At 64.6% G+C, this 113,085-nt stretch carries 112 protein-coding genes (2 of these 112 only partly in view); 63 read left to right on the forward strand and 49 right to left on the reverse strand.

What is annotated here, in order from left to right; all coding sequences use genetic code 11:
* Nucleotides 1-619 carry the 5' portion of a bifunctional rhamnulose-1-phosphate aldolase/short-chain dehydrogenase gene (locus Q0949_RS18020; protein WP_299375647.1) on the reverse strand. Its footprint begins 1,484 nt before the window's first position, so the window shows 619 of its 2,103 coding nt (coding positions 1-619); it begins with the start codon at nt 617-619; the stop codon falls past the left edge of the window.
* Between the two features lie 187 nt (nt 620-806).
* On the opposite strand from Q0949_RS18020, the gene Q0949_RS18025 reads away from it, so the two are divergent.
* The 7 genes from Q0949_RS18025 to Q0949_RS18055 all read left to right on the forward strand — a co-directional run bounded on the left by Q0949_RS18025 (nt 807) and on the right by Q0949_RS18055 (nt 7,931).
* Nucleotides 807-1,607: a DeoR/GlpR family DNA-binding transcription regulator gene (locus Q0949_RS18025; RefSeq protein WP_299375650.1), complete on the forward strand. Its 801-nt coding sequence runs from the start codon at nt 807-809 to the stop codon at nt 1,605-1,607.
* 38 nt (nt 1,608-1,645) lie between these two features.
* Complete coding sequence (rhaS, locus tag Q0949_RS18030; RefSeq protein WP_299375653.1) at nt 1,646-2,647, forward strand: rhamnose ABC transporter substrate-binding protein; 1,002 nt, start codon at nt 1,646-1,648, stop codon at nt 2,645-2,647.
* A gap of 76 nt (nt 2,648-2,723) precedes the next feature.
* Nucleotides 2,724-4,256 (forward strand): sugar ABC transporter ATP-binding protein, encoded by a 1,533-nt coding sequence (locus Q0949_RS18035; protein ID WP_299375656.1) that lies wholly within the window; start codon nt 2,724-2,726, stop codon nt 4,254-4,256.
* Between the two features lie 12 nt (nt 4,257-4,268).
* Complete coding sequence (locus tag Q0949_RS18040; protein WP_299375659.1) at nt 4,269-5,252, forward strand: ABC transporter permease; 984 nt, start codon at nt 4,269-4,271, stop codon at nt 5,250-5,252.
* Nucleotides 5,249-6,235: an ABC transporter permease gene (locus Q0949_RS18045; RefSeq protein WP_299375662.1), complete on the forward strand. Its 987-nt coding sequence runs from the start codon at nt 5,249-5,251 to the stop codon at nt 6,233-6,235. Before Q0949_RS18040 ends, Q0949_RS18045 begins: the two co-directional genes overlap by 4 nt.
* Entirely contained in the window at nt 6,235-6,549 is a 315-nt protein-coding gene (gene rhaM, locus Q0949_RS18050) for an L-rhamnose mutarotase (protein WP_299375665.1), read from the forward strand. Before Q0949_RS18045 ends, rhaM begins: the two co-directional genes overlap by 1 nt.
* Nucleotides 6,546-7,931 (forward strand): FGGY-family carbohydrate kinase, encoded by a 1,386-nt coding sequence (locus Q0949_RS18055; RefSeq protein WP_299375668.1) that lies wholly within the window; start codon nt 6,546-6,548, stop codon nt 7,929-7,931. The genes rhaM and Q0949_RS18055 overlap by 4 nt, the downstream gene beginning before the upstream one ends.
* Here the strand turns inward: Q0949_RS18055 and Q0949_RS18060 are convergent.
* Nucleotides 7,928-8,854 (reverse strand): LysR family transcriptional regulator, encoded by a 927-nt coding sequence (locus Q0949_RS18060; protein WP_299375671.1) that lies wholly within the window; start codon nt 8,852-8,854, stop codon nt 7,928-7,930. The genes Q0949_RS18055 and Q0949_RS18060 overlap by 4 nt on opposite strands.
* A 103-nt stretch (nt 8,855-8,957) precedes the next feature.
* Here Q0949_RS18060 and Q0949_RS18065 point away from each other — a divergent pair, with 103 nt between their 5' ends.
* The 4 genes from Q0949_RS18065 (at nt 8,958) to kduD (ending at nt 11,898) form a co-directional block, all read left to right on the forward strand.
* Nucleotides 8,958-9,941 carry a sterol desaturase family protein gene (locus tag Q0949_RS18065; RefSeq protein WP_299375674.1) on the forward strand — a complete coding sequence of 328 codons (984 nt, stop codon included), beginning with the start codon at nt 8,958-8,960 and terminating at the stop codon, nt 9,939-9,941.
* Between the two features lie 81 nt (nt 9,942-10,022).
* Nucleotides 10,023-10,328 (forward strand): cupin domain-containing protein, encoded by a 306-nt coding sequence (locus Q0949_RS18070; protein ID WP_299375677.1) that lies wholly within the window; start codon nt 10,023-10,025, stop codon nt 10,326-10,328.
* A 17-nt stretch (nt 10,329-10,345) separates the two neighbouring features.
* The gene (kduI, locus tag Q0949_RS18075; protein ID WP_299375680.1) at nt 10,346-11,170 is read left to right on the forward strand and encodes a 5-dehydro-4-deoxy-D-glucuronate isomerase; all 825 of its coding nucleotides are present in this window, start codon (nt 10,346-10,348) and stop codon (nt 11,168-11,170) included.
* Entirely contained in the window at nt 11,167-11,898 is a 732-nt protein-coding gene (gene kduD / locus Q0949_RS18080) for a 2-dehydro-3-deoxy-D-gluconate 5-dehydrogenase KduD (protein WP_299375683.1), read from the forward strand. Before kduI ends, kduD begins: the two co-directional genes overlap by 4 nt.
* An 18-nt stretch (nt 11,899-11,916) precedes the next feature.
* Here the strand turns inward: kduD and carB are convergent, their stop codons facing one another.
* The gene (gene carB / locus Q0949_RS18085) at nt 11,917-15,249 is read right to left on the reverse strand and encodes a carbamoyl-phosphate synthase large subunit (protein ID WP_299375686.1); all 3,333 of its coding nucleotides are present in this window, start codon (nt 15,247-15,249) and stop codon (nt 11,917-11,919) included.
* Between the two features lie 171 nt (nt 15,250-15,420).
* Between carB and Q0949_RS18090 the strand changes: the two genes are divergently transcribed.
* Nucleotides 15,421-16,092, forward strand: a complete 672-nt coding sequence (locus Q0949_RS18090; RefSeq protein WP_299375689.1) for an HAD-IA family hydrolase — start codon at nt 15,421-15,423, stop codon at nt 16,090-16,092.
* On the opposite strand, the gene Q0949_RS18095 is transcribed toward Q0949_RS18090, so the two are convergent.
* Nucleotides 16,089-17,336: a cyclopropane-fatty-acyl-phospholipid synthase family protein gene (locus Q0949_RS18095; RefSeq protein WP_299375692.1), complete on the reverse strand. Its 1,248-nt coding sequence runs from the start codon at nt 17,334-17,336 to the stop codon at nt 16,089-16,091. The genes Q0949_RS18090 and Q0949_RS18095 overlap by 4 nt on opposite strands.
* Nucleotides 17,337-17,401: 65 nt before the next feature.
* Nucleotides 17,402-18,166, reverse strand: coding sequence for an alpha/beta fold hydrolase (locus tag Q0949_RS18100; protein WP_299375695.1), 765 nt, complete (start codon nt 18,164-18,166; stop codon nt 17,402-17,404).
* Between the two features lie 90 nt (nt 18,167-18,256).
* Between Q0949_RS18100 and Q0949_RS18105 the strand changes: the two genes are divergently transcribed.
* On the forward strand, nt 18,257-18,631 hold the full coding sequence (locus Q0949_RS18105; RefSeq protein ID WP_299375698.1) for a hypothetical protein: 375 nt from the start codon (nt 18,257-18,259) through the stop codon (nt 18,629-18,631).
* A 55-nt stretch (nt 18,632-18,686) separates the two neighbouring features.
* Here Q0949_RS18105 and glyA read toward each other — a convergent pair whose 3' ends face one another.
* Entirely contained in the window at nt 18,687-19,982 is a 1,296-nt protein-coding gene (glyA, locus tag Q0949_RS18110) for a serine hydroxymethyltransferase (RefSeq protein ID WP_299375701.1), read from the reverse strand.
* A gap of 172 nt (nt 19,983-20,154) precedes the next feature.
* Between glyA and Q0949_RS18115 the strand changes: the two genes are divergently transcribed.
* Nucleotides 20,155-20,916 carry an NAD kinase gene (locus Q0949_RS18115; RefSeq protein WP_299375704.1) on the forward strand — a complete coding sequence of 254 codons (762 nt, stop codon included), beginning with the start codon at nt 20,155-20,157 and terminating at the stop codon, nt 20,914-20,916.
* Nucleotides 20,917-20,969: 53 nt separating this feature from the next.
* Nucleotides 20,970-22,106, forward strand: coding sequence for a Coenzyme F420 hydrogenase/dehydrogenase, beta subunit C-terminal domain (locus Q0949_RS18120; protein WP_299376036.1), 1,137 nt, complete (start codon nt 20,970-20,972; stop codon nt 22,104-22,106).
* 8 nt (nt 22,107-22,114) lie between these two features.
* Here Q0949_RS18120 and Q0949_RS18125 read toward each other — a convergent pair whose 3' ends face one another.
* The 3 genes from Q0949_RS18125 to Q0949_RS18135 are packed head-to-tail and all read right to left on the reverse strand — an operon-like array spanning nt 22,115 to nt 23,685.
* The gene (locus Q0949_RS18125; RefSeq protein ID WP_299375707.1) at nt 22,115-22,660 is read right to left on the reverse strand and encodes an SCO family protein; all 546 of its coding nucleotides are present in this window, start codon (nt 22,658-22,660) and stop codon (nt 22,115-22,117) included.
* 15 nt (nt 22,661-22,675) lie between these two features.
* Nucleotides 22,676-23,236, reverse strand: coding sequence for a hypothetical protein (locus tag Q0949_RS18130; protein ID WP_299375709.1), 561 nt, complete (start codon nt 23,234-23,236; stop codon nt 22,676-22,678).
* On the reverse strand, nt 23,233-23,685 hold the full coding sequence (locus Q0949_RS18135; RefSeq protein ID WP_299375712.1) for a hypothetical protein: 453 nt from the start codon (nt 23,683-23,685) through the stop codon (nt 23,233-23,235). The genes Q0949_RS18130 and Q0949_RS18135 overlap by 4 nt, the downstream gene beginning before the upstream one ends.
* Before the next feature lie 190 nt (nt 23,686-23,875).
* Between Q0949_RS18135 and Q0949_RS18140 the strand changes: the two genes are divergently transcribed.
* Nucleotides 23,876-24,895 (forward strand): hypothetical protein, encoded by a 1,020-nt coding sequence (locus Q0949_RS18140; RefSeq protein WP_299375715.1) that lies wholly within the window; start codon nt 23,876-23,878, stop codon nt 24,893-24,895.
* Nucleotides 24,896-24,911: 16 nt separating this feature from the next.
* Here Q0949_RS18140 and Q0949_RS18145 read toward each other — a convergent pair whose 3' ends face one another.
* The 6 genes from Q0949_RS18145 to Q0949_RS18170 all read right to left on the reverse strand — a co-directional run bounded on the left by Q0949_RS18145 (nt 24,912) and on the right by Q0949_RS18170 (nt 31,204).
* Nucleotides 24,912-26,381, reverse strand: coding sequence for an SPOR domain-containing protein (locus Q0949_RS18145; protein WP_299375718.1), 1,470 nt, complete (start codon nt 26,379-26,381; stop codon nt 24,912-24,914).
* Nucleotides 26,382-26,448: 67 nt separating this feature from the next.
* Nucleotides 26,449-27,081 carry a uracil phosphoribosyltransferase gene (gene upp, locus Q0949_RS18150; protein ID WP_299375721.1) on the reverse strand — a complete coding sequence of 211 codons (633 nt, stop codon included), beginning with the start codon at nt 27,079-27,081 and terminating at the stop codon, nt 26,449-26,451.
* 143 nt (nt 27,082-27,224) lie between these two features.
* Nucleotides 27,225-28,388 (reverse strand): phosphopentomutase, encoded by a 1,164-nt coding sequence (locus Q0949_RS18155; RefSeq protein ID WP_299375724.1) that lies wholly within the window; start codon nt 28,386-28,388, stop codon nt 27,225-27,227.
* Nucleotides 28,388-29,695, reverse strand: a complete 1,308-nt coding sequence (locus tag Q0949_RS18160; protein ID WP_299375727.1) for a thymidine phosphorylase — start codon at nt 29,693-29,695, stop codon at nt 28,388-28,390. Before Q0949_RS18160 ends, Q0949_RS18155 begins: the two co-directional genes overlap by 1 nt.
* A complete protein-coding gene (locus tag Q0949_RS18165; protein ID WP_299375730.1) occupies nt 29,692-30,090 on the reverse strand; it encodes a cytidine deaminase in 399 nt (132 codons plus the stop codon). Before Q0949_RS18165 ends, Q0949_RS18160 begins: the two co-directional genes overlap by 4 nt.
* Nucleotides 30,091-30,112: 22 nt before the next feature.
* Complete coding sequence (locus Q0949_RS18170; protein ID WP_299375733.1) at nt 30,113-31,204, reverse strand: cupin domain-containing protein; 1,092 nt, start codon at nt 31,202-31,204, stop codon at nt 30,113-30,115.
* 191 nt (nt 31,205-31,395) lie between these two features.
* Here Q0949_RS18170 and Q0949_RS18175 point away from each other — a divergent pair, with 191 nt between their 5' ends.
* The 4 genes from Q0949_RS18175 to Q0949_RS18190 all read left to right on the forward strand — a co-directional run bounded on the left by Q0949_RS18175 (nt 31,396) and on the right by Q0949_RS18190 (nt 36,498).
* The gene (locus Q0949_RS18175) at nt 31,396-33,669 is read left to right on the forward strand and encodes an NADP-dependent malic enzyme (protein WP_299375735.1); all 2,274 of its coding nucleotides are present in this window, start codon (nt 31,396-31,398) and stop codon (nt 33,667-33,669) included.
* Between the two features lie 86 nt (nt 33,670-33,755).
* A complete protein-coding gene (locus Q0949_RS18180; protein ID WP_299375737.1) occupies nt 33,756-34,004 on the forward strand; it encodes a hypothetical protein in 249 nt (82 codons plus the stop codon).
* Between the two features lie 96 nt (nt 34,005-34,100).
* Nucleotides 34,101-34,364: a hypothetical protein gene (locus Q0949_RS18185; RefSeq protein WP_299375740.1), complete on the forward strand. Its 264-nt coding sequence runs from the start codon at nt 34,101-34,103 to the stop codon at nt 34,362-34,364.
* Between the two features lie 232 nt (nt 34,365-34,596).
* Complete coding sequence (locus Q0949_RS18190) at nt 34,597-36,498, forward strand: AMP-binding protein (protein ID WP_299375743.1); 1,902 nt, start codon at nt 34,597-34,599, stop codon at nt 36,496-36,498.
* Here the strand turns inward: Q0949_RS18190 and Q0949_RS18195 are convergent.
* The 3 genes from Q0949_RS18195 to Q0949_RS18205 all read right to left on the reverse strand — a co-directional run bounded on the left by Q0949_RS18195 (nt 36,495) and on the right by Q0949_RS18205 (nt 39,492).
* Nucleotides 36,495-37,151 (reverse strand): hypothetical protein, encoded by a 657-nt coding sequence (locus Q0949_RS18195; RefSeq protein ID WP_299375746.1) that lies wholly within the window; start codon nt 37,149-37,151, stop codon nt 36,495-36,497. The two genes, Q0949_RS18190 and Q0949_RS18195, sit on opposite strands and share 4 nt — an antisense overlap.
* A gap of 7 nt (nt 37,152-37,158) precedes the next feature.
* Nucleotides 37,159-37,635 (reverse strand): hypothetical protein, encoded by a 477-nt coding sequence (locus Q0949_RS18200; RefSeq protein ID WP_299375748.1) that lies wholly within the window; start codon nt 37,633-37,635, stop codon nt 37,159-37,161.
* A 228-nt stretch (nt 37,636-37,863) separates the two neighbouring features.
* The gene (locus Q0949_RS18205) at nt 37,864-39,492 is read right to left on the reverse strand and encodes an AMP-binding protein (protein WP_299375751.1); all 1,629 of its coding nucleotides are present in this window, start codon (nt 39,490-39,492) and stop codon (nt 37,864-37,866) included.
* A 73-nt stretch (nt 39,493-39,565) separates the two neighbouring features.
* On the opposite strand from Q0949_RS18205, the gene Q0949_RS18210 reads away from it, so the two are divergent.
* From Q0949_RS18210 to Q0949_RS18240, 7 genes are all read left to right on the forward strand, one after another.
* Nucleotides 39,566-40,495, forward strand: coding sequence for a DMT family transporter (locus Q0949_RS18210; RefSeq protein WP_299375754.1), 930 nt, complete (start codon nt 39,566-39,568; stop codon nt 40,493-40,495).
* 39 nt (nt 40,496-40,534) lie between these two features.
* Nucleotides 40,535-41,176 carry a Type II secretory pathway, pullulanase PulA gene (locus tag Q0949_RS18215; protein ID WP_299375757.1) on the forward strand — a complete coding sequence of 214 codons (642 nt, stop codon included), beginning with the start codon at nt 40,535-40,537 and terminating at the stop codon, nt 41,174-41,176.
* Nucleotides 41,177-41,382: 206 nt separating this feature from the next.
* Nucleotides 41,383-42,015: a Hint domain-containing protein gene (locus Q0949_RS18220; protein WP_299375759.1), complete on the forward strand. Its 633-nt coding sequence runs from the start codon at nt 41,383-41,385 to the stop codon at nt 42,013-42,015.
* Between the two features lie 195 nt (nt 42,016-42,210).
* Nucleotides 42,211-44,526, forward strand: a complete 2,316-nt coding sequence (locus tag Q0949_RS18225; RefSeq protein ID WP_299375762.1) for a C1 family peptidase — start codon at nt 42,211-42,213, stop codon at nt 44,524-44,526.
* Between the two features lie 25 nt (nt 44,527-44,551).
* Complete coding sequence (locus Q0949_RS18230) at nt 44,552-47,728, forward strand: DNA/RNA non-specific endonuclease (RefSeq protein WP_299375765.1); 3,177 nt, start codon at nt 44,552-44,554, stop codon at nt 47,726-47,728.
* 200 nt (nt 47,729-47,928) lie between these two features.
* A complete protein-coding gene (locus tag Q0949_RS18235) occupies nt 47,929-48,561 on the forward strand; it encodes a PEBP family protein (RefSeq protein ID WP_299375768.1) in 633 nt (210 codons plus the stop codon).
* A 28-nt stretch (nt 48,562-48,589) separates the two neighbouring features.
* Nucleotides 48,590-49,117, forward strand: a complete 528-nt coding sequence (locus Q0949_RS18240; protein ID WP_299375771.1) for a ricin-type beta-trefoil lectin domain protein — start codon at nt 48,590-48,592, stop codon at nt 49,115-49,117.
* A gap of 213 nt (nt 49,118-49,330) precedes the next feature.
* Here the strand turns inward: Q0949_RS18240 and Q0949_RS18245 are convergent, their stop codons facing one another.
* The 10 genes from Q0949_RS18245 to Q0949_RS18290 form a co-directional block, all read right to left on the reverse strand.
* Nucleotides 49,331-51,532, reverse strand: a complete 2,202-nt coding sequence (locus Q0949_RS18245) for a 3-hydroxyacyl-CoA dehydrogenase NAD-binding domain-containing protein (protein WP_299375773.1) — start codon at nt 51,530-51,532, stop codon at nt 49,331-49,333.
* Nucleotides 51,514-52,470 (reverse strand): hypothetical protein, encoded by a 957-nt coding sequence (locus Q0949_RS18250; protein WP_299375776.1) that lies wholly within the window; start codon nt 52,468-52,470, stop codon nt 51,514-51,516. Before Q0949_RS18250 ends, Q0949_RS18245 begins: the two co-directional genes overlap by 19 nt.
* 28 nt (nt 52,471-52,498) lie before the next feature.
* Nucleotides 52,499-53,710 carry an acetyl-CoA C-acetyltransferase gene (locus Q0949_RS18255; protein ID WP_299375779.1) on the reverse strand — a complete coding sequence of 404 codons (1,212 nt, stop codon included), beginning with the start codon at nt 53,708-53,710 and terminating at the stop codon, nt 52,499-52,501.
* 96 nt (nt 53,711-53,806) lie between these two features.
* Nucleotides 53,807-54,439 carry a glutathione S-transferase family protein gene (locus Q0949_RS18260; RefSeq protein WP_299375782.1) on the reverse strand — a complete coding sequence of 211 codons (633 nt, stop codon included), beginning with the start codon at nt 54,437-54,439 and terminating at the stop codon, nt 53,807-53,809.
* Between the two features lie 302 nt (nt 54,440-54,741).
* Entirely contained in the window at nt 54,742-55,890 is a 1,149-nt protein-coding gene (locus Q0949_RS18265) for an acyl-CoA dehydrogenase family protein (RefSeq protein ID WP_299376039.1), read from the reverse strand.
* Between the two features lie 32 nt (nt 55,891-55,922).
* Entirely contained in the window at nt 55,923-56,135 is a 213-nt protein-coding gene (locus Q0949_RS18270; RefSeq protein ID WP_299375784.1) for a hypothetical protein, read from the reverse strand.
* Between the two features lie 47 nt (nt 56,136-56,182).
* Entirely contained in the window at nt 56,183-57,964 is a 1,782-nt protein-coding gene (locus Q0949_RS18275) for an acyl-CoA dehydrogenase C-terminal domain-containing protein (protein ID WP_299375787.1), read from the reverse strand.
* A gap of 68 nt (nt 57,965-58,032) precedes the next feature.
* The gene (locus Q0949_RS18280) at nt 58,033-58,434 is read right to left on the reverse strand and encodes a MerR family DNA-binding transcriptional regulator (RefSeq protein ID WP_299375789.1); all 402 of its coding nucleotides are present in this window, start codon (nt 58,432-58,434) and stop codon (nt 58,033-58,035) included.
* Nucleotides 58,435-58,668: 234 nt separating this feature from the next.
* Nucleotides 58,669-59,400, reverse strand: coding sequence for a hypothetical protein (locus Q0949_RS18285; RefSeq protein ID WP_299375791.1), 732 nt, complete (start codon nt 59,398-59,400; stop codon nt 58,669-58,671).
* 217 nt (nt 59,401-59,617) lie between these two features.
* Complete coding sequence (locus Q0949_RS18290) at nt 59,618-59,989, reverse strand: MerR family DNA-binding transcriptional regulator (protein ID WP_299375794.1); 372 nt, start codon at nt 59,987-59,989, stop codon at nt 59,618-59,620.
* A 119-nt stretch (nt 59,990-60,108) separates the two neighbouring features.
* On the opposite strand from Q0949_RS18290, the gene Q0949_RS18295 reads away from it, so the two are divergent.
* The 3 genes from Q0949_RS18295 to Q0949_RS18305 are packed head-to-tail and all read left to right on the forward strand — an operon-like array spanning nt 60,109 to nt 62,363.
* Entirely contained in the window at nt 60,109-60,531 is a 423-nt protein-coding gene (locus tag Q0949_RS18295) for a PaaI family thioesterase (protein ID WP_299375796.1), read from the forward strand.
* On the forward strand, nt 60,528-61,028 hold the full coding sequence (locus tag Q0949_RS18300; protein ID WP_299375798.1) for a PaaI family thioesterase: 501 nt from the start codon (nt 60,528-60,530) through the stop codon (nt 61,026-61,028). Before Q0949_RS18295 ends, Q0949_RS18300 begins: the two co-directional genes overlap by 4 nt.
* Entirely contained in the window at nt 61,029-62,363 is a 1,335-nt protein-coding gene (locus tag Q0949_RS18305) for an MATE family efflux transporter (RefSeq protein ID WP_299375800.1), read from the forward strand.
* A gap of 78 nt (nt 62,364-62,441) precedes the next feature.
* Here the strand turns inward: Q0949_RS18305 and Q0949_RS18310 are convergent, their stop codons facing one another.
* The 3 genes from Q0949_RS18310 to Q0949_RS18320 are packed head-to-tail and all read right to left on the reverse strand — an operon-like array spanning nt 62,442 to nt 64,251.
* The gene (locus tag Q0949_RS18310; RefSeq protein ID WP_299375802.1) at nt 62,442-63,485 is read right to left on the reverse strand and encodes a quinone-dependent dihydroorotate dehydrogenase; all 1,044 of its coding nucleotides are present in this window, start codon (nt 63,483-63,485) and stop codon (nt 62,442-62,444) included.
* On the reverse strand, nt 63,482-63,910 hold the full coding sequence (locus Q0949_RS18315; RefSeq protein ID WP_299375804.1) for a DUF1330 domain-containing protein: 429 nt from the start codon (nt 63,908-63,910) through the stop codon (nt 63,482-63,484). The genes Q0949_RS18310 and Q0949_RS18315 overlap by 4 nt, the downstream gene beginning before the upstream one ends.
* Nucleotides 63,907-64,251 carry a DUF952 domain-containing protein gene (locus tag Q0949_RS18320; RefSeq protein ID WP_299376042.1) on the reverse strand — a complete coding sequence of 115 codons (345 nt, stop codon included), beginning with the start codon at nt 64,249-64,251 and terminating at the stop codon, nt 63,907-63,909. The genes Q0949_RS18315 and Q0949_RS18320 overlap by 4 nt, the downstream gene beginning before the upstream one ends.
* A gap of 695 nt (nt 64,252-64,946) precedes the next feature.
* Here Q0949_RS18320 and Q0949_RS18325 point away from each other — a divergent pair.
* The gene (locus tag Q0949_RS18325) at nt 64,947-66,506 is read left to right on the forward strand and encodes a 5'-nucleotidase C-terminal domain-containing protein (RefSeq protein WP_299375806.1); all 1,560 of its coding nucleotides are present in this window, start codon (nt 64,947-64,949) and stop codon (nt 66,504-66,506) included.
* Nucleotides 66,507-66,595: 89 nt separating this feature from the next.
* Here Q0949_RS18325 and Q0949_RS18330 read toward each other — a convergent pair whose 3' ends face one another.
* A complete protein-coding gene (locus tag Q0949_RS18330; RefSeq protein WP_299375807.1) occupies nt 66,596-67,423 on the reverse strand; it encodes a M48 family metallopeptidase in 828 nt (275 codons plus the stop codon).
* Between the two features lie 168 nt (nt 67,424-67,591).
* Between Q0949_RS18330 and Q0949_RS18335 the strand changes: the two genes are divergently transcribed.
* A complete protein-coding gene (locus Q0949_RS18335) occupies nt 67,592-68,275 on the forward strand; it encodes an SOS response-associated peptidase (RefSeq protein ID WP_299375809.1) in 684 nt (227 codons plus the stop codon).
* Here the strand turns inward: Q0949_RS18335 and Q0949_RS18340 are convergent.
* Both Q0949_RS18340 and Q0949_RS18345 read right to left on the reverse strand, forming a co-directional pair.
* Entirely contained in the window at nt 68,272-68,619 is a 348-nt protein-coding gene (locus Q0949_RS18340; protein ID WP_299375811.1) for a hypothetical protein, read from the reverse strand. The genes Q0949_RS18335 and Q0949_RS18340 overlap by 4 nt on opposite strands.
* Nucleotides 68,620-68,728: 109 nt before the next feature.
* Nucleotides 68,729-69,616 carry a LysR substrate-binding domain-containing protein gene (locus Q0949_RS18345; protein ID WP_299375813.1) on the reverse strand — a complete coding sequence of 296 codons (888 nt, stop codon included), beginning with the start codon at nt 69,614-69,616 and terminating at the stop codon, nt 68,729-68,731.
* 100 nt (nt 69,617-69,716) lie between these two features.
* Here Q0949_RS18345 and Q0949_RS18350 point away from each other — a divergent pair, with 100 nt between their 5' ends.
* The gene (locus tag Q0949_RS18350; protein WP_299375816.1) at nt 69,717-70,940 is read left to right on the forward strand and encodes an acyl-CoA dehydrogenase; all 1,224 of its coding nucleotides are present in this window, start codon (nt 69,717-69,719) and stop codon (nt 70,938-70,940) included.
* Between the two features lie 10 nt (nt 70,941-70,950).
* Nucleotides 70,951-73,101: a thiamine pyrophosphate-dependent enzyme gene (locus Q0949_RS18355; RefSeq protein ID WP_299375818.1), complete on the forward strand. Its 2,151-nt coding sequence runs from the start codon at nt 70,951-70,953 to the stop codon at nt 73,099-73,101.
* 211 nt (nt 73,102-73,312) lie between these two features.
* Here the strand turns inward: Q0949_RS18355 and Q0949_RS18360 are convergent, their stop codons facing one another.
* The gene (locus tag Q0949_RS18360) at nt 73,313-74,308 is read right to left on the reverse strand and encodes an ester cyclase (protein WP_299375819.1); all 996 of its coding nucleotides are present in this window, start codon (nt 74,306-74,308) and stop codon (nt 73,313-73,315) included.
* A gap of 101 nt (nt 74,309-74,409) precedes the next feature.
* Here Q0949_RS18360 and Q0949_RS18365 point away from each other — a divergent pair, with 101 nt between their 5' ends.
* From Q0949_RS18365 to Q0949_RS18465, 21 genes are all read left to right on the forward strand, one after another.
* On the forward strand, nt 74,410-75,456 hold the full coding sequence (locus tag Q0949_RS18365; RefSeq protein ID WP_299375820.1) for an ABC transporter ATP-binding protein: 1,047 nt from the start codon (nt 74,410-74,412) through the stop codon (nt 75,454-75,456).
* A gap of 94 nt (nt 75,457-75,550) precedes the next feature.
* A complete protein-coding gene (locus Q0949_RS18370) occupies nt 75,551-76,771 on the forward strand; it encodes an extracellular solute-binding protein (protein ID WP_299375822.1) in 1,221 nt (406 codons plus the stop codon).
* Between the two features lie 55 nt (nt 76,772-76,826).
* Entirely contained in the window at nt 76,827-78,332 is a 1,506-nt protein-coding gene (locus Q0949_RS18375) for a GMC family oxidoreductase N-terminal domain-containing protein (protein ID WP_299375824.1), read from the forward strand.
* Complete coding sequence (locus Q0949_RS18380) at nt 78,329-79,357, forward strand: sugar ABC transporter permease (protein ID WP_299375827.1); 1,029 nt, start codon at nt 78,329-78,331, stop codon at nt 79,355-79,357. The genes Q0949_RS18375 and Q0949_RS18380 overlap by 4 nt, the downstream gene beginning before the upstream one ends.
* 27 nt (nt 79,358-79,384) lie before the next feature.
* Nucleotides 79,385-80,539, forward strand: a complete 1,155-nt coding sequence (locus Q0949_RS18385; protein WP_299375829.1) for a carbohydrate ABC transporter permease — start codon at nt 79,385-79,387, stop codon at nt 80,537-80,539.
* 77 nt (nt 80,540-80,616) lie between these two features.
* Nucleotides 80,617-81,147 carry an ester cyclase gene (locus Q0949_RS18390; protein ID WP_299146182.1) on the forward strand — a complete coding sequence of 177 codons (531 nt, stop codon included), beginning with the start codon at nt 80,617-80,619 and terminating at the stop codon, nt 81,145-81,147.
* A 9-nt stretch (nt 81,148-81,156) separates the two neighbouring features.
* Nucleotides 81,157-82,485 carry a histidinol dehydrogenase gene (gene hisD / locus Q0949_RS18395; protein ID WP_299375832.1) on the forward strand — a complete coding sequence of 443 codons (1,329 nt, stop codon included), beginning with the start codon at nt 81,157-81,159 and terminating at the stop codon, nt 82,483-82,485.
* A gap of 2 nt (nt 82,486-82,487) precedes the next feature.
* Entirely contained in the window at nt 82,488-83,495 is a 1,008-nt protein-coding gene (locus Q0949_RS18400; RefSeq protein WP_299375835.1) for an ester cyclase, read from the forward strand.
* Nucleotides 83,492-84,547 carry an ester cyclase gene (locus Q0949_RS18405; protein ID WP_299375838.1) on the forward strand — a complete coding sequence of 352 codons (1,056 nt, stop codon included), beginning with the start codon at nt 83,492-83,494 and terminating at the stop codon, nt 84,545-84,547. Before Q0949_RS18400 ends, Q0949_RS18405 begins: the two co-directional genes overlap by 4 nt.
* Nucleotides 84,544-85,173 (forward strand): glutathione S-transferase N-terminal domain-containing protein, encoded by a 630-nt coding sequence (locus Q0949_RS18410; protein WP_299375841.1) that lies wholly within the window; start codon nt 84,544-84,546, stop codon nt 85,171-85,173. The genes Q0949_RS18405 and Q0949_RS18410 overlap by 4 nt, the downstream gene beginning before the upstream one ends.
* Nucleotides 85,170-85,931, forward strand: a complete 762-nt coding sequence (locus Q0949_RS18415; RefSeq protein WP_299375844.1) for an SDR family oxidoreductase — start codon at nt 85,170-85,172, stop codon at nt 85,929-85,931. Before Q0949_RS18410 ends, Q0949_RS18415 begins: the two co-directional genes overlap by 4 nt.
* On the forward strand, nt 85,931-86,206 hold the full coding sequence (locus Q0949_RS18420; protein WP_299375847.1) for a hypothetical protein: 276 nt from the start codon (nt 85,931-85,933) through the stop codon (nt 86,204-86,206). The genes Q0949_RS18415 and Q0949_RS18420 overlap by 1 nt, the downstream gene beginning before the upstream one ends.
* Nucleotides 86,206-87,225 (forward strand): LacI family DNA-binding transcriptional regulator, encoded by a 1,020-nt coding sequence (locus tag Q0949_RS18425; RefSeq protein ID WP_299375851.1) that lies wholly within the window; start codon nt 86,206-86,208, stop codon nt 87,223-87,225. The genes Q0949_RS18420 and Q0949_RS18425 overlap by 1 nt, the downstream gene beginning before the upstream one ends.
* On the forward strand, nt 87,222-88,190 hold the full coding sequence (locus tag Q0949_RS18430) for a nuclear transport factor 2 family protein (protein ID WP_299375854.1): 969 nt from the start codon (nt 87,222-87,224) through the stop codon (nt 88,188-88,190). The genes Q0949_RS18425 and Q0949_RS18430 overlap by 4 nt, the downstream gene beginning before the upstream one ends.
* A 42-nt stretch (nt 88,191-88,232) precedes the next feature.
* On the forward strand, nt 88,233-88,847 hold the full coding sequence (locus Q0949_RS18435; protein ID WP_299375856.1) for a pyridoxamine 5'-phosphate oxidase family protein: 615 nt from the start codon (nt 88,233-88,235) through the stop codon (nt 88,845-88,847).
* The gene (locus tag Q0949_RS18440; protein ID WP_299375858.1) at nt 88,844-89,380 is read left to right on the forward strand and encodes a DUF6653 family protein; all 537 of its coding nucleotides are present in this window, start codon (nt 88,844-88,846) and stop codon (nt 89,378-89,380) included. The genes Q0949_RS18435 and Q0949_RS18440 overlap by 4 nt, the downstream gene beginning before the upstream one ends.
* A complete protein-coding gene (locus Q0949_RS18445) occupies nt 89,377-90,342 on the forward strand; it encodes a cupin domain-containing protein (RefSeq protein ID WP_299375861.1) in 966 nt (321 codons plus the stop codon). Before Q0949_RS18440 ends, Q0949_RS18445 begins: the two co-directional genes overlap by 4 nt.
* Nucleotides 90,330-90,941, forward strand: a complete 612-nt coding sequence (locus Q0949_RS18450) for a class I SAM-dependent methyltransferase (RefSeq protein WP_299375864.1) — start codon at nt 90,330-90,332, stop codon at nt 90,939-90,941. The genes Q0949_RS18445 and Q0949_RS18450 overlap by 13 nt, the downstream gene beginning before the upstream one ends.
* Nucleotides 90,942-90,956: 15 nt before the next feature.
* A complete protein-coding gene (locus Q0949_RS18455) occupies nt 90,957-92,081 on the forward strand; it encodes a cobalamin-independent methionine synthase II family protein (RefSeq protein ID WP_299375867.1) in 1,125 nt (374 codons plus the stop codon).
* A gap of 3 nt (nt 92,082-92,084) precedes the next feature.
* Entirely contained in the window at nt 92,085-92,777 is a 693-nt protein-coding gene (locus tag Q0949_RS18460) for an RraA family protein (RefSeq protein WP_299375870.1), read from the forward strand.
* Nucleotides 92,774-93,304, forward strand: coding sequence for a CIA30 family protein (locus tag Q0949_RS18465; protein ID WP_366524057.1), 531 nt, complete (start codon nt 92,774-92,776; stop codon nt 93,302-93,304). The genes Q0949_RS18460 and Q0949_RS18465 overlap by 4 nt, the downstream gene beginning before the upstream one ends.
* Here the strand turns inward: Q0949_RS18465 and Q0949_RS18470 are convergent.
* From Q0949_RS18470 to Q0949_RS18510, 9 genes are all read right to left on the reverse strand, one after another.
* Nucleotides 93,301-94,533 (reverse strand): mandelate racemase/muconate lactonizing enzyme family protein, encoded by a 1,233-nt coding sequence (locus Q0949_RS18470; RefSeq protein ID WP_299375872.1) that lies wholly within the window; start codon nt 94,531-94,533, stop codon nt 93,301-93,303. The genes Q0949_RS18465 and Q0949_RS18470 overlap by 4 nt on opposite strands.
* 66 nt (nt 94,534-94,599) lie before the next feature.
* Entirely contained in the window at nt 94,600-95,691 is a 1,092-nt protein-coding gene (locus tag Q0949_RS18475) for a Zn-dependent alcohol dehydrogenase (protein ID WP_299375874.1), read from the reverse strand.
* Between the two features lie 108 nt (nt 95,692-95,799).
* Nucleotides 95,800-97,029, reverse strand: a complete 1,230-nt coding sequence (locus tag Q0949_RS18480; RefSeq protein ID WP_299375877.1) for a TCR/Tet family MFS transporter — start codon at nt 97,027-97,029, stop codon at nt 95,800-95,802.
* On the reverse strand, nt 97,026-98,348 hold the full coding sequence (locus Q0949_RS18485) for a lyase family protein (protein ID WP_299375879.1): 1,323 nt from the start codon (nt 98,346-98,348) through the stop codon (nt 97,026-97,028). The genes Q0949_RS18480 and Q0949_RS18485 overlap by 4 nt, the downstream gene beginning before the upstream one ends.
* A 3-nt stretch (nt 98,349-98,351) precedes the next feature.
* Complete coding sequence (gene pcaD / locus Q0949_RS18490) at nt 98,352-99,140, reverse strand: 3-oxoadipate enol-lactonase (protein WP_299375882.1); 789 nt, start codon at nt 99,138-99,140, stop codon at nt 98,352-98,354.
* Nucleotides 99,141-99,145: 5 nt separating this feature from the next.
* A complete protein-coding gene (locus Q0949_RS18495) occupies nt 99,146-100,336 on the reverse strand; it encodes an endonuclease/exonuclease/phosphatase family protein (RefSeq protein WP_299375885.1) in 1,191 nt (396 codons plus the stop codon).
* Nucleotides 100,333-101,304, reverse strand: coding sequence for a threonine/serine dehydratase (locus Q0949_RS18500; RefSeq protein WP_299375888.1), 972 nt, complete (start codon nt 101,302-101,304; stop codon nt 100,333-100,335). Before Q0949_RS18500 ends, Q0949_RS18495 begins: the two co-directional genes overlap by 4 nt.
* The gene (locus Q0949_RS18505) at nt 101,301-102,119 is read right to left on the reverse strand and encodes an alpha/beta hydrolase (protein WP_299375891.1); all 819 of its coding nucleotides are present in this window, start codon (nt 102,117-102,119) and stop codon (nt 101,301-101,303) included. The genes Q0949_RS18500 and Q0949_RS18505 overlap by 4 nt, the downstream gene beginning before the upstream one ends.
* Nucleotides 102,116-102,802: a haloacid dehalogenase type II gene (locus tag Q0949_RS18510; RefSeq protein ID WP_299375894.1), complete on the reverse strand. Its 687-nt coding sequence runs from the start codon at nt 102,800-102,802 to the stop codon at nt 102,116-102,118. The genes Q0949_RS18505 and Q0949_RS18510 overlap by 4 nt, the downstream gene beginning before the upstream one ends.
* Nucleotides 102,803-102,955: 153 nt before the next feature.
* Here Q0949_RS18510 and Q0949_RS18515 point away from each other — a divergent pair, with 153 nt between their 5' ends.
* Nucleotides 102,956-103,390 (forward strand): peptidylprolyl isomerase, encoded by a 435-nt coding sequence (locus tag Q0949_RS18515; protein ID WP_299375897.1) that lies wholly within the window; start codon nt 102,956-102,958, stop codon nt 103,388-103,390.
* 54 nt (nt 103,391-103,444) lie between these two features.
* Here Q0949_RS18515 and Q0949_RS18520 read toward each other — a convergent pair whose 3' ends face one another.
* The 4 genes from Q0949_RS18520 to fabA all read right to left on the reverse strand — a co-directional run bounded on the left by Q0949_RS18520 (nt 103,445) and on the right by fabA (nt 106,496).
* Nucleotides 103,445-103,804, reverse strand: coding sequence for a hypothetical protein (locus tag Q0949_RS18520; RefSeq protein ID WP_299375900.1), 360 nt, complete (start codon nt 103,802-103,804; stop codon nt 103,445-103,447).
* 38 nt (nt 103,805-103,842) lie between these two features.
* Nucleotides 103,843-104,634, reverse strand: coding sequence for an enoyl-ACP reductase (locus Q0949_RS18525; RefSeq protein ID WP_299375903.1), 792 nt, complete (start codon nt 104,632-104,634; stop codon nt 103,843-103,845).
* 9 nt (nt 104,635-104,643) lie between these two features.
* Nucleotides 104,644-105,873, reverse strand: coding sequence for a beta-ketoacyl-ACP synthase I (gene fabB, locus Q0949_RS18530; protein ID WP_299375905.1), 1,230 nt, complete (start codon nt 105,871-105,873; stop codon nt 104,644-104,646).
* Nucleotides 105,874-105,986: 113 nt separating this feature from the next.
* Nucleotides 105,987-106,496, reverse strand: coding sequence for a bifunctional 3-hydroxydecanoyl-ACP dehydratase/trans-2-decenoyl-ACP isomerase (gene fabA / locus Q0949_RS18535; RefSeq protein WP_299375908.1), 510 nt, complete (start codon nt 106,494-106,496; stop codon nt 105,987-105,989).
* A 144-nt stretch (nt 106,497-106,640) separates the two neighbouring features.
* Between fabA and Q0949_RS18540 the strand changes: the two genes are divergently transcribed.
* The 3 genes from Q0949_RS18540 to Q0949_RS18550 all read left to right on the forward strand — a co-directional run bounded on the left by Q0949_RS18540 (nt 106,641) and on the right by Q0949_RS18550 (nt 108,746).
* On the forward strand, nt 106,641-107,426 hold the full coding sequence (locus Q0949_RS18540; protein WP_299375911.1) for a 2OG-Fe(II) oxygenase: 786 nt from the start codon (nt 106,641-106,643) through the stop codon (nt 107,424-107,426).
* A 73-nt stretch (nt 107,427-107,499) separates the two neighbouring features.
* Complete coding sequence (gene irr / locus Q0949_RS18545; RefSeq protein ID WP_299375914.1) at nt 107,500-107,919, forward strand: Fur family transcriptional regulator Irr; 420 nt, start codon at nt 107,500-107,502, stop codon at nt 107,917-107,919.
* Between the two features lie 89 nt (nt 107,920-108,008).
* Nucleotides 108,009-108,746, forward strand: a complete 738-nt coding sequence (locus Q0949_RS18550) for a methyl-accepting chemotaxis protein (RefSeq protein ID WP_299375917.1) — start codon at nt 108,009-108,011, stop codon at nt 108,744-108,746.
* Nucleotides 108,747-108,756: 10 nt separating this feature from the next.
* Here the strand turns inward: Q0949_RS18550 and Q0949_RS18555 are convergent, their stop codons facing one another.
* The gene (locus Q0949_RS18555; RefSeq protein ID WP_299375919.1) at nt 108,757-109,623 is read right to left on the reverse strand and encodes a hypothetical protein; all 867 of its coding nucleotides are present in this window, start codon (nt 109,621-109,623) and stop codon (nt 108,757-108,759) included.
* A 117-nt stretch (nt 109,624-109,740) separates the two neighbouring features.
* Here Q0949_RS18555 and miaB point away from each other — a divergent pair, with 117 nt between their 5' ends.
* The 4 genes from miaB to Q0949_RS18575 all read left to right on the forward strand — a co-directional run.
* Nucleotides 109,741-111,063: a tRNA (N6-isopentenyl adenosine(37)-C2)-methylthiotransferase MiaB gene (gene miaB / locus Q0949_RS18560; RefSeq protein ID WP_299375922.1), complete on the forward strand. Its 1,323-nt coding sequence runs from the start codon at nt 109,741-109,743 to the stop codon at nt 111,061-111,063.
* Between the two features lie 282 nt (nt 111,064-111,345).
* Nucleotides 111,346-111,864 (forward strand): OmpA family protein, encoded by a 519-nt coding sequence (locus tag Q0949_RS18565; RefSeq protein ID WP_299376047.1) that lies wholly within the window; start codon nt 111,346-111,348, stop codon nt 111,862-111,864.
* A 12-nt stretch (nt 111,865-111,876) separates the two neighbouring features.
* Nucleotides 111,877-112,179 (forward strand): hypothetical protein, encoded by a 303-nt coding sequence (locus tag Q0949_RS18570; RefSeq protein WP_299375924.1) that lies wholly within the window; start codon nt 111,877-111,879, stop codon nt 112,177-112,179.
* A 147-nt stretch (nt 112,180-112,326) separates the two neighbouring features.
* Nucleotides 112,327-113,085: the 5' portion of a PhoH family protein gene (locus Q0949_RS18575; protein ID WP_299375926.1), read on the forward strand. It continues 234 nt past the right edge of the window; 759 of the gene's 993 nt are visible here — the first part of the coding sequence; the start codon lies at nt 112,327-112,329; its stop codon lies beyond the right edge, outside the window.

A 113,085-nucleotide genomic window follows, 5' to 3' on the forward strand; every position in this document is an offset into this window, starting at 1 on the left:
AGGTAAAGAGCCCGTGGCTTTCCAACACGACGCCGTCGGCATCGGGGTTCTCGAGGCAGAATTCCTCGAGCCACAGCCCCAGTTTGTAGCCCGGTTTCTTCCACGGCAGCCAGCCGATGCGGTCGCCAAAGATCTCTCGGGTCAGGGCCTTGGAATTTTCGGATGCGGCGATGGCGATGATTGCGTCGGCGTGCACGTGATCCACATGCGCGCGCGGGACATAGGCGTGCAGGGGCGTGTCAATCGAGGCGGCGCGGGGGTTCAGACGGAAGGTGCAGTGCGGCAGGTAGCCGACCATCTCGTCCTCGTGTTCGACACCGCGGTACAGCCCCTTGAGCGCATGCAGCTTGTCCATGTAGAGCGTGGCAAACCCGTCCATCGTGATGGACCCGATGTCGCCGCCCGATCCCTTGACCCACAGCACCTCGACCTGGCGGCCGGTGAGGGGGTCGGTTTCCATCACCTTGGCAGAGGTGTTGCCGCCGCCGTAATTCGTCACCCGCTTGTCGGCGCCAAGGATATTGGACCGGTAGAGCAGCAGTTCCGATTCGCTCATTCCCGCGGCGGTCTGATCGTCCCACCGACGATCAAGGAGATGAGATTCCAGTGTTTTCAGCATGTTTCCTCCCGGTCGACGCGGCGCGCCGGTCTGTGTGACTTGGCCCAAGGCTGGGAGGATCGAGGTCTTTTGTCAATCAGTTTCAATCAAAAACAATCATGCTGCGACGCAGAATGATTGCTAATGATCGTTTTTGATTGACAGATGCGGCGAATCTGCACAGCTTGAAGCACCAAGGGAGGCCCAGATGCACGAAAAAGAACGCCATACGATCATCCTGTCCGCCGTCGAGGAACGGCCCGTCGTCACGGTGGGGGATCTGTGCAATCTGACCGGCGCATCCGAGGCCACGATCCGGCGCGACATCGCCACGCTGGACCAGAACAGCCAGCTGCGCCGTGTGCGTGGCGGGGCCGAGGCGTTGCACCCGCCGCAATTCGTGGGGCTTGCCGGGCGTCCGTTTTCGGTAAACGAAACGATGCGCATAGAAGAAAAGCAGGCGATTGCCGCCGCCGCCGTCGATCTGTGCGACGAAGGCGATGCGATCATCATCAATGGCGGCACCACGACCTTTCAGATGGTGCATCCGCTGGCCAGTCGCCGGATGCAGGTCTTTACCAATTCGTTCCCGATTGCCGAGCACCTGCTGAAGCATTCCAAGAACACGGTGATGCTGTCGGGTGGCACCATCTATCGCGAGCAGAACATCATCCTGTCGCCCTTTGACAATGACGTGACCCGCAATTTCTGTGCGCGGCGCATGTTCATGGGCGCGCAGGGGCTTGGCCCGCTGGGTCTGATGGAGGCGGACCCGCTGCTGATCCAGGCGGAGCAGAAATTGATCGGGCAGGCGGACGAGTTGGTCGTTCTGGCCGACAGTTCGAAGTTCGAGCAGCGCTCGAGCCTTGTTCTGTGCCCGCTGAGCCGGATCACCACCGTCATCACCGATGACCAGATTTCAGACAAAGCGGCCGCGATGCTCGAGGCCGCCGAAGTGACCCTGATTGTCGCCCAGTCGGGCGGCTCTCAAAAGGCAGCCGCGTCATAAGTGCTGTCGAAGCGAACGTAAATTTAGGGAGGAAACCAATGAAACGTCGCACGTTTACTACACTCACAGCCGGGCTTAGCCTTGTGGCGGGCCTGTATGGCACCACCGCGCTGGCCGCCGATGACATGCGCATCGCGCTGGTGGTCAAGGCGCTTGGCATCGGATTTTTCGAGGCCGCCGCCGAGGGCGCGCAAGAGGCCGCAGACGAACTGGGCGGGGTGGAGATCATCTATACCGGTCCCACGGACACCACCGCCGAGGGCCAGATCGAGGTTCTCAATTCGCTGATCGCGCAGGGCGTGGATGCGATTGCGGTATCGGCCAACGATACCGACGCGCTGGTGCCGACGCTGAAAAAGGCGATGCAGCGCGGGATCACCGTGATCTCGTGGGATTCGGGCGTGGCGGACGAAGGCCGTCAGGTGCACCTGAACCCGTCGTCCAACGCGCTGATCGGCAACATGATCATCAAGCTGGCCGCCGATCACCTGCCTGATGGCGGTGACGTGGCGCTGTTGTCGGCCACCACCACATCGACCAACCAGAACATCTGGATGGAAGAGATGAACAAGGTGATGGGCAACTATCCGGGCATCAACGTGGTGTCGACCGTCTATGGCGACGATCTGGCCGACAAGTCCTATCGCGAGGCCACGGGGCTGATGCAGTCGTTCCCGGATCTGGATGCGATCATCGCGCCGACATCCGTGGGCATCGTGGCCGCCGCGCAGGCGGTCGTGGATGCGGGCAAGGTCGGTGAGGTCAACGTGACCGGCCTGGGTCTGCCATCGGAGATGGCCGGTGCCATCGAAAGCGGCGCGTCCCAGTCCTTTGCCATCTGGAACCCGATTGACCTCGGATATTCCGCGACGATGATCGCGCACGCCTTGGCATCCGGCAAGGCCACGGCGGAGCCCGGCGCGGAGATCTCGATTGGCCGCGTGGGCACCATCACGCTGGACGAGACCAATTCGGCCGCCATGGCGGACCCGTTTGTCTATGACGCGTCCAATATCGAACAGTTCAAATCGATCTTCTGATTGGTCCGAACCCTGGCCCGGCGTGTATGGTTGCGCCGGGCCAGTCCAATACCCCGCACAAGAACCGAGACCGTCAATGTTGAAACACGCAGAGACATCTGTGCCGTCGGGACCTGCGACCGACGCCCAGTCGGTTCTGGCACTGCGCGGCATCACCAAGACCTTTCCGGGCGTCAAGGCGCTGTCGGAGGTCGCGCTGGAGCTGATCCCCGGCAAGGTCACCGCGCTGATCGGAGAGAACGGCGCGGGCAAGTCCACGGTGGTCAAAATCCTGACCGGCATCTACCAGCCTGACGGCGGGGATATCCTTGTGGACGGCGCGCCGACGGTCTTTGCGACGCCGCAGGCGGCCGCAGACAACGGCGTCACGGCGATCCATCAGGAGACGGTGCTGTTTGACGAACTGTCGGTGGCCGAGAACATCTTTCTTGGTCATGCGCCGCGCGGTGCCTTTGGCCTGATCGACCGCAAGGCGATGCGTGCCGCGGCCCGTGAGATCCTGGACAGCATCGGGGCGGCCATCGATCCCGATCACAAGCTGAAGGATCTGGGCATCGCCAGCAAGCATCTGGTGGCCATCGCACGCGCGCTGTCGATTGACGCGCGGGTCGTGATCATGGACGAGCCCACCGCGGCGCTGTCGCACAAGGAAATCGAAGAGCTTTATGCGCTGGTCGACACGCTCAAGGCGCAGGGCAAGGCGATCCTGTTCATCAGCCACAAGTTCGACGAGATCTTTCGCATCGCGGACAATTTCACCGTCTTTCGGGATGGCCAACTGATCGGGCATGGCGCGATTGCGGATGTGACCGAGGCGGATCTGGTCAGGATGATGGTCGGGCGCGACATCAGCCAGATTTTTCCCAAACGGGCATCCAGCCTGGGCGATGTGGTGCTGCGGGTGACGGGTTATGCCCATCCCACGGAATTCGACGACATCAGCTTTGAGCTGCGGCGGGGCGAGATCCTTGGCTTTTACGGTCTGGTGGGGGCCGGACGGTCCGAGTTCATGCAGGCGCTTTTCGGGATCACGCGGGCGATGGCGGGCCGTGTCGAGATCGACGGCGCGCCGGTAAAGATCGGGTCGGCGGCGGATGCGGTAAGCCATGGCATCGTCTATGTGCCAGAGGACCGTGGCAAACAGGGCGCCATCCTGGATCTGCCGATCTTTCAGAATGTCACCTTGCCGTCTCTGGGCCGGATTTCGGGCAAGGGGTTCCTGAAACTGGCCGAGGAATTCAAGCTGGCCCGTGAATACACGGAGCGGCTGGATCTGCGGGCGGCGTCGCTGGACACGCCGGTGGGCAACCTGTCGGGGGGCAATCAGCAAAAGGTGGTGATCGCCAAGTGGCTGGCAACGCAGCCCAAGGTCATCATCCTCGATGAGCCGACAAAAGGCGTCGACATCGGGTCCAAGGCAGCGGTGCATGAGTTCATGGCGGAACTGGCAGCACGGGGTCTGGCCGTGATCATGGTCAGTTCCGAGATCCCGGAGGTGCTGGGCATGTCCGACCGCGCGATCGTGATGCGCGAGGGGCGCATGGTGGCCGAGCTGCCCAAGGCGGAGCTTGCGCCCGAAACACTTGTCCGCCACGCGGCCGGTATCTGAGGGGAAACGACCATGCTCAAACGCTTTTTCACATCGCGCGAGGCCCTGCTGGTGGGGGCGATTGGCCTGCTTCTGGTGCTGATCGCGTCGCGCTTTCCGGCCTTTGTCGCACCGTCCAACCTGGCCAATGTGTTCAACGACAGTGCGCCCCTGATCCTGCTGGCCATCGGGCAGATGATCGTGATCCTGACCAAGTGCATCGATCTGAGCGTCGCCGCCAACCTGGCGCTTACCGGGATGGTCGTGGCGATGATCAACGTGGCCGCACCGGGCCTGCCGATCGTGGTAATCCTGCTGGTCGCCATCGGGCTGGGCACCGTGCTGGGCATGATCAACGGGGTGTTGGTGTGGAAACTGTCGATACCGCCCATTGTCGTGACCCTCGGGACGATGACCATTTTCCGCGGCATCATCTTTGTCATTTCAGACGGAAAATGGGTCAACAGCCACGAGATGAGCCCGGCCTTCAAGGCATTCCCGCGCGCCGAGTTGCTTGGGCTGCCGGTTCTGGGCTGGATCGCCATCATCGCCGTGATCGGGTTCAGCATTGTGATGACGCGGACCACGCTGGGCCGCGCGTTCTATGCGGCGGGGGGCAACCCGCATGCGGCGACCTATGCGGGCATCAACGTGGGCAAGACGCAGTTCTGGGCCTTTACCATTTCGGGCGCTCTGGCGGGGCTGACCGGGTATCTGTGGGTGTCACGCTTTGCCGTGTCCTATGTGGATATCGCGGGCGGGTTCGAGCTGGACGTGGTGGCGGCCTGCGTGATCGGTGGCGTGTCGATCATGGGGGGCATCGGCACCGTCGCGGGCGCGCTGCTGGGGGCGCTGTTCCTTGGCATCATCAAGAACGCGCTGCCGGTGGTCGATATCTCTCCGTTCTGGCAACTGGCCATCTCGGGCAGTGCCATCATCATCGCCGTGGCCCTGAACGCGCAGGCGAACCGGGACAAGGGGCGCATCATCCTCAAACGCGCGGAGCAGGCCACATGAGCACGCAGGACCGTTTCATCCCGGACCGTCTGCGGTCCCCCCTCGAACAGCGGATCAAGAGCTGGGAGACCCTGCTGCTGGCCGTGGCCATCGCGATCTTCGTCGCCAACAGCTTTGCCTCGCCCTATTTCCTGAATGCCTGGAACCTGAGCGACGCAACCTTCAACTTTACCGAAAAGGCGATGATCGCCTTTGCCATGGCGCTGCTGATCATCTCGGGCGAGATCGACCTGTCTGTGGCCGCCATCATCGCGCTGGCCTCGACGGCGATGGGGGCGGCGGTGCAGGTGGGCGTGGGCACGCCGGGGCTTGTGTTGATCGGGCTGGGCGTCGGCCTGATCTGTGGCGCGTTCAACGGCGTGCTGGTGACGCGGTTTGGCCTGCCGTCCATCGTGGTGACCATCGGCACCATGAGCCTGTTTCGCGGTATTTCCTTTATCGTGCTGGGGGACCAGTCGTTTCAGGGCTATCCGTCCGGGTTTTCGTGGTTCGGGCAGGGCTATGTCTGGTGGGTGATCTCGTTCGAGCTGGTGCTCTTTGCGGTGATCGCGGTGATTTATGCGGTGCTGCTGCACAAGACCAACTTTGGCCGCGCAGTCTATGCGATTGGCAACAACGCCACGGGGGCGATGTTTTCCGGCATCCGGGTTGCGCGGGTAAAGTTCATCCTGTTCCTGCTGACCGGCCTGATGTCGGGTGTGGCGGCGGTGTGCCTGACCGCGCGGCTGGGGTCGACGCGACCGTCGATTGCCACCGGCTGGGAGCTGGAGGTGGTGACCATGGTCGTTCTGGGGGGCGTCAGCATCCTCGGCGGATCGGGCACCATCGTGGGCGTGGTGATCGCGGCATTCGTGATGGGGCTGGTGACTTTTGGCCTCGGGCTTTTGAACGTGCCGGGCATTGTCATGTCGATCGTCATCGGTGCGCTGCTGATCGGGGTCATCGCCCTGCCGCGTCTGTGGTCGATGTGGCGGGCGGGCTGATGGAAAAGATCGCCTTTACGATGCAGCTGCGCCCCGGCTGCCGCGCCGCCTACATCCAGCGCCATGACGAGATCTGGCCCGAGCTGTCCGCGCTGCTGGCAGAGGCGGGCGTGCGGGACTATTCGATCCATCTGGACCCGCAGACGCATGTTCTCTTTGCCGTGCTGTGGCGCGAAGAGGGGCACGGCATGGACGATCTGCCTGCGCATCCGGTGATGCAGCGGTGGTGGGCGCATATGGCCGACATCATGGAGACCCATGCCGACAACGCCCCCGTTGTCACCCCTCTCGAGACCGTGTTTCACATGCCATGACCTGCCACGTCGCCGTCATCGATATCGGCAAGACCAACGCCAAGCTGGTGCTGGTGGACCGGGCAAGCCTGCGTGAAATCGCGGTGATCACGCGGCCCAACACCGTTCTGGCGGGCCCGCCATGGCCGCATTTCGACGTGGAGGGGCACTGGGCCTTTCTGCTGGACGGGCTGCGCGATTTCCATGCCGCGCACGGGGTGGATGCGATTTCGATCACCACCCATGGGGCCTGTGCCGCGCTGCTGGATGCGGCGGGGGATCTGACGGCGCCGATCCTCGACTACGAACATGCCGGGCCGGACGAACTGGACGCGGCCTATGCCGCCATCCGCCCGCCCTTTGCCGAGACGGGATCACCGCGTCTGGCCGGTGGGCTGAACATCGGCGCGCAGCTGTTCTGGCAGTTCGACCGTGACCCCGGACTGCGGACGCGGACCCGGCACATCGTCACCTATCCGCAATACTGGGCTGCGCGCCTGACCGGGGTGGTTGCCATGGATGTCACGTCGCTGGGCTGTCACACCGATCTGTGGGCCCCGCAGATGGGTGCGTTTTCCACGTCGGTGGATCGGCTGGGCATCCGCGACAAGCTGGCGCCTGTGCGCCGCCCTTCGGATGTTCTGGGCACGATCCTGCCCGACATCGCCGCCCGGACCGGGTTGCGCCCGGACACGCCGGTGCAGTGCGGTATCCACGATTCCAACGCGTCGCTTTTGCCCTATGTGCTGGAGCGGCGCGGGAGCTTTGGCGTTGTGTCTACCGGCACTTGGGTGATCGCGATGGCCATGGGCGGGCGGGATGTGCCGCTGGATCCCGCGCGCGACACGTTGATCAACGTGACCGCACTGGGCCAACCGGCGCCATCGGCGCGGTTCATGGGCGGGCGTGAACATGATGTGGCCAGCGCCGGGGCCTATCCCGCGCCCACGGCGCGCGACATTGCGCAAGTGCTGGAGGGGCGGATCATGCTGATGCCGTCCGTGGCGCCGGACACAGGCCCCTATCGCGGGCAGGACGCCGCGTGGTTGGGGGCGGAGCCGCCTGTGGGGTCAGGCGCGCGCGGGGCGACAGTGGCATTCTACCTCGCCCTCGTGACGGCGGAGTGCCTGTCCAATATCGGCCACAGCGGCCCCATTATCGTCGAAGGGCCATTTGCACAGAACGCGCCCTATCTGCGCATGTTGGCGGTCGCGGCGGGGGCAGAGGTGCTGCGCGCGGCTGGCACCACCGGCACCAGCGCCGGGGCCGCGATGCTGGTCGCACATGCGGGGGCCGTGTCGCCGGTGGATACGCAGGCCGTGCCCGTGGATGCCGCAGACCGCGTGGCCTTGCAGAGCTATGCCACCGCATGGCGCGCGGCGGTTGCGGCGCGCGAGGCCTAGGGCCGATCCACGATGTACTGCGCCGGACCATCGGCGGCAAAGCTGGCGCAGCAGGCATCGACAAAGCGCTGCACGATCCGGCGCGGCGCGGCCTTGTCATAGCCGATGGCGAGGGTCAGGGGCGGCAGCGCCTCGGTGATGGGGCGTTCGACGATTGCGTCACCCGCATAGGTCTGTGACAGGGTCGGGCGCATGTTCAGGATGGCACAGCCGCGCCCGGCGCCCACGAGGCTGCGCACCATCTCGGTTGAATTTGCATAGGCCACCACGGGGGCCTGCCGCGCGCCGGGTTCAAACAGCCCTTCATAATAGGTGGCGGCGACGGGGCGGTTCAGCACCACGAGCGGTTCGCGCGCGATCTGTGCGATGGAGACGGACGCCTGCCGCGCCAGCGGGTGTGCCGCGGGCAGAAGGCAGTAGGGCGGGGCCTCGATCAGCGTGTCATAGGCGACGTTTGGGCGCACGTCCTCGGCCACGAAAAGGATCACGTCATAGGCCCCGCCCAGCAGCCCCTCTTGGGCCTGATCGTTGTCGCAAGCGTCCAGTTCCAGCGTGACTTGGGCGTCGGCGGGCAGGCAGCGGTCGAGGATACCCGGCAGAAAGGCAGGTGCGATGGGCGCGTAGTAACCCACGCGCAGCGTGCCGCTGAGTGCGGATTTGAGATCGGCCCCGTCGCGCAAAAGCGCGCGGTAGTCGTCGAGCAGGCGTTCGCATTTGCGCGCGACGTCGCGGCCGGCACTTGTGGGTTGGATGCCGCGGGCGCGGTGGCGAGTGACAAGCGTGAGGTCGAAGGCCGCCTCGACCTGATCGATTGCCGCGGCGACGGCGGAGGCCGCGATGTTCAGCTCTGCCGCGGCGCGGGCGATGTTGCCGTGGCGCAGGGCGGCGGTGAAATAGGTCATGGCGCGTAAGGACAGGGACATCGCAACCTCGGGTTTTCAGATGTAGTTATCCCGTAAAAACTGTTTTTCCAAGGATCGAACCTGTGCGAGGCTGTGCCCGGATCAGCCGCAGAAAGGGCCGCCGATGTCTGACGCACCGCTCAAGGGATGGCACCATGTGCCGGATGTGCCTTTGCAGGTCTCTCCGTTCTTCCAGTGGCCGCCGCAGCCCTTGCGGATGCTGGCCTGGGTCTGGAACGCGTGGTTCCTGATTTCGGAGCGGTTGATCGTGGTGGCGATTGCGCTGGTGTCGTTCTACTGGTTCCAGCCGCCGCTGGAAGAGACGCGCACGCTGGCCCCGGGATGGATCGCCGAGATGTTCCTGCGCAACGTGGTGTTGATGAGCGTCGTGGCGGGGGGCTTGCACCTGTATTTCTACACCTTCACCGCGCAGGGGCAGAAACTGAAATACGACCCGCGCCCGTTGATGAAGAACGGGCGGCAGTTCACGCTGGGCGGGCAGGTGCGCGACAACATGTTCTGGACCATCGCCAGCGGGGTGACGGTGTGGACCGGCTATGAGGTGCTGATGTTCTGGGCGATGGCCAATGGCTATGCGCCGGTGCTGACCTGGGCCGCGCATCCGGTGTGGTTCGTGGCGCTGTTCGTGGTGATTCCTGTTTGGGAGAGTTTCTATTTCTACTGGATTCACAGGCTGTTGCACGTGCCGTTTCTGTACCGGCATGTGCATGCGCTGCATCATCGCAACATCAATGTGGGGCCGTGGTCGGGCATGGCCATGCACCCGGTAGAGCATCTGATCTTCCTTGGTTCGGTTCTGGTGCATTTTGTGGTGGCGGCCCATCCGGTGCACATCCTGTTTCACCTGCAATATTACGCGCTGACGGCGGCCACGACCCATACCGGATTCGAGGGGATGCTTGTCCGGGACAAGACCCGGCTGAAGCTGGGGACGTTCCACCACCAGATGCATCACCGGTATTTCGAGTGCAACTATGGCTCGCTCGAGTTGCCGTGGGACAAGTGGTTCGGGTCGTTCCATGACGGGACTGCGGCCTCTGACGCGCGGATCCGGGAGCGGCGCAAGCGGTTCACCAACGGCATTTAGTCCCTCCGCGACGACCCCATGTTGCTATCCAATTCAAACTGACATACTAACATACCAGTTTGAATTTGGATGGAGACCCGCATGTCTTTTGCAGAAGTTGTCGTGGATGGAGGTGTGCGCCGTCAGGTCCTTGCCGATCATGCCGATCTGATGATGGTGGCCTTTCGTTTTGGCGCTGACATGGAGGGCGCGCTGCACAGCCATCCGCATGTGCAATCCACCTTTGTCCGGTCGGGCGTGTTCGAATTTTCGCTGGGTGAAGAGACGCGCGTGGTGCGCGCCGGAGACAGCTTTGTCATTCCGTCGGGCATGGAACACGGTTGCCGCTGTCTAGAGGATGGCGAGTTGATCGACTGTTTCACGCCGCGCCGCGACGATTTTCTCTGACCCCGAGGAGGCCCCCGATGCTGACCACCAGAACCCTTCATGCCGTGAGCCAGGCCGAGACCAAGGCGATGGACACGGATGCCCTGCGGCAGAATTTCCACTTTGGCGGCATGTTCTCGCCCGGCGAGGCGCGCTTGCTTTACACCCATTACGACCGAATGATCGTGGGCGGGGTCGTGCCGGACGGCGCGCCCCTGACGCTGGACCACGTGGCCGAATGCGGCACCGCGTCAATGCTGGATCGGCGCGAGATCGGCATTCTCAACCTGGGCGACACGGCGGAGGTGTCCGTTCCCGGCGGAAGCCACAGTCTGACGCGCGGCGATGTCCTGTACCTGGGGATGGGCGCAGGCGCGATCACCTTTGGCGCAGGCGGGCGGTTTTACGTCGTGTCGTCGCCCGCGCACCGGGCGCTGCCAGCGCGGCGCATCACCATCGAAGAGGCGGGCCGCATCAAGATCGGCGCGCCCGAGACCGCGAATGACCGCACGATCTATCAATTCATCCATCCGGACGTCATGGAAAGCTGTCAGCTGGTCATGGGGTATACGATGTTCCATGGCGGCTCTGTCTGGAACACCATGCCTGCCCACGTGCACGACCGCCGGATGGAAGCGTACCTGTATTTCGACTTGGCAGAGGACAACCGGGTGTTCCACTTCATGGGTGAACCGCAGGAAACCCGCCATATCGTGATGCAGAACGAAGAGGCAGTGTTGTCGCCGCCCTGGTCGATCCACTGTGGATGCGGCACCGGCAGTTATACGTTCTGCTGGGCGATGGCGGGTGACAATACCGACTACAGGGACGTCGACATGGTCGCGATGGCAGACCTGCGATGAGCCTGTTTGCACTGGATGGAAAGACCGCGCTGGTGACCGGTGCCAATACCGGGATCGGGCAGGCCGTTGCTGTGGCACTGGCCGAGGCGGGGGCGCATGTGATCTGTGCCGGCCGCCGGACCTGCGCCGAGACGGTGGATCAGATCGGGGCGCGCGCCGAGGATCTGCGCCTTGATTTCGCGGACCCGATGGCCGCGCGCGACGTGTTTGCCGCGCGGCCTGTCGATATCCTGATCAACAATGCGGGCATCATCCGCCGCGCGGATGCCACGGAGTTTGGCGAACAGGACTGGGACGACGTCATGGACGTCAACCTCAAGGCGGTGTTCTTTGCCTGCCAGGCCTTTGCCAAGGCCGCAATCGCGCGGCAGGCGGGGGGCAAGATCGTCAACATCGCATCGCTCTTGTCGTTTCAGGGCGGCATTCGCGTGCCGTCCTATGCCGCGTCGAAACATGGGGTTGCGGGGCTGACCAAGGCGCTGTGCAATGAATGGGCGGGGCAGGGGATCACCGTGAACGCCATCGCGCCGGGCTATATCGCCACGAACAACACCCAAGCGCTGCGCGAAGATGCGGCGCGCAACCAATCGATCCTCGATCGCATCCCCGCGGGGCGCTGGGGCGCGCCGTCGGACATTGCGGCCACGGCCGTCTACCTGTCGGCACCGGCCTCTGACTATGTCAATGGCGCGGTGCTGAACGTCGATGGCGGGTGGCTGGCGCGCTAGCGCCTAGCCCTGTAGCGCCTAGCCCTGTAGCGCCTTCACGCCCACGTCACCCTCGGCCTGTTCACGGATCGCCAGGGCGGCGGCATGGGAGGCCGCGGCGGTGGTGAAATACGGGATCTTGTCATAGAGCGCGATGGAGCGGATCGATTTGCTGTCCTCGACGGCCTGCGCGCCTTCGGTGGTGTTGAACACCAGCTGGATGCCCGCATCCTTCATCATGTCGGTGACGTCGGGGCGCCCCTCATAGACCTTGTTCACGGTGCCGCAGGGCACGCCGTGGCCTTCGTACCATGCGGCGGTGCCGCGCGTGGCCACGAGGGTAAAGCCCAGTCCCGTCAGGATCTGTGCGGCCTCGAGCATCTCGGGCGTCTTGTCCGCGTCCTTGATCGAGATGAATGCACAGCCCGCGTCCGGCAGGACCATGCCCGCGCCCATCTGCGCCTTGAGGAAGGCACGGGCAAAGGTGCGGTCCCAGCCCATGACCTCTCCGGTGGAGCGCATTTCGGGGCCGAGGATCGTGTCGACACCGGGGAAACGGGCAAACGGCAGCACGGCCTCCTTGACCGAGAACCACGGCATGTTCGGATCGGCCAGCGTCATCGGATCGCCCAGCGGCAGCACCGCGTCATAGCTCGCGTCGGCGTCATAGGGCGCGCGTTGCGGGAAGTTGCTGAGCGGCTCACCCGCCATGATCCGCGCAGCGATGGAGGCAATCGCGCTGTCGGTGGACTTGGCGACGAACGGCACCGTGCGGGAGGCACGGGGGTTTACCTCGATCAGGTAGATCTCGCCATCCTGGATCGCGAATTGCACGTTCATCAGGCCGACCACGTTCAGGGCCTTGGCCAGCGCGTGTGTCTGTTCCTCGATCCGGGCAATGATCTCGCGGGACAGCGAGTAGGGGGGCAACGAACAGGCGCTGTCGCCCGAATGCACGCCCGCCTCTTCGATGTGCTGCATGATGCCTGCGACGTGCACATCCGTGCCATCACAGAGCGCATCCACATCCAGTTCGACCGCCCCGGCAAGATAGCTGTCGAGCAGCACGGGGCTGTCGCCGGAGACCACGACGGCCTCGGAAATATAGCGTTCGAGGTTGGCCTGATCGCGCACGATCTCCATCGCGCGGCCGCCCAGCACGTAAGAGGGCCGGATCACCAGCGGGAAGCCGATGTCGCCCGCGATTGCGATAGCTTCTTCGTCGGAATGGGCAATGCCGTTCTTGGGCTGCTTGAGGCCCAGATCATTGACCAGCGCCTGAAACCGCTCGCGGTCTTCGGCCAGATCGATGGCGTCGGGCGTGGTGCCGAGGATCGGGATCCCCGCCTCTTCAAGCGCATTGGCCAGTTTCAGCGGGGTCTGCCCGCCGAACTGCACGATCACGCCGTGCAGCGTGCCGTTGTCCTGCTCGACCCGCAGGATTTCCATCACATGCTCGAATGTCAGCGGTTCGAAGTACAGCCGGTCCGAGGTGTCATAGTCGGTCGACACGGTCTCGGGGTTGCAGTTGATCATGATCGTCTCATAGCCCGCATCGGTCAGCGCAAAGCAGGCGTGACAGCAGCAGTAGTCGAATTCGATGCCCTGACCGATCCGGTTGGGGCCACCGCCGAGGATCACGACCTTTTTGCGGTCCGAGGGGCGGGCCTCGCACTCGACCTCGCCAAAGACGGGCGTTTCATAGGTGGAGTACATATAGGGGGTTTGCGCCTCGAACTCGGCGGCGCAGGTGTCGATGCGCTTGAAGACGGCGGTGACGCCCGCGGCCTCGCGCGCGCGGCGCACGTCGGTGGCCGTCAGGCCCGTCAGGGCGGCGAGACGGTCATCGGTAAAGCCCATCATCTTGAGATGGCGCAGCCCGGTTTCCTCGGCGGGCAGGCCGCCCTCGATCACGGCGGCCTCGGCCTCCACGATCTCGCGCAGGCGGGCCAGGAACCACGGGTCAAACATGGTCACGGCGTGGATTTCATCATCGCTCAGCCCGTGGCGCATGGCCTGGGTGATCAGGCGCAGGCGGTCGGGCGTCTGCACCGAGATCGCCTTGATAATCGCGGCCTTGTCGGGCGCGCCGGGGATGTCGATGTCGTCCAGACCCGTCAGGCCCGATTCCATCGACGCCATCGCCTTTTGCAGGCTTTCGTGGAAGGTCCGGCCAATGGCCATGACCTCGCCCACGGATTTCATCGCGGTGGTCAGCGTCGCTTCGGATCCGGGGAATTTCTCGAACGCGAATTTGGGGATCTTGGTGACGACATAGTCGATTGTGGGCTCGAACGAGGCGGGCGTGACCTTGGTGATGTCGTTGTCCAACTCGTCCAGCGTATAGCCCACGGCCAGTTTCGCGGCGATCTTGGCGATGGGGAAACCCGTGGCCTTGGACGCCAGCGCCGAGGAGCGCGACACGCGGGGGTTCATCTCGATTACAACCATGCGGCCGTCATCGGGGTTGATCGCCCATTGTACGTTTGAGCCACCGGTTTCCACGCCAATCTCGCGCAGCACGGCGATCGAGTGGTTGCGCATGATCTGGTATTCTTTGTCCGTGAGGGTCAGGGCAGGGGCCACGGTGATCGAATCGCCCGTATGCACGCCCATCGGGTCCACGTTTTCGATGGAACAGACGATGATGGCGTTGTCGGCCGTGTCGCGCACCACCTCCATCTCGTATTCCTTCCAGCCCAGCAGGGACTCATCCACAAGGATCTGACCCACGGGGGAGGCGTCCATGCCCGAGCGGCAGATCGCCTCGTAGTCGTCGCGGTTATAGGCGACGCCGCCGCCTGTGCCACCAAGGGTAAAGGCGGGGCGGATGATCGCGGGCAGGCCGATTTCTTCGAGCGTTTCCAGCGCGATGGCGACACCGGCGGCCAGGTCCTTGTTGCCCTTGGCGTCCTTGGGGGCGGTGACGATGGTCGCGCGGGGGTTCTCGATGCCCAGCCGGTCCATCGCCTCGCGGAAGAGCTTGCGGTCCTCGGCCATCTCGATGGCCTCGCGTTTGGCGCCAATCATCTCGACGCCGAACTTCTCGAGCACACCCATTTCCTCGAGGGCCAGCGAGGTGTTGAGGCCGGTCTGCCCCCCCATGGTGGGCAACAGTGCGTCGGGACGCTCTTTCTCGATGATCTTGGCGACGGTTTCGGGGGTGATGGGTTCGATATAGGTGGCGTCGGCCATGTTGGGGTCGGTCATGATCGTCGCGGGGTTCGAATTGACCAGCACCACGCGGTAGCCTTCTTCGCGCAGCGCCTTGCAGGCCTGTGCACCGGAGTAGTCGAATTCGCAGGCCTGCCCGATCACAATGGGCCCCGCGCCGATGATCATGATCGACTGAATGTCGGTACGCTTTGGCATCTTGGCCCCCCGGATGTGCAAATTGTCCTGCCTTATAGGGATGGCGCAGGCATGTGCAAGAGGAAGCCACGCCGTGGCGGGATGAAATATGTGTCGGCGCGCGGAACTCTTTGGCGCCGCGGTGCGTTGGCCGCCTGTGCGCGATCAATCCAACGAGGAGAATTACGGGAAATGGCGTATTCAACACTGCTTTTGGGGTCTATCGGCGTGCTGGCGGAAACATCCGATCTGCAACGCCGTGCGTTCAATACCGCCTTCGAGATGAACGAGCTGATCTGGCACTGGGATGCCGACACCTATCGCGCGCTGCTTGAGGTGCCGGGGGGCAAGGCGCGGCTGGCCCATCACGCGGCCCGGCAGGGGGCCGAGGTCGACATCGACAAGGTTTACGAGGACAAGGTCCGCGCCTTTGACGCGGCGCTGGCCATGGGCATCGACCTGCGGCCCGGTATTGCCGACCTGATCGCCGAGGCGCAGGCGCAGAACATGAAGATCGGTTTTGTCACCGGCACGGATCCGCGTCAGGTCGCGGGCATCCTGCGCGCCCTCGAAGGCAGCATTTCGCCATCGGTCTTTGATTTCATCGGGGACAGCACGCTGGCCCCGCGCGCCAAACCCGCCCCAGACATCTATAACGAGGCGCTGCGCAGCCTCGGTGTGACGGGGGAGGAGGCGCTGGCCATCGAGGATACGCCCGAGAGCGCGCAAGCCGCCGTTGCCGCGGGCATCCGCACGCTGGCCTATCCGGGCGAGAACGCGGCAGGCCGTGACTTTGGTAACGGGGTCGAGGTGGTGGGCACGCCCGCTGTCACGCTCTTGCGCAGTGCGGCCATCGCGGCTTAGGCGTCTTCGCGCAGGCGCGGCCTGGGTGCTGCCGCAGCTGTGGCGGTGCCCGCATGAAGATAGTCGCGCGTCAGCGGCACCGCATCCCGCTTATGCGCCAGTTGCAGGTGATAAACCCCCTGCATCTGGTGTTCAAAGGCGAGGATGCACACTGTCAGGTAGTAGCGGAACATGCGCACGAAACGGTCGTCATACATCTGCGACACCGCATCGATCTGTGCGTCAAAGCGGCTGCGCCAGTGGCGGATCGTCTTGGCATAGTGCAGCCGCCAGACCTCGATATCCGTTTGCCAAAGGCCTGACCGTTCCATCGCCGGGGCCAGTTCCGACAGCGACGGGACATAGCCGCCGGGAAAGATGTATTTGTTGATCCAGGACGAATGCGCCATCGGCGGCGCGGACCGTCCTATCGTGTGGATCAGCGCGACACCGTCGGCGTCCAAGAGCTCTGCCACCTTGTTGAAATAGGTGCCGAAATTGGGCACGCCCACATGTTCGAGCATGCCCACTGACACAATCCGGTCAAAGGTGCCGTTGGTGTGGCGGTAATCCTGAAGGTTGAACTGGATCCGGTCGGCAAGCCCTGCGGCCTCGGCCCGGCGCCGAGCGGTGGCCAACTGGTTTTCGCTCAACGTGATGCCCGTAACCTCACAGCCATAGTCCCGCGCCAGCGTCAACGCCATACCACCCCAGCCACAGCCGATGTCCAGCACCCGCATGCCTGGCTCCAGCCGCAGCTTGGCCGCGATATGCGCCTTTTTCGCAATCTGTGCCTCTTCCAGCGTCATGGCATCATCGCGGAAATAGGCGCAGGAATATTGCATGTCCTCGTCCAGAAACAACCGATAGAGATCGTCCGAGATGTCATAGTGATGCGCCACGTTCTGGCGCGACGCGCGCGGCGCGTTGTGCTGGATGAACCGGCGGGCGTGGAACCGCGCGCGGTTCGCCATCAAGAGCCAGGGCGGCAAATGCCCCTTGAACCGGTTGCGGATGATGACGGTCAGCACCTCGTCGAGGGTGCAGCTCTGCGGCGTGACGGTGCCGTCCATGTACCCTTCGCCCAGCCCCAGATCGGGGTTGAGGATGATCGCACGCACCGTGGCCGCCTCGGAGATATGCAAATGCGCCTGCGCGCCGGTGTCCGGGCCGTAATCGCGCGTCGTGCCGTCAGGATAGGTGATGCTCAGACGGTCCTCGACCATCATCCCGTTTAGAAAACGATCCAGCAGCTTGTCCCACATACAGTCACCCGTTCATGTTCACTCCCTTCATAAAATTGGGGGATCACATGGGCTTGCGTCAAGGGTCAGAGGTCTGGTGCGTCCAAATAAGCCCTCACGGTGCCTTCAAATGCACGTGGGTCGTCCGCATGGAGCCAATGTCCGGCCTTGGGGATCTTGGCAAAGCGCGCGGCGGGAAACAGGTGCCGGATCCGGTCGCGGTAGGTGCGCGCGACGTAATCGGACTGTCCGCCCGACAGGAACAGGGTGGGGCCCGCATAGGTGCTGTCCAGGTCGGGAAAATCCAGAATCGCGGGCATGTTGGCGGCCAGCGCGTCCAGATTGAGCCGCCAGCGTTTTTCTGCCACGTCCAGCGATTGGGTCAGAAAACTGCACAAGGCCGGGTCGACGCCCAGAGCGGCCAGTTGGTCATTGGCGTCCGACCGGCGGGTGACCGCGTCCAGATCGACCTGTCGCATGGCGTCGATGTACTGGATCTGGGTATGGGTGTAGCCCACCGGCGCGATGTCGCCGATCACCAGCCGGCGCAGCGTGTCGGGTCGCGTGAGCGCCAGCACCATTGCCGCCTTGCCCCCCATCGAGTGGCCCACAACATCCATGGGCGCACCCAGATGGTCGATCACCTGCGCCAGATCAGCGGCGAGGTCGGGATAGGTGTGGCTGTCCGCGCGGAAGCTGTGGCCATGATTGCGCATGTCCACGGTGATCACCCGCCGGCTGTCCGAGAGCCGTTTGGCGATGACCCCCCAGTTGCGGCCCGACCCATAGAGGCCGTGGGCGATCAGGAGGGCGGGGCCGGGGCCGTCCCCGATTTCTGTGTAGGTCAACATGGGCGCAGACTTAACCAACATCCCTTGCAGGCACCAGCGGCATTGCCGCAGGGATTGAGTGTGGCCCGTGCGGCCGCTAAGACTGCGGCCATGGAAACCCAAGCCAGCATACAGGCCCGCGCCGACCGGGTGCAGAGCGCGCTTGACGGCGCCTTTGGCGTCCGGGCCAAGACGCTGGACAAGGCCGTGCGCCGTGCCGGACGGCGGTTGCCGAAACGCCTGCGCGCGCAGGCGGCCAAGATCGTTCAGGCGCAGGCGCTGGGCGGGCACCCCAAGCTGATGCGGCAGGTCGATGGTGTAGCCCTGAGCGTGGCCGAGGAACAGATTGTCGAATGGCTGGACGGGATTGACCGGGCCGATCTGCGCAAGGGCATGTGGCTGGGTCTGGCCGGGTCCATCGCGTTCAACATCCTGTTGATCCTCGTGCTGTTCATCGTCTGGATGGTCTGGGCCGGGCAGGTCTGAGCGGGCATGAAAAAACCCGCAGGCCTGAGCCTGCGGGTTTTGGTTTGGTTCCGGATCAGAGGCCGGGATAGAGCGGGAACTGACCGCAGAGTGCGGCCACTTCGGCGCGGACCTTGGCCTCGACCTCGGCATTGCCGTCCTCGCCATGGGCAGCCAGCCCGTCGACCACCTCGATGATCCAGTCGCCGATCTGGCGGAACTCTGCCTCGCCAAAGCCCCGCGTGGTGCCCGCGGGCGAGCCGAGGCGGATGCCGCTGGTGATCGTGGGTTTTTCATCGTCGAACGGAACACCGTTCTTGTTGCAGGTGATGTGCGCCCGGCCCAAGGCCTTTTCGGTCGCGTTGCCCTTGACCCCTTTGGGGCGCAGGTCGACCAACATCACGTGGGTGTCGGTGCCGCCGGTGACTGTACCAAGCCCGCCTTTCATCAGCTGATCGGCCAGCGCCTGGGCGTTCTTGATCACCTGCTGCTGGTAGGTTTTGAACGACGGCTCCAGCGCCTCGCCAAAGGCCACGGCCTTGGCCGCGATCACGTGCATCAGCGGGCCGCCTTGAATGCCGGGGAAGATGGCGGAGTTGAACTTCTTGGCCAGCGCCTCGTCATTGGTCAGGATCATGCCGCCGCGGGGGCCGCGCAGGGTCTTGTGCGTGGTGGTGGTGGCCACGTGCACATGCGGGAACGGGTTGGGGTACTCGCCTGCGGCGATCAGCCCGGCAAAGTGCGCGACATCCGCCAGCACCCATGCGCCGACCTTGTCCGCGATCTCGCGGATGCGGGCAAAGTCGATGACGCGCGGAATGGCAGAGCCACCGGCGATGATCATCTGAGGCTTATGCTCCAGCGCCAGTGCTTCGATCTGGTCATAGTCGATGTCCAGCGTGTCGCGGCGCACGCCGTATTGCACGGCATTGAACCATTTGCCCGACTGGTTGGGGCGCGCGCCGTGGGTGAGGTGGCCACCGGCGTCGAGCGACATGCCGAGGATGGTATCGCCGGGCTGCAACAGCGCCTGGAACACACCCTGGTTGGCCTGGCTGCCCGAGTTCGGCTGCACGTTGGCAAAGCCGCAATCAAACAGTTGCTTGGCCCGCTCGATGGCGAGATTCTCGGCCACGTCGACATATTGGCACCCGCCGTAGTAGCGGCGACCGGGATAGCCTTCGGCGTATTTGTTGGTCATGACCGACCCTTGCGCCTCGAGCACCGCCGCCGAGACGATGTTTTCGGACGCGATCAGCTCGATCTCGTCGCGCTGGCGGCCCAGCTCGTCGCGGATGGAGCCAAAGAGCTCCGGATCACGGTCTGCGAGGGACTGGGTGAAAAAACCGTCTGTGCGATGGGGCGCGTTCATGGGCACTCTCCTGTGGATCGAGTCGGGGTCATCTGTGGGCCGTTTCCTATCGGAAACGGTACGGATGGCAAAGGATGTAAAGCGACCAAACGACAGTTTGCTGCGGCAATGCTGGTAAGGGGCGAACATATATGGTTCTTTTGACGTCGAACGACCGCCATAGGAAACCTGCATGCCGCTCAAGATCGCCTTTGCCGCCAGCCGCGCCCCCGTGGCCCAGACGGCGCGGGCCGCCCTTTTGGCCCGCTATGGCGATGTGCCGATGCCCGAGGCGGACGTTATCGTGGCGCTGGGCGGGGACGGATTCATGTTGCAGACCCTGCATAGTACCCAAGGACTGCCGGCTCCGGTTTACGGGATGAACCGCGGGACCATCGGGTTCCTGATGAATGAATACAGCGAATCGGGCCTTGAGGCGCGGCTGGAGGCGGCGGAGGAGGCGACGCTGAACCCGCTGTCGATGACGGCGTGGGACCGCGACGGGCGCGAACATCAGGCATTGGCGATCAACGAGGTGTCACTGCTGCGCGCGGGCCCGCAAGCGGCCAAGCTGCGGATCACGGTCGATGGCCGCCTGCGGATGGAGGAGCTGGTCTGCGACGGTGCGCTGGTGGCCACACCTGCGGGCTCCACCGCCTACAATTATTCGGCCCACGGTCCCGTACTGCCCATCGGCTCTGACGTGCTGGCGCTGACGGCGGTGGCGGCCTTTCGTCCGCGCCGCTGGCGGGGGGCGCTGTTGCCCAAGATGGCGAAAGTCCGCTTTGACGTGCAGGAATTCGAGAAGCGCCCGGTGATGGCCGAGGCGGATTCGCGGTCCATCCGTTTTGTCACCTCGGTCGAGATCCAGTCCGAGCCATCAGTCGAACACCGCATCCTCTTTGATCCCGGTCACGGGCTTGAGGAGCGGTTGATTTCGGAACAGTTCACGTGACCCTGCGCGCTCCGGTGCCGCGCAGTCTCTGCACCGATTGCGGCGTGTCGCGGATGGCGGACCCGTCCGCCTGCGGCATGGCCTGCCAGTTCATCAAGCCCGATTACCCCGGAATGGAACGTGTCGTGCACGGGCGCGCGCGGGGCGACGGGGATGAGCAGTTCTTTGGCCCCTTCGACGCGATGTACCGCGCCGCGCTGACCCCGGCGGTGCAAGGCGCGCAGTGGACGGGCATCACCACGGCACTGGCCGCCGACCTGTTGGCGCGGGGCAAGGTGGATGCGGTGCTTACCATGGTGCCGGATCCGCATGACCGTTGGAAACCACAGCCCGCGCTGATCACCGAAGCCGCCGATATGGTGCGCGCGCGCGGCATGCGCATGGGCTATGCGCCCCTGCTGGCGCTGGTGGAGGACGCGCAGGCGGCGGGGTACACGCGCCTTGCCGTGGTGGGCATCCCCTGTCAGGTCTATGCGCTCCGGCGGCTCGAGGCGTCGCTGGGCTTCGACCGCATCTATGTCATCGGCACGCCCTGTTCCGACAACACCACGACCGAGAATTTCCACACGTTCCTGTCGCTGCTGGACGAAGCACCGGACACGATCAGCTATCTGGAGTTCCGCGCCGACTACAGGGTCGAGCTGCGCTTTGATGACGGTCGCACGCGGCTTATCCCGTTTCTCAGCTTGCCGATCTCTGACCTGCCGGGGGATTTCTTTCCGCTGACGTGTCGGACTTGCGTGGATTATACCAATACGCTGGCGGATATCACCGTGGGCTACATGGCAGGAGAGGGGGCGCAATGGCTGGTGGTGCGCAACGCGCGCGGGGCGGAAATGCTGGCGGGGCTGGGCGACCGGGTGGTGCTGTCCGCGCCGGGGTCGAAGGGAAAGCGGCATGCGGCGGTCAAGGGGTTCATCGCCAACACCGCGCGGGCGGCGGGTGGTCTGCCGCTGCGGCGGATGCCCGACTGGGTGCGCCCCATCGTCAGCTGGCTGCAACCGCGCACCGGTCCACGTGGCCTCGAATTTGCGCGCACGCGGGTCGAGATGAAAGCGGCGGAGACGATCCTGCACCTGCGACAGGCCATGCCCGCCAAGATGAAGAACATGATCCCCGACCACGTCTGGCGCATCGCGGCACCCTATGACCTGACCCCGCAGGACGGCGAAACGCCGCCCCGCGATTAACCCAGAGACTAACTTTGGGGTGTCAGGTAGGACCGCGCGATCTGCGCGGCCTGCGTCACGTCCAGCACCGGCGGCAACAGGGTCAGCGTGTCGCCGTCCCCATCCAGCAAGTGCAGGAAGCTGCCATGGGAATAGATCCAGCCATATTCCGGGTCCTGAAACAGCGGCTCCACCTCGACGCTGAAGGCGTCATAGGCGACCTGCAACGCCTGCGTATCGCCAGTCAGCCCGATAAAATCCGGGTGGATCTCGGCGAGTGGCGCGCCCATTGTCTCGACCGTGTCCTGATCGGGCGCCACCGTTATCATCACCGGCGTCACGGCGATGCCGTCGGCGGCCAGATCGTCCACCACCTGTGCCATCAGCGGCAAGGCTGCTGAGCAGATGTTGAGACAATTGGCATAGCCAAAGAACACCAGCTGCGCGCGCCCGTCCGGATCCGCCTGGGTCCGTGTCTGGCCGAACTGGTCAGTCAGGCTATAGGGCCCGCCGATCGCGACCGGAAACGGGCTTTGTGCGGCCGCGGGCATCGCGGCCAGACACAAAAGGGCCATCAAACGCCGCATGGTTCAGAAGTTCTCGGCGATGAACGTGGCGTCCTCTTCGAGGCCCAGACCCAGATAGCCTTCGGTCGCGATGATCTCCTTGATGCGGGGATCACGGCGGAACCACGGGCCTTTGCCCTTGGCCTCGGGATGTTCCTTGGCCCAATTCTTGGTCCACTTGTTGGCCTTGATCTTGTCGGCACCGGCGGCCTGGATCGTCTGCAACAGATAGACGTTGTTGGCGCCCAGTTCCGGGTCATCCAGCATCAGACCGTCCACCGTGACCTGCTGGCCGCAAAATGGCGCGAGTTCCACGGCGGCACCGGTAAAGGCCGGCTGGCTGTTCTTCATCGGCAGGACCAGAACACCGTCAGCGGCGCGCACGAGGCCCAGCTGTCGCTTGCCCGCGCCGCAATCGTCGGGGCAATCGCCCGTGAGCGTGCACAGCACATCCACAACCTCGGCGTCAAACTTGGCAGGCACCTCGGCGTAAAGGTTCCAGCTGCGCGCCTCGGACCCTTCCGAGAAATCCTGCGCGGCGAGCGGGCTGGCCGCCATGGCCAGAATGGCAATCAGATGCTTCATTTGTTCGGATCCGGAATAGAGAACGACGGCACGTTGCCGTAATCGTTGTGGTTCACATTGGTGATGTCCTGATCGGACACGACATCGGACACGACGAGATAGTTCAGCCCGTCCCGTTCATAGAGCATTCCGTCTGCCTCGACCGTATGCGCGGCCAGCCGGAGCAGCGTGTCACCGCCTGCGGCCTGCGCGTCGTCCTCGACCTTGAGCACCATGTAGACCGTGCCGTCCTCGGCCAGCAGCCCGACCGGGATGCCGCCCGCGCTGCACCACAGGGCACATGTGTGATGGGCCGAGCCCACGACCGCGTCCGGGCTGCCCATGACGCCGGAGTAATAGCACCAGGTGTCGATGATTTCGCCGGTGACCTGCACCCGCGTGCCTTCGGCGGCATGTCCGGCCCCGGGCAGGGCCAGCGCGGCAAGGGCCGCAATGATCAAAGATCGCATTCGTCTGTGTCCTCGCTTCGTGATGACGTGACCCCAGCCTTGCGCAGGTCCGTGCCTGCGTCAAATCACGCTTTTGGTTTTCGTGCGATTCGTGATCGCTTGGCCTGTCCCGCGCACCATGCTAGTCTGGCGCCCAACCAAAAGCAGGCGAAAACGCCGACCGCGCAGAACAGGCCCCGGCACCACAGGCATGACAGCTCTCACCAAATACGACCGGCTCGAAGCGACGGGCCTGTGGCGTGCTAACCCCGACGCGCAGCGCCGCGAGGTGGTGGTGTCCATCGGCAACGCGACGCTGGTGATTTCGGATCTGAACGACCGCGCCATCACCCACTGGTCGCTGGCTGCGGTCGAACGCGCCGATACCCCTGCCGCGTCCGCAAATGCGTTGTTCCATCCCGACGGCGATCCCGGCGAGACGCTGGAACTGTCCCCCGACGAAGCCGAGATGATCACCGCCATCGACACGCTGCGCGACGCGGTGGCCCGCGCCCGCCCGCATCCCGGCCGCCTGCGCTGGCTGGGGGTGGGGCTGTCGATGGCGGCGGTGGCAGCATTGGGCGTGTTCTGGCTGCCCGGCGCGCTGGTCGATCACGCGATGCGCGTGGTTCCGGCCGTCAAACAGGCCGAGATCGGCGGCGCTCTGCTGGCCCGCATCACCCGCGTGTCGGGCGCACCCTGCCGGACGCCCGAGGCGCAGGGCGCGCTGACCGCGCTGGCCGGGCGCACGGGTGCGGCCCGCGTGATGATCCTGCCCGGGGGCGTGCGCGAGGCGCTGTCGCTGCCCGGAGGAACCGTGCTGCTGAACCGCGCGCTGGTCGAGGATTTCGAGGAACCGGATGTGGCCGCGGGCTATGTGCTGGTCGAAGAGGTCCGCAGTACGCTGACCCCGCCGCTACGCGATCTGCTGGACCATGCAGGCACCCGCGCCACCGCCATGCTCCTGACCACGGGCGAAGTGCCCAGTGCCGCGCTTGACGCCTATACCGAGGCGCAGCTGTCCCGCCCCGTCACGGCCCTGTCGCCAGACATGGTGCTGCCCGCATTTGCCCAAGCCGAGGTGCGCAGCACGCCCTATGCCCGCGCGCGCGACATCTCGGGCGAGGAAACACTGGAACTGATCGAGGCGGACCCGATGGCGCAAAGCGCGCCAAACCCGATCATGCCCGACCGGGATTGGCTGCAATTGCAAAGCATCTGCGAAGGCTGAGACCGCCAGCGCGGTGTCAGCGGATGAACGCGTCCGAGAACCCGGCAGACCGGCTGCGGCGCAGCGCGCGGTTCAGATCGGCCTGGGCAAAGGGCCCGGCCACCACCACCTGATAGCTCTTGCCGCCGCGTGTCGTCTTGCCGATGCGTGCAGGCAGACCGGCGCGGATGATCCGCTGGGCCGCGGCCTGTGCATTGGCCGGGTTGCCAAAGGTGCCGACCTGGACGTAGCGGCCCGTGCTGGCCGCCTTGGGCGCAGGCTTGGGGGTGGCGCGCGCCGGCGCCGGTTTCACCACGGGGGCCGGTGCGGATTTCGTCGACACGGTGGGCTGACGCGCCTTGGCCTTGTGGCGCACGATGCGTTTGCCCAGGACCCCGTCGCGGCGCACGAGCGTCACGGTGCCCAACTCGCGGTTCTGGGTCTCGACGTCCGTGTAGGGATATACAAGCGGCACGGTCGCGGTCACGTCCCGCCCGGTCTCCCGCTCGATCAGGCGGCGGGGCACGGTGTTGGTCCAGATCAGCCGCGTGCGCGCGACGCCTTCCAGCGTTTGTTCGGCGCGGCGCGGGTTCAGACGGTCATCTTCCCATACGGGCCGGTATCCATTGGGCACCCGGTAGGCGCTGGCGGGCTGGCGCGCATCATAGACGTGGCGCGGCACAACCCGCGTCTGGGGGCTGACGCCCGCGGTGCGTGCAGGGACCCGGCGGATGGCAGGTGCTGCGGCAGGTTTCACCCGGCGCACGGTGGGTGCCACCGCGACGGTGCGCGGGCCGGGGGCGGTGGCGCGGGCGATCGGCTGCGGGCCGCAGCGGACCGGGGCGCGCGCGCCCGAGTTGATGTATCGCGCGCTGATCGGCGATGCGCCGGTGCAGGCAGGTTGCGCTTGCGCGACCGTTCTCTGTTGCGGCGCCACCGGGGCGGGCGCAGGCGCTTGCACGACGCGGCGCGGTACAGGTGCAGGGGCCGGTACGACAACCTGCGGCGCAGGCGTTGCGACGCGGCGCACGGCCTTGGGCGCAGGTTTGGGCGTTGCCACGCGGCGCGGCGCGGCGGCAGGTGCCGGGCGCGGAGTCGCGCGGGCCACGGGCGCGGGCGGCGATTTGGGCGATCTGACTTCGGCCTGCACCGGCGCTGGCGCAGGGGCAGCTGCCTGTGCAGGGGGATCAACAGTGATCTGTTCGACATTACGCGCGGTTTGCGCAGGCTGGCTACGTGCGGACTGGGCCGCATTGGCGCTCAGCGATGGCGTCTGCCCGCAGATCACCTGCCGCTGGCGGTTGACCCGCGGCACCCATGTGATGTTGCCGTCAATCCCGGCACGGATGAACACACAGCCCTTGCTGTCCACATATTGCGATGCCTTGAACGAAGACGGCGGAAACTCCGCCGGGGTCTGGGCATTCCGCAGGTTCTGGGCATGCAGCACACCGACGCCCAAGGACGCAGCGATGACAGCGAGCGCGACAACTCTTGTAACTTTCATTATATCCCCCACAAGATATGGCGTGAACGATGCCCGAACTGCCACGCGGAGTAAAGTCACAGCGCCGCTATTTGGTTCCAAACATGCGATCTCCGGCGTCCCCAAGGCCCGGAACAATGTATCCGACCTCGTTCAGACGCTCATCCACCGCCGCCGTGACGATGGGCACATCCGGATGCGCCTCCTGCATCCGGGCGATTCCCTCCGGTGCGGCCAGCAGGCACAGGAACCGGATGTTGGTGGCCCCCGCTTCTTTCAGCAGGTCAATCGCCGCCGCCGACGAATTGCCCGTGGCCAGCATCGGATCGACCGCAATCACCAAACGGTCATCCAACCCCTCGGGCGCCTTGAAGTAGTACTGCACCGGCTCCAGCGTCTCTTCGTCCCGATAAAGCCCTACGAACCCGACCCGTGCCGACGGGATCAACTCCAGCACCCCGTCCAGCAAGCCGTTGCCTGCCCGCAGGATCGAGATCAACGCCAGCTTCTTGCCCGCCAGCGTCGGCGCATCCATCGCCTGCATCGGCGTCTCGATCCGCTTGGTCGTCATCGGCAACCCGCGCGTGACCTCGTAAGCCAAAAGCTGGCTGATCTCGCGCAGCAACTGCCGAAACACCGCCGTGGGCGTGTCCCGGTCGCGCATGATGGTCAGCTTGTGCTGTACCAAAGGGTGATCGACGACGGTCAAATGGTCGGACATGGGGCAGCTCCTCTTTTGCCCTCCTTCTGCAACGCGCGAGCGCCGGGAACAATCCCCCTTCCTTTCGCCGGAAAATACCTCGGGGTTTGGGGCAGCGCCCCAATGCGCGTCAGCGCAAAAACATCGCATGCGCCGTCAGGCGCTCATTTTGGTGAAACGCCGAGGTGCCGCGCGACCACATGGGCCACATCCGCAAATCCGATCAAACCCGGTGCCGCGGCCCCCTCCACCAAAACCGGCACCCGCTCGCGCGTGTGATCGGTGCCAACCCATGTGGGGTCATTGCCGTGATCCGCCGTCAGCACCAACAGATCGCCGGGCCGCAACCCTGCGCGCAACCTCCCGATCTCCGCATCGAACCACTCCAGATGCCGGGCATAGCCCGCCACATCCCGCCGATGCCCATAGAGGCTGTCGAACTCCACGAAATTGGCGAATGTCAGACTGCCCTCGGCGGCCTCCTCCACCAGATCCGCCAGATGCCCCATCAGCGCGCGGTCATCGCCCTTGCGCACCTCATCGAAGCCCTGCATGGAAAAGATGTCGCCCACCTTGCCCACACCGTAAACCGCACGCCCCGCATCCTGCACCCAGTTGGTCAGGATCGGCGCCGGTGGCATGATGGCAAAATCGCGCCTGTTGGTCGTCCGCTCAAACGCCCCTTCCGTGCCGACAAAGGGCCGCGCAATCACCCGACCAACCCGCATCTCATGCAGCATCGGTGCCACGGCTGCGCACAAGTCCAGCAACCGCTCCAGCCCAAAGGCCTCCTCATGCGCCGCAATCTGAAACACGCTGTCGGCGGAGGTATAGCAAATCGGCTGCCCGGACTGCACGTGCGCGTCCCCGTGCCGCGCGATGATCTCTGTGCCCGACGCATGGCAATTTCCCAATATGCCCGCGACACCCGCCGCCTCACACACCGCCTGCACCACGGTATCGGGAAAGGCCGGATCGGCCTTCGGAAAATAGTGCCAATCCCACGGCACCGGCAGACCTGCCAACTCCCAATGCCCTGACGGCGTGTCCTTGCCCTGCGATGTCTCAGTCGCGGCACCCGCGCGCGGTGCCGCCACGGTCTCACCAGCGGCCAGCGCCATGGCATCAGACAGCCCCAAATCCATCAGGTTCGGGACACGCAACGCACCGCGCCGTCCCTCATCCGCATGGCCCGCCGCACAGGCGTCCATGATATGGCCCAGCGTGTTCGCGCCAGTGTCCGGCACATCCCCATTGAAATAGGCATGCGCATCGGGCGCACCGCCAATGCCCACCGAATCCATGACGACAAGGAACGCGCGCGGCATCAGCCGATCCGCTCCACGATCAACTCGGGCACCGGCGCCTGCGCCGTGCCCAGCGTGATCGCCGCCCGCACCGCGGCCTCGGCCCGGTCCGCATCCGCAGCGCGCGCGGCATGCACCACTGCCAGCGGCGAGCCCTTGCTGACCCGCGTGCCCAGCCGCACAACATCCGACAGCCCGACGGCGAGGTTCAACCGGTCGCCCTCGACCTTGCGCCCACCGCCCAGATCGACAACCGCCAGCCCCAGCGCCTCACCGTCAATCGCCGTGACATAGCTGGTGCGTGGTGCCGCAATCTCGCGGATCACCGTGGCCTCCGGCAGGAACCGAGGCCAGGTATCGACGAACTGTACCGGCCCACCCATCGCCGCGACCATGGTGCCGAACCGCTCTGCGGCGCGGCCATCCGCAATGGCGCGCGCAACCGCATCCGCGCCCGCCTGCACATCCGCCGCCAACCCGCCATTGGCCAGCAACACGCCGCCCAGGGCCGCCGAAATCTCAACCAGCGGCCCTTTGGCCTTGCCGGTCAGCACCCGCATCACCTCCGCCACCTCCAGCGCATTGCCAAGGGCCGGGGCCAGTGGCTGGTTCATATCCGTGATCAGCGCCGTCGTCTTGCAGCCCGACGCATTGGCCGTCTTGACCAACGCATCGGCCAGCCCCCGCGCCGCCGCCATGTCCTTCATGAACGCGCCGGAGCCGACCTTGACGTCCAGCACCAACCCCGCCAACCCTGCCGCCAGTTTCTTGGACAGGATCGATGCCGTGATCAGATCCAGACTGTCCACCGTCGATGTCACGTCCCGCACCGCATAGAGCCGCTTGTCAGCCGGCGCGATGTCACTGGTCGCGCCCACGATCGCACAGCCCGCCCGCGCCACCACGTCGCGCAGCCGCGCCTCGCTCAACTGTGTCGACAGACCGGGAATACAGTCCAGCTTGTCCAGCGTGCCGCCCGTGTGACCCAACCCACGCCCTGAAATCATTGGCACATAGGCCCCGCAGGCCGCCAGCGCAGGCGCAAGAATCAGGCTGACGCAGTCGCCCACGCCGCCCGTGGAATGCTTGTCCAACACCGGCCCCGGCAGGTCCCAATCCAGCACCTGTCCGGAATCGCGCATCGCAATGGTCAGCGCCACGCGGCCCACATCGCCCAACCCGTTCAGACAGACCGCCATGGCATACGCCCCGGCCTGCGCATCCGTCACCGTGCCATCGGCCAACCCGGTCGCAAACCAGTTCAGCTCGTCCCGGCTGGGCGTCTGACGCTGGCGCAGCTTGGCAATGATCGTGCGCGCCTGGCTCATGTGTCAGTTTCCAGAAAGGCCTGGCTGAACGCGCCGGGCAGCAATTCACCCAAAGTGGTGCGCTGCTCGACCCCGGCCACGGTGGCCATAGTCACCGGCACGTCACCACCGCCAAACTCCGCCAGCTTCTGACGGCACCCGCCGCAGGGTGTCACCGGCATCGGGCTGCCCGCCACCACGTACACTTCCGCAATCTCGCGCTCACCTGCTGCCACCATCGCGGCAATCGCCCCCGCTTCGGCACAGGTGCCCTGCGGATAGGCGACGTTCTCGACATTGCAGCCCGCGAATATGGCGCCCGAGGCCGTGCGCAACGCCGCGCCGACCTGAAAGTTGGAATAAGGCGCATGCGCATTCTCGCGCACGGCAATGGCGGCGGATTTCAAATCGGTCATCACGTCCTCTTATGTCCCCGGCTCACCTGTCCAGGCTCCGCGTCGTAAACACACCCGGCAGCGACACCTCAAGCAGCTCCAAATCATCCGAAGGCTCTGCATAGCGCACCGCCATCCCCGGTGGAATAACAAAGGCGTCACCCGGCTCAAGGGGGAAAGGATCGCGGCCTTCCCCGTGCAGCACCATGCGCCCCTCCATCACAAAGGTGAACAGGATGTCGCTGTCATGGGCGGTCCATGCGGTCTCGCCGGTGCTGCGCCGTGCCACCTGCACACCGGCAACCCCGTTTGTGCCCGTGGCAATGCCGGTATCCCGCGCCTCGAACCCGGCCATGCGAAACGGCTGCCATACCGCCTCACCCACCTTGTGATGCACAAACGCCTGCCCCTGAAACCGCCGCGCCGGGTCCGCAGGCCCGTTGGGCAGGTCCATCTCGTGATCAATCGTCGTCACATGTTCCGCCGGCACACCAATCTCGATCACCTCGATATTGTCGCTGGCAAAGAGCACACGATGCCGTATCTCGGGCGGCTGGATCACGCAACACCCCGCCTCCAAGCGGAACGGCTCCCCCTGATCCTCATAGACCAGATCGACCCACCCCCGATAACAATAGATCAACTGAAACCCGACCGTATGGTAATGCACCATATCCGGCACCGGGCCGCCGTCAGGAATGCGGATATGACTGGCAATGATCGACCCGCCCAACCGATCCGGGATCAGGTCACGGTAATGCATCCCCGCCCTGCCAATCACCCAAGGCGCCTGATCCGCCAGACGCCGCACCACAAAGGAATGCACCGTCTCCGGCATCACCATCGGGGGACGCAACACATCAATCTCGACCCGCGTCCCATTGGGCGCAGTCAACACCCGCGCCCCATCCGCAAACCCGTCCGGATCGTCAGTCAAAATGCGCAAGGTCCCGGGCGGCTCACTGGCCCCGGCCTCGATCCGCACCCGCAGCCCATGGCCCGAAAACACCGCCACCGACGGATCATCCGCAGGATAGATCATGTCCATCCGCATCCCCAACGTCTTGGTGAAAAACGGAATGTCATCGCGCAGCTCCTGCGTCGGCAACCGTATCTCAGCGCGTATCTCGGCCATAGCTGCTCTCCTCATCTTGCCAAATAAACTTCGGGGGAATTGCGAATGCAATGGGGGCTGGCCCCCTAAAACATGGCATGCGCGGCACGCGCGCCTTTGGATCACGATTGCGCCCCGTGACCAAACGTCAATTGGCGCAGCCTGAAAAATAGTTTAACGCTAAACCAAATCTGCAGACCCAAGGGGAATCCATGTCCGATACACCGAACCTGCGCGAGGCCGCGCTCGCCTATCACGAATTCCCCAAACCCGGAAAACTCGAAATCCGCGCCACCAAGCCCATGGCCAATGGCCGCGATCTGGCGCGCGCCTACTCCCCGGGAGTGGCCGAGGCCTGCCTTGAGATCAAGGACGACCCCGAAAACGCCGCCCGCTTCACCGCCCGTGGCAACCTCGTGGCGGTGGTCTCTAACGGCTCCGCCGTGCTGGGGCTGGGCAATATCGGCGCGCTGGCCTCCAAACCGGTGATGGAGGGCAAGGCCGTCCTTTTCAAGAAATTCGCCTCCATCGACTGTTTCGACATCGAGGTGAATGAAACCGACCCCGAAAAACTCGCCGACATCGTCTGCGCGCTTGAGCCCACCTTTGGCGCGATTAACCTCGAGGATATCAAGGCCCCCGACTGCTTTGTTGTCGAAAAGCTCTGCCGCGAACGGATGAACATCCCCGTCTTCCACGACGATCAGCACGGCACTGCCATCGTGGTGGGCGCTGCGGCCAAGAACGCGCTGCATGTCGCCGGAAAATCCTTCGAGGAGATCAAGATCGTCTCGACGGGCGGCGGTGCCGCGGGCATCGCCTGCCTCAATATGCTGCTCAAACTGGGCGTCAAGCGCGAAAATGTCTGGCTCTGCGACATCCACGGGCTGGTCTATGAGGGGCGCGAGATTGACATGAACCCGGCCAAGGCCGCCTTTGCCCAAGCCAGCGACCACCGCACGCTGGACGATGTCATTGACGGGGCCGACCTCTTTCTTGGCCTCTCGGGCCCCGGTGTGCTCAGCGCCGAGAATGTCGGCAAAATGGCCAAGCGACCGATCATCTTTGCCCTGGCCAACCCCACGCCCGAAATCCTGCCCGATGACGCGCGGGCCGTGGCGCCTGACGCGATCATCGCCACGGGTCGCAGCGATTTTCCCAATCAGGTCAACAACGTGCTCTGTTTCCCCTTCATCTTCCGCGGTGCGCTGGATGTAGGGGCCACAACGATCAACGACGAAATGCAACTGGCCTGTATCGACGGCATCGCGGCCCTGGCCCGTGCCACCACCAGCGCCGAGGCCGCAGCCGCCTATCAGGGCGAGCAGCTGACTTTCGGGGCGGACTACCTGATCCCCAAACCCTTCGATCCGCGCCTCGTGGGCATCGTCAGTTCGGCCGTGGCCCGCGCGGCGATGGAAACAGGCGTTGCCAAACGCCCCATCGCCGATCTCGACGCCTACAAGACCCGTCTCGACGGCTCGGTCTTCAAATCCGCCCTCCTGATGCGTCCGGTCTTCGAGGCCGCCCGCGTCACCTCGCGCCGCATCGTCTTTGCCGAGGGCGAGGACGAGCGCGTGCTGCGCGCAGCCCAGGCCATGGTCGAGGAAACCACCGAACGCCCGATCCTCATCGGCCGTCCCGACGTGATCAACGCCCGCATCGAACGCGCGGGTCTGACGATCAAACTGGGCGATACGGTCGATCTGGTGAACCCCGAAAACGACCCCCGCTACCGCGACTATTGGGGCACCTATCACGAGCTGATGTGCCGGCAAGGCGTGACCCCCGACCTGGCCCGCGCCATCATGCGCACCAACACCACCGCCATCGGTGCGGTCATGGTCCACCGCGAAGAAGCCGACAGCCTGATCTGCGGCACCTTTGGCGAATTCCGCTGGCATCTCAACTACATCACACAGGTGCTGGGCCGTAACGGCCACCACCCGGTCGGCGCGCTGTCGATGATGATCCTCGAGGACGGTCCGCTCTTTATCACCGACACGCAGGTGCACCTGCATCCGACACCTGACGAGATTGCAGAAATCGCCGTCGGCGCGGCACGCCACGTGCGCCGCTTCGGGGTCGAGCCAAAAATCGCCTTCTGTTCCCAAAGTCAGTTCGGCAATCAGGGCGACGGCTCCGGCTGGCGCTTGCGCGAGGCGCTGCGTCTGCTCGATGCCGCGGGTCACGACTTTTGCTACGAGGGCGAGATGAACATCGACACCGCCCTCGATCCCGACCTGCGCGCGCGGCTCTTTCCCGGCAACCGCATGGAAGGGGCGGCAAACGTGCTGGTCTTTGCCCATGCCGACGCGGCGTCGGGCGTGCGCAACATTCTCAAGATGAAGGGCGGCGGGCTCGAGGTCGGTCCGATCCTCATGGGCATGGGCAACCGTGCCCATATCGTGTCGCCTTCGATCACCGCGCGCGGTCTGCTCAATATGTCCGCCGTCGCGGGCACGCCGGTCACCCAATACGGCTAAGTATAGGCCTCATGTAGGATAACATTTGAAAAAGCAGGCTGATGGGTATTCAATTCCCGCATATTTTAGCGGAATTGGAGAATTTAATGAAACGGACATTGATCGTGCTGATGGCCCTGGCCCTTGCCGGCTGCGAAGACGTCGTGAGCGAGCAGGAAGGCTCGTTTCTCTATGATGGCGAGACATACCGGGCCGTGACGCGCCAGTATGTGCGCAACGGCTCTACATTCGAGCGCCGCGTGATCTATTCCCGCCCGCAGCCCGTCACCTGTTCGGCGACGGATGATCTCGACTGCATTGGCGCGATGCGCTCCGAATGGCTCGACGTCCGCTAAGCGGGGGTTGGTTCCAAATGTGATCGTACCGGGGGTGACTTCCGCGGGGCGGTGCCTATGTGCTGTGGAGAAGACGCCGCACCAAGGAGACCGCCGATGACGTTCCGCCCCATCCTGCTTGCCCTGCCATTTGTGGCCGCATGTGTATCGACCGTGGGCGAAGAACGCGGAACCTTCGTCGATTCCGACACTGGGCGCAGCTATCCATCGGTGACCCGCGAGCTTCAGAGGCAGGACGGATCAACCTACCGGCGCACCACCATCCTCGTAGGTGCCGAGCGGGTCAGCTGTGCGGCAGGTGATCAAAAAGACTGCGAATTGGCCCTGTCTGACACGTTCGTCCGCGACCGCGGGCCATAGGGCCTGCGCGCGGTTGCAGGATTTGCAACCTTGTGGGTCCAGACTTTGCAAATCGCACGATGTTTTCCAGTTTCATGCGCAAATACACGCACTTTGCAAATATTTGCAGGAGAATTTCCCCCGTTTTTGCAAAATTCTGCGCCTTACCGCCGCAGTTCGCGCAGCGCCCCCTTGCCGTGTGGCGTTGACCGGGCGTAACTCTGTGGCCCAAGGCTAGACGGAGGAGAATGCCATGGGATATCGCGCCGAATATGACAGCTGGAAGGCCGATCCCGAAGGCTGGTGGATGAAGGCGGCAGAGGCCATCGACTGGGTCGAGGCCCCGACGCAGGCGCTCTTTGACCGGGGCGATCACCTCTATGAATGGTTCTCGGACGCGCAGGTGAACACCTGCTGGAACGCCGTGGACCGCCACGTGCAGAACGGGCGCGGTGATCAGGTCGCGATCATCTACGACAGCCCGATCACCGGCGCGCAGTCGAAAACCACCTATGCCGAATTGCTGACTCAGGTCGCATCGCTTGCCGGTGCGCTCGCGGCCAAGGGGATCACATCCGGCGACCGCGTCATCATCTACATGCCCATGGTGCCAGAGGCGCTTGTGGCGATGCTGGCCTGCGCGCGCCTTGGCGCCGTGCACTCGGTTGTCTTTGGCGGGTTCGCCGCCAACGAACTGGCCGTGCGCATCGACGACTGCACACCATCGGCGATCATCGCCGCGTCCTGCGGTCTCGAACCGGGCCGGACCGTGGCTTACAAACCGCTCCTCGACGGGGCCATCGCACTGGCCGACCACACGCCCGACTTCTGCGTGATCCTGCAACGCGAACAGGGCCCCTGCGACCTGACCGACCGCGATGTCGACTGGCACGCCTTCCAAGAGGGCACGACGCCCGCGGATTGCGTGCCCGTGCGCGGCGACCACCCGGCCTACATCCTCTATACCTCCGGCACCACCGGCGCGCCCAAGGGCGTCGTGCGCCCCACGGCCGGGCACCTCGTGGCGCTCAACTGGACGATGAAGAACATCTACCAGATGAACCCGGGCGAGGTCTTCTGGGCCGCCTCCGACGTGGGCTGGGTCGTGGGCCATTCCTATATCTGCTACGCACCCCTGATCCACGGCAACACCACTATCGTGTTCGAAGGCAAACCCATCGGCACCCCTGACGCAGGCACCTTCTGGCGCGTGATCGCCGAACATGACGTCAAATCCTTCTTTACCGCGCCCACCGCCATCCGCGCCGTGAAACGCGAGGACCCCAAAGGCATCGAACGCGCCAAATACGACCTGAGCGGTCTGCGCGCGCTGTATCTGGCCGGTGAACGCGCCGACCCCGACACCATCGAATGGGCACAGGACAGCCTCGGCGTGCCGGTCTATGACCACTGGTGGCAAACCGAAACCGGCTATACCATCGCGGGCAACCCCGCGGGCCTCGAGGCGCTGCCGGTCAAGATCGGCTCCCCCACCGTGCCAATGCCCGGCTATGACGTGCAGATCCTCGACGATGCGGGCCACCCGGTCGCGGCGGGCGAACTGGGTGCCATCGCGATCAAACTGCCGCTGCCCCCCGGCACATTGCCGACCTTGTGGAACGCGGGCGAGCGGTTCAAATCCTCCTATCTCAACGCCTTCCCCGGCTACTATGAAACCGGGGATGCGGGCATGATGGACGAGGACGGCTACCTCTACATCATGGCGCGCACCGATGACGTGATCAACGTGGCAGGCCACCGCCTGTCCACGGGTGCCATGGAAGAGGTCCTCGCTGGACACCCCGACGTCGCTGAATGCGCGGTCGTGGGCGTGTCCGACGCACTCAAGGGCCAGGCACCCGTGGGCCTTTTGTGCCTGACCACCGGCGTGAACCGCCCGCATGACGAGATCGTGGGCGAATGCGTCAAACGCGTCCGCGACCAGATCGGCCCGGTCGCCGCCTTCAAACAGGCCGTCGTCGTGGACCGCCTGCCCAAAACCCGCTCGGGCAAGATCCTGCGCGGCACGGTGGTCAAGATCGCCGACAACGAGGCCTACAAGATGCCCGCCACCATCGACGACCCGGTGATCCTCGACGAGATCAAGGAAGCGCTGCAAACCATCGGCTACGCCAAGGGGGAAGCCTCTGTCTAGAACCGAAGCCCGAGGAACAAGATGGCCAATGGCACAGGCGACACGGCCAAAACCACAGTCAGCAGGGTCGCGAGCGGTGAAAATATGCCGCTCAGGCCCGCGACCATCATGATGCCGCCACCGCCCCCGATGATCGCATTGCCGGGCGTGTTCACCGCGACCGCCAACGCGACATAGCGATATCGCAAGGCCAGACGCAGAACCCGCTTTGACTGCCCATCAAGAAGCATCGCGACACGGTCATCCTGCGACAGCGGCGCGGCGCGGGCCACCAGATCGGCAGCGCGCCGCATCCGCAACATCTGCAAGAGACGCTCCAGCACGTGGATGGGCAGGAACCGCCCCACGGTAAAGGCCAGCATCATCGCCGCAACCGTACAGACGTAAATGAGCGGCGCAATCGCCGCACCAAGCGCCGCCAGCAGCGCAATCCCGATCTCGGCCCCGGGCACGAAGGGAATGGCAAGCAGCACGATATAGGCCGCCGCGCCGAACATGATGGCCTTGTGGATCTGCTGCTCGTTGCTGGGCTGGATCTGAAGGTCCAGCGCGTCTCGGATGATGTGCACACCCCAGGTGGCCAGCGCGACAACGCCGACCAGCAGAACGATTTTCAGGATCAGGCCGGGCCATGTCAGCCCTTTGGACGTCATGCGCGGCTCAGCCGGACACCGGCTTGGACGGGACGGCCTCACCCCCAACCCGTTCCGCGATCTGATTGGTCCAGTACCAGCGCCGGGTGGTCCAGGTCACATCAATCGACACCGCGTCCCCGCTTACCGTGCCGTACCACACGACCGTATGCGGGGCATCCGGACAGATCGCCGTGGTGGTAAAATGGATCACCCCGTCGACCTCTTTGGTCTGGTAGTCCGTCCAGCCAAAATTGCAGTAGTCTTCGCAATCGACCGACATGAATGTGCCATCGCGAAAGAGGATATTGTCATCCAGCACCGACCCGCTGGCCGGGTCCTCGCCATAAATCTTGAACGTCCTGCCATCCAGCGCACCGGTCGCGGCCCAGTCTCCCTCGGGCACGGCCAGGTCCGGGATGTCCTGGTTCATGACCGACAATGTGGCCGCTCCCGTGCCAAAGGTGGCGGCGGCAATCGCGGCGATCTGCAAGATCTGGGACATGAACGGCTCCGTTCGTCAAAGACTGAACTGTGGATCAAATGGTGTGGCACTCAAAACAAATCACGCCCGCGTCGCGCGAAATGGTGCAGCGGCGCGTGGGTCACATACCTGCTTATCCGAACCCGTACTCTACTGTCCATTCTTCGTGACCAGAGGGAACCGGTTTCCGGATCGCGGCACAGAAATTCGGCAGAACGGGGGACGGAGCCCCGATCTGCCCCGCCGCGTTCAGATCTTCGTCGCCAGCTTGCGCAGCTCGAATTTCTGGATCTTGCCCGTGGACGTCTTGGGCAGCTCCTGGAACACGACCTTTTTGGGCGCCTTGAACCCGGCCAAAGTCTGCCGGGCAAAGGCGATCAGGTCGGCCTCCGACGGGCTGGCACCGGGCTTCAGTTCGACAAAGGCGCAAGGCACCTCGCCCCATTTGTCGTCCGGTTTCGCTACCACGGCGGCCAGATTCACGTCCTCATGCGCCATCAGCACGCCCTCGACCTCGACGCTTGATATGTTTTCGCCGCCCGAGATGATGATGTCCTTGGCCCGGTCCGCAATCTGGATATAGCCGTCACCATGCTGGATCGCGATGTCGCCTGAATGGAAATACCCCCCGGCAAAGGCCTCTTCGGTGGCCTCCGGGTTCTTGAGATAGCCTTTCATCACCGAATTGCCCCGGATCATGATCTCGCCCTGGGCCGTGGCATCCATCGGCACCTGCACCATGTCCGCGTCCATGACCGTGATATGCTCCATCATCGGAAAGGCGACGCCCTGCCGCGCCTTGATCGCGGCCTTTTCGTCCTGGGGCAGGTCGTCCCAGTCCTCGCCGCGCCAGACACATTCGGTCACGTGGCCATAGGTCTCAGTGAGCCCGTAGACCTGCGTGACGTTGAACCCCAGCGTTTCGATCTTGCCCAGCGTGGCGGGGGCAGGGGGCGCGCCTGCGGTGAACACCTCGACCGTGTGGTCAAAGGCGCGGCGTTCGTCGTCCGCCGCATTGACCAGCATGTTCAGCACGATGGGCGCGCCGCCGAAATGCGTGACACCTTCGTCGGCAATCGCGTCATAGATCGGCTTGGCCGCGATGTCGCGGCAACATACCAGCGTGCCGCCCAGCACCGGCATCATCCACGTGTGGTTCCACCCGTTGCAGTGAAACAGCGGCACAATCGCCATGAAGACGGGATAAAGCTGCATCCGCCAGCTGATCACCGTACCCATCGTCATCAGATAGGCACCGCGGTGGTGATGTACCACGCCCTTGGGCCGCCCCGTGGTGCCCGAGGTATAGGACAGCGCGAGGCTCTCCCACTCGTCCTCGGGCATGATCCAGTCAAAGGCCGGGTCGGCCTGCGCCAGCACGTCCTCGTATTCATCATGCCGCCCCGTGGCGGGCCAGCCATGCGCGGCGTCGGCCACTTCGATGATCTGCGGGACCGCGCCGTCCATCGCAGCCACCGCCGCCTCGACCAGTTCGACAAATTGCGGATCGACCAGCACGACCTTGGCCCCGCCGTGCGCGAAGATATACGCCACCGTATCCACGTCGAGCCGCGTGTTGACCGTGTTCAGCACCGCACCACAGGCGGGCACGCCGAAATGCGCCTCGGCCTGCGCGGGCAGGTTGGGGATCAGCGTGGCAACCACGTCGCCGGGGCCCACGCCCCGCGCCGCCATGGCAGAGGCCAGCCGCGTGCAGCGGTCATGATACTCGGCATAGGTTACGCGGTGATCGCCATAGATCACGGCCGTGCGCTGCGCGAACACATGCGACGCACGCCGCAGATGCGATAGAGGCGTCAGCGGCACATAGTTCGCTCTGGTCTTGCCCAGCCCGGTTTCATCTGCCATCCAACCCATTACGCGTCTCCCCTGTTTGGCGGCGCGATTGTTGCGCTGTTCGGACGCGCGGCGCAAGACATGGAATGCACTGATGACCACGGCCCCTGACCTGCGCCTTGACACCCGGCCCGTGGCGGCGGCGGTCAGCATGGTGGGCGCGATGGCGATCATCGGGTTCATCGACATCTACGTCGCAGTCCTCGCCCAGACAATTTCGGTCTGGCAGTTCTTTGCGGTGCGGCTGGTGCTGGCCCTGCCACTGATCCTCGGTGCGTCCTGGCTGGGCTGGGGGCGGATCTGGCCGCGCCGGTTCGGCAATGTCGCGTTCCGCAGCATGTTGATCGCGCTTGGCATGACCTGCTATTTCGGCGCGCTGGCCTTCATGCCAATTGCCATGGCGCTGGCGGGGCTGTTCACATCGCCGATCTTTGTACTGCTGTTCACCGCGTACGGTCTGCGGCAACGGATCGGGCCATGGCGCATCCTCGCCGTGGCGCTCGGGTTTCTGGGCATCCTCGTGGTCCTCGGCCCCTCGGGCGGGGCTCTGGGCTGGATCATCGTGCTGCCGGTCTGCGGCGGCGTGCTCTATGCCGCCGGGGTCGTGGCGACCCGCGCATTCTGCGAAGGCGAAAGCACGCTGACCCTGCTCCTGGGCATCTTCGTGGCACAAACGGTGCTCGGCCTCTGCGTGCTGGCAGTGATTGCCCTCACCGGGATCGAGGCCAGTAGCGGCGGCATGGCCTTTCTGACCCGTGGCTGGGTCTGGCCGATCACCGACGCCTGGCCCTACCTGGCCTTGCAGGCCGTGGGCGCGGTGCTGGGGGTCAGCCTGCTCAACCGCGCCTACCAGATCGGAGAGGCAAGCCACGTGACCGTGTTCGAATATTCAGTGATGGTGTTCGGACCGATCTTTGGCTGGTGGTTCCTGGGCCAGCAGATCACCCCGGTCCAGATCGTCGGCGTGGTCCTGATCGTCATCGCCGGGCTGATCATCGCCGTGCGCAGCCAGCGCGGGCTGTGATCACTGGACTTGGCCACGCGCACGGGTAGTGTGGCGTCCATGATCCTCAGCCCCGGCCGCTCCTACGTCTTTGTCCACGCCCCCAAGACCGGCGGCACCGCCATGGCGCTGGCGCTGGAAAGCCGCGCGATGAAGGACGACATCATGCTGGGCGACACGCCCAAGGCGCTCAAACGCCGCCGCCGCCTGAGGGGCGCGCAGACACGCGGGCGGCTGTGGAAACATTCGACCCTCGCCGATATCGACGGGCTGGTACCAAGCCTCGACGGCCTCTTTGCCTTTACCCTCGTGCGCAACCCCTGGGACCGGATGGTCAGCTATTATCACTGGCTGCGCGTCCAGAACTTTGACCACCCGGCGGTGGCCCTCGCCGGGCAAATGGATTTTGCCGACTTCGCCTGCGCCGGGCAGGTCATCGCCTCGATGCAGGCCAGCCCCGCGCGCCATTACATGACCGACGCCACCGGCGCAGAGCGTGCCGACCTCTTTATTCGGCTGGAGGCGTTGGGCGAGGATGCGGCGCCCTTGTGGGATCACTTGGGCTTTGCGCTGGAACTGGATCACGTGAACGCCTCTGCGCGCGACGCGGATTTCCGCAGCTACTATACCGATGCCGCCCGCGCGGCCGTCGCCACCGCCTGCGCCGAGGACATCGAAAGATTCGGCTACAGCTTCGACTGACAGGCCATTGCCGGCATTTTCCTAAAAACTGTTTCCAATTTTCATCAAATCGCGTGTGTCGCACCGGGATTGCCCCGCTGCCGCGCGACAGTGCCCGATTTCTGCCCAGATCGTGGCCCGTCTCTGCCCCGAGAATCACCCCAAGTGAGGACATCGAAACGAATGCAGGCGCAGATCAACGCGCCGTCACCATGGGGATGGATGAGATGTTTGGATGGAAGAACAAGACCGCGCCGCGCCGTATGCCGGAAATGTCGGGCGCCTGTGACGGCGCCATCATCAACACACGCGGCCATCTGGCCGGCACACGTGTGGCCACCGCGATGGGGTGGCGGGCCGTCGAGGCTCTGGCGGCAGGCGATCTTGTTCTGACATTCGACAACGGCTTGCAGCCCCTTGTCGAGATCCGCCGCGAGGTGTTCTGGGTGGCCGACATGATGGCGCCTTCGGCCTACGGGGCGGTGGTGGTGCCGGTGGGGGCACTCGGCAACTCGGCAGAGCTCGAGCTTCTGCCCGACCAGGGGGTGCTGGTGGAAAGCGACGCGGCCTGCGACGCCCATGGTGATCCTTTTGCCGTGGTGCCTGCCAAGGCGCTGACCGGCTTTCGTGGCATCACCCGTACGGCCCCGCGTACCCAGATCGAGGTCATCACGCTGATCTTTGACGCAGCACAGGTGATCTATGCCGAAGGCGGCGCGCTGCTGCACTGCCCTCCTGCGATCGTGACGCTGGGCGAACTGGGCGACCAGACCCGCGACTATGACGTTATCCGTGCGCGGGACGCAGAATTTCTGGTGGCGTGCATGGAGGCCGAAGACCGCCTGAATGCCGCTGCCTGACACCGCATTGGCGCGGGCCACATGCCACGCGCCAAACCTTCTCTGCACCCGGCCAACACGGGTCTCCGGCCGCTCCGCCCCCAACATCGGAGCGGCGGTCGGGTGCAGGGGCTCTGCATAACCTCAAGTTGAGAGTTGACACGACTCGTCCCGCGCGACAGCCTTTTGTTAACATTTGACGAAAGCACTTTTGACATGACCCTGCTTGATGCGCGCCCCGACCGTATGGACTTTCGCGACCGCGAATACCGTGCGCGGCTGGTGTCGCAGCCGACCCAGTATCCCAGCAACCGCGAGATGCACACGTTCTTTGGCCAATACGTGTCCCGCGGCATGATCCTGGATCAGGAATCCGAGGGCGCCTGCACCGGGTTCGGGCTGGCGGCGGTGGTGAATTACCTCAACTGGATCAAATGGTTGGGCGAAAGCCACGCCGCGGGCCTCAATATCCTGGCCGAGGATCTGCCGGGCCGGCCCGAGACGGTCAGCCCATGGATGCTCTACTCCGTCGCACAGCTCTATGACGAGTGGGAGGGCGAGGATTACTCCGGCTCAAGCTGTCGCGGCGCGATGAAGGGCTGGCACAAGCACGGCGCGTGCAGCATGGCGCTCTGGTCGCGCCACACCACCCGTCAGGCCCCCGATGCTGCGTGGTTGCAGGACGCCGCCGCCAACCCGCTGGGCGCGTATTACCGGGTCAACGCCATGTCGATCACCGATATGCAATCGGCCATCTACGAGGTCGGCGCGATCTATTGCTCGGCCAAGGTGCACACCGGCTGGAACTTTGCCCAATCCGAGGCCGCGCCCGAGGTCCAGAGCTTTGACTATGCGCACCCGGATGGCGGCGCACCACAGGTCATGGCGCTGCCTGTGATCGACATGTCGGGCAGCCATACGGGCGGGCACGCTTTCTGCATCGTGGGCTACACCGACCGCGGCTTTATCGTTCAGAATTCGTGGGGGCCCGACTGGGGTGCCAAATGGGGCGAGGCCGAAACGCCCATCGAACACGCCGTGGGCGGCTTTGCCCTGATGACCTACGAGGATTGGGTGATCAACGGGCACGACGCGTGGGTCGCGGCGCTGGCGGCTCCCGTTAAACTGTCGGACCGGGCCCAGACCAGCCCCGCCCGCTCGCGCCACAGCCTGCTGGAAAAGGTGTCGCTGACGGGCGCACAGCGCAAGCTCGAGGTCGGCGTGTCAATGGACAGCATCCGCCCCTGGAGCGAAGAGAAAGCCTATGAGCACTCCATCGTCATGGGCAACAACGGCAAGCTGGTGCGCCGCCGCGTCGACATGAAGGACGGCGCAACCGAACTGCGCACCACCATCGGCGCACTGCTCGAGGCCAGCCCGGACCGCGACGTGGTCGTCTATGCCCATGGCGGCCTCAATTCTGAAAAGGTGGCGATCAAGCGCGCGCAGATGATGGGCCCCTGGTTCGAACGCAACGGCATCACGCCCATCTTCGTGATCTGGCGCACCGGCTTTCTCGAGGCAGTGTCGAATATCGGCCAGGACATGCTGGCCCAGTACACCGAGGAATTGCAACGCATCGAGCGCAGCGGCTTTCAGAACGTGCTGTCCGCCGCACGGCGCAAGCTGAACAAGAAATTCGACAACGCGTTCGAGGCGGTGGCTGAAAAGGTGCTGGGCAAGGCCGTGTGGTCACAGATCAAGCAGAACGCCGAGGCCGCCTGCCAGACCAACAGCGCCGAAGGCATCACCGGCGGCATGCGCATTCTGGCGGACGTGATCCGCGACACCCGCGCGCGCATGGACCGCCCCTTCCGCATTCACCTGCTGGGCCACTCCGCAGGCGCGATCATCCTGGGCCATTTCGCACAGGATCTGGCGCGCTTTACCGCCATCGGGTCGCTGGGCCTGCTGGCGCCTGCCTGCACGCTGTCTTTTGCCAACAAGATGTTTATCCCCCTCGTCGACACCGGCCAGCTGCCGCGCGACAGGTTCTATGTGGTCAACCTCAACCGCAGCAACGAACGCGGCGACCATGTGGGGCTTTATCACAAATCCCTGCTCTATCTGGTCAGCCGCGCGCTCGAAAGCCCGCGCAAATCGCCGCTTCTGGGCCTCGATGACGCGTGGATCCTGCCTTCCGAGGTGGCGCAGGGCGAAATGTCCTTTCCGTCCGTCGCCAAATCCGTGCTGGACGATCCCGCCGCCCACGCGCTGCAAATCTATGAGGAACTGAACCTCTATTACGCGCTGGCGGGCAAGAAAGAGGGCGAGGCCCTGACAAACGCCCAGATCACCCGCCTGCGCAGCGTCAAGGACATCCAGAAGTGGCGCGCGTTCAAGGCGCGCAGCGAATTTCCCTATCGCATCATCCAAAGCCCGCAGATCCAGGTCCGCGCGGTGGCCAATGACGATGCCTTTGTGCCCAGCGGGCACGGGGCTGTCGACAATGACCTGACAGTGATGAACTGGGCGCTCTATCACATCGCGGGCGAGGTCCCGCACCCGATCACCGATCTCAGCGGGGTATGACCCCGGCCACCAGAGAGGACATGCCATGGACACGCCGAACGCCTATCTGACCCACCTGCGGTCGCTACTGACGCGCGAAGAGCTTGAGGCGTTGATGGACGACCCGGCGGCCTTTGGTGCGGACGATGACGTGGTCGATCCCGACCGCGAGTTGCGGATGGGCGGCCCCATGACCGGCCCTATCGGCGGTGCCGCTCTGCCGCCCGCGGCCCCGCCTGGTGGGGTGCGCGACACGTTCCAGCGCTTCGAGGCCGAAGAAGAGCTGACCTATGACGAGGTAATGCAGGTCGAGGCGATCATCCTGCCGCTCACCCGTCCGGCGGTGCTGGTGCAGGACAACGATTACGCGGTGGAGCATGCCAAGTGGCGCCACCTCAACGACGATGGTGCCGCGCGCGATCACATCCTGCGCGCGCTGCCAATGGTCGGGCGCATCAACGTGCCCAGCAACGCGGCCATTCCCTATGCGGGCACGGGCTTTGTCGTGGGGCAGGGTCTCTTGATGACGAACCGCCACGTGGCCGAGCTGTTTGCCGATGGTGTGGGCGCGGGCGATGTGCGCCTCAAACCCGGCGCGTCGGTCAACATCGATTTTCTGGCCGAACACGGATCCCACGCGCGCCAGCAATTGCAGGTCGCGGGCGTGCGCATGATCCACCCGTTCTGGGACATGGCCCTGCTCGAGGTCGAGGGGCTGGCCGATGACACCAGCGTCCTTGAGCTGTCACAGGACGACCCCGCGCGCTTGCGCAACCGCGAGGTGGCGGTGGTCGGCTACCCGGCCTTTGATCCGCGCAATGACCGCGCCGTCCAGCACCGCCTGTTCAACCGTATATACAACGTCAAACGGTTGCAGCCGGGCCTTTATACCAACCGCGCGCGGGTGCGCAGCTTTGGCAACATCGTCCGCGCGGCGGGGCATGACGCCTCGACGCTGGGCGGCAATTCCGGCAGCGCGGTCATCGATATGCAGACGGGCCACGTGGTCGGCCTGCACTTTGCCGGGCTCGAGGGCAAATCGAACTTTGCAGTGCCCGCCTCCGAACTGGCCCGCGATGCGCACGTGACCCGCGCGGGCGTCAGCTTTGCCGGCGCGCGCCCCCGCCCCGGCAGCAGCCCTTGGGCGAGCCACTGGAACGCGGTCGCGCCCAAGGATGAACCACCCGCGGCGGGCCCGGCGGACACCGCGCCGCAGATGACCACAACCGGGTCCAATACCATGACGATCCACGTGCCCGTGACCCTGACCGTGGGCTTTGACGGCACCGCCGTCACGCTTGGCACCGGCGATGCCGCACCAGCGGCCCCCGCCACCGAAAAGATGGTGGAGCCGACCCACGACCCCGATTACGCCACACGCACAGGCTACGATCCCGATTTCCTCGGCCTGCCCGTGCCCATGCCCGAGGCCACCAATACCGGCGATCTGTCGGTGCAGGCAGATGGCGCGACCGTGCTGGATTATCACAACTTTTCGCTGGTGATGAACGCGCGCCGCAGGCTGGCCCAGATCACCGCTAGCATGGTGGACGCCAGCGACGCGGCCAAGGAACCCGAGGCCGATTTCGTCTATACCCGCAAGGCGCTCAACGGCTTCACCAGCAAGAACGACCGCGAGAAATGGTTCCTCGACCCGCGCATCCCTGCGGGCGATCAACTGCCGGACGTGTTCTACAACCGCGACCGGACAGCCTTTGACAAGGGTCACCTCGTGCGGCGCGAAGCCGTGGCCTTTGGCGCCAGTTTCACGGATGTGCAGCTGGCCAATGGCGACACCTTCCACTCGACCAACTGCTCGCCGCAGGTCAAGGGCTTCAACCGCTCGATGCTGCGCGGCGTCTGGGGCCAGCTGGAAAACGATGTGCTGGCGGCGGCGGCCACTGAACGCTGCGTGGTGTTCAGCGGCCCCGTGCTGGCCGACACCGACCCGGAATTCCACGGGCGCGACCTGAACGGCGACACGGTGGTGCAGATCCCCGCCCGCTACTGGAAGATGATCGTCACGCGCGAGGGCGACGCGCTGCGCACCCACGCCTACCTGCTGGAACAGGACCTCGACGACGTCGATTTCGAATTTGCCCGCGCAGGCGACTGGGTCGATCACGAGATCGCGCCCGACGCGCTCGAGGCTTTGCTGGGCAATGTCCGCTTTCCCCACCTGGCCGATGCGGGCCGGGACAAGATGTCGGCCGCCGAATGGATGGAGCTGGTGCAGGACCCCGACACCACCGACCGCGAAATCCTTGACGTGTCGCTGATCCTGCCCGGTGCCGGGGCGTTCGATTTCCGCGTCGTGCCGAATCCCGATGTCGTCGACCTGCCCGAAGGCGCAGAGGATACCGAGAACGCGATGGCCGTGGCCAATGATCTGGCGCGGTCGCGGCGCGCCACGAAATTTGCCCTGCGCAAGGACTTCGGCAACGCGCCCGTGCTGGTGTCGGAAATGGACAGCTGGGGACAGTTCCCGGTGCTGATCGACGAGATCGTGGACCACCTGAACAAGGGCTACAATGTCTATTCCGTGGGCGCGGCGGGTGACACGGCGCAGAACATGGTGCGCGGTCCGGTGCAGGCGCGCGGGCAGGAATACATGCTGGCGCTCGATGCGCAGCGCGACGAGGTGCAGGCCTTTGTGTTCTCGGCTGCGGGCAATGACATCATCGGCGAGGACCCCGCCACGGGGCGGGCCGCGCTGATGGACCTGATCCTTGATTTCAACGGCGATGCCAGCGACGTCGACGGCCACATCAACCACGCGCTCTTGCAGGACAAGCTCGACATGCTGCGCGGCATGTACAAAGAGGTGATCAGCACGATCCGGGACGATGCGGATTTTGCGACCCTGCCGATCCTCGTGCACGGCTACGACGTGCCCTTTCCCTTCCCATGGGTGGGCGACCGCCGCAATCCGGTGCACGCGGCCAAGGACAAATGGCTGGGCACCCCGTTTGCGGCGCGCGGCATCCACGACCACACCCTGCGCCGCGCGATCCTGACGCGGTTCATCGACCGGCTCTATGACATGCTGAACGATCTGGCGGGCACGTCCGCGACATCCCATGTCTGGGTGGTCGACTGCCGCGGTGCGTTGCCGCATGTGTCGGACTGGATCGACGAGATCCACGGCACCTCCGCAGGTTTCCGCAAGGTGACGCAACGGTTCCGCGACTGCCTTCTGCAAGCCGGGGTGCCACCAAAGTGACGGGCCCCCGTCGGCAATGATCGGCGCGGCCCCGCGCATGGGGTATGCGACGCGGCAAACGCCTGGTGCGCCGGACAAAGCAGACCCATGCTGGTGCACAGTGAATGTCAGCCTTAACTCGGGGATAAAATTTTGCGGAACAATCGGTCTGCTCTATGGGTTCGCTTTAAATGCAACCAACGGAGACCGCAATGCGCGCAATGACAACCGCCCTCGCTTCAGTTTTGGTCACATCCGCACCTTTATGGGCAGAAACCTACGCGGCGGACGTCTGGGCCGATAACTGGTTCGAAATGCGCGTGAACGGTGAACAGGTTGCAGAAGACAGCGTTTCGATCACCACCGAGCGCTCTTTCAACGCCGAAAGCTTCTCCTTCGAGGCCGAAAAGCCATTCGTCATTGGTCTGGTCGCCAAGGATTTCAAAGAAAATGACACAGGGTTGGAATATATCGGCACGCGCCGTCAGCAAATGGGGGATGGCGGCGTCATTCTTCAGATCCGGAATGCCGCCGGTGAAACAGTTGTGGTGAGCGACGACACGTGGCAATGCCAGGTCATTCATACCGCGCCGCTGGACAAGTCCTGCGAAGACGAAAGCGATCCGGTCGCGGGCGAAGGTGCTTGCGGGTTTGAAGCCTCCGATGAACCCGATGGCTGGGACTTGGCCGACTATGACGCGTCGGACTGGGCGCAGGCCACCATTTACACCGCCCAAGACGTCGATCCAAAATTTGGATATGACGACATCACTTGGAACGCGGATGCTAAATTTATCTGGGGACCGGATCTGGAACAAAGCAATACCGTTCTGTGCCGTCTCACCGTCGACTAAATCACACCAAAACGTCAGGATCTAATCTATGTTCAAACCAGTTGCTCCGTTTATTGCGGCCATGATGGTCGCAGGCATGGCCCATGCCGAGAACGTCGAAATCTACGTCGTCGATATGCTCGACAACATCCAGGACGGCTACTGCCTCGATATTGCAAAAGGGCGCGGCGCGGACGCCAACCCTGACGACGGTCTGCAAGCGCACACCTGCTACAGCCCATCAGGCGAGGTGCTGGTTGATCAGGCGTTTGATCCCGACCAGTTCGCGGACGGCGTGCTTTACATGCCCGAATTCGACGTCTGTGTTCAAACGACCTCGACCGAGGCCGGAGCCGCGCCCGAATTGGCCGATTGTGATGGGTCCGACGCGCAAAGCTGGGTTTTTGATGGCGAAGGAACGATTGCGCCCGCATCCGCGCCCGACATGTGCCTGACACTGACCGGTGAAACCCGCACAGGCCGGAGCGACCAGAACCAGATGATCGCGCTGTCCCTGCAAACCTGTTCCAGTGACCTGACCGCGACCCAGACCTGGTCCAACCGCACCGCTGACTAGCAGATTTGACCAGAGCGGCTGCGTGTCATCCCGGCACCCGCCTGCGAATGTCTCCTCAAAAGCCGTCATTTGGTCGCTGTGTTGCCTGCGTTGATTGGACTGTAGGCCGTTCTTCACAGACCAGTCATGCCCGCGCCGCCCTGCTTGCCGACTGCGACAGTCGCCCAGAAAAAAGGCCCCGCGCTGCGGGGCCTTTTGCTGTCATGCGCCAGATCAGGCGGCCTCTTCGGCCGATTGCGGGCCAAAGCGGCGATAGAACGTCTGGTTTTTCTCCGCCATCTCGCGCAGCAGGGCAGGGCACTTGAACCGTTCGCCATATTGCGCCTCCAGCTGGTCGCAGCGTTCGGCGGCATAGGGTGTGCCGATGATGTCCAGCCAGCTGAGCGGACCGCCCGACCACGGCGCAAAGCCCCAGCCAAGGATCGCGCCCACATCGCCTTCGCGGATGTCCATCAGCACGCCTTCCTCCAGCGCGCGCACCGCCTCCAGCACCTGGGAAAAGAGCAGGCGGTGCTGCACTTCGACCAGTTCGGGCTGGTCCTCGGCCAGCGGGTATTTTTCGTTCAGACCGTCCCACAGACCAACGCGCTTGCCCTTGTCGTCATAGGCATAGAACCCCGCATTCGCCTTGCGGCCCAGACGCCCCTCGTCCTCCAGCCAGAAGATCAGGTCATCCGCGCCCGACTTGGGATAATCGTCGCCCATCGCGGCCATGGTCGCCCGCGCAATCTTGGCGCCCAGATCGATGGCCGTCTCGTCGGTCAGTTGCAGCGGACCCAGCGGCATGCCCACCAGCTTGGCCGCGTTCTCGATCAACGCAGGCTCGATGCCCTCGGTCACCATCCGCGCGCCTTCGTTGACGTATGGAATGATGCAACGGTTGGCATAGAAGAACCGCGCGTCGTTGACCACGATCGGTGTCTTGCGGATCTGGCGCACGTAATCCAGCGCCTTGGCCACGGCCCGGTCGCCGGTCTCCTTGCCCTTGATGATCTCCACCAGCAGCATCTTTTCGACCGGAGAGAAGAAGTGGATGCCGATGAACTGTTCCTGGTTCTTCGACGCCTTGGCCAGTTCCGAAATCGGCAGCGTCGAGGTGTTGGAGGCAAAGATGCAGGTGTCGGGGATGATCGCCTCGACCTTCTGGGTGATCTCGGCCTTGACTGCGGGGTCCTCGAACACCGCCTCGATGATCAGATCACAATCGGCCAGCTGCGTCAGATCGGATGTCGCGTTGATCCGCGCCAGCAGCGCGTCGCCCTTCTCCTGCGTGGTCTTGCGGCGCTTGATGCCGCCTTCGACGTATTTCTCGGAATAGGCCTTGCCGCGGTCCGCGGCCTCCTGGTCGCGGTCGATCAGCACAACGTCGATACCCGCCTGCGCCGACACCAGCGCGATACCCGCACCCATCAGGCCCGCGCCCAGCACGCCCAGCTTCTGCACCCGCTGATCGGGTACACCGGCGGGGCGCACGGCGCCCTTGTCCAGCGCTTCCTTGTTCAGGAACAGCGACCGGATCATCGCACCGGACGAAGGGTTCATCAGCACATTGGTGAACCACCGCGCCTCGATCTTGAGCGCGGTGTCAAAGGGCACCAGCGCGCCTTCATAGACGGCCGACAACAGCGCCTTGGCCGCCGGGTACACACCTTGCGTCTTGCCGTGCACCATCGCCGCGGCGCCCACAAAGGTCATGAACCCCGCAGGGTGATAGGGCGCGCCGCCAGGCATCTTGTAGCCCTTGGCATCCCACGGTTTCAGCAGGTCGGCATCGGTGGCGTTCAGCACCCACTCGCGGGCCGCGGCCACCGGATCGGCGACAACCTCGTCCACCAGCTTGCCCTTGGCCTTGTCGGGCGACAGCATCTTGCCCTCCAGCAAAAAGGGCGAGGCCTCCATCGCGCCCAGCTTGCGCACCAGACGTGTGGTCCCGCCCGCACCGGGGAAAATGCCGACCATGATCTCGGGCAGGCCGACCTTGGCCTTGGGGTTGTCGGCCATGAAAATGCGGTGCGTGGCCAGCGGCAGCTCAAGCCCGATGCCCGCGGCGGTGCCGGGCAGGGCGGCGGCAATCGGCTTGCCGCCCTTGTTGGTCTTTGGATCCATGCCCGCGCGCTCGATCTTGCGCAGCAGGCCGTGCATCTTCATCGTGCCCTCGAACAGGCCCTTGGCGGGCTCGTCGCCCGCATCCATCTTCATCTTGGCCAGCAGGTTCAGGTCCATGCCGCCTGCAAACGTCTCCTTGCCGCTGGTGATCACGACACCCTTGACGGCCTCGTCCGCCAGCACGTCGTCGATCATCTCGTTGAGCAGCTCAAGCCCCTCGAAGGACATCACGTTCATCGATTTGCCGGGCACATCCCATGTGATCGTGGCAACGCCGTCGGCGTCCTTGTTCAGTGTAAAGTCGGCCATGATTTGGTCCTTTCCTGGATTTCACGGTGCGTCAGCAGGGCCTCTGTCGGCTCTGGCGCGGTGTAGGGGTATGAAGGGTTCGCAAGAGCGTTGGTGACGTGCTTGAGCTTCCATTGCACGCCGTCCCGACGCAGGATCATGCGGGATTTGACAGGCGGCAGGCTGTCGCTGCCGTCCTTGGTGAAAATGGTATCATGGTAGCCGCAGATCAGGTCGGCCCCGAGAAACTGGGCCGATGTCGCCATGCGCGCCATGGTGTCCGCGTCTTGACCCGAAACGATCTGCACCGTCATGTCAAAGAACGGGCGGATGTCCTCAGGCGTACGGATCTGGGTGTCGACGTGATCGCTGTGCGACGTATAGGGCATGTCGCACAGCGCACAATAGGCGTCGAAATCGTCCGTGAGCGTCGCCGCCGTCAGGCTGTCGACAAACCCCTGGTAAAGCGACAGGGGCGAGGCCGATGTCCGCCGCACATCGTTGCGCGGCGCTTGTGTCGGCAACAACCCCCGGTCCGAGACCCGCAAGAGGTCAATGGGCCAGGTGAGGGCGGCAAGCGTGCTTTCCTCCTCGATCACCCGCCACGCGCCCTGACGGTTCTGCAAGACAACGCGGTTGTCATAGCTGGGCACCATCGCGGCCGCATTGCGCAAGGCGTGCGTCACGTAATAGCCCTGGATATAGTCGTCGCTGAGGAACTCCGCCTCGGTCACGAGACGGATGAACTGGTTGACGCCAAGGCTGTGCAACGACCCGCTGAACGCGGTCACATTGCGCTCGAAATCAGCCTCTGTCTCCACGATCAACTCGCCGCCGGTCATGATCTGACGACAGGGCAAAAGGACAGTCCCGCGCACCGTGGCCACGTCGCCCGCCAGCAGGGCGCGCGACTGGATGTCGAGCATGTCCTGCAGGATGGTCATCGCGTCCTTGAGCATCGGTTCCGTCCTCTCTGGCCCTGCCGGGTTACACGCGTTCGATGATCGTGGCGGCACCCATGCCGGAGGCCACGCAAAGCGTCGCCAGACCGGTTTCCTTGTCCGCGCGCTCCATCTCGTCCAGCAGCGTGCCAAGGATCATCGCGCCCGTGGCCCCCAGCGGGTGACCCATGGCGATGGCACCGCCGTTCACGTTGACCTTGTCGTGGTCGACGTCAAAGGCCTGCATGAACCGCAATACCACGGCGGCAAAGGCCTCATTGACCTCAAAGAGGTCGATGTCGCCAATGGCCATGCCATTGTCGGCCAGAATCTTTTCGGTCACAGGCACCGGGCCGGTCAGGTTGATGGTGGGATCGGTGCCGATCTTGGCCGTGGCGCGGATGCGGGCACGGGGTTTCAGGCCCCATTTCTCGCCGAATTCCTTGTTGCCGATCAGGATCGCCGCGGCCCCGTCCACGATGCCGGACGAGTTGCCCGCATGGTGCACGTGGTTGATCCGCTCCAGATGCGGGTATTTCATCAGCGCGACCTTGTCGAAGCCCGGCATGACCTCGCCCATCGCCTGAAAGGCGGGGTTCAGGCTGCCAAGGCTCTGCATGTCGGTCTGGGGGCGCATGTATTCGTCGTGGTCCAGGATCGCGAGGCCGTTGATGTCCCGCACGGTCATGATCGAGTTGTCAAACCGGCGGTCATCCCATGCGGCCTTGGCGCGGCGCTGGCTTTCCACGGAATAGGTGTCGACGTCATCACGGCTGAACCCGTATTCGGTGGCAATGATATCGGCGCTGATGCCTTGGGGGACGAAATAGGTCTCCATCGCCAGCGACGGATCGGCGGCAATCGCGGCCCCGTCCGACCCCATGGGCACGCGGCCCATCATCTCGACCCCGCCCGCGATATAGGCGTCACCGGCCCCGCCGCGCACCTGGTTGGCCGACAGGTTGACGGCCTCAAGCCCGCTGGCACAGAACCGGTTGATCGCCAGACCGGGGATCGCCTCGTCCAGATCAGAGGCCAGCACCGCGCTGCGCGCCAGGTTGCCGCCCTGTTCCATCACTTGCGTGACGTTGCCCCAGATCACGTCCTCGACCGCGTGACCGTCGAGATTGTTGCGCGCCTTGAGGGCGTTCAGGGTCTGCGCGCTCAACCGCAGCGAGGTCACCTCGTGCAGCGCACCGTCCTTGCGGCCCTTGCCACGGGGCGTGCGGATGGCGTCATAGATATAGGCTTCGGTCATCGTGTTCGTCCTTTTGCCAGAGGCGTATCGTTATGTTCTAGGTGGGGTAGACCGGACGGTCTAATCAAGGGTGACGTTGCGGCGCATCAGGTAAACTTACGCCCGGTCGGCGGGGGAGCCGGGCATGAGGTCATAAGGCGCCTTCCAGCCCGGCACCTGCGCGATGTTGTTCAGCCAGCGGTCGATATTGGGCCAGTCCGCGCGGTCAAACCCGAAAGGCTCAGGGTAATACAGATACCCGCAGCAGCTCAGGTCCGCATTGGTGATGCCATCCCCCACGATCCAGTCGCGCCCCTCCAGATGGGCGTTCAGCACGGTATAGGCGCCCTTCAGACGCCCCTGGTTGAAGGCGATCACCTCCTTGGGGCGCTTGTCCTCGGGCAGGAAATTCATCAGGAACCGGGTCACGCCACACATCGAACTCAGCTTGTGATTGTCCCACAAGACCCAGCGCAACACCTCATAGCGATCCTCGCCATCACCGCCGAACTTGCCGGTCTTGTCGGTGATGTATTGCTGGATCACTCCCGACTGGCTGATCCTGCGATCCCCGTCTATGAGCAAAGGCGCTTCGCCCATGGTGTTCAGGGCGCGGTATTCCTCGGTGCGCGCCGCGCCGCCAAAAAAGTCGACATAGACGGGTTCCCAATCAAGCCCGGACAGCTCCAACGCCAGTGCCGCCTTGTACGAGTTTCCGCTTTCACCAAAGCAGTGCAGTTTCAGGGTCATTTTCGCAGGCCTTTCCGGTCGCTTGAGTTGATCCGGCCGGACCGGGGGTTTCACACCCCCGGACCCCCGTGGAGTTTATCTGGCAAGATGAAGAGAGCTGTCTTTACCAAGTATTAAGGTTAACGCACCTAACTTGTCACGGCATGGCAGGCTGGAGAGCTGAGCGATGTGCAAGGTGACGCTCTGTTTTCCCGGCTTTGGCGGATGCCGCCCGTGGAAGGCAGAGCGGAGCTGCTCTTTCATCTTGCCCAAAAAACTCCCCCCGGAGGGCCGGGTTGCCCGAAGCGCTATGCAAGGGCGCATCAGAACGCCCTCGCAATCAGCTCTTTCATGATCTCGTTGGTGCCGCCATAAATCCGCTGCACCCGCGCATCCGTCCACATGCCGCCGATGTCATAGTCCTGCGTGAACCCATAGCCGCCGTGTAATTGCAGGCATTCATCGAGCACCCAGGCCTGCGTGTCCGTGGTCCAGTATTTGCACATGGCAGCTTTGTCGACGCTCAGGTCCCCGCGCAGGTGTTCAGCCATGCATTCGTCAAAGAAGGCGCGACTGACCATTGTCTTCGTCTTGGCCTCCGCCAGTTTGAACCGCGTGTTCTGAAACTGCATGAGCGGGGCGCCAAAGGCCTCGCGTTCCCGGCAATACGCAACCGTGCGCGCCACCGCGCCTTCCATCGCCCCCACCGCCGAACAGGCAATGATCAGCCGCTCCTGCGGCAGCTGCTGCATCAGCTGGTAAAACCCCTGACCCTCCGCCCCGCCAAGGATGTTTTCCGGCGCGATCTCCACATTGTCGAAAAACAGCTCGGACGTGTCCGATGCATGCATCCCGATCTTGTCGAGGTTGCGCCCCCGGCTGAACCCCGCCGCACCATCGGTCTCGACCACCACCAGCGACACGCCCTTGGACCCCAGCGCCGGGTCCGTCTTGGCCGCCACCACGATCAGGTTGGCGTGCTGGCCGTTGGTGATGAACGTCTTGGACCCTGTCAGCCTATAGGCATTGCCATCCCGAATGGCGCGCGTCTTGATCGCCTGCACGTCAGACCCGGTCGAGGGTTCAGTCATGGCTAGTGCACCGACCATTTCGCCCGACACCATCTTGGGCAGCCAGCGCTGTTTCTGATCCTCGGTGCCGTAATTCAGGATGTAGTGGGCGACGATGCCCGAATGGATGCCGTGGCCCCAAGAGGCCAGATTGGCGCGTGCCGCTTCGATCAGGATCGCGGCCTCATGCCCGAAATCACCGCCCGCCCCGCCGTATTCTTCGGGTATGGAGGGACAAAGCAGGCCCAATTCACCGGACTGGCCCCACGTGCTGCGGTCCATCTCGCCCTGCTTGCGCCAGCGCTCGAAATGCGGCGCCCACTCGTTCGTGATGAACTGCGCCGTCATGTCGGCGATCATCTGGTGTTCTTCGGTCATCCACGTGGATGACCCGGCAGCCATGTCTTTCATATCTCTCCTCCCCAGGAGATGTGTCAGCGTTTGCGCGCCTCCAGCTCGGAATTGAACAGGCGCAGCCGCGCGGTGAGGTTTTCCTCGTGTGTCACGCTGTCGAAATTCTCGAACAGGAACGACAGGGCCTCGCCCTCGTCCAGCCCGGCCTCGCTGGCGAACCGCTTGAGGCGGCGATAGCCGTCTTCGGTCATCGCAACCGGAAATCGTCGGGTCAGGCGAAAGCGTTTGGGCATTGTCACTCCAAAAAAGTAGGGTGGGCAATTTGCCCACCCCACCGACTTTAGAAGTTTGCAGCATCCAGCGCCATCACCGTGTCCGCGCCCGACTGGATTCGCGTCAGGTGCAGCGCCGTCGAAGGCAGTTGCCGCGCCATGTAATAGCGGCCCGTGGCCAGCTTGGTCTCGTGGAACGCAGGGTCAGACGTGCCCTCCGCCAGTGCCGCACGCGACGCCTTGCCCATCTTGGCCCACATCAGGCCCAGGCAGACATGGCCGAACATGTGCATGAAGTCATAAGACCCCGACAGCGCGTTGTTCGGGTTCGTCATGCCGTTCTGCATGAAATACATGCCCGCTGCCTGAAGATCCTTGGAGGCCGCCTTGAGCGGTTCCAGGAACTCGGCGTCATAGGCCTCGTCCTGACCGGCATTGTCCTTGATGAAGGATTTGACCAGATCAAAGAACGCCATCACGTGCTTGCCGCCGTCCTGCGCCAGCTTTCGGCCCACCAGATCCAGCGCCTGCACGCCATTGGCTCCTTCGTAGATCATCGCGATCCGGGCGTCGCGGGTATATTGCGACATGCCCCATTCCTCGATGTAGCCGTGACCACCATAGACCTGCTGGGCCTTGATCGTCATGTCATAGCCCTGATCGGTCAGGAACCCCTTGATGATCGGGGTCAGCAGCGACACGAGGCCGTCCGCATCCGCGTCCTTGCCGCGATGGGCGGCGTCGATCATGACCGCACTCCACAGGATGAACGCGCGCGCGCCTTCAGCGAACGACTTCTGGTCCATCAGGCTGCGGCGGATGTCGGGGTGCACGATCAGCGGATCGGCGGGCCCGTCGGGGTTTTTCACGCCCGTCACGTCGCGCCCTTGCAGGCGGTCCTTGGCATAGTCCAGCGCGTTCTGATACGCGACCTCGGCCTGGCTCAGACCCTGCATGCCCACGCCGATCCGCGCCTCGTTCATCATGGTGAACATCGCGCGCATGCCCTTGTGCTCTTCGCCAATCAGGTAGCCCACGGCCCCGTCATAGTTCATCACGCAAGTGGAGTTGCCGTGGATGCCCATCTTTTCCTCGATGCTGCCCACGCTGACCCCGTTGCGTGCCCCCAGGGAGCCATCGTCGTTCACGCATATTTTTGGAACAATGAAGAGCGACACGCCCTTGATGCCCTCGGGGCCGCCTTCGATCTTGGCGAGAACGAGGTGGATGATGTTCTCGGACATGTCGTGCTCACCGGCAGAGATAAAGATCTTCTGGCCCGTGATCCTGTAGGTGCCGTCGTCCTGCGGCGCGGCCTTGGTGCGCATCAGGCCCAGATCAGTGCCGCAATGCGGCTCGGTCAGGTTCATGGTGCCGGTCCATTCGCAGGACACCATCTTGGGCAGATAGGTTTCCTTCTGCGCCTGAGAGCCGTGGGCGAGGATCGCCGAGGCCGCACCGTGGGTCAGGCCCTGGTACATGGTGAACGCCATGTTGGCGGAGGAGAACATCTCGCCCACGGCTGTGCCGATCACGTATGGCATGTTCTGGCCGCCGAATTCCTCGGGCATGTCCAGACCGGGCCAGCCGCCTTCCTTGACCTGCTCGAACGCGTCCTTGAACCCGGTGGGGGTGTAGACCACGCCGTTTTCCAAGCGGCAGCCTTCCTTGTCGCCCACCACGTTCAGGGGGGCGAGGACTTCGGAGGTCAGCTTGCCGGCCTCTTCGAGGATGGCAGAGGTGAAATCCGCCTCCAGCTCGTCATAGCCGGGGATGTCGGATCCTGTGACGTTCAGCACATCGTGCAGGATGAACTGCATGTCCTTGGTGGGGGGTGTATAGCTGGGCATATCTCTCTCTCCCTTGGTCTGATGCCGTCCCCGCGCGGGGGGCGGCGAAGTTCTGCGCTACAGGCCGCCTATTCCGCGACCTTCTTCGAGGCGTTCATCGAGGCGAGCATCTTCTCGCCCCATTTCAACTGGTTCTTGAGGTCGTCGATCGCCTCGGTCAGCTCGTCGCGCTGCAACTCCATGTCCGCGAGCCGGTCGCGGGCGATCTCGTAGGTGCGCGCCAGCTGGGTCTGTTGCTGGTCGCCCATGTCATAGAGGTCCAGCAGCTGGCGGATCTCCTCCAGGCTGAAGCCAAAGCGCTTGCCGCGCAGGATCAGCTTGAGCCGCGCGCGGTCGCGCTTGGTGAAAAGGCGCTTTTGGCCTTCGCGGATCGGGAACAGCAGTTCCTTGGCTTCGTAAAATCTCAGGGTCCGCGGCGTGACGTCAAACGCGTCGCACATCTGGCGGATCGTCATCGTGGTTTCACTCATAGGATCACTCGCATCTCGTGTTACGAGCATCAAATGGGGCAGGGGCGGATTCGATGCAACCACGGGATGACGTTGACGTAAGTTCTACGTTGCGTCACTTCTCCAGTTGACGTGACCGTGATCCACGTCAACCGGCGCACTGGGCGTGAAACGGGTAAGATACTGCACCCAGCCGGGCGAAATAATGCACCGGCGTGGGCTATTCGGGCCGGGCGGGGTCGAACCTGTACCGCGTCAGCAGGGCGGCCCGGCCAGCGACGGCCACACATCCTCGATAAATCCGTGCACGGCCGCCAGCTCCGGCTGGACCATGATGTACCGCTCATAGGTCGAATGCGGTGCAGGCGCGATATGCACACGGTCCTCCAGCGCATAGGCATGCACGAAATAGGCCGCCGCCGAATGCGCCACGATCCCGACGCTGCCGCGCCCGTTGGCGATGAACTGCACCAGCGCCGCTTCCGAGCTGACATCCAATCGCGCCGCATTGCCCGCAGTGACCCGTTCGTCCACCCCGGGATAGCGGTGCCCCTTGACCCCCACCACCGTGGACCCGTCCAGTGACCCCGGCCCGTCATAGGCCACCGGTGCGGCGCGCGGCGAAATCACGTCGTTGCGGTCCTCGACCAGCGCGGATGTCCACAGATACCGGCTGCGGTCGGCGTCACCGAACCAAAGCGGACTGCCCCACAGCACCACGCCGGCATCACCCGCGCGCAATTGGTCGTTCAGCCGCTGGCGCGGCAGCACCACCACGTTGAAAACATACTGCCCGCCCGACCGTTCCGTCAGCATATCGGCCAGCGCAAAGCTCATGCCGCTGCGCGCCTCCGCATCGACCACGAAGGGCGGGAAATTGTGATAGACCCACATCGTGACCGCCTCCGCCGATGCGCGCAGCGGGGTCAGGGCACAGAACAGCACAAGGGCGCACAGCACCCGGCGCGGCAAGTCAAATCGAGCCATAGTCGCAATCTTCCTCGCCGCGGGCGCAACGGGCTTGGCCCCGATGCGCGTATGGATGGAAAACCCTCCCGGTGGGCAGGGCGGGCGCCCATATTCCGGCGCACGGTCATGTCGAGCGGCACCATACACAGGTTTCAACCGCTGCGCAGGTTTATCCGCAACCGACGTTAAAATGGGGATAACACCGGGGCGATCTGCCCACGGCGCCAATGCGGCCTCAGCCGTCCAGCTCGGTCGCCACGCTGTCGCGCAGCCCCTGCAACTCGTCGCGGGCCTCGTCCAGCTGGCGGCGCTGTTCGTCCAGCTCCTTGAGCTGCCCATCGGCCAGTTCGATCCACGCCCGCATCTGCGCCTCGGTGCCCTCGTGCTCGTAGATCAGCAGCCACTGGCGGATGTCTTCCAGCTGAAAGCCAAACTTGCGGCCGCGCAGGATCAGCTTCATCCGGGCGCGTTCGCGCGGCCCGTAATACCGCGAGCGTCCTTCACGATCGGGCTGCAACAGCTCGATATATTCGTAATAGCGCAACGTGCGGGGGGTCACGTCGAACGCCGCGCACATTTCCTTAAAGCTCAAGCGGTCGTCTGCCATGGCCCTCGTCTCTCCCTGATGCAAAGCCTAGGCTGCAACCGCCGCTTGCGCAACAGGTGCCTTGCCCCCCGGCACGGCCAGCCCCATAAAGTGATCAACGACCCAAAGGAACCCGCCCCATGTCCGACATGCTGCGCATCGCACGCCAGTTCATCGAGGCCCTGCCGCACAGCCGCGATCTGGGCATGACGGTCGAGGATATCGCACCGGGGGTGGCCGTGATCTCGATGCCCTTCGATGACCGGCTGGTGGGGGATCCGGACACCGGCGTGATCTCGGGCGGGGCGGTGTCGGCGCTGATGGACACGTGTTGCGGGGCGGCGGTGATCGCGCATCCCGACAATGGCGGGGCGACGGCCACGCTCGATCTGCGCATCGACTACATGCGCGGCGCGACGCCGGGGCAGGCGATCACCACGCGCGCCGAATGCTACCACGTCACGCGCTCCGTGGCCTTTGTGCGCGCCACCGCGTGGGACGACGACCGCGACAACCCGGTGGCGTCGGCCACCGGCGCCTTCACGGTGGAGGCACGGCCATGAAGCGCCCCGAACCCGTGCAGGTGATCAAGCAACGGCGCGACGCGGCCCTGCACGCGCTGGTCGACCACGTGCCCTACATCAAATATCTGGGCCTCACCTTCGACCGGCGCGGAGACGAGCTGACCGGCGTGCTGCCCTTTGATGAAAAGCTGATCGGCAACCCGATGCTGCCCGCCCTGCATGGCGGGGTCACGGCGGCCTTTCTCGAGGTGACGGCGATCATCACCCTGTCCTGGTCCTACCTGTGGGAGGACATCGAAAGCGGCGCGCTGGAATTTGACGCGCGCGCCGATGTGGCGCTGCCGCGCCTGCCCAAGACGGTGGATTTCTCGGTCGATTACCTGCGCTCTGGCCTGCCGCGCGACGCCTATGCGCGCGCACGGATCAACCGGGCCGGGCGGCGCTATGCCTCCGTGCATGTCGAAGGCTGGCAGGACAACCGCGACAAGCTCTTTGCCCAGGCCACCGGGCATTTCGTCATGCCCCAACGGCGGTAGATGGAGGCCACAGCCCCCACCGCGCCTCCCGCGCCACTCACGCACCGCCGGGTGCTGAAAATCGCGCTGCCCATCGTGCTGTCCAATGCCACCGTGCCGATCCTCGGTGCGGTGGATGTGGGCGTGGTGGGCCAGATGGGCGAGGCGGCACCGATTGGGGCCGTGGCCATGGGCGCGATCATCCTGACCACGATGTACTGGATTTTCGGGTTCCTGCGCATGGGCACGGTCAGCCTTGTTGGGCAGGCCGCGGGCGCGGGTGATGACGACGAAGTGTCGGCCTGGCTGACCCGCGCGCTGCTGGTCGCTGTCGTGGGCGGCGTGGGGCTGATTGCGTTGCAGGTGCCGCTCTTCTGGGCCGCGTTCCAGCTGTCGCCCGCCAGCGCAGTGGTCGAGAGCCTGACCCGCGACTACCTCTTTATCCGCATCTGGACGGCACCCGCCGCGATCGCCGTCTATGCGCTGACCGGGTGGCTGGTGGCAATGGAGCGGACGGGCGGCGTGTTCTGGGTCCAGCTGGTGATGAACGGGGTGAACATCATCCTGAACTTCGTCTTTGTGCTGGGGTTCGGCTGGGGCGTGCCGGGGGTGGCGATTGCCACCGTGATCGCCGAGGTGATCGGGGCGGGGCTGGGCCTGTGGTTCTGCCGCGCGGCGTTTTTGCGGCCCGCATGGCGCGACCGGGCCCGTGTGCTGCGCCGCGCCGCGCTGGTGCGCATGGCGCTGCTCAATACGGACATCCTGTTGCGCTCGGCGATGCTGATGGTGATCTTTTCCAGCTTTGTGTTTCTGGGCGCGCGGTTCGGGGACGTGACGCTGGCCGCGAACGAGGTGCTGATCCAGTTCATGTACATCACCGCCCACGCGATGGACGGGTTCGCCTTTGCCGCCGAGACGCTGATTGCGCGCGCCTACGGGCGGCGCGATCCCGTACGGGTGCGGCGTTCGGCGTTGATGACGGGCATGTGGGGGATGGTGGTCTGTGTGACGACCGCACTTGGCTTTCTGCTGGCGGGGCCGTGGCTGATCGATGTGATGGCCAAGGACGCGGAGGTGCAGGCCACCGCGCGGGCCTACCTGTGGTGGATGGTGGCGGCGCCGCTTGTGGGCTGTGCCGCGTGGATGTTCGACGGGATCTTCATCGGCGCGGGCCGGGGCCGGGACATGCGCAACATGATGGCGATTTCATTTGTGCTGTATTGGCTGGCGGTGCTGGTCCTGCTGCCGGTGATGGGCAATCACGGGCTTTGGGCGGCGCTGCTGGTGTCCTTTGTGGCGCGGGGGGTGACGCTGGGGCTGCGGTACCCTGCGCTGGAACGCGGCGCGTCGGCCTGACCTGCGCGCGTCTTGCCGGTGCGGGACTGGGGCGCTGCCCCAGACCCCGAGGTATTTGACGCGAAAGGAAGGGGCGGGTCAGAGCCAGCTTTGACTTTGGGTGCCGACGGCCTCGGCGACGGACTGGAAGCCGTCTTGCTGCAACTGGGTGTCGAGGCCCTGCGCGATGCGTGCGCCAAGGCTGAGCCCGCCATAGACCAGCCCGGTATAGAGCTGCACCGCAGAGGCGCCCGCGCGGATCTTGGCATAGGCGTCGCGGGCCGAGGCGATGCCGCCCACGCCGATCAGGGGCACAGTCGTGAGCTGGTGCAGTTTGGCCAGCACGCGGGTGGATTTTTCAAAGAGCGGCGCGCCGGAGAGGCCGCCCTTTTCCGGGGCGTGCACGCTGCGCAGGCCGGTGCGGTCGAGGGTCGTGTTGGTCGCGATGATCGCGGACACGCGCGCGTCCTCGGCCACCTTGGCGATGTCGGCCAGATCCTGATCGGTGAGGTCCGGCGCGATCTTGAGGAACACCGGCACCCGGCCGCGCACCTGCATCACCCCGTCCAGCAGGGCCGCCAGCGCCATCGGCCCTTGCAGGTCGCGCAGTTTTTCCGTGTTCGGGCTCGAGACATTCACCGTGGCAAAGTCGATATGGGCCGCGCAGTGCTGCAACACGCGGGCGAAATCCTCGGCCCGGTTGGCGCTGTCCTTGTTGGCCCCGAGGTTGAGGCCCACGGGCACACCTTTGGGGCGGCGCGCCAGCCGTGCGGCAATCGCCTCCATCCCGTCATTGTTGAACCCGAACCGGTTGATCGCGGCGGCGTCCTCGGTCAGGCGAAAGAGCCGCGGGCGCGGATTGCCCGGCTGCGGCAGCGGCGTGGCGGCCCCCACCTCGATCCAGCCGAACCCGGCACGCGACAGTGGCGCGATTGCGGTGGCGTTCTTGTCGAACCCGGCGGCAAGGCCCACGGGGTTGGGCAGATCCATGCCCGCGACCTGCGTGCGCAGCCGGTCGCTGGTCACCGGGCCGGGCAGGGGGGCCAGCGGCGTATGCAGCGCCCTGAGCGCCAGCCCATGCGCGACTTCCGGATCCAGGCGGCGCAGCGCCCGCGTGCCGATGCGTTCCAACGTCCGTTTCATCCGAAGGCCGCGCCCCCGTCCGCAGGCCGACACCGGATCAGCCGCGAGGTCTTCACCGCCGCCTGCCGGTGCACGACGGCGGCCTGGTAGGCCGGGTCCGTGACCATGGCCAGAAACGCATTGCCCGACGGGTAGCGCGCGATAAACACCGCATCCCATGCCTCGTTCTCGGGGCCGATCAGCATGGTGTCGAACCCGCCGCGCCACAGGATCGTCCCGCCCACCGCCGCCAGCACCGGGGCCGAATGCTTGCCATAAAGCGCATAGGCCTGCGCCCCGGTCAGCCCGTCGCGCGCCAGCGTATGATCGCCCGGATAGTTGGCAAGATCGCGAAACGCGACAAGGTTCAACATCTCGATGGGCTGGTCGCGGGGCAGGTCCTTGAACGCGTCGAACTGGGCGCGGGTCGGGTCGATATGTGTCATGCGAACCCCGCGCCTGCCGGGAACTGGTGCACGCCGTCCACGATGGGCAGTGGCTGCGCCCAGTGCACGTCCTCGATCCGCATCTCGCGGTAGAGATGCGGGAAGAGCGCGCCGCCCCGCGACGGCTCCCACCTCAGATCATCGCCCAACGCATCCGCATCGACCGCCACAAGGAACAGGTCATCCACATCGGCGAAATACTTGGCCGCCGTCTCGCCCGCCTGTGCGGCGGTGGAGAAATGGACATAGCCGTCAGCCACATCAATGGGCGCGCCAGCGGTGGTGCGGTTGCGGCGCAGCTCGGCCCATTCGGGGGCGCGGAAAATCTTGTAAATCAACATGGGCCCCGCCTGCCCGACCGGCGCGGCCACGTCAAGCGGTGCGGTGACGCGGGTGAACGGATCGCCGCCGTCGGCAATCGTCAGCGTGTCGCCCGCCAGCGTGAACGCATACCGAAACACACCGCCATAGACCACGTCAAAGACCAGCTCCGCCCCATCCACGGTCACGGTCGCGCGCGTCTCTCCGGTGCGCATCGCCGCCCCATCCAGCTCGAAGATGCCAAAGAGGTCGATCTCGCCCGGCTCGGCATAGGTGAAACTGCCATTGGTGCGGAAATAGTAATCCGCGCCGCTCATGTCCTCGGCCCAGACGCCCAGCACGGTCTCGCCCGCGCCCAAAAGGCGCGTATAGCGTTCAGGCCCCCAGACCATCGCCGCACCACCCCCCTCGAACACCACGGGCAGATAGCGCGAAAAGGTCCGCCAGAGCCCCCCGGCGGTGACTTCGATCATCTGCGGGCGGCCATCGGGCAGGGTGCGTTCCCAGCGGTCGACCAGACCGGCGGGCAGCGGCGCACGGGCGCGCGGGGTGGGACGTTCCAGCATGATCCCCTGATGCCTGCCGCCCGTGTTTTGGTCAATACCGCCCCGACACGCAGCCGTCACACAGCCGTTGCGTCAGCATGGCACATCGGGCTTTGACTCTGGTCGCAGTCCCACGCACCATACCACCATAACCAATGAGGGAGACGACAATGACCCGATTTCTGATGGGTACCGCCGCACTTGCATTAAGCACCGGCATGGCCTCGGCCGAATATACGCTGCACATTCTGCACACCAACGACATGCACAGCCGCATTGAATCGATCAACCGCTTCGATTCGACCTGCAACGCCGAGGGCGAGGCCGAGGGCAAATGCTTTGGCGGCGTGGCCCGCGTGAAAACGGCGATCGACGCCAAAAAGGCCAGCCTCGGTAACCAGAACGTCGTGGTGCTGGACGCGGGCGACCCGTTCCAGGGCTCGCTGTTCTATACCACCTACAAGGGTGCGGCAGAGGCCGAGTTCATGGAGCAGATGGGCTATCACGCCATGGCCGTGGGCAACCACGAATTCGACGACGGCCCGCAGGGTCTGGCCGATTTCATCGAAAAGGTGACGTTCCCGGTGATCTCCGGCAACCTCGATCTGTCCTCCTCGGCGGAACTGAACGGCAAGGTGGGCAACCACGTCGTGCTCGAGGTCGGCGGCAAGAAGATCGGCGTGATCTCTGCGCTGGCCACGGACACGGTCGAAACCTCCTCGCCCGGCGCGGATGTCGTCTTTCAGGACGAGATCGAGGCACTGGCCGCAGATGTCGCCACGCTTGAGGGCGAAGGCGTCGATATCATCATCGCGCTGAACCACGTGGGCCTGAACAAGGACCTCGAGATTGCCGAGGCCGTGCCCGGCATCGACGTGGTGATCGGCGGCCACAGCCACACGCTGATGACCAATGGCGACGATGAAACGCCCGCCTATCCGACCATGGTGGGCGACACGCCCGTGGCCCAGGCCTATGCCTACACCAAATATCTGGGCCACCTGACCGTGACCTTTGACGACGACGGCAACGTCACGGCGGCCTCGGGCGATCCGATGCTGCTGGATGCGTCCGTGGAACCCAACGCGGCCTTTATCGACCGCATCGCCGAAATGGGCGCACCCATCGAAGAGATGAAGACGCGCGTTGTGGCCGAAGCGGCCGAAGCCATCGAAGGCGGGCGCGACACCTGCCGGGCGATGGAATGCCCCATGGGCTCGCTCATTGCCGACGCGATGCTGGACCGGGTCAAGGATCAGGGCATCGAGATTGCCATCCAGAACGGCGGCGGCATCCGTGCCTCCATCGATGCGGGTGAAATCACCATGGGCGAAGTGCTGACCGTGCTGCCGTTCCAGAACACGCTCTCGACCTTCCAGGTGCCCGGCTCTGCCATCGTCGCCGCACTTGAAAACGGCGTGGGCCAGATCGAGGACGGCGCAGGCCGCTTCCCGCAGGTGGCGGGCATGAGCTATGCGTTCGACGTCTCCAAACTGGCAGGTGAGCGTGTCAGCGACGTGATGGTCGGCGGCGCACCCATCGATATGGACAAGGTCTATGGCGTGGTGTCCAACAACTATGTCCGCAACGGCGGCGACGGCTATGCGATGTTCGTGGACGCGGACAAGGCCTATGACTTCGGCCCCGACCTCGCGGATGTGACGGCGGAATACCTCGCCGCCCAAGGGCCCTTCACGCCCTATACCGACGGGCGCATCACGGCCAAGTAACCGCAGGCCAACGACGAAACAGAAAACGCGCGGGGGGCATTCCCTCCGCGCGTTTTTTCATGGCCTCACTCTGGCCGTCACTGTGGCCCTCACTGGGCCGCGCGCAGCGTGTTGGCCCGACCGGGATAGGCGGTCTCGGCAAAGGCAATCAACTCCGACACCCGCGTCGTATGATGCGGAAAGGTCGAAAACGCCTGCGCCAGCCAGCGGAAAAACCCGCCCCGCTGATCCTTGCCCTGCCGCAGGAACGCATGCACGTTCACCTGATCGGCAATGTCCGTCCCCACCACCAGCTTCATCATCGCGTGCACCGCCACATGGATGTCCCCGTCGATCATCGCCAGCCCCAGCCGGTCCCCCGACAGCTTCAGCGCACGCTCGTACGGATAGAGCAGCAGGTTGAACACAAACAGCTTCTCCACCCCGTCCAGATAGGCCTGCAACCACATGAACCGGAAATGCTTGGACGCCAGTGCACCCACGAAACGCCCCACCAGAAACCGCACCTCGTCCGGCCCGTTCTCCGGGCGCATCAGCTCCGAATTCAAAAGCAGCACCTTGACGTTCAACAGCGGCATCAACGCCGCATTATACGTCCCGTCCTGATAGACATAGGCGTCGATGGGCCGGTCATAGCCGAAATGCACCTTCGCCTCCTCGATGGCCGCATGGGCGCGCGGAAAACTGTCCGCCGTCACCCGGATGGTGTTGTTCATGAACGACGCCACATAGAGGCGCAGGCTGAACCACAGCACAAACAGCACCACAGGGGCCGCCAGCAGGATCAGGCCCAGCGACGCCACCGTCAGCAGCGCAATCAGGATCCCCAGCGGGATCAGCACGAACAAGGTCAGCAGGAACCGCGGGCTTTCGGTCGGATGGCGCAGCGCGGACAGGTCTTTCTTCGACAGGGGCATCGGGAAACTCCTTGGTCAAATGGGGCGGGGCGCAACCCGCACCGCATGGAAAAATCAAATCGTCTGAAATCGTCAAAAAAATTCACGTGGGGGTAGTATAGCAGATCCACGCCCACCGCGCCACGCGCGCAGGCTGGCACATCCCGCGCAGCGCGCTAGACTGGCCCCATGTGTGGACGTTTCGCTGTCACCCTCCCGCCCGACGCCATGGCACAGCTCTTTGCCGCCGTGCCCGCCAATGACCTGCCGGATGTGCCCAACTACAACGTCTGCCCCACCAACGCGGTGCACGTGGTCACTACGGATGATGGCCAGCGCAGGTTGGGCGCGATGCGCTGGGGCTTCATCCCGCACTGGTACAGGAAACCCGGTGACGGCCCGCTCCTGATCAATGCGCGCAGCGAGACGATCGCGGAAAAACCCGCCTTTCGCGCGGCCTGCCGGGAACGGCGCGGGGTCATCATCGCCTCGGGCTTTTACGAATGGACCCGCGACGGCGACACGCGCCTGCCGTGGTACATCACGCGCACCGACGGCGCGCCGCTGGCCTTTGCCGCGATCTGGCAAAGCTGGCAGGCCAAGGGACAGGACGACCCGCCCCTGCGCACCACCGCCATCGTCACCACCGGGGCCAATGCGCCCATGTCCGCCATCCACCACCGGATGCCGGTGATCCTCGAACAGGACGATATCGCATTGTGGCTGGGAGAAACGGGCAAGGGCGCGGCCACGCTCATGCGCGCCGCACCCGATGATGCACTGCGTTGGCACAGGGTGGCGCGGGACGTGAACTCCAACCGGGCCTCAGGCCCCCAGCTCATCGACCCGCTGGACGTGCCGCCCGCCGATTAGTTCAGCGGCGCCGTGGCAAAGCTGACGGTGCCGACGACAACATAGTTGCCTTCGCTGTCCTTGGCGTTCTTGTTGTAGAACTCGTTCTGGTCGCCCTTGTTGAACTGCAACGACACGGTCGCGCCGTTGGTGATCGGGCCCAGTTCCCAACTGTTGTTCTTGGCAATAATCGTGTGCTGGGCGCCCGACTGGTTGTTGAACCGCACCGTGTCGCCGTCGTTGACATAGGTCACGGCCGGGAAATAGGCGTCCGGAAGGATCAGGATGGTATGCTCGGCCGCCTGGGCCGCTGTGGCCGAGGCCAGCGTGGCGACGGTCGCCAGTAATGTGATCGCGCGCTTCATGGCAGCACTCCTTCGTTTGTTTCGGCATGTGGCCCGGCCCCACCCGCACCACAGAATCATCTGACCGTTTCTTGCCCGCGCATTGCGGCACAATTGCGGCGCGGATGGGTCAGTCGCGCGGCAGTTGCGTCAAAATCCACGCACGAAACGACCGCAGGCTGGGCGGGGCCGGGCGGTCTGCGGGCCAGACAAGGTAATAGTCGCCAATGCTCTGTCCGCCGCGCCCCGCCGCCGGAACCAGCGCGCCGCTCTCCAGATGCGGGGCGGCCACAAAGGTTGGTAACAGCGCCACGCCCAGCCCGTGAATGGCCGCCTGCGCCATGGTCGAAAACTGGTCGAACACCATGCCGGGGGCGCTGGGCGCGGGGATGTCATGGGCCGCACACCACCGCGCCCAGGCGCGGGGCCGCGTGTCCAGATGCAACAGCGGCAGGGCGCGCAGATCGGCGGGCGCGGCCTCTTCGGGCACAAGGCCCGGTGCGGCCACGGCAACCACCGTCTCGGGCATCAGGGGCAGGTAATCCGCCCCCGGCCAGTCGCGCCGCCCGAAATGAATGGCCGCGTCAAAGGGCTGCGTGCGGAAATCAAACGGGGCCAGCCGCGTCGACAGATTCACCGTCACCTCCGGGTGCGCCCCTGCGAAATCCGCCAGCCGCGGGGCCAGCCAGTGCATGCCAAAGGCGGGCAGGATCGCGAGGTTCAGCGCGCCGCCCTCCGGGTTCGCCCCCGCCGCCACCGACGCCGACCCCAACCGGTGCAGCACGTCCCGCACCTGTCCGACATAGCTGCGCCCAACCGGCGTCAACACCAGCGCCCGGCCCTGCCGCGCAAACAGCTGCGCACCGATCTGGTCCTCCAGCGTCTTGAGCTGGCGGCTGATCGCACTCTGCGTCAACGACAGCTCCTGTGCCGCCGCCGTGGCCGATCCCAGCCGCGCTGCCGCCTCAAAGGCCAGCAGGGCAGGGATCGAGGGCAGGTATCTGCGATGGGCAAACATATGAGTTTTTCTCATGGATTGCAGGACAAGCCATCGTTAGATGTTCGCCGCGATCTCTGCAATACTGCCGCCCAACCGCACTTGCCCGAGGAATGCCGCCATGAACGCAGAAACCAAGGTACTCAAAGCCAAGGACGCCCCCGATCTGGGCAGCTTCGACTGGTCCGACCCCTTCCGCCTGTCCCAGCAGCTGTCCGAGGACGAGCGGATGATCCAGGCCTCCGCCGCCGCCTACGCCCAGGAAAAGCTGGCCCCCCGCGTCGTCAGCGCCTTTGCCGATGAAACCTCCGACCCCGAAATTTTCGCCGAAATGGGCGCGATGGGCCTCTTGGGTGCAACCTTGCCCGAGGAATACGGCGGCCTGGGCGGCTCCTACGTCTCCTACGGCCTCATCGCCCGCGAAATCGAACGTATCGATTCGGGGTACCGGTCAATGATGTCCGTGCAATCCAGCCTCGTGATGTACCCGATCTATGCCTACGGCTCCGAGGACCAGCGCCGCCGCTACCTGCCCAAACTGGCCTCGGGTGAATGGATCGGCTGCTTTGGCCTGACCGAACCCAACGCAGGCTCCGACCCCGCGGGCATGAAAACCACCGCCAAAAAGGTCGACGGCGGCTATGTGCTGAACGGGGCCAAGATGTGGATCTCCAACGCCCCCATCGCCGATGTTTTCGTGGTCTGGGCCAAATCCGACGCCCACGACGGCAAGATCCGCGGCTTTGTCCTCGACAAGGGCACCAAGGGCCTCTCCGCGCCCAAGATCCAGAACAAACTGAGCCTGCGCGCCTCCATCACCGGCGAGATCGTGATGGAGAACGTCGAAATACCCGACACCGCGCTCTTGCCGGATGTGCAGGGCCTCAAGGGGCCGTTCGGCTGTCTCAACCGGGCGCGCTACGGCATCGCGTGGGGGGCCATGGGGGCGGCCGAATTCTGCTGGCACGCCGCACGCCAATACGGGCTCGACCGCAAGCAATTCGGCAAACCGCTGGCGCAGACCCAGCTCTTCCAGAAAAAACTCGCCGACATGCAGACCGAGATCACGCTGGGCCTGCAAGGCGCGCTGCAAGTGGGCCGCCTGATGGACGCAGCCCAGGCAGCCCCCGAAATGATTTCCATCGTCAAACGCAACAACTGCGGCAAGGCGCTGGACATCGCGCGCATGTCCCGCGACATGCACGGCGGCAACGGCATCTCGGGCGAGTTTCAGGTGATGCGCCACATGATGAACCTCGAAACCGTCAACACCTACGAAGGCACCCATGACGTGCACGCCCTGATCCTGGGCCGCGCCCAGACGGGCCTTCAGGCCTTCTTCTGATCCCACGGGTATGGACCGCGTCTCGATCGTACATGACAATTTCCTGCGCCGGGTGGCGGCGCGGGACCTGCCCGAGGCGTCCCCGCACGGGCTGGACGCAGGCACCAGCCGCGCGCTCTTTGACGCGCAATGCCTGACCCGCGCGCTCGATATCGTCAGCCGCGAGATGCAAAAGGCGGGGCAGGGGTTCTACACCATCGGCTCTTCGGGGCACGAAGGCATGGCCGCCGTCGCCCATGCCCTGCGCCCCGACGACATCGCATTCCTGCACTACCGCGACGGCACGTTTCAGGTCGCCCGCGCCGCGCAAAAGGGCCAGGACATGTGCCGCGACATGCTGCTGTCCTTCGCCTGTGCGGCAGACGACCCCACCAGCGGCGGACGCCACAAGGTGCTGGGCAGCCGCGATCTCTTCATCCCGCCGCAAACCTCGACCATCGCCAGCCACCTGCCCAAGGCGCTGGGCGCGGCCTACGGTCTGGGCCTTGCACGGCGGAACCGCCCCGATCTGGCGATCCTGCCCCGCGATGGCATCGCCGTGGCCTCCTTTGGCGACGCCTCGCTGAACCACTCCACCGCCCAGGGCGCGATCAATGCCGCCGGGTGGACCTCCGTTCAGGGCGTGCCGCTGCCACTTCTGCTGATCTGCGAGGACAACGGCATCGGCATCTCGACCAAAACGCCCACCGGTTGGGTCGCGGCCAGCCTCGCGCACCGTCCGGGCCTGACCTATTTCACCGGCGACGGCTGCGACCTCTGGGACGCGCACCGCGCCGCGGCTGAGGCGGCGGCCTTCGTCCGCACCCACCGCAAACCCGCCGTGCTGCACCTGCGCACCGTCCGCCTCTATGGCCACGCGGGCGCGGACGTCGCGACCAGCTACCTGCCGCGGGCCGAGGTCGAGGCCGACGAGGCCAACGACCCGCTGCTGACCACCGCCGCTGGCCTCATCGCCCAGGGCATGGCACCGGACGACATCCTGCACATCTATCAATCCGCCCTCGACCGCACCCGCGCCGAGGCTGCCGAGGTTGCCAAGGCCCCCGCGCTGCCCGACGCACGCGCCGTCATGGCCGCCATTGTGCCGCCCCCCCGCGCCGCCGCCCCCACCAACGGCCCCGACGTGGACCAGCGCCGCACCACCTTCGGCAGCGACCACGCCCAGCTGGACCAGCCCCAGCCGATGTCCCGCCTGATCAACTGGGCGCTCACCGACCTGATGCTGGCCCACCCCGAAACCGTGATCATGGGCGAGGATGTGGGCCGCAAGGGCGGCGTCTATGGCGTCACCCAGAAATTGCATGCCCGCTTTGGCCCCGCCCGCGTGATCGACACGCTGCTCGACGAACAATCCATCCTCGGACTGGCCATCGGCATGGGCCACAATGGCTTTGTCCCGATGCCCGAAATCCAGTTCCTCGCCTATCTCCACAACGCCGAAGATCAGCTGCGCGGCGAGGCGGCGACGCTGCCCTTCTTCTCCAACGGCCAGTGGACCAACCCGATGGTGCTGCGCATCGCAGGCCTCGGCTATCAAAAAGGCTTCGGCGGGCATTTCCACAACGACAACGCGCTCGCCGTGCTGCGCGACATCCCCGGCCTCGTGCTGGCCTGCCCGTCGAACGGGGCCGACGCGGTGCAGATGCTGCGCGAATGCCACCGGCTGGCGCGCGAGGAAAACCGGCTCTGCGTCTTTGTCGAACCGATTGCGCTCTACCCGATGCGGGACGTCACGCCGGGCGACGGCGCGTGGATGCGCAGCTATCCCGCGCCCGGCACGACACTTCCCATGGGCGAGGTCGGCGTGGACGGCGGCGGCGACCTCGCCATCGTCACCTTCGGCAATGGCCGCTATCTCGCCGAACAGGCCGGGGTGGACAACGCCCGCCTGATCGACCTGCGCTGGCTCGCCCCCCTGCCGCTCGACAGCCTGCTGGCCGCCGTGGGCGATGCGCGCCACATACTCGTCGTGGACGAGACCCGTAAATCCGGCGGCGTGGCCGAGGCGGTGATGACGGCCCTCTTCGAGGCGGGGCACACCCGCGTCGCGCGCTACACCGCCGACGACAGCTTCATCGCCACAGGCCGCGCCTATGCCGCGACGCTGCCCTCAGCCGAGGGCATCCGCACCGCCGCCGCCGCCCTGCGCGCCAAGGGTTAAGGCAGAGTTACCGGCTCCACGGAAACCTTAACGACAGGCGAAAATGAACAGGGCGCTAACGCGGGCGGGCCAAGCAAAACGTACAGCCCCGGCCCAAAACTGTACGTTTTGCCCCAAAACCCCGCATCACCCCGGATAGGCGCGCGCAAAAACGTACAGTTTCCCACCAATTCCGTACATTTTCCCCGCAAACGGGCACCGTACGCTGCGTTTACCCCTCCGTACGCTCCATCGCGTTCGACCGCGCAATCAGGTCCACGCCCATCTGCGCCATCAGGTCCATGTAGTCGAGGCAAACCCAGTTCTCTGCGATCTGCCCGCCCGCGCAGCGGTAGAAATCCATCACCCGCAGCGTCAGCGCCTTGCCCGTCGCAGCCACCCCCAGATAGGGGCCGCGATGGGTCATCGTCATCGACGGCCAGCCCGAGATCGCGGCGTAATTCCCCTGTCCGATCCGGGCATAGTGATTGCCCCCCTTGCGGTCCGGAAAGGCCGCCAGAAACGGCGCGCGGTGGTCCTGCACGAACCCGTCCCAACGGTAGTTCGATCCGACCCCGCCCGGCCCGTACCACAGCATGTCGTCAGCCCAGTATCCGCCCTTGCCGGTCTGCCCCTTGGACGCGCCGGTGTTGGGGTCATAGACGTGCAGATCCCCCAGCATCGCCTCGATCAGATCGAGGCTTGCCGCGCCATCCCCGCCGGGCAGAATGCCGTCATGGGTGGCCGGCCCGGGGAACAGCATCTCTGTCCCCAAAAGCCCGCCAAACGGATCCCGCCCCGCCTGCCGCATCAGGTCCGGCAGATCCAGGATCACCCGGGCCTCCACGATGCGGCCGTGCTCTACGCGGTAGAACTCGCCCGACCGCAAAAACGCCAACCGATTCGACGGCGCAATCCCCCAGAGCGGCCCCGCAAACGTGCCCACATAATGCGTCACCGCCGCAATCCAGTCGCCCCCGACCGCGCGCCGATTGGCCCCGGTGATGAAAATCTCATCGCGCCGCCGGACGTGCCGCAGTGCAGCGCGAAGTGGTGCAAAAACCGTCTCCCACGCCGCCGCGCGCGCCGCCACCTCATTCACGGGATGCGAGAAATAAAAGGCGCAATCGTCCGAAAACGCCGTCTCCAACGCGCGCTGCGCTGCGGCATCATCCTCTGCCCAAATCCCGGTCAATGCGGCGTGGATGCGCCCGATATCATCGCTCATCGTTTCAAAGCTCCCTGATTTTGCACACGTGTGCAAAAAACAGTTGCCAAGCCGCGGTGCGGATGTCTAGCCTCAATCAACACGCCGTGACGGGGGACCCAATGGCCGAAATCCAATTGCGCAATATCAACAAACGGTGGGGCTCCTTTGTGGGCGTCGACAACTTTGATCTGACCATCGCGGACGAGGAATTTCTGGTCCTGCTGGGGCCGTCGGGCTGTGGCAAGACGACGACCATGCGGATGATCGCGGGGCTGGAGGACGCCACCGACGGCGACATCGTGATCGACGGCAAACGGGTCAACGATCTGGACCCCAAGGACCGCGATGTGGCGATGGTGTTCCAGTCCTACGGGCTCTATCCGCACCTCAACGTCTACGAGAACATCCGCTTCCCGCTCAAGGTGCGCAAGGTCGATCCAGCGACCCATGACGAACGGGTGCGCCGCGCCAGTGCGATGGTGGAACTGGACGAATTCCTGCACCGCAAACCTGCCGAACTCTCGGGTGGTCAGCGCCAGCGCGTGGCGCTTGCCCGTGCCATCGTGCGCGAACCCAACGTGTTCCTGATGGACGAGCCGCTGTCGAACCTCGATGCGAAACTGCGCGTGTCGACACGGGCGCAGATCAAGAACCTCAGCCACGAGCTGAAGGTCACCACCGTCTATGTGACCCATGACCAGATCGAGGCGATGACGCTTGCCGACCGAGTGGTCGTGATGAAGCAGGGCAAGGTGCAACAAGTTGGAACGCCTACGGAAATTTACGATCACCCGGCCAATACCTTTGTCGCGTCCTTCATCGGATCGCCCGCGATGAACCTGATGGACGGCACCATGTCCGGCGGCACATTCACCGGCGACAATGTCAGCATCTCGGGCCTGTCCGCGCCGGACGGGCCGGTCACCATGGGCTTCCGCGCCGAAGACGCCGAGCTGTCCGAAGGGCAGGGCGAGATCACCGCGCCGATCTACACGATCGAGCTTTTGGGCGACGCCACGATGCTTACCGTGCGCGCGGGCGGCCAGCTGGTGTCGGTCAAGGCGCACAAGGAGTTCCGGGCCGAGATCGGCGACACCGTGACGTTCCGGGTTCCGGCGGGCATTTGCCACGCCTTTTCCTCTTCCGACGGCGAACGCATCGCCTGAGGGAACCGTCCGCGCCCCGGCATGGGGCAGGACCAATCAGGCCGGTGCAGACTTGCAAGATGCACTGGCTCTTAATGCAACAGGGAGTTTGCACATGTACTTGAAGAAACTGGCACTCGCGGGCGCTGTCTCGTTGATGGGCACGTCGGCATTTGCCGCCTGCGCCTATGAAAACACCGTGCCGCTGAAGTCGCTGTCGGCGGGGTTCGAAGCATGGAAAGCCGTCACCGACGCGATGGCCGAATGCGGGAATTTCCAGGCCGAGCTGGACCAGGAATTCCGCACCAAGCAGCCCGCGGCGTTCGAGGCGAACCCGTCGCTCTATCACATTGGCGGCGTGTCCAACGGCACGATCACACCGCTGCTGAACGCAGGCACGATCCGCCCGCTGGATGATCTGGTTGCCAAGTATGGTCAGAACCTGTCGCCCAACCAGCTGATCCGCGTGGACGGCCAGATCATGGCCGTGGCCATGATGGTCAACACCCAGCACCTGATGTACCGCGAGGACATCTTCAACGATCTGGGCATCGACACGCCGACGTCCTGGGATGAAGTGTTTGCCGCCGCTGAAAAGATCAAGGCCGCAGGTGTCGTGGATCACGCGATTGGCGCGACCATGAAATCCGGCTGGAACCTGGCGCAGGAATTCGTGAACATGTATCCCGGTTTCGGTGGCACGTTCTTTAACGACGACAACACCACCGCCGTGAATTCCGAAGCGGGCATGAAGGCACTGGCCACCATGCAGAAAACGCTCGAGTTCACCGATCCCGAGGTTCTCGTCAGCGACAGCACCTACGTGCAGCAGCAGTTCCAGCAGGGCAAGATCGCGATCTCCAACCTCTGGGCCAGCCGTGGTGGCGCGATGAACGACGCCAACGAAAGCACTGTGGTGGGCAAGGTCAAGATGGCGGCCGCACCAGTTGCCATGGACGGCGGCGCACCGGCCACGACACTGTGGTGGGACGGCATCGTGATCGCGTCCAACATCACCGATGAAGAGGCTGATGCCGCGTTCCGTCTGGCGATGGAAGGTCTGGACGAAGACATGGTCAAGGCCAACAACGATGCGGCCATCTGGCTGGTCAAGGGCTACGAGCCCGGCCCGCTGGCCGAAGGTGCGATTGCAACCGCAACCGCCACACCTGCGGCACCGCCCTATCCATCGACCACGCAGATGGGCCTGTTGCACACTGCATTGGGCAACGAACTGCCTGCGTTCCTGACGGGCGAGCGTGACGCGGCGGCGACGCTGGTTGCGATCGAGGAAGCCTACACCACATCGGCCAAAGAGGCCGGCGTGCTGCAATAAGCACTTCACTTGGCTGGCCGGGGATGTCCCGGCCAGCCGACGTTCCGGGGGATCCATGAAAACCGAGTATGATCATATCGTTGTGGGCGGTGGCTCTGCTGGATGCGCGGTGGCTGCGCGTCTTGCCGAACAACCGGGCGCACGCGTCTGTGTGATCGAGGCGGGGCCGTCGGATGCGGATTTGCGGGTCAAGGTGCCCTTCGGCCTGGTGCATTTGCTGGGCTCTGACCGGCGCAACTGGAAACGCCAGACGGTGCCCATGGCTGCTGCGGGAGAGCGCCGTGTGTCGGTGCCGCGCGGGCGGATGCTGGGCGGGTCGGGGTCGATCAACTCGATGGTCTGGTTTCGCGGCACCCGCGCGGATTTCGACGCCTGGCAGGTGCCCGGCTGGGACAGCGACACGGTATGGGCGGCCTTTGATGCGGTCGAGGCGCGCATGACACCCGCGCGGCTGCCGCATCCGCATCCCCTTTCTGAGGCGTTTGGCGCGGTCTTTGCCGCCAATGATCCCGGTGCGCCGCCCACGCCGGAACGGCAGAGCGCGGGCGTGTTTCACACCAACATGCGCAATGGCGCGCGCTGGTCCGCGGCGGACGGGTTCCTGCGTCCTTCGGGGGCCGAGGTGCTGACCGGGGCCGAGGTGGACCATGTTTTGTTCGACGGCCTGAGGGCGACGGGCGTGGCGCTGCGTGACGGGCGCAAGATCCTGGCGCGCGGCGGGGTGGTCCTGTCCGCCGGCAGCATCGAAAGCCCGATGATCCTGATGCGCTCCGGCATTGGGCCCGGTGCCGACCTCAGGGCCGCTGGCATCGACGTGCGGCTGGATGCGCCGGGGGTCGGGGCAAACCTGCACGACCATCCGGGCTTTGGCCTGCATTTCAAGGGGCGCGGGTCGGGTTATGGCCTGACGCTGGCGCAATTGCCCGCCTGGGCGGTCGCGCCGCTGCAATGGCTGGCGCTGCGGTCTGGACGGCTGAGCTCCAACACGGTCGAGGCGGGCGCATTCTATGGGCTGGGCGACAGCGACGTGCCCGAGATCCAGACGCATTTCCTGCCCTTCCTGATGGGCTGGCAGGGCCGCGCGATCATCTGGGGGGCGGGGTATTTCGCCGACGTGTGCCTGTGCCAGCCTCGGTCGCGCGGCGCGCTGCGCATCGGCGCGGACCGGTATGCGCCGCTGATTGACCTGAACCTCTTTGGCGACGACCGGGACCTCGACATGATGGTCGCCGCCGTTGCACGCCTGCGCGCGGTTCTGGACCGCGCCGATTTTGGCGCGCGCCGCGCGCCCGAGGCGTTCCCCGGCCGCAACATCACCGGTGACGCGCTGCGCGAGACGATCCGCACCCGTGCGGGCACGGCCTATCACCCGGTGGGCACGGTCGCGCTGGGTGGTCCGCTTGGACCCACCGGCGCGGTCAAGGGCGTCCAGAACCTCTGGGTCGCGGATGCCAGCGTCATGCCGCGCATCACAAGCGCCAACACAAACGCCCCGTCGATGATGATCGGCTGGCAGATCGGGGGCCATGTCGCCGCCGCAGCGACAAGGAAAGCAGCATGAAGTTCAAGACATTCTTCTGGTTCGTGGCGCCCTCGGTTTTCATGATGCTGCTGTTTATCGCGGCCCCGCTGGTGTCGGTGTTCCTGCAATCGTTTCAAGTCACCCAGCCGGTGGTCCAGCAGGTCGAGGTCGAAACCTGCACGCCCGGTTTCCTGACCCAGACCTGCACCACCGAACTCAAGACCGTGCCGATCATCGACGAGGTGACGGGCAAGGCCCAGACCACCACGTCCTGGGTCGGGTTCCAGAGCTACCAAAACGTGTTGCAGATGGACAAGGTCTGGGAGGCCGTGAGCGATGGCCGGTTGCGCGACATTCTCCAGATCGATTTCTGGAAGGCCCTGCGGTTCACGCTGATGTTCACCCTTGTCACGTTGCCGCTGGTCATCGGGGTGGGCCTGATGATCGCACTGGCCGTCAACAACGCGTCCAAGTCGCTGCGCGGGCCGGTGATCTTCGTGTCGCTCCTGCCGTTCATCATCACGCCGGTTATCGGGTCGCTGTCGATCTACTGGCTCTTTGTGGGCGACGGCATCCTGACTGCGACGCTGGAGCGCTGGACCGGGCAGGACATCGCGATGTTCGCCAATGCCTGGACGATCGAGTTGCTGATGTATTTCTACCGCGTCTGGCACGTTGCCCCCTTTGCCTTCGTGATCTTCTATGCAGGCCTCCAGACCGTGAACATGGACACGCTGGAAAGCGCGATCATCGACGGGGCCAACCGGTTCGAGCGGCTGCGCTATGTGATCGTGCCGCACCTGATGCCGCTGATCATTTTCATCGCGCTGATCCACCTGATGGACTGCTACCGCGTGTTTGACGAGATCATCGGCTTCCGCAGCCAGGCGCACGTGATCTCGCTGCAATGGCTGACCTTTGATTTCCTGACGCCCGACGATTCTGGCAACCGCGCCATCAGCCGGGCCGCGGCCAGCTCCATGCTGACCATGATCGGGATCGTCATCCTGCTGATCCTGCCACTGCGCCGCACATGGCGCGACCACAAGGGAGGGGCGCATTGATGTGCTGCCCCAAAGGGAGACCTGACCATGTCAAGTAAAGCCACCGCACAGCCGCTGTCGCTCAAGATCGCGTCGGGTGCCTTCCTGGCCTTCTGGTGCCTGATCGCCGCCTTCCCCATCGTGTGGATCGCGGTGATGAGCGTGAAATCCCCGCGCGACGCCTTTGCCGCCAGCGCCTGGGACGTGATCACCGGGCCCGCCACCCGCGCGGCCGGAAACGGGCTGAGCCTGCTCGACATCGTCCTCGGGCTGATCGTCCTGTTCCTCGCGATCCGTTGGGCGTTTACCCGCCTGCCGGGTCTGGTCCAGCAATTCACGCCGCCGGGCCTGATCGCGCTGGGCTGGCTCATCGGGGCGGCGGTCTATGGCATCCTCTTTGTGCTGGTCTTCTTTGGTGTGCTGCCGCTGGTGCTGGGTCCGCTCAACAGCGTGCTTGGCCCGCTGGGCACGCCCATCATCGGCCTGACGACCGAACATTACGTGGCGGTCTGGGGCGAGAACCAGTTCTACCGCAACTTCATGAACTCGATGATCGTGACGGCGGGCGTGGTGACCGTGTCGCTGACCGTGGGCACGCTGGCCGGGTACGGCCTCGCGCGGTCCGGTTCGAACCTCGCGTTCTGGCTGCTGATCGTGGCGCTGGTGTTCCGGGCGCTGCCGCACTCCGTACTTGTGGCGGGTTACTTGCCGTGGTTCATCAACTCGGCCGAAATCCTGCGCCCCATCTTTGGTGATCTGGCGCCCACTCTGTATGGCCAGCCCTGGGCCATCATCGCGGTGCTGGTGGCAATCAACCAGCCCTTCACCATCTGGATGCTGCGGTCGTTCTTTCAGAACATCCCCTCCGAATTGGACGAGGCCGCGCGTGTGGACGGGTGCAGCCACTTTCAGGCCTTCCGCCGCGTGATCATGCCGGTCATGTGGCCGGGCGTCATCACCACCGGGCTGTTCAGCTTCCTTCTGGGCTATAACGACTTCCTCGTCACCGCGCTGCTGCTGGATGCACAGAACCAGACGATGGTTCCGGCCATTGCAGGCTACTTCAACCGCGAAACCACCACGACCGATCAGGTCGAGGCGGTGGCTGCCGCCGTCTCCATCACAGCACCCCTGTTCCTTCTGGTCATGGTGTTCCAGCGCCAGATCGTATCGGGGCTGACGGCGGGCGCGGTGAAAGGCTGATGGCTTCTTCTGGCTAAAAATATCCTGGGGTCTGGGGCAGCGCCCCAGTCCAACAGGCACAAAAAGGACAGACAGATATGAAAGGTTCCCGCCCGGAACAAGCGGTCCTGACCCGCGACACCGACATGACCAAAACCGACGCCACCCGCGCGGTGATCGAAGGCATGGTCGACGGCCTGAACGACCACCGCATCGACGACATCGGCCAGTTCTTCGCCCAGTCGTTCCGCTGGATGGGCAATACCGGCTGCGGCACCAAGACGGGGCTGCAAGAGTTTCAGGACAACTGGCAGCGCCCCTTTCAGGCGGCGTTTTCCGACAAGGTCTGCGTGGACGAGGCGCGCCTTTACATGGGCGAGTGGGCCGCAGCCTTTGGCCGTCAGGAGGCCACGCATTCCGGTACATTCATGGGCATCGCGCCCACCGGCAAGCGGATCGAGATCCGCTACATGGACTTCTGGAAAGTCGAAGAGGACCGCATCACCGACAACTACGTGATGGTCGATTTTCCCCACGTACTCGCCCAGCTGGGGCGGGACGTTTTTGATGGCGAGGGTTGGGAGGCCTTCGATCGCGGCGAGAAGACCCCGCCGCGTCCCGATAACTGAGGTGACGAGATGACAATTGAGTATTTGAAGCGCGGCAAGCCAGAGGCGGAGCGGGCCGAAGACGACGCCAAGACACGGGCCATCGTCGAGTCGACTCTTGCCGATATCGAGGCACGTGGCGACGCGGCGGTGCGCGACCTCTCGGAGAAGTTCGACAGCTACAGCCCCGAGAGCTTCCGACTGAGCCTCGCAGAGATCGAGGCGCTGATCGAAGAGCTGACCCCGCGCGAGCTGGAGGATATCAAGTTCGCCCAGCAACAGGTGCGCGACTTTGCGCAGGCGCAGCGGGATTCGATGCTGGATATCGAGGTCGAGACGATGCCGGGCGTGATCCTCGGGCACAAGAACATCCCCGTGCAGTCCGTCGGTTGCTACGTGCCGGGGGGCAAGTTTCCCATGGTCGCGTCGGCCCACATGTCTGTCGCCACGGCGTCGGTCGCGGGTGTGCCACGCATCATCGCCTGCACGCCGCCTTGGCAAGGCAAGCCCAACGCGGCGGTGATTGCCGCCATGCATCTGGGCGGGGCGCATGAGATTTACGTGATGGGCGGCATTCAGGCCGTGGGCGCCATGGCCATCGGCACCGAGACGATTGACCCCGTGCACATGCTGGTTGGCCCCGGCAACGCCTTCGTCGCCGAGGCCAAGCGCCAGCTGTTTGGCCGTGTGGGCATTGACCTCTTTGCCGGCCCCACCGAGACGATGGTGATCGCGGACGACACGGTGGACGCCGAGATGTGCGCCACCGACCTCTTGGGACAGGCCGAACACGGCTACAACTCTCCGGCGGTCCTGCTGACCAATTCGCGCAAGCTGGCCGATGACACGGGCGCAGAGATCGAGCGCATCCTGACCATCCTGCCCACCGCCGACACGGCGCGCAAAAGCTGGGAGGACTATGGCGAGATCATCCTGTGCGACACCTATGACGAGATGCTCACGGTCGCCGACGATGTCGCCTCCGAGCACGTGCAGGTCATGACCGACCGGGACGACTGGTTCCTGGAGCACATGACCTGCTACGGCGCGCTGTTCCTCGGGCCGCGCACCAATGTGGCCAATGGCGACAAGGTGATCGGCACCAACCACACCTTGCCCACGAAAAAGGCGGGGCGGTATACGGGTGGTCTGTGGGTTGGCAAGTATCTCAAGACACACAGCTATCAAAAGGTCACCACCGACGAGGCCGCCGCCGAGATCGGGGCCTATGGTTCGCGTTTGTGCATGCTCGAAGGGTTCGTGGGCCACGCCGAACAATGCAACCTGCGTGTGCGCCGCTATGGCGGCATCAACGTGCCCTATGGCGAGGGTGCGCCTGCCCGCGACGCAGCGGAGTAGGCATGTCGGAGCAAAACCAACGCAACAAGGTCACGGCGCTCACGCTGTGGGCGGCCTTGGATCGCGATCCGGGCTCGGCGGCATCGCTGCTGGGGCGGGTTGGCCATTGGCAGGGGCCCGCGCCCATCGGCGTACAAACGTCGGGCGCGGATATTATCGCTGCCCTCTTTGCCCCGCTGCGCACGGCCATCCCCGACCTGCGGCGCGAAACGCACCTGTTTCTGGGCGGGCAATCCAGCGCGCATGAGGACGGGCAGGGCGACGGCGCCTATTGGGTCGCGGGCACGGGCTATTACACCGGGCGGGCTGTGCAGTCGGTCTTTGGCATTCCGGCCACCGGGCACGATCTGCGCATCCGCTGGGGCGAGTTCCTGCGCTTTGACGCGGAGGGGCAGATCACTCACGCCCAGACGATCTGGGACTTCGTGGACTGGTTCGACCAGATCGGCCTGCCCGTGTTGCCCAAGCCACGCGGGGCGCAGCATGTCTATCCCGCACCGACCGCCTATGACGGCATCCACGCGGATGCGCAGGATCACGATGCGACGCAGGAAACGCTGATCTTCGGGCGGGATTTCATTTTTGGCGGCCTGAACGGATTTGACGAAACGGATCTGTCCAGCATGGGCATGGCACGGTTCTTCCATCCGAACGTCAAATGGTACGGGCCGGGCGGGATCGGGGCGTGCCTGTCCCTGTCCGAATTCGAGACCCTGCACCAGCAACCGTGGCTGACGGCCTTTCCCGACCGCAAGGTGATGCACCTCGAAAGCCTCTTTGCCGAAGACCGGGTTCTGGCGGCATCGGGGCCGCGCGGCGTCGTGGGCAGCCATGGTGGTACCTATCTGGGCCACGCCGCCACAGGCGCGCCCATCGAGGTGTCGGGGCTGGATTTCTGGCTGCGCACCGAGGGCAAGTTTACCGAAAACTGGGTGTTTGTGGACATGGTCCACCTGTTCGCGCAGATGGGCGTCGACCTCTTTGCGCGCGCAAAGGAACAGGCGCAATGACAGACCGACACAGTGCACACAAGGATCTGATCGCGCCGGTGCGCGCGGCGATGTACGACTTTGATCTGGCGGGGTTGCGCGCCGCCCTGCATGCGGCTTGCGCGCCGGATGTGGTGTTTCGGCTGGCTTTTCCGTTTGAAAGCATCGCGGGCGTGGATGCCTATGTGGACGCGGTTTTCGCGCCGCTGGCCGCGGGCTGGCCCGACCTTGAGCGCCGCGATCACATCGTCATGGCCGGGCCCACGCCCGAAGGGGCCGATTGGGTGGGCTGCGGTGGCTACTACACCGCGACCGCAACCGCGCCGTGGCTGGATATTCCGGCCACAGGCCACATCGTGCACATGCGGTTCCACGAATTCTACCGCGTGGTGGATGGCAAGATAGTCGAGATGCAGGCGCTGTGGGACATCCCCGAGGTGATGATGCAGGCAGGTGCGTGGCCCATGGTGCCGTCGTTGGGGCGCGAGTGGCACGTGCCGGGACCGGCCAGCTGCGATGGTCTGGTGCCGGGGCCCTATGACCCGCAGGCCAGTGCGGCCTCGTGCCAGCACATCATCGACATGCTGGCGCACCTCAAGAAACACCCCAGCCAAGGTGGCGCGGAAGTCATGGAAATGGAGCGGTTCTGGCACCCGAAGATGATGTGGTACGGCCCCAGCGGCATAGGGTCCGGGCGCGGCATTGCGGGGTTCCGCAACTGGCATCAGATCCCGTTCCTGAACGGTATGCCCGACCGTGGGCAATATGTGGACGAGATCGTCTATCACTTCTTTGGCGACGGGAACTACGCGGCGGTGACCGGATGGCCGGACATGTACCAGACGATCACGCAGGGCGGGTGGCTGGGCCTGCCGCCGACCCATCAGCGGATCGAGATGCGGTCGCTGGATTTCTGGCGGCTGGAGAACGGGTTGATCCGGGAAAACTGGGTCATGGTGGACATGTTGCAGATGTATGACCAGCTGGGGGTCGATGTTCTGGCGCGCATGCGCGAGTTCAACAAGGCGCGGTCCGGTTTTGACCCTCAGACAGGGCGGGCGGTGGCGGCATGATCGTGCATGGGCGCGCCAGTTCATCGAATGTGCAGGCCGTGATGTGGGGCCTGACCGAACTTGGCCTCACGGCCGAGCGGCGTGATGTGGGCGGGCGGTTCAAGGGCACGGACACGCCCGCCTACCGGCGCATGAACCCGATGGGGCTGGTGCCGGTGCTGGAAGACGGGGATCTCGTCCTGTTCGAAAGCGCCGCGATCCTGCGCTATCTCGTGGGGCGCCCCGGCGCTGACGGGCTGGCCGCGGGTCCGCGCGATGACATGTGGGCCGAATGGGCCAAGACGACGCTGGCCCGCGCCTTTACCGAACCGGTGTTCTGGGCCTATTACCGCACCCCTGCCGCGGATCGCGACATGGACGCCGTGCACGCGGCACTGGCCCGGTTCGAGGGGTTCCTGAGCATGGCGATGGCCGAACGCGGCGCGCGCCCGTGGATCACCGGGGACCAGCTTGGGCTGGCCGACATCTGGGTCGGGCACCTGCTCTATCGCTACTTCAGCCTTGATTTGCCCCGCGCCGTGCCAGAAGGATCGCAGGCCTATTACGATGCGCTGACACAGCGGCCCGCATATCGGGACCATGTGATGGTGGACTATACCGAGCTGAAAGGGAGGCTTGTGTTTTGACCCAGTTGCCCCGAACCCCGTCCTTTGACCTGAGCGGCAAGCGCGCGCTTGTGACCGGGGCGTCCTCCGGCATCGGGCTGGGCTGCGCCGTGGCGCTGGCCGAGGCGGGCGCGCATGTGGTTTGCGCCGCGCGCCGGGCGGATGCGCTGGCCGATGTGGTGGCGGCGATGACCGAACAGGGATGGACCGCCAGCGCCCTGCCGCTGGATGCGTCGGACGTCGATGCCGTGAACGCGGTATTCGCAGATCCATACGATATCGTACTGAACTCTGCCGGCCTGGCGCGGCACGGCCCCGCCATGGACACCGTGCCCGAGGATTTTGATGCGGTTGTGGGGATCAACCTCAAGGGTGCCTATTTCCTGTCGACCGCGGCGGCGCGGGCCCTGACACGGGCAGGCAAGCCCGGCTCGATCATCCATATCTCGAGCCAGATGGGCCATGTGGGCGGTGTTGACCGCGCCGTCTATTGCGCGACGAAACACGGGGTCGAGGGCATGGTAAAGGCCATGGCCATCGAGTGGGGCAAGGCAAACATCCGCATCAACACGGTCTGCCCGACCTTTGTGCGCACCGCGTTCACCGAAAAATCCTTTGAAGATCCCGAGCGGTACGCCTGGATCATGGACAAGATCAAACTGCCCCGCGTGGCCGAGGTCGAGGACATCATGGGCGCGGTCCTGTTTCTGGCGTCGGACGCGTCGGCGATGGTCACCGGCACCTCGATGCTGATTGACGGGGGGTGGACAGCGGACTGATGCGTGATCCCATCACAGAACCGGTGAACGACTTGGAGCGCGCCCTGAGCGACCGCGCGCGCGCCGCGTGGAGTGCGATGCCGGACGACGTGAAGTTTGCCATGCGCAAGCGTCTTTTCCAGATGAACCCGATCAACGCGATCAAGGAAGTTGGGGTGCATTTCCGCGACGGTGCATGGTCGATCACGCCATTTCCTGATGCGCACGGGTTTGGAGAGTTGGGCCTTGCGGGTTGCAAGTACATCCATGACAAATTGTGCGAGCGACCAAACTGATGCCGGACAAGGTGACAGCATTGGATGTGGCCGAACGCGCGGGCGTGTCCCGGTCTGCGGTCAGCCGGGTGTTCACGCCCGGCGCATCCGTGTCCAAACGCACGGCGGACAAGGTGCGGCAGGCGGCGGATGCGCTGGGCTACCGGCCCAACGTGCTGGCGCGCAGCCTGATCACCGGGCGCAGCCGCATCATTGGCCTCGTCGTCGCCTACCTCGAAAACCACTTCTACCCCGAAGCCATCGAACGGCTGAGCCGCAAGTTGCAGGAACAGGGCTATCACGTGCTGGTGTTCCTGTCGTCCAACTCGGGTGAAGAGGCCGACGAGGTGATGGAGGAACTGCTGGACTACCAGGTCGATGGCATCATCGCCGCCAGCGTTGGCATGTCCAACGACCTCACGCAACGGTGCGAAGCGGCCGGCATCCCGATTGTCCTGTTCAACCGGGCACAGGATGACGACCGGCTGTCCTCGGTCACGTCTGACAATTATCACGGTGGGCGCAAGCTGGCCGAATTCCTGGTCGCGGGCGGGCACAGGCGCATTGCCCATGTCGCCGGGTGGGAAGGCGCCTCGACCCAGCGCGACCGCGAGGCCGGGTTTGTGGCGGGGTTGCAGGCCGCCGGGCAGAGCCTGCATGCCCGCGGCGTGAGTGATTTCAAGTTCGAGCAGGCCAAGCAGGTTGCGCGCGAGATGTTTTCAGGCCCCGACCGGCCCGATGCGGTGTTCTGCGCCAATGATCACATGGCCTTTGCCGTGATGGATGTGCTGCGCTTTGAGCTGGGCTTGCGGCTTCCGGACGACGTGTCTGTCGTGGGATATGATGACGTGACGCTGGCCGCCTGGCCCAGCTATGACCTGACCACGGTGCGCCAGCCTGCGGGCCAGATGGCCGATGCCACGGTCGAGATCTTGATGGATCGGCTGTCCGATCCCGAAACCAAACCCCGCCGAGTCGCGCTGGACGGACCACTGGTCCTTCGCGGATCGGCACGTTTACCCAAAGGATGGACCTCATGAAGGGTTTTTCGAACCGGTGGAAGGACTTCCCCGACTATATCATCGGTATCACCAAGGAGATCTGGGAAGATCGCGGCATCGCGACGCTGCATCACTATTACAGCCCCGATATCGTGGTGCGGTCGCCGGGGTCCGTGGTCATCGGCAATGAAAAGGTCATCGGGGCGACCATGGCGACCCTGGCCGAATTCCCCGATCGGACCTTGCTGGGCGAGGACGTGATCTGGAGCGGGACACCAGAAGAGGGGATGCTGTCCTCGCACCGGTTGCTGAGCACGGCGACGCATCTGGCCGATGGTGTCTATGGCAAGGCGTCGGGCAAAAAGCTGACCTACCGCATCATTGCGGACTGTCACGCGATCAATGATCAGATCAACGACGAATGGCTGATCCGGGACCAGACCGCGATCGTGAACCAGATCGGGTGGGAGGCCAAGGCCTATGCCGCCGACCTGATCGAACGTGAGGGCGGGATGGAAAACGCCGTGCGGCCCCTGACCCCCGCCATCGATCAGCCGGGACCCTACAAGGGCCGGGGCAACGACAACGTCTGGGGTGAGAAATATGCCGACATCCTGACCCGGATCATGGGCGCGGATATGGCCGCGATCCCCGCAGAATACGACCGGGCGGTGCAGTCGGAATATCCCGGCGGGCAGACCGGGCATGGCACCGGGCCGGTGGACCGGTTCTGGATGGGGCTGCGTGCGTCCTTCCCGGATGCCACCTTTACCATCGATCACCAGATCGGGCGCGACGACGACCTGATGCCGCCCCGTGCCGCGATCCGCTGGGCGCTGCATGGCAAACATGACGGGTGGGGGTATTTCGGGGCGCCGACGGGTGCGGAGGTCTATGTGCTGGGCATCAGCCATGCGGAGTTCGGCCCCTGGGGCCTGCGGCGGGAATATGCGCTTTTTGACGAGACGGCGATCTGGAAGCAGATTCTGCTCCAGACCGGCTGAGGTCGGATATGCATATTTTTGGAACAATGAAGGGGCAGGGGTGTGGAACGCTATGATGCGCTGATGTTCACGCCGGGGGTGCGCGCCCTGCAGGAGGCGGACGGATCGGCGGAGATGTATGCCCGAAATTACGGGCCGCGGACCCATGCGCTCAATGCGGATGAGGTGGCGTTTGTCGCGCAGCGCACGTCGTTTTATATGGCGAGCGTTTCCGAGACCGGGTGGCCTTATGTCCAGCATCGCGGGGGGCCTGCGGGCTTCCTGAAGGTGCTGGATGATCATACGCTGGCCTTTGCGGATTACCGGGGCAACCGGCAGCATATCAGCGAAGGCAACCTGGCGTCGGACAACCGGGTGTCGCTGTTCCTGATGGATTATCCGCGCAAGGCCCGGTTGAAGATGCAGGGTCACGCGACGGTCGTGCGGGCCGAGGATGCGCCTGCGCTTGCCGCGCGTGTCGCCGTGGACGGGCAGGGCCGGGTCGAGCGGGTGGTGACGATTGCGCTGGCCGCGTTCGATTGGAATTGCCCGCAGTTCATCACGCCGCGGTTCGATGCCGCCGAGATCGCGCAGCTGGTGGCGCCGGAGCTGGACAGGCAGCAGGCGCGCATCGCGGAACTGGAGGCCGAGATTGCGCGGCTGAAGGGGCAGGGATGACCGATATCTACCGTGCAGCAGAACGGTTGATGGGCATGGAGGATGCAGATTGGCGCCGTCATGCAAACCCGCTCAGCGTATGGACGCGGTTCACCTGTCTGCCCTTGATCGTCCTGGCCATCTATGCGCGCCAGTGGATCGGGTGGGGGGCATTGCCTCTGGTCCTGCTGGCGGTGGCGTGGACATGGATCAACCCGCGCCTGTTTCCGCCGCCTGCCGATTTCGGCAGCTGGGCGGCGCGCGGGACATTGGGGGAGCGCGTGTTCCTGGCGCGCCATCGCTACGACGTGCCGGCGCACCACATCCGAATGGCGCATATCCTGACCGGACTGTCCGCGCTGGGCCTTGTGCCGCTGATCTACGGGCTGGTCACCTTTGATGCGTGGGCCACGGGCGCGGGCCTTCTCGCGGTGATCCTGTCCAAGGTGTGGTTCGTGGACCGCATGGTCTGGATCCACGCCGACATGACCGACACACAACCGGGCGACCCTTTGCCCGACCCGACATTGCCACATGAAAGGACCACATCATGACCCCCGCCGAGATGGAGCCGCGCATCGTGCGCTATGGCGATCTTCGCCCCTGCAAGACCGCATTCATCGATGCGCACACGCCCGGCAGCGACCAGAAAGAAAACTTTACCATCATCGGTGGCGGTGTGTCGGAAAGTGCTGACCAGCATGTCCACATCTCGATCCCGCACGGGTTCAACATCGGCGCTGCCGGCCAGCCGCCCAAGTGCCGCAACTCGCTGCACAGCCACCGCACGGCAGAGGTGTTTTTTGTCCTGTCGGGACGCTGGCGGTTTTTCTGGGGCCGCTGGGGCACGGCGGGCGAGGTGGTGCTGGAAGAGGGCGACATCATCAACATCCCCACGGGCATTTTCCGCGGGTTCGAGAATATCGGCACGGACTACGGAATGATCATGGCGATCTTGGGCGGTGACGATGCGGGTGGCGGCGTGATTTGGGCGCCGCAGGTGATCGAGGATGCGACCGACCACGGCCTCGTGCTGGGCGAGAACGGCAAGCTTTATGACAGCAAGGCGGGCGATACGCTGCCCGACGGGATTGCGCCGATGCCGGTGCTGACCGAGGCGGAGCTTGCCGCCTATCCCGAAATGTCGCCGATGCAGGTCGTGGGCATGGGCGTGCGCCGCTATTGGGACATGGTGTGCCTGGCCAAGGATACCCCCTGCAAGGTGATCGGCGAGACCGGGATCATCCGCGACAAGCCCGGTTTCGAGGTGGATCTGGTCACGCGATCAAGTGCGAGCGACGAGATGCACCAGCATGACCGCCCGTCTGTCCTGATGCCCATGCGCGGGCACTGGCGGGTGACATGGGAGGGCGGGGCCACGACGCTGGCACCCGGTGACACGATGAGCGTGCCCGAGAACCTGCCCCATGCGGCGGTGCCGTCGATGACGGGTGAGGCATCGCTTTATCATATCGTGGGCACGGATGACCCGGCGGGACCCACATGGCAGGGATAGACGCCTCTCCGGACGACACGCAGCAGGTCTATGAACGGCAGGCCGAGGCCTTTGACGCAGGCCGGTCCCGCGCCTTGTTCGAGGCGCGCTGGCTGGCCCGGTTCACCGCCTGCCTGCCCGCGGGTGGTCGGGTGCTGGATCTGGGATGCGGCAGCGGTGATCCGATTGCCCGCTGGTTCATTGCCGAAGGCTTTGCCGTCACCGGTGTCGATTTCGCCCAGCCGATGCTGGACCTTGCGCGCGGGCGTTGGCCGGGTGGCGATTGGCGGTTGGGCGACATGCGCAACCTCGACCTGCCGGACCGCTTTGACGGGATCGTGGCGTGGAACAGCTTTTTCCACCTGCGCCCCGACGACCAGCGCACCTGCATTGGTCACATGGCCCGGCATCTTGTGCCGGGCGGCTCACTGCTGCTAACCGTGGGACCGGAGGCGGGCGAAGTATCCGGCACCGTAGGGGGAGAGCCGGTGTACCATGCCTCCCTGTCGCCCGCAGGTTACGCCACCTGCCTCGAAGACCACGGCCTGCGCCTGACCGGGTTTCTGGCCGAGGATCCGGACACCGACAAGGCCAGCGTGCTGATGGCCCGCAAAGACTGAACCAGGAGAGACCCATTGCCCGTTCTGACAACCCACACCGGCAGCCTGCCACGGACCCAAGAGGTCGTCGATTTCATCTTTGCCCGCGAGCGGGAGGAACCCTATGATCAGGCCGCCTTCGATGCGGCGATGACAAAGGCCGTGGATGACACGGTGGCCAAGCAGGTCGCCGCCGGGGTGGATATCGTAAGCGACGGCGAGACGTCCAAGATCAGCTACGCCACCTATGTCAAGGACCGCTATACCGGGTTTTCCGGTGACAGCCCGCGCAATGCGCCCGCGGACCTCAAGCAATTCCCCAGCTTTCTCAAGCGTTTGGCAGAGGGCGGCGGGACGCCGCAATATGCCCGCCCCATGTGCACCGGAGAGGTCAAAAGCCGCGGGCAGGGCGAGTTGGAAAAGGATATCGCCAACCTCAAGGCGGCGATGGCCAAGCACGGGGTGACGCGCGGTTTCATGAACGCGGCCTCGCCGGGCGTCATTTCGCTGTTTCTGCAAAATGATTTCTACCCCACGCGGGATGCCTATCTGGCGGCCCTCGCGGATGCGATGAAGGCGGAATACGAAACCATCGTCGCCGCCGGTCTGGACGTGCAGCTTGACTGCCCCGATCTGGCGCTCAGCCGCCATATGCTTTTTGCCGATCTGAGCGATGCGGAATTTCTCAAGATCGCCGACGCCCATGTCGAGGCGTTGAACCATGCGCTGTCGGATGTGCCGCAGGACAAGGTGCGCGTGCACATCTGCTGGGGCAATTACGAGGGGCCGCACACCTGTGACATCGACATGGACACCGTGTTCCCCACGTTGATGGCGACCAAGGCACGCTATGTCCTGTTCGAGACCTCGAATCCGCGCCACGCCCATGAATGGACCGTTTTCCGCGACCGCAAATCCGAGATCCCGGAGGACAAGGTGCTGGTGCCGGGTGTGGTGGACACCACTACCAATTTTGTCGAACACCCCGACGTCGTCACCCAGCGGCTGGAGCGGTTCACCGACATCGTCGGGGCCGACCGTGTGATCGCGGGCAGCGATTGCGGCTTTGGCACCTTTGCGGGCTTTGGCTCTGTCGATCCGGAGATCGCCTATGCCAAGCTGTCGGCCCTCACCACCGGTGCCGCGCGGGCCAAGGGGTAGGTTATGGACAGCGCCCTGCATGACCTGCTGAAATCGGTCGACACGCCCACGGTCTGCAACGCCATCGAGGTCGCGCAGGGCAAGCGCGGGTTCAACGGCTTTACCCGCGGCACGATGCTGGCCTCGGACCCGGATGGTGTGATGGTCGGCTATGCCCGCACCGCCCGTATCCGCGCCGTGGCCCCGCCGACCGAAGCACCGGAGGTGATCAAGGCACGGCGCATGGCCTATTACCGCTACATGTCCGAGGGGGATCGCCCCTCCGTTTGCGTGGTGCAGGATCTGGATGTGCCCGCCGCCATCGGCGCCTATTGGGGCGAGGTGAACACCAACATCCACAAGGCGTTTGGTCTGGCCGGAACGCTCACCGACGGGGTGATGCGCGATCTGGGCGACGTGGCCGAAGGCTATCCGGTGGTCGCCGGGTCCATCGGCCCCAGCCACGGCTTTGTGCACGTGGTGGATTACGACACGCCCGTGCGCATCTTTGGCCTGGACATCCGACCCGGTGATCTGGTCCACGCGGACCGCCACGGTGCCGTTGTGGTGCCGGAGGACGTGATCCCGCACCTTGCTGATGCCATCGCGACCCTGATGCGGTCCGAGGCCATCGTGTTCGACGGGGTCAAGGGCAAGCGCGTGACCTTTGACGAATTCGAAAGCATCTGGGCCGCGTTCGAGGCTGCGCGCACGTGACCCGCTGGGCAGCGGCGCTGATGCTGCTATGTCTGCCCTGCATGGGGATGGGGCAGACGATGGAACTGGAACCCGACTGGGAATATGTGGCCGACACGGTCATGGGCGGTGTCTCGCAAGGGGCCGCACGCCTTGAGACAGTGGACGGGCGGCAGGCCACGCGCCTGACCGGCACGGTGTCGCTCGACAACAATGGGGGCTTTGTCCAGATCGCGTTTGATCTGGCGGGTGGCGCGGTGTTCGATGCGTCCGGCTATACTGGCATCGCCCTCGATCTGCGCGGAAACGGAGAGGACTACGACATCCGCTTGCGCACCGACGCGCTGACCCGACCCTGGCAATCCTTTCGCACCAGCGTGACGGTCCCGCCCGCGTGGACAACCCTGCGGCTGCCCTTTGCGGCCTTTGTGCCCCACCGCACCGACGCCGCGTTCGATCCGTCCCGCCTGCGCCGCATCGGCATCCTCGCCATCGGCCGCGAGATGCAGGCCAACATCGCCGTGTCCGGCGTGCGCCTCTACCGCTAGTCGCGCGGCGCGGGCGCGCCCCCTTCGAAATTGTTGCCATTGACATAGTCGCAAGGCGGCTCCTGCATCTGCAAATGCAACCCGTCCCCGGTAAAGGGATGCGCGCGCGCCAGGTCTTCGTCCACCTCGATGCCCAGACCGGGCGTGTCGGGCGGTGTGATGAACCCGTCCTCGACCCGAATGCTGCCCTTGATCAGCTGGTCGTGGAACGATGTCTCGATCGTCTCGCACATCAGAATGTTCGGAATCGAGGCCGCCAGATGGATGTTCGCCGCCCACTCCACCGGCCCGGCATAAAGATGCGGCGCCATCTGCGCATTGTAGACCTCGGCAATGGCGGCAACCTTCTTCATCTCCCAGATGCCACCGGCACGGCCCAGGGCGGGCTGCACGATGGGCGCCGCACCGCTGCGCAGCACGGGCGCAAACTCGGCCTTGGTGGTCAGCCGCTCGCCCGTGGCCACAGGGATGCGCACCGCGCGCGCCACCTTGGCCATCTCCTCGACCGCATCCGGCGGAATGGGCTCTTCGAACCACAAGGGGCTGTAGGGCTCCAGCGCCTGACCCAACCGGATGGCCCCAGCGGTCGTGAACTGCCCATGCGTGCCAAAAAGCAGATCGGCCCGGTCGCCCACGGCGGCGCGGATCGCCTTGCAGAACGCCACCGACAGCGCAATGTCGCGCATCCCCGGCATATGCCCGCCGCGCATCGTGTAAGGCCCCGCCGGGTCGAACTTCACCGCGGTATAGCCGCGCGCGACACAGTCCAGCGCCGCCTCCGCCGCCATCTCGGGTGATGTCCAGAACGCGTTCAGATCATGATGCGGCAACGGATAAAGGTAGGTATAGGCCCGGATCCGGTCGTTCATCCGCCCGCCCAGCAGCGCATGCACAGGCCGCCCGCGCGCCTTGCCGAGGATGTCCCAACAGGCAATCTCCAACCCCGAAAACGCGCCCATCACCGTCAGGTCGGGCCGCTGCGTGAACCCCGACGAATAGGCGCGGCGGAACATCAGCTCGATGTTTTCCGGGTTCTCGCCCGCCATGTGCCGATCAAACACGTCCTCGATCACGCCGCGCATCGCCTCCGGCCCCACCGACGCGGCATAACACTCGCCCCAGCCGACAATGCCATCATCCGTGGTCAGCTTGACCAATATCCAATAGCGCCCGCCCCACCCCGGCGCAGGCGGAGCGGTCACGATGATATCCAGATCTTTCAATTTCACCGCACAGGCTCCTTCATCTTGCCAAATAAACTCCGGGGGGCCCGAAGGGCGGGGGCTGGCCCCCTCCTACCTGTCAAACAGGATAACGTTCCGCCGTGCCGTGCCGGATTTGGTGTCTTCGATGGCCTCGTTGATCTGGTCCAGAGACCAGCGGCCAGAAATCAGACTGTCCAGCTGCAACCGCCCCTGTTGATAAAGGTCGATCATCCACGGAATGTCGCGCTGGATCACTACGTCCCCCATCTTGGAGCCGACCATGCCCTGACCCGTCGCGGCCAGCATCACCGGCTCGTATTCCGTCATGGCACCCGAATGCGGCATGCCGACCATGATCACCTTGCCGCCTCTCCCGAGGTAACGCGGCGCCTGTTCATAGGCGGGGATAGCCCCAACCGTGACGATCACCGCCTCGGCCCCCTTGCCCCCCAGCGCCTTGTAGCTGGCGCGCCAGGGCGATTTGACCGTCGCCAGCACGCCATGGGTCGCACCAAAGGCCTTGGCGTCCTCCAGCTTGTCCTCGGTCATGTCCACGGCCACGATGCGCCGCGCCCCGGCAATGCGCGCGCCCTGAATGGCGTTCAGGCCAACGCCGCCCGCGCCGATGACCACAACGTCCTGACCGGCGCGCAACCCGGCGGCATTCACCACGGCACCCACGCCGGTGATCACGCCGCAGGCGATGAGGGAGGCGGCCTCTTTCGCGATGTCGCCGGGGATCTTGACCAGTTGTTTCTGGTCCACCACCACCTTTTCGGCAAAGGCCCCGCAGGCCATGGCCTGATGCAGCTTGGTGTCGTCCCGAGTGCGGATCGGGCCCTTGTCGCCGTCATAGGGCGTCTCGCAGATCGTGGGCTTGCCGCCCGCGCAGGACGGGCAGGTGCCGCAGGACCGGATCAGCGTGACAACCACGTGATCGCCTGGCGTGAGCCCGGTGACGCCCGTTCCAACCGCGCTGACGACGCCTGCCGCCTCATGGCCGTAGACCGCAGGCAGGCTGCCGCCCCATGCCCCGCTGGCATAAGAGATGTCGGAGTGGCAGATTGCCACCGCATCCAGCGTCACCTCGACTTCGCCCATCTCTGGCGCGCGCAGCAGGATGTCCTCGACCACAAGCGGCGCGCCGAATTCGTGGCACACGGCGGCTTTGATTGTTTGCATATTCGTCCCTTGCTCCGCCGCGTTTGAGTTACGGCGGTTTTGATCCCGTTCCGGTTTTCACGGACGGTGCCGCAGGATCCCTGGCACTGCAAGACAGTTTCCGACGTTTCAGGACCCAAGCGTGTCGCTGATGTCCGCGGGTTTCACCGATCTGTGCGTGATCAGGAACACCATCAGCGCCACGGCGACCAGCGCCCCGGCCAGAAAGAACGGCGCGCCGGGGATGTACAGATCGGCATCCGCCTTGGTGAATGTATAGAACATGCTGGTCATCATCAGCGGCGACAGGATCGTGGCAAGTGCCGCGATCGAGGTCAGCGCCCCCTGCAACTCGCCCTGTTGGTCGTCGCCCACGGCCTTGGACATGATCCCCTGCAGCGCGGGCGTGATCACCGCAGGCAACGCCGCGATAGGGGTCAGGATCAAGAGCAAGGTGCCCGAACTGACCACGCCGATCAGCAGGAAGACGCCAACATCCGCGACATGCCCATAGATGACCGCCCCGCGTTCGCCCAGCACCCGCAGGATCGGGCGGATCAGCCCCCCCTGCACGATGGCCATGGACACGCCGAACAGACCCAGCGACAGCCCCACCATCCCCGGCGACCAGTCAAACCGCTCGGCGGTGTAATAGGCCCAGATCGACGGATACACGACAAAGGCCACCTGGTAGATGAAGAACACCAAGAGAAGCGGCCCCAGACCGGGCAGGCGGCCCAGTTGCCAGAACACGCCCAGCGGGTTGGCGCGCCACCACGACATCGGACGGCGGATGCGGTCATTCACGGTTTCGGTCAGCACCAGATAGCCAAAGACCGCGTTGGCGGCCGCCAGGGCTGCGGCGGCATAGAACGGTGCGCGGGTGCCGTATTCGGCCAGAAACCCGCCCATGACCGGCCCCAGCACGAACCCCATGCCAAAGGCGGCACCGATCAGGCCGAAATTCGCGGCCTTCTCCTCGGGTGCCGAGATGTCGGCCATATAGGCATTGGCGGTCGACTGCGTGGCGGCGGTGATACCGCCCACGACCCGGCCCGCAACCAGCAGCCACATGGAACCGGCCACCGCCATCACCAGATAGTCGGCACACAGCACCACCAGCGACGACAGCAGCACGGGCCGCCGCCCGAACCGGTCCGACAGCGCGCCCAAAAGAGGGCCGAACAGGAACTGCATCGCGGCAAAGGTCGTGGCCAGCACACCGCCCCAGAGGGCGGCGGTGCCAAGGCCCGTGCCCTGCACTTCCTGGATCAGGTCGGGCATGACCGGCACGATCAAACCGATCCCCATGGCATCGATCATCACCGTCAGCAGGATAAAGAGGACCGGCAGTCTCAAAATGCGGCCACCCTTGCGGCAAAGGCGCGGGCCTCCCGTGGCGCGTCGCCCATTTGCGCCGCCGGTGAAAACAGGTCTTCGGACAGGGCAGGGTGCGCATCCCGCGCCACCTTGCGCAGTGGCGTGCCAGTGACGATGGCCGCGGCCACCAGCGCCTTGGTCTCGGCCTGTGCCTCGGGACGCGGCATCGTCGCGGCCAGAGCAAAGCTGAGCGCTTCGGCGTGCAAAAGGCCCAAGCCGCCCAGATGATCTGCCATGCGCGCAGGCGCGGGCTGCACCTCCGGCAGCAGCTTGGCTGCGGTTTCCACGGCACTGGCGGTGCAGAGCGCGATCTGCGGCAGCACCATCCATTCGGTGAACCACGCCGCGCCATCGCGCTGGTGCTGATGTGCTGCGGCCGCTTGCAGGCTGGCGCGCAGCCCGGCCATCTGGTGCCCGAGGGCAACCAGCACCGAGGGTGCGACGGGGTTCTGTTTCTGCGGCATGGTCGAGGACGACCCGGCACCGCCCAGCGTGACCTCGCCCGTGTCCGACCCGGTCAGGCCAATCAGCCCCTGTCCCAAGCCGGCCAGAGACGCGACCACCTGCGCCATCCACGCCGCGATGCGCAGGATCGGGCCACGGTCCGTGTGCCAGCTGCGCCCCGGATCGCCCAGCCGCAATGCCTCGGCCAAAGCGGCCCGCGTCGCGGCGGCCTCCGGCCCCAGCGCGGCACCCGTGCCCGACGCCCCGCTCAGCGACACCCACAGCGATTGCGCCCGCAGATCCGGCAGCGCCTCAAGCGCATCGGCCAGCGGCGCACCCCATTGCGCCAGAACGGCACCCCAGGACGTGACCGTGGCATGCTGGCCGTAAGTGCGCGCAGGCATGGGCAGATCCGCATGGGCCGCCGCCTGGGTTCCCAGCCCTGTCAGAACATCTCGCAGGCGAGCCTCCAGCGCGCTTAGCGTCTGGCGCAGGCGCAGCATCAGGCCTGTGTCGATGATGTCCTGACTGGTGGCCCCCCAATGGGCGAACTGCGCGTGTTCCGGCGCTTCCATCGCCGCGCGAAAGGCGGTGACGAGGCCCGGCACGCTGACCCCGTTGCGGGCGGTGGCATCCGACAGGCCCGCGGGATCAATCTGCACCTCAAGGCTCGAGCGATGGATAAAGGCGGCGCTCAGCTCGGGGATCACGCCTTGCGCGCCCTGCACCTTGGCCAGCGCGCCCTCGACCAGCAACATGGCGCGCACCTCGGCGCTGTCCGACCACAGCCGCCCGACCTCGCCCGTCGCAAACAGCGGCCCATACAAGGCCGAGGAAAAGACGCTCGCCGCCATGGATCAGATATGCCCCGTGGACGTCAGGAACTGGGTGAGCGTCTCCGCGTATTCCTGCGGCTGCTCCACACAGGGCAGGTGGCCTGCCCGCCGGATCAGGTGAAAGCGGCTGCCCGGCACCAGATCCACCGTCTCGCGCACCAGATCGGGCGGGGTGGCACCGTCCTCGCTGCCCGCAATGCCCAGCGTCGGCAGCCGCAGCGTCGCCGTCGTCGCATAGAAATCCGACCCGGAAATGGCCGCCGAACAGCCCGCATATCCCGCATCCGGCTGCCGCACCAACAGGTTGCGCCACAGCTCAAGCTCGGGTGTGTCAAGGAACGCCCGGGAAAACCACCGCTCCATCGTGGCATCGGCCAGCGCCTCGATTCCGCCGGCCTCGACAGCGGCGATCCGGTCGGCCCACATATCCTTGGTCCCGATCTTGGCACCGGTGTTGGACAGCACCATCGACCGCACCAGATCCAGCCGCTTGACCGCCAGCCCCTGCGCGATCAACCCACCGATGGACAGGCCCACAAAACAAGCCCCGGCGAAGCCGGTGCGCTCCATCAACCGCTCCACGTCGCTGACCAGCGTGCCCATGGCATAGGGCCCATTGGGGCAAGTAGACAGCCCATGCCCCCGCTTGTCATAGCGCAGGATGCGCAGCCCCGCAGGCAGCAGCGGCAGGATCGGATCCCACAGCCGCATGTCCGTGCCGAGCGAATTGGCAAAGACCACCGGCGCGCCATCCTTGGGCCCGTCGATGCGGAAATGCAGGCGAACGTCGCCCAGGTCGGCCATGTGCATGAATGTCAGTCCCTCAGTCGCATATGTGCAATGATCTGCCCGTGATCCGAGGCCAGCTTGTTATAGGGGGCCTCGGCATGGCTGCCATCGGTGAGATGATCGTTCAACACGCTGAAATAGTCCATCTGCCCGATGCTGTCCCTTGCGTCAGGCAGAAAGTGGCGCGACATAAAGATCTGGTCGATGCTCTCATAGACCCCGCCAAACGCTGCCGTATAGACCATGTCCCGCGTGGATTTGCGCACGAACTGTTTTTCCGCCGAATGCAGGCGCACGGCGTCAATGGCCTCGCGGATCTGCACGTCTTCCTCGGCGCTGTAGCGGTCGCGCGGTGTCTCGGCGTCATGGCGCAGCATCCAGGCATAGTTCTTGAACGGATGCTCGCCGCTGATGATTTCCGAACTGACGGCGTGTTCGCCATCGTTGAAATCCCCCATGGCCATGACCGGGTTGCCTGCCTCCAGCTCTGCGACGATGGCGCGGCGCAGCACCCAGGCCTCGGCCATGCGGCGCAGCGACGACCGCACCGCCCCCAGCGCCCGCGCCACGGGATCATATTCGGTCAGGTCGATTTCCGGGGGAAAGGCCGCACCTTCGGGGCGCACGAACTCGCCCAGTTTGGATTTCAGATGGCAATTGAACACGGTGATCACGTGATCCCCTACCGGGACCCGCACCTTGAGGATCGGACGGCTCAGCCGCGTCAGGCGAAAGCTGCCGCCCCCATCCGGTCCCATCGGGCCAAAGTCGATGTCGAGCGGCGTGTCCAGTTCCTGAATGATTTCCGGCGCCCCGACAAATCCCAGCCGCGACAGGATCGCCACGCCGGGACGTCGTTGTCCCGGTGCGCCGTCATTGATGTTGGGTGCCACGGCCAGGCTTGCTTGCGTGTAAGGGCGGTAGGCCAGTTTGCGAAAGATCGCCTTGCGCCGATAGCGCTTGTTCGGACCGGGAATATGGGCGGCATTGCCCTCGGCCCCCTCGCGGTCTGCCTGATCGATGACGTCGCGCAGGGCTGGTTCCTCGAATATTTCCTGAAACCCCACGATATCGGCATCCATCGTCTGGATCTGTTCGGACAGCCAATCGGCCTTCCAGGCGTATTCCTCGGGCGTGTAGCTTTGGAACCGGTAATATTCCTGATCGGGGCCAATCAGGTTCTTGACGTTGAAACTGGCGATGGTGAATTCGGTCATGTCAATGTGTCCAGACTTTGCGCAAATATATCCGGGTCGACATTGCCGCCCGAAATCGTGACGATCACGTCCTCGCCTTCTATGGCGTCCTGCCGACACAATGCGGCAGCAAGGGCCACCGCCCCGCCCGGTTCCGCCACCAGCTTGAGGCGGACAAAGGCCAGCGCCATGGCCCGCAGCGCCTCGTCCTCGGTCACGACCAGACCGGGGCCGCACAGCCGCTGCATGATCGGAAATGTGATGTCGCCCGGCTGCGGAGTGATGATTGCATCGCACAGATTGCCGGAGGTGGCGTTGTTGCGTTCGATCCCGCCCGACCGCAGCGACCGCGCCACATCGTCGAACCCCTCGGGCTCGACCGGGCGCACGCGCAGGCCGGGGGCCTCGGCCTCCAGCGCCAGCGCGATGCCGCCCGTCAGCCCGCCGCCGCCGCAGCACACCAGAACGTCCGCTGCCGTGACACCCACGGCCTGCGCCTGCGCCGCGATCTCCAGCCCCGTGGTGCCTTGACCGGCGATCACTTGCGGCTCGTCGAACGGCTTGATCAGCGTCAGGCCACGCTCTTGCGCCAGCTGCGCGCCGATGATGTCGCGGTCTTCGCTGCCGCGTTCATAAAGGACCACCTCGGCCCCCAGCGCGCGGGTGTTGTCGATTTTCAGCGCGGGCGCATCGCGCGGCATCACGATGACCGCAGGCACCCCGTGCAGTTGCGCGGCCAGCGCCACCCCCTGTGCGTGGTTGCCGCTGGAAAAGGCGATGACACCGCGGCTGCGCACCCGGTCGTCCAGGGCCGACACTGCCGACCACGCGCCGCGGAACTTGAAACTGCCCGTGTGCTGCAGGCATTCCGGCTTGACCCAGACCCTGCGCCCGGCGATCTCGTTCAGAAACGGGGAACTCAGCAACGGCGTTTCGCGGGCATGGCCGGTCAGGCGCTCTGCGGCGGCGCGGATCATCTCGATGTTCATGCCATCTGCTCCATCCAGGTCTTGAGGGCGGCCAGCGCCTCGGGTTCGTCCAGAAAGGGGATATGCCCCCGGTCCGGCACCTCGGCATAGATCATGTCGGGGCGGCGGTCCTGCATCTTTTGTGCCGTCGCACGGGTCAGCAGGTCGGACCCGGCCCCGCGGATCAGGCACAGCGGCTTGCCCGCCAGTGCGTCAAAGAACGGCCAGAGGTCGGCCACGGCACCGCCCGCCTCGACCGCGTCGCGCAGTTTCGGGTCATAGGTGATGTCGAGGCCGTCCGCGGTCTGGGTGAAATGCGTGCGCGCCTCTTGCAGCCAGCGCGCGGGAGGGACGTTCGCAAAACCGTGCAGGACGTGGGGCAGGGCGGCGGCGGCCTCTTCGATGGTGCGGGCGGCGGGGCGGCGGCCCAGATAGGTCATGATCCCGGCAAGCCCGCCCGCGTCCAGTTCCGGGCCAACGTCGTTCAGGGCGGCGCCAAGCAGCCGGTCTGGCGCTGTGGCAGCCAGCCCCATCGCGTTCAACCCGCCCCGCGAGGTGCCAAGGATCGCCGCCGCGTTCAGCGACAGGTGGTCCATCAGCTCCATCACATCGCGGATCTCGATGGGCAGAGTGTAGTTTTGCCAGTTGGCGTCCCGGTCCGATTGCCCGCGCCCGCGGTAATCCATGGCAATCAGGCGGCAGGACGGCAGATGGGGGGCGACGTATTGGAAATCCTGTGTGGTGCGGGTGAGGCCCGGCAGACACAGGAGCGGCAGGCCAGCGCCGCTGTCCTCGAAATAAAGCGACAGCCCGTCCGATGTCTGAAACCGGCTCATGCGCCAGCGACGTCCGGAATGCCGGTCAGATCACCCAGAACGGTGCCGGGCACCGATGGCAGACGGTCCATCGGCTCGCCCGCGCGGTTGACCCAGACGGTCGAGAACCCATAGCCCGCAGCCCCCGCCGCGTCCCAGCCGTTGGACGACACGAACAGCACCTCGTCGCGCGCGCAGCCAAAGCGCGCACCCACCAGGTCATAGACCCGTGCGTCGGGTTTGAAGATGCCCACGCTTTCGACCGACAGGCAATCGTCCAGAACATTGCCGATGCCTGCCGATTGCACCGCCCCGTTCAACATGTCGGGCGAGCCATTGGACAGGATCGCCGTGTTGAGCCCGGCGGATTTGAGGCGCTGCAGCATTGCGGGCACTTCAGGGTAGGCTTGCAGTTCCCAATAGAGCGCCAGCAGGCGCTCGCGCAATGTGAGGTCGTTGTCGTGCCCGGTCTTTTGCAGCGCCCAGTCGAGCCCGTCCTGGGTGACGCGCCAGAAATCGGTGTGATCGCCGGTGATGGCGCGCAGCCATGTATATTGCAGCTGTTTCAGGCGCCACTGTTCGGCAATGTCGGGCCAGGTGTCCTTGATGGCGGCAAAGTCCGGCTCGGCCGCGGCCTGCCGCGCGGCGGCGGCCACATCGAACAGGGTGCCATAGGCGTCGAAGATACAGGTGGTGATTGGCATGGGTGCTCCTTCGTGGGGGCAGTCTGGCACGGTGGACAGACTGGCACGGGGGCGGGCGAACGAAAAGGGGGAAGGTGGGGTTTACCCTACTGCCAATGGCGGGCAGGGTGTGGCACCTGTTTCAAGTGACAGAAAACGTTGGGAGAAGACGAGATGGCCGCAATCAAGGACGGGGATACGGTCCGTATCCATTACACGGGGACTTTGCTGGACGGCACCGTCTTTGACAGCTCGGACGGGCGCGACCCGCTGGAATTTGTTGTGGGATCGGGCCAGATCATTCCGGGTCTCGATGTGGCGCTGCCGGGCATGAGTGCGGGCGAGAAGAAGACCGTGCAGATCCCGTGTGATCAGGCTTACGGCGCAATCAACCCGGCCTTGCAGCAGGGCGTGCCGCGCGATGCGATCCCGGCGGAGATCCCACTGGAAGTTGGCTTGCAGTTGCAGATGCAGACGCCGCAGGGCCAGCCGATGCCGGTTACCGTGGTTGAGGTGGGCGACGAAGAGGTCATGCTGGACGCCAATCACCCGCTTGCGGGCAAGGACCTGAAATTCGATTTCGAAGTGGTGTCCTTCGACGGCGCGTGACGCCGGTCGGACGCTGTTTGCCGTTCCGGCAAAGGCGCCCCGCCCACCGTCCCGTCAGCCACCCGGTTTCAGATCGCGCAAGGTTTGGCCGAGGGTATTGGCCTGGGTTTGCGGTGCGACCGGGTCTGGCCCGGTCAGGGCCAGCGCCCCGGCTCGGCGGACCGGCACCGTGTCGCGCGGCATGTGCCGCACCTCGACCGTTTCTGGCTGTGTCAGCGTTGCCTGGGTCGTGCGGGGTGGCACGTCATGCAGATAGGCCAAAGCGTCCGCCGTTGCCTCGGGGTAGAGGCGCAGCACCGACATCAGCCCGATCCCCGTCAGCGACCACAGCGCGCGGCCCAACCAGCGGGACCGGCGCGCGCGGGCGTTGCGGCGTGCGAGGACGCGGTCGTGGGTATGCTGTGCCGGTTTCATGGCACCGGCATAGCCGCGGGATTCGGCGAAATTTTGACCTAGAGATGGTCAGGCTGCGGCATGCCCAGCACGTGGAAACCGCCATCGACGCGGATGATCTCTCCGGTCGTGCAGGCGCCCGCATCCGAGCACAGGTAGACGGCGGTGCCACCTACCGCCTCGAGCGTCGCGTTGGAGCGCAGCGGGGCGTTCTGGTCGGTGTGCTTGTAGGTCTTGCGCGCGCCGCCGATGGCAGCACCGGCCAGCGTTTTCATCGGGCCGGGCGAGATCGCGTTGACGCGGATGCCTTCGGGGCCGAGGTCATTGGCCAGATAGCGCGTGGCCGATTCCAGTGCGGCCTTGGCCACACCCATCACGTTGTAGTTGGGCACCACCCGGTTTGAGCCTTGATACGTCAGCGTCAGGAGCGTGCCGCCATTGTCGATCATCAGGGGATGCGCGCGGCGCGCCACCTCGATGAACGAATAGGCCGAGATGTCCATCGAATGCTTGAAGTTCGCGCGGCTGGTGTTGAGGAACCGGCCTGTCAGCTCTGCCTTGTCGGAAAAGGCGATGGCGTGCACGACAAAGTCGATCGTGGGCCAGCGTGCGCCAAGTGCGTCAAAGGCCGCATCGAGCGATGCGTCATCGGTGACGTCCACATCGACCATGAAATCCGACCCGACGCTGGCCGCCAGCGGCTCCAGCCGCTTGCCGAATGCCTCGCCCTGGTAGGTAAAGGCCAGCTCGGCCCCCGCCTCCGACAGCGCCTTGGCGATGCCCCACGCAATGGAGCGATCATTGGCCACGCCCATGACGAGGCCGCGTTTTCCCTTAAGCAATTCTGACATATGAAACTCTTACCCGTGAAATCTGGACAGGATCATCGATCCGTTTGTGCCGCCAAAGCCGAATGAATTTGTCATAACGGAATCAAGCCCCGCATCGGCCCGCATCTGCGTCGCGATCTCGGATGGATCGAGCGCGGGGTCGAGCGTTTCGACGTTGATCGACGGCGTGATGAAATCATGCTCCAGCATCAACAGGCTGAAGATCGCCTCGAGCGCGCCTGCCGCACCCTGCGCGTGGCCGGTCATCGACTTGGTCGAACTGACGGGCGGCGTGGTGCCTTGGCCAAAGACGCGGCGTACCGCTTCGATCTCGCCCACATCGCCCACGGGGGTCGACGTGCCGTGCGCGTTGATATAGCTGACCGTGCGCCCTTCGGGCAGCGTTTCGAGGGCTGCGCGCATGGCGCGTTCGCCGCCCTCGCCGGAGGGGGCCACCATGTCGTGACCGTCCGAGGTTGCGGCATAGCCGGTGACCTCGGCATAGATCCTGGCTCCGCGCGCACGCGCGTGCTCCAGCTCTTCGAGCACCACGATGCCGCCGCCGCCCGAAATCACGAACCCGTCGCGGTCGGCGTCAAAGGCGCGGGATGCCTTGGCGGGTGTGTCATTGTATTTCGACGACATTGCGCCCATCGCGTCAAACAGGCACGACAGCGTCCAGTCGAGTTCTTCCGCCCCGCCCGCGAACATCACGTCCTGTTTGCCCAGCATGATCTGTTCGGCCGCGTTGCCGATACAGTGCAGCGACGTGGAACAGGCGCTGGTGATGGAATAGTTGATGCCCTTGATCTTGAACCCCGTGGCGAGATTCGCGCTGATGGTCGAGGACATGCACTTGGGCACCGCAAACGGGCCGATGCGCTTGGTCGCGCCGGTGCTCAGCACGGTCTGATGCGCGGCCAGCATGGCCGAGGTCGATGGCCCGCCGGAGCCTGCGACCAGCCCGGTGCGCGGGTTCACGATGTCGCCTTCCTCAAGGCCCGCATCCGCAATCGCCTGGCTCATCGCGATATGGGCATAGGCCGCACCCGGCCCCATGAACCGCAGCGCGCGCTTTTCAACATGGTCCTTGACGTCCAGCTTCAGCGTGCCGGCGATCTGGCTGCGAAAGCCGTGCTCGACCATGTCTTCGCTGGCGACAATGCCGGATGTGCCCGCCTTGAGACTGGACAGCACTTCGTCCGCATTGTTCCCGATGGATGAAACGATGCCTAATCCTGTGACGACGACCCGGCGCATGGGCGCACTCCTCTGGTAGGTTTGGTCCTATCTATGACGATGACTTGGGATGGCGCAACCAGATAGGGCTGCTGCAAGGCGCTCCGCCGGGCAGGGCGATCCGCGCCGCGCCGTCAGCTTTCGCTGAGTGCGACCTTCATGTCCTTGACCTCATAGATCACCTCGCCATCGGCCTCGACGATGCCATCGGCCACACCCATGGTCAGGCGGCGGGTCTGCACGGCCTTGGTAAAGTCGATCTTGTAGGTCAGCATCTTGCGGTCGGGCCGCACCATGCCCTTGAGCTTGACCTCACCCACACCCAGCGCATAGCCGCGCCCGGTCCAGCCGCGCCAGCCCAGGTTGAACCCGGTCAGCTGCCACAGGCCATCGAGGCCGAGGCAACCGGGCATGATCGGGTTGCCCGGGAAATGGCAGTCAAAGAACCACAGGTCCGGCGTGATGTCGAACTCGGCCAGCACATGCCCCTTGCCATGCGCGCCACCATCGCCCGAGATGTCGGTGATCCGGTCCATCATCAGCATCGGCGGTTCCGGCAGCTGGGCATTGCCCGGCCCGAACAGCTCGCCGCGGGCGCATTTCAGCAGGTCATCTTTGTCAAAGCTCGTGGGGTAATTCGCCATACTGGCCTCTTGTCATCGCGCACTTGCCCCGCTGATTGGGGTCTGGCCCGTCTAACACCGCGCGGCCCGCGTGTGCAAGTGCAGGCCTGTCTGCCCAGCCGCGCAGGGCTTGCGCACGCGTGCAACCGGCTGCACTGTGGCGCCATGGAACATATTGTCGACCTTGACCGCTATCCCCTGCACCGTCCGGACACGGACGCCTGGCGCGACCTCGTCGCCACGGCCAAGGCCGGGCTGGCCCGCGACGGGCTTTTCAACTTCGAAGGGTTCATGCGCCCCCAGGCGCTGGCCACCACGCTGGCGCACGTACACCCGCGTATGGAGGTCGAGTCCTTTCATCACTGCCGCTGGCACAACATCTACTTCAGGGACCATGTCGATGGCCTGTCCGCCGATGACCCGGCGCTGACCAAGGTTGAGACGGCCAATCACACGCTCTGCCATGACCAGATGCGCGGCACCCCGCTGGACGAGATCTATCAGTGGCCCGCATTTGCCACCTTTCTTGCCGCGGTGATGGACAAGCCCCGCCTGCACGTGATGGACGACCCGCTGGCCGGGCTGAACGTGCTGGAATATCGCGCGGGCGAGGCGCTGAACTGGCACTTTGACAGGTCGATCTTTACCACCACGCTGCTGTTGCAGGAACCGTCCGAAGGCGGCGTGTTCGAATACGCCCAGAACCTGCGGTCCGAGGACGACCCCAACCACGCGGGCATCGCGGACCTGCTCGGCGGGCGGATCACGCCCACGCGCCTGCCGCAGACGGCCGGAACGCTCAACGTGTTTCTGGGGGTGAACACGGCGCACCGCGTGTCCACGGTGCAGGGCGCGCAATCGCGCATCGTCGCGGTCCTGTCGCATTACGACACACCGGGCCGCAGCTTCTCCGACAGCGAGCGCATGGGCTTTTTCGGGCGTGTGTCATAATGCGCAAATCGCCTTTTGCGATTGAATTGCAGAGTTTTGACCCTTTATATGGACAAAGGCACCCGAGGATACGATGACCCAGGATCAGCATCAGGTAGGCAGCACATGGCTCGCAGGCGCAGGTCTGCGCCCGACACGTCAGCGCGTGACGCTGGCCGCATTGCTGATCGGCGATGGCCAACACCGCCACGTTACCGCAGAAAGCCTGTTCGAAGCCGCCAAGGATCAGGGCGAGGCCGTGTCGCTGGCGACCGTCTACAACACGCTGCGGGCGTTCTGCGATGCGGGGCTGATGCAAGAGGTGACGGTTGACGGCTCCAAGAGCTATTTCGACACAAACACCCACGATCACCCGCATTTCTTCTGGGAAGATGACGCGCGGCTGACCGATGCGCCGTCGGACCAACTGGTGATCGCGCAGATCCCCGATGCACCCGAAGGGGCGGAAATCGCCTCTGTCGATGTGGTTATCCGGCTGCGTCGCAAGGGCTGATCCGCGCAGGTTTGTGGCTGCGCTTTACCAAGACCTAAGACTTTTTCTGTACCCGTCACGGACCCCGGATTTTTTCAGGTGCATTTGACGTGTTTGATTCTGCTCAGTCTTCCCCGGCACCCGAGGCCGCGCCGCTGACCCGGCAGTTGCAGCTGGAATGCCGCGCCCTCGCGGCTGTTCCGCACGAATTCCGCGCCGTGGGCACGTGGCTCAACTACGACTGTGCACTCTATTCCCAGATGGACGCGCCCGAGGATCGCGAACGGCTGGCCGCGGATATGGCGCGCGCACGCGAGGCGCTGGACGGGGTGATGCCCTATTTCGATCTCGACGCCGACATCCCGGACGTGCAGCCCGAAGCACTGGCATGGTTCCGGTCCTGCCTGCAACGCGCACCACAGCGCTCGGACCCGTTCCGTGTCACCGCGCGGATGCTGTTCCGCCTGCAACATGTGGTCGTGCACGAACCCGACGCCGCCGAGGCCACGCACCGCGAAACATCTGTCTACATCATCAACGAACTGGCGCCGGAAATTGCCGGGCTGCTCGACATTCTCGACGGCGAAATCGCGCAACAGGAAACCGACCGCGTGCGCTGGGCCGAACAGCTCAGCAAAGAGGCGGACACCGCAGTGGCCCAGATCCAGTCGATCAGCAAGATGGTGCGCCTGATCTCGCTCAACGCCTCGGTCGAGGCCGCGCGCGCCGGGGATGCGGGCCGCGCATTCGGCGTGATCGCAACAGAGGTCAAGGCGATGTCTGAGGCGATCCAGCGCTCGGCAACAACCGTGACCGGCACGGTGCGCGACCTGACAGAGCGGCTCTAGCGCGCGGCGCTCAGAACCACTGCCCCGGCTCCATCAACCCCAGATCCAGCAACTGCCGCGAATGCCATTCGAACGGGGCAGAGTTGTGCCATTTGAACGTCTCGATATCGAACGTGCTGCCCGGGTTCAGCTTGAGCGCCTTGGCCGTGCGGAACGAACAGATCGCCGCCGTCAGATTGTGGTGCCATTGGCAGGCATAGGTGTTGTATTCCTCGTCGCTGAACGTGTGGTCGGCGCGCAATTTAAGGCCCGGCTTGGTCTTGAACAGCGCGATCCGGTCGATCTTGCGCCGGACGGTCGGCACATGTTCCTCGTAGCGCCAGCGCAGCCCGCCAAAGAAATCCAGCTGACGTTCCTTGGCATGGCCATCGGCGTCCTGCCGCGCCAGCGCATAATATCCCGACCGGTCCAGATGCGCCCGGTCCAGCGCCACCGCATTGGGATGCGCCCACAGGTCGTCGGAATAGAGGTCCACCACATAGGTCAGCATCGCGTCGCGCCGTTCCTCGGTATGAAAGGCCAGCATCTCGCCCACCGTGCGCGTCTCGCAAAACGGGTGGAACAGGTATTCCGCGTTATAGCAATAGTACATCCACGTGCCCGCAGGCAGTGCGGCGATCAACGGGTTGATCGCGTCCTGGGTCGCGGTGTCGCTGGCCATCATGTAATCGACGCGGATCACAGTATCATGCAGATCGGCAGGCAGCTCGAACTCTGCCGGCATCATCGCGATGACATGTTTGAACCCCGCCTGCATGTGATGGCGCAGGGTCGTGGCGACCTCCACATCGTCCTCCACCAGCACAACCGCGACCGGCCCTTTCTTGGGCAGGGCGTTGGCGTCTTTGATAAGACGGGTCAGGCTGTCGAATTGCATGGGCACACCGCAACATACTCCGTAACCCTTTCATTGGGATAAACCGCGCTCCATTGCAAGATGCAGACGGGGCTGGTACAGCGCGCACCTGATTTCCCTTGCCCTTTGGATGCCCCCATGACGACGCCGAAAAAGCTCTTCATCAAGACCTACGGCTGCCAGATGAACGTCTATGACAGCGAACGCATGGCCGAAAGCCTGGGCGGACAGGGCTATGTCGAGACCAAGACACCCGATGACGCGGACATGATCCTGCTCAACACCTGCCACATCCGGGAAAAGGCGGCGGAAAAGATCTATTCCGAACTGGGCCGCTATAAAGGGCTCAAGGCTGCCAAACCCGATCTCAAGATCGGCGTTGCAGGCTGTGTGGCCCAGGCCGAAGGCCCCGAGATCATGCGCCGCCAGCCGATGGTCGATCTGGTCGTCGGCCCGCAAAGCTATCACCGCCTGCCCGAGATGGAGGCCAAGACCCGCAAGGGCGAAAAGGCCCTCGACACCGATTTCCCCGAAGAGGACAAATTCGAACGCCTCGCCTCCCGCCCCAAGGCCAGCCGCGGCCCGACCGCGTTCCTGACCGTGCAGGAAGGCTGCGACAAGTTCTGCGCCTTCTGCGTGGTGCCCTACACCCGCGGCGCCGAAGTCAGCCGCCCCGCCGCCCGCATCCTCGACGAGGCGCGCGATCTGGTCGAACGCGGCGTGCGCGAAATCACCCTGCTTGGCCAGAACGTCAACGCCTATCATGGGGCCGGGCCGGACGGGTCCGATTATACACTGGCCAAGCTGATCTGGGATCTGGACAAGGTGGACGGGCTGGAACGCATCCGCTTTACCACCAGCCACCCCAACGACATGACCGATGACCTGATCGAGGCGCACGGCACCTGTTCCAAGCTGATGCCCTACCTGCACCTGCCCGTGCAATCGGGCAGCGACCGCATCCTCAAACGGATGAACCGCAGCCACACCGCCGAAAGCTATCTGCGCCTGATTGAACGCATCCGCGCCGCACGCCCCGATATCCTGATGTCGGGCGACTTCATCGTGGGCTTCCCCGAGGAAACAGAGGCCGATTTCCAGGCCACGCTCGATCTGGTCGAGGCGGTGAACTACGGCTACGCCTACAGCTTCAAATACTCGACCCGCCCCGGCACGCCCGCCGCCGAACGGCCCCAGGTCGACCCGGCGGAGGCTGACGACCGCCTGCAACGGCTCCAGGCCCTGATCACGCGCCAGCAACGCGACATCCAGAACGGCATGGTCGGCCGCACCGTCAACGTGCTCTTTGAAAAACCGGGCCGCCTGCCGGGTCAGATGGGCGGCAAGAGCGACTACCTCCACGCCGTGCACGTCGACAATGCCCAAGCGGGCATCGGTGACATCGCCCCGGTGAGAATCGTCGCCGCCGGTGCCAATTCTCTGACCGGAGAATTGGCCTGAACCCCGCGTGCCGTGCCAAATTGAATGGCGAATTGCCCGTCATAGCTGGTAAGTGCGCTAAATATAGCCACAATATCTGGTAATTACGGGTTCACAGACGGTTAAAATTTCCCTACGGTTTCTTCCATAAGGGTAAAAGCCCGTCCACCTGGGACGTCTGCACGTGGGCTTTTGCGGGGGACTAACAATAAAAGGGACAGAGCTGTGGCGAATTTGTTTTCCCGAACAGTGAACAGACTTTTGACAACTGCGGCTGCCACCGCGGTGGCGCTGACATCGTTGATGGCGTCCGATGTATCCGCACAGGCCTTTGGCCAGACGCGGTCGCAACAGGGCCGCGACCAGGGCCAGTACATTCCGACCATCTGGGTGGACCCGGACGGCTGTGAACACTGGGTCATGGATGACGGTGCCGAGGGCTATATGACACCGCACACCAACCGCAAGGGGATCCCGGTCTGCCGCCGCGGCAACCTGTGCGGCGTGATGCAGTCGGATCAGTTCTTCAAGACCGACAGCTTCCGCATCCACCCGGCGGGCAAGCAGCGCCTGGCGCAGTTCTTCCAGAACTCGACCGCTCAGGCCTTCATCATCACGGGCCACACCGACAGCCGCGCCAGCGACGCCTATAACCTGCGTCTGTCGCTGAACCGTGCCAACGCTGTCGCGGCCATTGCGCAGCAATCGGGTGCAAACATCGCGGACGTGCGCGGCTATGGCGAACGCCTGCCCGCGGCATCGAACAACACCGCGCAAGGCATGGCCAAGAACCGCCGTGTCGAAATCATCTGCATTCAGTAAGGGGCACCTCTCATGACCAAGTTGAAATTTGTCCCGCTTCTGATCGCCGGTCTGGGTGTCGCCGCCTGTGGCGATGGCTATCCGCCGGACAAGACAGTCGACCGCGGCTTTGACCGCAAGGACCTCAGCCAGCTTCAGGCCGGCATCTGGGTCGATCCCAATGGCTGCGACCACTGGATCATCGACGACGGCGTCGAAGGCTACCTGTCGGCCCGCCTCGACAAATACGGCAAGCCCGTCTGCTCCGGCGTCGCACCACCCACACAGACCGTGGGCGACTTCAAAGGCGGCTCGACCGTACGTGACCCGAACTGACCCGGTGCACCGCGCATTTCAAAGGCCGGAGCGTTCCCGACGCTCCGGCCTTTTTTGTTTCAATTCGATGAAAATGGCCCGTCCCCCGTTGCACCCCCTCCGGGAACTTGCAACGCTTGCGCAACCCAAAGACACACGGAGCAGGATTTGACCCTAGACCAACCGCCCAAAGAAGTGGTTCTGGAATTCCCCGACAACCGGCTGCTGATCGATCTCTGCGGCCCCTATGACAGCCACCTGACCGCGATCGAGGCCGCGCTCGAGGTCCAGATCATCCGCCGCGGCAACGTGCTGGCGATCCTCGGCGAGGACGACGCCCAGAAACGCGCCAGCGACGTGCTCAACGCGCTCTACCTGCGGCTCGAGACGGGCAAGGAGGTCGAACCCGCCGATGTCGACCGCGAGTTGCGCATGGGCGGCTCCGAAGAAGACACCGGCACCCAGGCCGGGGATCAGCTCGAAATGCCCGTGGGCAACCGGATCGAGATCAAGACCCGCAAGAAACTGGTCGAGCCCCGGACGGATGCGCAGAAGGCCTATGTGCAGTCGCTCTTTGACAACGAAATGGCCTTCGGCATCGGCCCCGCAGGCACGGGCAAGACCTACCTTGCCGTCGCCGTCGGCGTGTCCATGTTCATTTCCGGCCATGTCGACCGTATCATCCTCTGCCGCCCCGCGGTCGAGGCGGGCGAACGGCTTGGCTTCCTGCCCGGCACCCAGGAGGAAAAGGTCGACCCCTACATGCAGCCGCTCTATGACGCGCTCAACGACTTCCTGCCGGGCAAGCAACTGGCCAAGCTGAAAGAGGAAAAGACCATCGAAATCGCGCCGCTTGCCTTCATGCGCGGCCGCACGCTCAGCCGCGCCTTCGTGGTGCTCGACGAGGCACAGAACGCCACCACCATG

It is taken from the genome of uncultured Tateyamaria sp. (genome assembly GCF_947487805.1).
Lineage (GTDB): Bacteria > Pseudomonadota > Alphaproteobacteria > Rhodobacterales > Rhodobacteraceae > Tateyamaria.

Coding starts and splice junctions, on each gene's coding strand:
- Q0949_RS18025 (WP_299375650.1), top strand. CDS start 807: ATGCACGAAAAAGAACGCCATACGATCATCCTGTCCGCCGTCGAGGAA.
- rhaS (WP_299375653.1), top strand. CDS start 1,646: ATGAAACGTCGCACGTTTACTACACTCACAGCCGGGCTTAGCCTTGTG.
- Q0949_RS18035 (WP_299375656.1), top strand. CDS start 2,724: ATGTTGAAACACGCAGAGACATCTGTGCCGTCGGGACCTGCGACCGAC.
- Q0949_RS18040 (WP_299375659.1), top strand. CDS start 4,269: ATGCTCAAACGCTTTTTCACATCGCGCGAGGCCCTGCTGGTGGGGGCG.
- Q0949_RS18045 (WP_299375662.1), top strand. CDS start 5,249: ATGAGCACGCAGGACCGTTTCATCCCGGACCGTCTGCGGTCCCCCCTC.
- rhaM (WP_299375665.1), top strand. CDS start 6,235: ATGGAAAAGATCGCCTTTACGATGCAGCTGCGCCCCGGCTGCCGCGCC.
- Q0949_RS18055 (WP_299375668.1), top strand. CDS start 6,546: ATGACCTGCCACGTCGCCGTCATCGATATCGGCAAGACCAACGCCAAG.
- Q0949_RS18060 (WP_299375671.1), bottom strand. CDS start 8,854: ATGTCCCTGTCCTTACGCGCCATGACCTATTTCACCGCCGCCCTGCGC.
- Q0949_RS18065 (WP_299375674.1), top strand. CDS start 8,958: ATGTCTGACGCACCGCTCAAGGGATGGCACCATGTGCCGGATGTGCCT.
- Q0949_RS18070 (WP_299375677.1), top strand. CDS start 10,023: ATGTCTTTTGCAGAAGTTGTCGTGGATGGAGGTGTGCGCCGTCAGGTC.
- kduI (WP_299375680.1), top strand. CDS start 10,346: ATGCTGACCACCAGAACCCTTCATGCCGTGAGCCAGGCCGAGACCAAG.
- kduD (WP_299375683.1), top strand. CDS start 11,167: ATGAGCCTGTTTGCACTGGATGGAAAGACCGCGCTGGTGACCGGTGCC.
- carB (WP_299375686.1), bottom strand. CDS start 15,249: ATGCCAAAGCGTACCGACATTCAGTCGATCATGATCATCGGCGCGGGG.
- Q0949_RS18090 (WP_299375689.1), top strand. CDS start 15,421: ATGGCGTATTCAACACTGCTTTTGGGGTCTATCGGCGTGCTGGCGGAA.
- Q0949_RS18095 (WP_299375692.1), bottom strand. CDS start 17,336: ATGTGGGACAAGCTGCTGGATCGTTTTCTAAACGGGATGATGGTCGAG.
- Q0949_RS18100 (WP_299375695.1), bottom strand. CDS start 18,166: ATGTTGACCTACACAGAAATCGGGGACGGCCCCGGCCCCGCCCTCCTG.
- Q0949_RS18105 (WP_299375698.1), top strand. CDS start 18,257: ATGGAAACCCAAGCCAGCATACAGGCCCGCGCCGACCGGGTGCAGAGC.
- glyA (WP_299375701.1), bottom strand. CDS start 19,982: ATGAACGCGCCCCATCGCACAGACGGTTTTTTCACCCAGTCCCTCGCA.
- Q0949_RS18115 (WP_299375704.1), top strand. CDS start 20,155: ATGCCGCTCAAGATCGCCTTTGCCGCCAGCCGCGCCCCCGTGGCCCAG.
- Q0949_RS18120 (WP_299376036.1), top strand. CDS start 20,970: ATGGCGGACCCGTCCGCCTGCGGCATGGCCTGCCAGTTCATCAAGCCC.
- Q0949_RS18125 (WP_299375707.1), bottom strand. CDS start 22,660: ATGGCCCTTTTGTGTCTGGCCGCGATGCCCGCGGCCGCACAAAGCCCG.
- Q0949_RS18130 (WP_299375709.1), bottom strand. CDS start 23,236: ATGAAGCATCTGATTGCCATTCTGGCCATGGCGGCCAGCCCGCTCGCC.
- Q0949_RS18135 (WP_299375712.1), bottom strand. CDS start 23,685: ATGCGATCTTTGATCATTGCGGCCCTTGCCGCGCTGGCCCTGCCCGGG.
- Q0949_RS18140 (WP_299375715.1), top strand. CDS start 23,876: ATGACAGCTCTCACCAAATACGACCGGCTCGAAGCGACGGGCCTGTGG.
- Q0949_RS18145 (WP_299375718.1), bottom strand. CDS start 26,381: ATGAAAGTTACAAGAGTTGTCGCGCTCGCTGTCATCGCTGCGTCCTTG.
- upp (WP_299375721.1), bottom strand. CDS start 27,081: ATGTCCGACCATTTGACCGTCGTCGATCACCCTTTGGTACAGCACAAG.
- Q0949_RS18155 (WP_299375724.1), bottom strand. CDS start 28,388: ATGCCGCGCGCGTTCCTTGTCGTCATGGATTCGGTGGGCATTGGCGGT.
- Q0949_RS18160 (WP_299375727.1), bottom strand. CDS start 29,695: ATGAGCCAGGCGCGCACGATCATTGCCAAGCTGCGCCAGCGTCAGACG.
- Q0949_RS18165 (WP_299375730.1), bottom strand. CDS start 30,090: ATGACCGATTTGAAATCCGCCGCCATTGCCGTGCGCGAGAATGCGCAT.
- Q0949_RS18170 (WP_299375733.1), bottom strand. CDS start 31,204: ATGGCCGAGATACGCGCTGAGATACGGTTGCCGACGCAGGAGCTGCGC.
- Q0949_RS18175 (WP_299375735.1), top strand. CDS start 31,396: ATGTCCGATACACCGAACCTGCGCGAGGCCGCGCTCGCCTATCACGAA.
- Q0949_RS18180 (WP_299375737.1), top strand. CDS start 33,756: ATGAAACGGACATTGATCGTGCTGATGGCCCTGGCCCTTGCCGGCTGC.
- Q0949_RS18185 (WP_299375740.1), top strand. CDS start 34,101: ATGACGTTCCGCCCCATCCTGCTTGCCCTGCCATTTGTGGCCGCATGT.
- Q0949_RS18190 (WP_299375743.1), top strand. CDS start 34,597: ATGGGATATCGCGCCGAATATGACAGCTGGAAGGCCGATCCCGAAGGC.
- Q0949_RS18195 (WP_299375746.1), bottom strand. CDS start 37,151: ATGACGTCCAAAGGGCTGACATGGCCCGGCCTGATCCTGAAAATCGTT.
- Q0949_RS18200 (WP_299375748.1), bottom strand. CDS start 37,635: ATGTCCCAGATCTTGCAGATCGCCGCGATTGCCGCCGCCACCTTTGGC.
- Q0949_RS18205 (WP_299375751.1), bottom strand. CDS start 39,492: ATGGGTTGGATGGCAGATGAAACCGGGCTGGGCAAGACCAGAGCGAAC.
- Q0949_RS18210 (WP_299375754.1), top strand. CDS start 39,566: ATGACCACGGCCCCTGACCTGCGCCTTGACACCCGGCCCGTGGCGGCG.
- Q0949_RS18215 (WP_299375757.1), top strand. CDS start 40,535: ATGATCCTCAGCCCCGGCCGCTCCTACGTCTTTGTCCACGCCCCCAAG.
- Q0949_RS18220 (WP_299375759.1), top strand. CDS start 41,383: ATGTTTGGATGGAAGAACAAGACCGCGCCGCGCCGTATGCCGGAAATG.
- Q0949_RS18225 (WP_299375762.1), top strand. CDS start 42,211: ATGACCCTGCTTGATGCGCGCCCCGACCGTATGGACTTTCGCGACCGC.
- Q0949_RS18230 (WP_299375765.1), top strand. CDS start 44,552: ATGGACACGCCGAACGCCTATCTGACCCACCTGCGGTCGCTACTGACG.
- Q0949_RS18235 (WP_299375768.1), top strand. CDS start 47,929: ATGACAACCGCCCTCGCTTCAGTTTTGGTCACATCCGCACCTTTATGG.
- Q0949_RS18240 (WP_299375771.1), top strand. CDS start 48,590: ATGTTCAAACCAGTTGCTCCGTTTATTGCGGCCATGATGGTCGCAGGC.
- Q0949_RS18245 (WP_299375773.1), bottom strand. CDS start 51,532: ATGGCCGACTTTACACTGAACAAGGACGCCGACGGCGTTGCCACGATC.
- Q0949_RS18250 (WP_299375776.1), bottom strand. CDS start 52,470: ATGCTCAAGGACGCGATGACCATCCTGCAGGACATGCTCGACATCCAG.
- Q0949_RS18255 (WP_299375779.1), bottom strand. CDS start 53,710: ATGACCGAAGCCTATATCTATGACGCCATCCGCACGCCCCGTGGCAAG.
- Q0949_RS18260 (WP_299375782.1), bottom strand. CDS start 54,439: ATGACCCTGAAACTGCACTGCTTTGGTGAAAGCGGAAACTCGTACAAG.
- Q0949_RS18265 (WP_299376039.1), bottom strand. CDS start 55,890: ATGGCTGCCGGGTCATCCACGTGGATGACCGAAGAACACCAGATGATC.
- Q0949_RS18270 (WP_299375784.1), bottom strand. CDS start 56,135: ATGCCCAAACGCTTTCGCCTGACCCGACGATTTCCGGTTGCGATGACC.
- Q0949_RS18275 (WP_299375787.1), bottom strand. CDS start 57,964: ATGCCCAGCTATACACCCCCCACCAAGGACATGCAGTTCATCCTGCAC.
- Q0949_RS18280 (WP_299375789.1), bottom strand. CDS start 58,434: ATGAGTGAAACCACGATGACGATCCGCCAGATGTGCGACGCGTTTGAC.
- Q0949_RS18285 (WP_299375791.1), bottom strand. CDS start 59,400: ATGGCTCGATTTGACTTGCCGCGCCGGGTGCTGTGCGCCCTTGTGCTG.
- Q0949_RS18290 (WP_299375794.1), bottom strand. CDS start 59,989: ATGGCAGACGACCGCTTGAGCTTTAAGGAAATGTGCGCGGCGTTCGAC.
- Q0949_RS18295 (WP_299375796.1), top strand. CDS start 60,109: ATGTCCGACATGCTGCGCATCGCACGCCAGTTCATCGAGGCCCTGCCG.
- Q0949_RS18300 (WP_299375798.1), top strand. CDS start 60,528: ATGAAGCGCCCCGAACCCGTGCAGGTGATCAAGCAACGGCGCGACGCG.
- Q0949_RS18305 (WP_299375800.1), top strand. CDS start 61,029: ATGGAGGCCACAGCCCCCACCGCGCCTCCCGCGCCACTCACGCACCGC.
- Q0949_RS18310 (WP_299375802.1), bottom strand. CDS start 63,485: ATGAAACGGACGTTGGAACGCATCGGCACGCGGGCGCTGCGCCGCCTG.
- Q0949_RS18315 (WP_299375804.1), bottom strand. CDS start 63,910: ATGACACATATCGACCCGACCCGCGCCCAGTTCGACGCGTTCAAGGAC.
- Q0949_RS18320 (WP_299376042.1), bottom strand. CDS start 64,251: ATGTTGATTTACAAGATTTTCCGCGCCCCCGAATGGGCCGAGCTGCGC.
- Q0949_RS18325 (WP_299375806.1), top strand. CDS start 64,947: ATGACCCGATTTCTGATGGGTACCGCCGCACTTGCATTAAGCACCGGC.
- Q0949_RS18330 (WP_299375807.1), bottom strand. CDS start 67,423: ATGCCCCTGTCGAAGAAAGACCTGTCCGCGCTGCGCCATCCGACCGAA.
- Q0949_RS18335 (WP_299375809.1), top strand. CDS start 67,592: ATGTGTGGACGTTTCGCTGTCACCCTCCCGCCCGACGCCATGGCACAG.
- Q0949_RS18340 (WP_299375811.1), bottom strand. CDS start 68,619: ATGAAGCGCGCGATCACATTACTGGCGACCGTCGCCACGCTGGCCTCG.
- Q0949_RS18345 (WP_299375813.1), bottom strand. CDS start 69,616: ATGTTTGCCCATCGCAGATACCTGCCCTCGATCCCTGCCCTGCTGGCC.
- Q0949_RS18350 (WP_299375816.1), top strand. CDS start 69,717: ATGAACGCAGAAACCAAGGTACTCAAAGCCAAGGACGCCCCCGATCTG.
- Q0949_RS18355 (WP_299375818.1), top strand. CDS start 70,951: ATGGACCGCGTCTCGATCGTACATGACAATTTCCTGCGCCGGGTGGCG.
- Q0949_RS18360 (WP_299375819.1), bottom strand. CDS start 74,308: ATGAGCGATGATATCGGGCGCATCCACGCCGCATTGACCGGGATTTGG.
- Q0949_RS18365 (WP_299375820.1), top strand. CDS start 74,410: ATGGCCGAAATCCAATTGCGCAATATCAACAAACGGTGGGGCTCCTTT.
- Q0949_RS18370 (WP_299375822.1), top strand. CDS start 75,551: ATGTACTTGAAGAAACTGGCACTCGCGGGCGCTGTCTCGTTGATGGGC.
- Q0949_RS18375 (WP_299375824.1), top strand. CDS start 76,827: ATGAAAACCGAGTATGATCATATCGTTGTGGGCGGTGGCTCTGCTGGA.
- Q0949_RS18380 (WP_299375827.1), top strand. CDS start 78,329: ATGAAGTTCAAGACATTCTTCTGGTTCGTGGCGCCCTCGGTTTTCATG.
- Q0949_RS18385 (WP_299375829.1), top strand. CDS start 79,385: ATGTCAAGTAAAGCCACCGCACAGCCGCTGTCGCTCAAGATCGCGTCG.
- Q0949_RS18390 (WP_299146182.1), top strand. CDS start 80,617: ATGAAAGGTTCCCGCCCGGAACAAGCGGTCCTGACCCGCGACACCGAC.
- hisD (WP_299375832.1), top strand. CDS start 81,157: ATGACAATTGAGTATTTGAAGCGCGGCAAGCCAGAGGCGGAGCGGGCC.
- Q0949_RS18400 (WP_299375835.1), top strand. CDS start 82,488: ATGTCGGAGCAAAACCAACGCAACAAGGTCACGGCGCTCACGCTGTGG.
- Q0949_RS18405 (WP_299375838.1), top strand. CDS start 83,492: ATGACAGACCGACACAGTGCACACAAGGATCTGATCGCGCCGGTGCGC.
- Q0949_RS18410 (WP_299375841.1), top strand. CDS start 84,544: ATGATCGTGCATGGGCGCGCCAGTTCATCGAATGTGCAGGCCGTGATG.
- Q0949_RS18420 (WP_299375847.1), top strand. CDS start 85,931: ATGCGTGATCCCATCACAGAACCGGTGAACGACTTGGAGCGCGCCCTG.
- Q0949_RS18425 (WP_299375851.1), top strand. CDS start 86,206: ATGCCGGACAAGGTGACAGCATTGGATGTGGCCGAACGCGCGGGCGTG.
- Q0949_RS18430 (WP_299375854.1), top strand. CDS start 87,222: ATGAAGGGTTTTTCGAACCGGTGGAAGGACTTCCCCGACTATATCATC.
- Q0949_RS18440 (WP_299375858.1), top strand. CDS start 88,844: ATGACCGATATCTACCGTGCAGCAGAACGGTTGATGGGCATGGAGGAT.
- Q0949_RS18445 (WP_299375861.1), top strand. CDS start 89,377: ATGACCCCCGCCGAGATGGAGCCGCGCATCGTGCGCTATGGCGATCTT.
- Q0949_RS18450 (WP_299375864.1), top strand. CDS start 90,330: ATGGCAGGGATAGACGCCTCTCCGGACGACACGCAGCAGGTCTATGAA.
- Q0949_RS18460 (WP_299375870.1), top strand. CDS start 92,085: ATGGACAGCGCCCTGCATGACCTGCTGAAATCGGTCGACACGCCCACG.
- Q0949_RS18475 (WP_299375874.1), bottom strand. CDS start 95,691: ATGCAAACAATCAAAGCCGCCGTGTGCCACGAATTCGGCGCGCCGCTT.
- Q0949_RS18485 (WP_299375879.1), bottom strand. CDS start 98,348: ATGGCGGCGAGCGTCTTTTCCTCGGCCTTGTATGGGCCGCTGTTTGCG.
- pcaD (WP_299375882.1), bottom strand. CDS start 99,140: ATGCACATGGCCGACCTGGGCGACGTTCGCCTGCATTTCCGCATCGAC.
- Q0949_RS18495 (WP_299375885.1), bottom strand. CDS start 100,336: ATGACCGAATTCACCATCGCCAGTTTCAACGTCAAGAACCTGATTGGC.
- Q0949_RS18500 (WP_299375888.1), bottom strand. CDS start 101,304: ATGAACATCGAGATGATCCGCGCCGCCGCAGAGCGCCTGACCGGCCAT.
- Q0949_RS18505 (WP_299375891.1), bottom strand. CDS start 102,119: ATGAGCCGGTTTCAGACATCGGACGGGCTGTCGCTTTATTTCGAGGAC.
- Q0949_RS18510 (WP_299375894.1), bottom strand. CDS start 102,802: ATGCCAATCACCACCTGTATCTTCGACGCCTATGGCACCCTGTTCGAT.
- Q0949_RS18515 (WP_299375897.1), top strand. CDS start 102,956: ATGGCCGCAATCAAGGACGGGGATACGGTCCGTATCCATTACACGGGG.
- Q0949_RS18520 (WP_299375900.1), bottom strand. CDS start 103,804: ATGAAACCGGCACAGCATACCCACGACCGCGTCCTCGCACGCCGCAAC.
- Q0949_RS18525 (WP_299375903.1), bottom strand. CDS start 104,634: ATGTCAGAATTGCTTAAGGGAAAACGCGGCCTCGTCATGGGCGTGGCC.
- fabB (WP_299375905.1), bottom strand. CDS start 105,873: ATGCGCCGGGTCGTCGTCACAGGATTAGGCATCGTTTCATCCATCGGG.
- fabA (WP_299375908.1), bottom strand. CDS start 106,496: ATGGCGAATTACCCCACGAGCTTTGACAAAGATGACCTGCTGAAATGC.
- Q0949_RS18540 (WP_299375911.1), top strand. CDS start 106,641: ATGGAACATATTGTCGACCTTGACCGCTATCCCCTGCACCGTCCGGAC.
- irr (WP_299375914.1), top strand. CDS start 107,500: ATGACCCAGGATCAGCATCAGGTAGGCAGCACATGGCTCGCAGGCGCA.
- Q0949_RS18555 (WP_299375919.1), bottom strand. CDS start 109,623: ATGCAATTCGACAGCCTGACCCGTCTTATCAAAGACGCCAACGCCCTG.
- miaB (WP_299375922.1), top strand. CDS start 109,741: ATGACGACGCCGAAAAAGCTCTTCATCAAGACCTACGGCTGCCAGATG.
- Q0949_RS18565 (WP_299376047.1), top strand. CDS start 111,346: ATGGCGTCCGATGTATCCGCACAGGCCTTTGGCCAGACGCGGTCGCAA.
- Q0949_RS18570 (WP_299375924.1), top strand. CDS start 111,877: ATGACCAAGTTGAAATTTGTCCCGCTTCTGATCGCCGGTCTGGGTGTC.